This window comes from Pseudofulvimonas gallinarii (assembly GCF_004343305.1).
GTDB classification, from domain to species: Bacteria; Pseudomonadota; Gammaproteobacteria; order Xanthomonadales; family UBA2363; genus Pseudofulvimonas; species Pseudofulvimonas gallinarii.
This window is the reverse complement of record NZ_SMAF01000007.1, coordinates 1-114490: the sequence shown is the minus strand read 5'-3', so window position 1 is coordinate 114490 and position 114490 is coordinate 1. Positions and strand designations below refer to the sequence as shown.

Below are 114490 nucleotides of genomic sequence, written 5' to 3'. Positions count from 1 at the left end.
GCTTCCGGGCACCGCCGCCCTTCACCCGCAGCGCCGCACGCGCGACAATGGCGGTCCCGCGTCCTGCCGTCCGGCAGGCCAACGCAGACTTGGAGCAATCATGACCCAGACACTGGTGCCGCCATCCGGTGGCGAAAAGATCAGCATCGTCAACGGTGCGCTGCAGGTACCCGATCATCCGATCGTGCCGTTCATCGAAGGTGACGGCACCGGTCCGGACATCTGGCGCGCCAGCGTCCGCGTGCTCGATGCCGCCGTCGCCAAGGCCTATGCCGGCGCCCGCTCCATCAAGTGGATGGAAGTGCTGGCCGGTGAGAAGGCCTTCAACCAGACCGGTAACTGGCTGCCCGACGAAACCGTGCAGGCCTGCCGCGATTACCTGGTTTCCATCAAGGGTCCGCTGACCACGCCGGTCGGTGGCGGCATCCGTTCGCTCAACGTCGCGCTGCGCCAGCTGCTCGACCTGTACGTGTGCCTGCGCCCGGTGCGCTGGTTCGACGGCGTCCCCAGCCCCGTGCGCGAACCGCAGAAGGTCGACATGACGATCTTCCGCGAGAACACCGAGGACATCTACGCCGGCATCGAATACGCCGCTGGTACGCCGGAATCCAAGCTGCTGCTCGAGTTCGTCGAGAAGACCTTCGCCCGGGACTTCGACAAGATCCGCTTCGGCAGCGAAAAGAAGAGCGGCGACTGGCAGAAGCGCCTGGAGTCGATCGGCGGTCCGGCCCGCCCGGCGCCGGTACAGGTCGGCATCGGCCTGAAGCCGGTGAGCTACCTCGGCACCGAGCGCCTGGTCCACAGCGCCATCTCCTACGCGATCCGCGAAGGCAGCAAGTCGGTGACCCTGGTGCACAAGGGCAACATCATGAAGTTCACCGAAGGCGCCTTCCGCGACTGGGGCTACCAGGTCGCGCGCGAACACTTCGGCGCCGTCGAGCTGGACGGCGGCCCCTGGCACATCATTCCCGACGGCAAGCCGGGCGCCGGCATCGTCATCAAGGACGTGATCGCCGACGCCTTCCTGCAGCAGATCCTGACGCGTCCGGCCGAGTACGACGTGATCGCCACCATGAACCTCAACGGCGACTACATCTCCGACGCGCTCGCCGCCTGCGTCGGCGGCATCGGCATCGCCCCCGGTGCGAACGTCAACTACGTCTCCGGCCATGCGGTCTTCGAAGCCACCCACGGCACCGCGCCGAAGTACGCCGACCTCGACAAGGTCAACCCGGGCTCGGTGATCCTGTCGGGCGAGATGATGCTGCGCTACATGGGTTGGACCGAAGCCGCCGACCTCATCATCAAGGGCATGAACGGCGCCATCGCCAGCAAGCACGTCACCTACGATTTCGCCCGCTTGATGGAAGGCGCGACCGAAGTGAAGTGCTCGCAGTTCGCCGACGGCGTCATTGCGGCGATGTAGTCCGGGCGGCGTGCGGAAGCGGTTCCGCACGCCGATCTTCGGGGCATGGAGGTCCATGGCCCGCGGATCGCGGATCGCGCGCTAGGGCTGGAATCCGTTGCGGAAAATCTGGTCCTCGTGGACGATGCACCAGTAGACCAGCGTCCCCGTGTCGCCAGCAGAATTGTCGCTGACGGTGAGCTGCCAGACTCCGGCGAGCGGCAGGGCCCCGAAAACGGCCAGGGGCTGGTTCGGCTTGTAGCTCCCTTCGAACTGATAGGCCGGATTCCGCTCACGCAGGCACTCTCCAGCGTTCCCACCGCGCTGTCGTCGGCGACCACGAACACATGCTTACCACTGCAACCGAACGTTCCGGGCGGCACGCCTGGCTGATCCATGAGCGTGATCGTCACGCCGCTGGCTGCATGCGTCAGACGCACGATCAGGTCACCGACCCAAGTGTGGGAGATGCCCAGACGGACACGCAGGTTGGTGGCCATGCCCGAACCGGGCACCGCCAGTTGGGAGGTGATTCCTGCGGGCGTGTTCTCGGGTATCTGGAGGTTGGGCACCGATCAGACTTGCGCCGCCGAGGCCAACGCGTCGGGCGGGACGGTCACTTCGCCAGTCCAGGCGACAGCCCTGACGGCAAGAACCGCGGCGGTCCAGCCAACAACGGTCGTCGCTCGCATAATCGTCACCTGTTCCGCGCTTGCGCGAATCTACTCCTGGACCATGGATTCAGCAATGGTCCACGCCGCCGGGTCTGACAGGCCCGAGGGCATGGCCGGCGCCATCGCCAGCAAGCACGTCACCTGGGATTTCGCCCGCCTGATGGAAGGCGCGACCGGAGTGAAGTGCTCGCTGCGGCCTTGGCGTGATCGACGAAGGGCCCGGTGCGAACCGGGCCCTTCCGTTTTTCCGGATCGCCGCACGCCGTAGGCGACGACGTCCGCGATCGCCGTCAGGCAGCGCGCGCGCCGCGGAACGGACCGCTGACCTCGAAGGTCACCCCGTAGTTGCCATCCACCGCCGGACCGCGCTGGGAACTGAAATACAGCCGCGTGCCGTCCGGACTGAAAGCCGGGCCGGCGAGTTCGGAGCCCTCATGCTCGACCTGGAGCAGCGGTGCGGCGCGACCCTCCGGCGTCACCATGACCAGGCGCAGCTCGCCGCCGTCTTCGGCGACGAGCAGGTTGCCGTCCGCCGTGGCGCACAGGTTGTCGACGCCGGTGGCGATGCCGGCCGGGGAGGTCGCTTCACGGTCGTAGATGCACTGGATGGTCTGCGCGGCGCAGTCGATGGCCCAGATGCGGTTGTCGGCGGTGGTCGTGAAATACACCATGCCGGCGTGGTACCACATCCCTTCGCCGCGATCGAAGACGGTGGCCTCGGGCACCTGCAGGCGTGTATACGGCTGGCTGTCATCGGGGTTCGGGTGTGGCACCGGAATCCAGCGCAGCCGGCGCGGCTGGTGGATGTCGCCGGGTTCCATCACCGCCGCTTCCAGCACGCCGGTACCCAGATCAGGATAATCCGGATGACGCGAGCGGTAGAGGCGGCCATCATGGCGGTCCTCCGTGTGGTACACGTGCCCGTGCCGCGGGTCGATGGCCACCGCTTCACGGTAGAGCCAGCCAAGGGCCGGCAGCTCGCGCTGCGGGCGACGGCCCAAGGGATCGCACTCGATGGCACGACCGCGCTCGGTTTCCTCGCAGGTGATCCAGGTGCCCCAGGGCGTCGGGCCACCGCTGCAGTTGCGCGTGGTGCCGTCGGCGATGCGATAGGCGTCGACGATGTTGCCCTGCGGGTCGAAGCGCACGGCACCAACGCCGCCGGCGCCCGGGCCGAGTTCACTGTTGCTGGCATAGACCCAGCCGCCGTCCCCGGCGGCGAAACAGGCGCCGCCGTCCGGCGCGCGGTGCCAGGCATAGCCGCTGCGCCCGATCACCTCGTCGGCGCGCGCGATGATGCGCGACGAAAAGCCTGCTGGAAGGCGCAGGCCATGGGCGTTTGCCGGAAGCAGCGGACCGTAGTCCCAGGCTTCCAGGCCGCCATCGGTGGCCGCAGCGAACGCGCGCCCGACCAGGCGGGGCCCGATGGCGAGCACGCCGGCGGCAAGCAGTGACTGGCGAAGGAACTGGCGGCGCGCGCGCTGCGCGCAGGAGGCGTCGTCTTTCATGGGTCGATGGCGATGGGACATGCGGCCCAGTCTAGCCAAGGCGGACGACCCGTCGAGGACGCCCGCGGGTGCGGGCGTCCAGCATCCGCAAGGTTGCGTCAATCCGCCAGCAGCGGCGGGATCGTCCGCGGGCGCAGCGGCGGCACCGGCGCTTCGGCGAGCTTGCGCCGCAGCCAGTCGATACCGGCCTGCAGCTGCGCGTCATGGCCATTGAAGGTGGCATGCGGCAGGTTGTCGACCTCGATGTCCGGCTGCACGCCGACCGCCTCGATCAGCCACTGGCCGTCGACGCCGTACTGCGGGAACTCCGACACGCGCGCGATGCCGCGGTCGACCAGCGCATTGCCGGCACTGAGCCAGATGCCGGCGCCGGCTGTGCGCGCGCCGATCAGCGGCGCCAGTCCCAGCGACTTCACGCCGGCGGCGAAAGTCTCGCCGTCGGAATAGGTGAAGGCGTCGGTGAGCACCACCAGATGGCCGCGGAAGGCCTGCTGCATGTTCGTGTAGGGCTGGCCGTTCGGACGCTTCCAGAACGCCCAGGCGCGGCGCAGCAGCTTTTCGATGATCCAGGAATCGATGTTGCCGCCGCGGTTGCGGCGCACGTCGATGATCAGGCCGTCGCGATCGAACTGGGCGTAGAACTCGCGCGCGAACGTGGCGATGTCGTTCGCACCCATCGCATACAGGTGCAGGTAGCCGATGCGGCCTTCGCCGGCGTCCTCGACCTTGCCGCGGTTGCGCTCCACCCAGTCGCTGTAGCGCAGGCGTTCCTCGCCGGCGCGATCGGTGGCCACCACGACCGCCTTGAAGTCGCCGCCCCCTCGACGCAGCGAGAGCAGGACCTGGCGACCGGCCTGGTTGCGCAGCAGGTCCGAGACATGGCGCGCGCCGGCAACGGACTGGCCGTTGATGTGCGTGATGACGTCGCCGATGCGGACGTCGACGCCCGGCGCCTGCAGCGGCGAGCGTTCGCCCGGCAGCTCCGGCGGGCCGCGCAGGATGTCGGCGATGCGCAGGCCGTCGCGCACCGGTTCCAGGCGCGCACCCAGGCCACCGGCTTCGGCACCGTCATCGGCGTCGCGGGCATCGCCGCCGCGCACTTGCGAGTGCAGCGCGCCCAGTTCGCCCATCATCTGCGCGAGCACGTCGGCGAGCTCGTGGCGATCGCCGAGACGCGGCAACAGCGGCTCGAAACGGGCCCGCGCCGCCTGCCAGTCGACGCCGCGCATGCGGTCATCGAAGAAGTGGTCGCGGTGCATGCGCCAGGCGTCGGCGAACATCTGTCGCCACTCCGCCGGCGGGTCGATGAGCAGCGACCAGTCCTGCAGGCGGACGGTGACCCGGCTGCGGTCATCCGGCAGCTTGGTCGCGGTATCGGCGATCAGGAACTGGCCGAAGTCGCGGTCGCCATTGCCGGCCGTGCGCAGGAACACCTTGCTGCCGTCGGCCGACAGCGCGTACTCGACGACGCGGCCTTCCACCTGCGTCGCCGCTTCGCCCTTGTTGCCGACCGGCAGCGACTTCAGCGCCGCGCTGTTCCAGTCGCCGTCGAGGAAGTACAGCTTGTCCTTGCCGGCCTGCAGACGACGATAGTTGCCACCCGGCTGCGGCACTTCGAACAGGCGTTCGGCAAGGCCCTCGCGAACCAGTGCCGGCAGCTCCGCCTTCGCACCGTCCTTCTCGTCCGCCCTGCCTTCGCGCCTGCCGTTGTCGGCCGCGGACAGCGACAGCTCGTCGTCGGCAAGGAACGGGAAGCGCTGGTCCGGCTGCAACGACAGCGCGTAGATCTTCGTGCGGCGGTCGAAGAAGGGGCCGGTGTTGCGGTCGCCCCAGGGTGAACCGTTGGCGAGGCGGAAGTCGCGGTCGGACAGGAACCACAGCCAGCGGCCGTCGGGACTGAAGGCCGGTGAATGACTGTGGTAGCGATCGCTGGTCAGCCATTCGCGGCGGTTCTCCGCCAGCGTGAACAGGGCCAGCCGCGAGCGGCCGACCTCGCGGCTCTGGCGCACGAACACCAGGTGGCGGCTGTCGGCCGACCAGGCGACCTGGTCGTAGCCTTCGGCGCCGTCGACGCCGCCGTCGTCGATCAGGCGGTTGCGCCGGTTTTCGGTGTCCAGCAGCCACAGGCGACCGCGCTTGTCGTCGTGGGCGAGATGGCGGCCGTCGGGCGACAGCCAGAGCGACCATCGCCGCACGCCGCCATCATCGGTCAGTGCCTCGCCGGTGCCGCTGCCGTCGGCGGCAAAGCGCCAGATCTCCTGTTCGCCGCCGGCATCGCTGATCGTATACAGCCAACGGCCGTCCGGACTGATGACCGGGCTGGCCAGCCGTTGCGTGGCGGCGCCGATATCGACGTGACGCAGCGCGCCCAGTCCGGCCAGCGTCACCCGGCCGCGCGCGTTGACGGCGATTCGGTCGCCCTTCGGCGCGAAGGCGACAGCGTCGAGATAGCGCAGCGGATCGTCGATCCAGCGGCTGCGACGCTGGTCGAAGTCGGAGACCAGGTGGATGTCCAGGCGCGTGTCGGTCCCGCTGGCGAGGTCGAACACATGCACGTCGGCGCCGAGCTGGTAGGCGACGCGGTCGCCGTGCAGCTGTGCGCTGCGCACGCCGAAGTCGGCATGGCGCGTCAGCGGCTGTGGATCGCTGCCATCGGCGGCCAGCGACCACAGGTTGTCGCGATGGTCGATGTCGGCGATCACCAGCAGGCGGCCGTTCCACCACATCGGCCGGCGCAGGTTGGCATCGCGCGGACCGATGCGCTCGGCTTCGCTGCCACCGCGCAGGTCGAAACGCCACAGCTGTGCCAGCGCGCCGCCCCGGTAGCCGCGGGCATTGTCGCCGGTCATCGCCAGTCCGTAGCGGATGAAATACAGCCAGCGGCCTTCGGGATCGACCACCGCGTCGTTGGCCTCGGCCACCGGAAACACGCTGCGCGCCAGCGACTGCGGGTCGATGGCGGCGACGGCCGAAGACCAGGTGATGCCGGCATCGCCGGCACCGGCGTAGAGGACCTTGCCGTCCTGACTCCAGCCGATGACCTGCGCATTGCCGTTGTCGAAGCTCAGGCGCCGCGGCGGGCCGCCCGCCATCGGCATCACGTACACCTCGCGCGGTCCTTCATAGGTGGCGGAAAACGCGATCCAGCGGCCGTCCGGTGAAATCGCCGCGCGTGTCTCCTCGGCGGCATGTGTGGTCAGGCGACGCGCGGCGCCGCCGCTGGCGGCCACCGACCACAGGTCGCCTTCGGAGGTGAAGACGACGGTGTCGCCGTGGATGGCGGGATGGCGGTAGTAGCCCGGCCCGGCCTGCGCGCTGGACAGGCCCAGCAGCAGACACAGCGGCAGCCAAAGTGCACGACGGACAGCAGACATGTCGGTTTCCCCGGTTCGCGGTTTCTGGACGCCGATGGTAAGTCCTGTCCGGCGCCGTATCCGGCCCTGCGTGCCGGTCAGGCGACGGATACCGGCCGCATCGCGGCAGACGGATGGCAGGAGCGCCTGTGCAGTCGTGGGCTGGTGCGTCCGCCCTGGACGGGTACACTCTTCCGCGTTCAACGGACGAAGGCGGTGGCGCCGGTGTCGGCGCCGGAACGGGAGCGGAGCACTGGAAAGCAACAGCGAAGGCCACTCACTGTCGGTGCTGGGTATTTCCGCGGTCGACGAGCGGATCTACCGGCACCTGGTCCTGCATGATGGCCTGACGCTGAGCGAGCTGACGGCGGCGCTGGCACTCGGCAAGCGCACCACGCTGCGTGCCCTGGAACATCTGGAACTCAACGGCCTGGTCCGGCATTCGCCGGAAACGCCGCGACGCTATTTCGTGGCCCCGCCGGACCTGGCGATCGAGGCGCTGATCCTGAAGCGCCAGGAATCGCTGCAGCGCGCACGCGTGACCGCGCAGGCACTGCAGGAAGCGGCGGCGGCCGGGCGCGCCGGCGGCGGGCCCGAGCAGATGGTCGAACTGATCGCCAGTCGCGAAGGCGAGCGCCTGGTCTTCGAACAGCTCTACATCGGCGCCGCGCACGAAGTGGTGACGCTGATGCGCCTGCCCATGCGCGTATCGCGCATGGAGCCGCCGTATGACGTCTCGTTGCTGCTGCAGGCGCGCGAACGTGATGTCCGCTTCCGCACCATCGTCGATGGCGAATACCTCAATGCGCCCGGCGGCATCGGCTATCTCAACGCCGAAATCGACGCCGGCGTGGAGGCGCGCGAAGTGCCGCACCTGCCGTTCAAGCTGGTGATGGCCGACCGCCGTGTCGCGATCATTCCGCTGAAACTCGAGCAGAGTGACAGCCATATCCTGGTCGTGCGTTCCTCGGCGCTGCTTGATGCGCTGTACGCGCTGTTCGAGATCCTCTGGCAGCGCGGTGCGCCGGTCGGCCTGGCCGGCGATGCCGCCGCACACCAGCGCATGGCCGGCCTTGGCCTGGACGCCGACGAGGAAGCCCTGCTCGACCTGCTCGCCCTGGGCATGAACGACAAGGCGATCGCCCACGAACTGTCGATCGCCCAGCGCACGCTGGAACGGCGTTTCGCCGCGATCCTGCGCGCGCTGGGCGCACGCACCCGCTTCCAGGCCGGTTTCCTGCTCGGACGGCTGCTGGAAAAGTGATGGCGGATTTCCGTCATGGCGGAAATCCGCTCCGGATTGCCGTTGTTCCCATCCGGCACGGCGCCGACACTCCCTGACGACCGCACCCGCCGGTGCGTGTCCCCGACTGGTTGCAGGGCCGACTCGCATGGACGCGTCGGACGCTGCCGCCGACCGGGCGCAAGCCGTCTCACCCAGGGAGAGTCTCGACATGAAAACCGGAAAACCGATCGACGCGGAGGGGCGTCGATCCCGTCCGCCCAACCGGCGTGCCACCCGATGCGGTTGGCCACTCGCCGCCATCCTCGCCGCGCTGGCGCCGGCCGCCACCGCCACAGACCAGGGCGGACACCACTGGCCGGTCGGCGCCACCACCGGCGCGCCCGCCGGAAGTGAGGCCGGCCGCGGCGGCCTGCAGCTCTTCGCCGATCGCCAGGCCCTGCTCGACGCGGCCGCCGGCCTCGCGCTGACCGAGGAGGACTTCTCCGGCGGCTTCGTACCGTCCACAGGCGTCCGCGTCTGCTTCCAGGCGCTCGGCCACCGCTCCAACGATCCCTGTTTCCGGCCTGGCACGCTGGCGCCGGGTTTCGGCATCCGCGGCAGCCGCGGCAGCATCTTCGACGCCAACGCCCTTGACGTCGATGTCGTCGTGCTTGGTCGCGACCTGTTCGACATGCCGACGGAAGTCGTCGGCAACAACCTGCTCGACCTGCCGCGCAATCCGACGCGCATCGACTTCGACCCGCATCCCACCGTCGTCGGCATGGACGTGTATGACGCGACGCAGGGCCTGGAGGTCCGCATCGAGGCCTACGCCGAAGACGACACGCTGATCGGCGCCTTCGCTGTGCAACCGGCGGCGCTGAACATCGGCGCCTTCGCGGGCTTCATCAGCGACGTCCCGGTGCGCCGCGTCGAGGTCAACGCGATCAATGATGGCAGCGGCGAGATGATCGGCCGCCTGCTCTTCGGTGGCGGCGCTGGACGTCTCGCCGCGGCGCAGGACCGCGTCGATCTCGGCGCCGTCCCGCAGGGCGGCGCCGCGCATGCGGTCGCCCGTTTCAGCAATGCCGGCCATCTGCCGTTGCCGGTGGCGCTTCAGCTGCCGCCGGCCCCGTTCGCCCTGCTCGACGACGATTGCAGCGGCGGCACGCTGGCCGCCGGTGACAGCTGCGACGTGCTGGTGATGCTGGACAGCGATGCCCGCGGCGTGCATGTCGACCACTGGCAACCGGCACCGGGCGTGTCGGTGGAACTGGCGGCGCAGGTGTTGCCGTCGCGCCTGGTGACCGCACCCGGCCATCTCGACTTCGGTGCCGTTTCCAGCGGCGCCACCTCGGCGACGCAGACGGTCGTCGTCCGCAACGCGACCGCCGTCGCCATACAGACCGGCTTGTCTGTCGCGGTGCCGGCGCCGTTCGTGCGCACCGGCGGCAGTTGTCCGTCCGCGGGCATTGACCTGGCGCCTGGCGAAGCCTGCACGCTGGACATCGCCTTCAATCCGCTGGTTGCCGGTGAATTCGACGCCGACCTGGCGCTGTTCCACGCCGACGGCCAGGGCGACGGCATCACGCTGGCGGGTCGCGCCACCCAGGGAGGTGCCCCATGAGCCGCACGGACCACGTACTTCGGACCGCCATGCTGGCCGCGTTCGTCGCCTCGCCTGCCCTCGTCCTGGCCGCAGGCATCACCCCGCTGCAGCGCGCCGACGTCGGGCGGATGGCCGCGCAGGGCTCGATGACCTTCGTCAGCGAGGACTTCGAGCGCAGCATGGCGCGCTTCCTCGATCCGATGGAATTCGCCGCCTGCATCGAACCGGTGAGCAGCCGGTCCGATGACGCCTGCTTCGCGCCCGGCGATCTTGCCGACGGCTTTTCGATCCACTCGACGCATGGCCATGGCGTGCTCTCCATGGGCAGGGACATCATCCAGTTCCCGTCGCTGACGATCGGCGCCTGGCCCTACCGCCTCTCGCCTTCATCGCTGAACTACACCCGCGTCGAGTTCGAGCACGGGCCAACGGTCGTTGCCGCGGATGTGTTCGGCTTCGGGCTGGCCAACGGCAGCGCCAACGGCAGCGCGGCACCGGTCACCGTCGAAGCCTTCGATGAAGCCAACAACAGCCTGGGCAGCTTCGTCGTCATGCCGCCCGCCTTCAACCAGCCGGCGTTTGCCGGTTTCAGTTCAGAGGTGCCGATCGCGGCGGTCGAGTTCGGCACGCGCGAGCTGGGTGCGGGCGCGCAGATCGACAACCTGCTGTTCGGGGGCATGGCCCAGGCACCCCGGTTTTCGACTGACAGGCTGCGCTTCGGCGCACAGGCGATCGGGCAACCGGGCGAACAGGCCGTGGAAATCGTGAATCCGGGCGACCGGCCATGGCAGCTCGACGCGGCCGTCGTGCACGGCGAGGGCTATGCGCTGGCCGACGATGGCTGCAGCGGTGCACCGCTGCCGGCACGCGGCACCTGCACGATCCGCATCGCGTTCGCACCCGCCTGGGCCGACACGTTCTTCGGACGCCTGCAGGTGTCCGGCGAATTCAGCCCGGCACCGCTGGTTCTTTCCATCCACGGCATCGGCAGTGTTGAGGAGGCGACGCCATGAGCGGCAGGACAATGGGATTCATGGCGCTGGCCCGCAAGCTGGCGCAGGCAGCCGCTGTGCTCGTTCTCGGGGGTGCCGGCGCGTTCGCCCAGCCGGCCGGCGGTCCGTGGCAGCAGTGGGCGGCGGCATCGCCGCTGCACACCGCACAGCCGCCAGCGACGCCAACGGGCGGCAACGTGCTGCAGATGTTCGCGACCTATGCGCAGTTCCAGGCGGCGACCGCGCACATAGCGCTGACGCACGAGGATTTCTCCTCACGCGGCATGGGTACGGCCTCGCCCTGCTGGGAGCCCGTCAACAGCGAAATGGGCCAGCCCGGCGCCGCATTCCTTGCGCCGGTGTGCTTCGAGCCGGGCCAGGTCAAACGCGGCTTCAGCATCCGCAGCAATCTCGATGTCGGCGCCCATGGCTACGGCCTGATGGCGTTCGCCGCGCCCATCGGCGGCCTGCAGACCAACGTCGTCGGCGCGATCTCGCCGGCGACCATCACCTACGTCGATTTCGATGACGGGCCGGTCGCCGTCGCCATGCAGGCCTTCGACTGGCAGGCCGGTTCGCCGCTGACCTTCACCGTGACTGGACGCGACAACCAGGTCCTCGGCAGCTTCATGCTGTCCGGCAAGGTGCCCTCGGAAGGCGTGTTCGCCGGCTTCATCAGTCCCGTGCCGGTGCAGCGCGTCGAGGTGCGCAGCCTGTCCGGCGTCACGCAGATGATCGGCAACCTGCGTTTCGGCGGCCATGCGGGCGGATACAGGCCGGCGACGGCGGCCCTGCATTTCGGCGCGGTCGCCGCGGGCGGCAACGGGCAGGCGATCCTCCGGCTGGCGCAGACCGGCGACCTGCCTGTGGCCATCGACCCGTTGCCGGCGCCGCCGGCGCCGTTCGCCGTTGTCGATGACGGCTGCTCGGGCGAAACGCTGGCCGTCGGCGGGGACTGCGACATCGTCGTCGGCTTTTCCCCGGCCCTGGTCCAGGCCCATCGCGCGATCTGGGTGCTGCCGGCCATCGATACGGCGGGCGACGACGAAGCCGGCGTGGTGCTGACCGGTCGCGGCGCCTTGCCCCGCCTTCATGTCGAAACGCCGGTGCTCGACTTCGGCGGCGTTGAAGTCGGCCAACCGGCAACGGCGACGCTGGTGCTGCGCAACGTCGAGCCGCTGCCGCTGGCGGTGCAGGGCATCGGCGCGGTGGTGGCCCCGTTCGCCGCCGTCGCCGGCGCGGACGCCTGCGCCGCCCCGCCGTTCGTCCTGCAACCCGGCGAAAGCTGTGCCTTGCACTGGCAGGTCACGCCGGCACAGGACGGCGAGCAGCGGGCACGGGTGCTGGTCAGCACTGACGATCCCTCGTCGCCGCGGCGGATCCTGCTGCGGGCGGTGGCCGGCGACGTCCTCTTCGCCGACGGCTTCGAGTAAGACCGCTCGCCACGACGGGCTGCGCACAACGCGGAGCCCGTCGCTCAAACGGAGCAAGCCACCGCGCCGGGTGGACTGGGACCGGATGGCGCGGCGCTAGACTGGCGGGAACGACTGTCCGAACGGAATCCGCCATGCGCCTGCTGCTGCAACTCGTCATCCCGATTCTGCTGCTTGCGTCGCCCCTGCCCGTCGTCGCCAGTGACGCATCCGAGGCGGCGGCGCGCTTCAAGGCGCTCTACGAGCGCGACTGGGCGTTCCGCCAGGAAGACTCGCCCGGTGCCGGCGATGCACCCGCCAGGCGCTGGCCCGATGTCTCACCGGCGGCGCAGGCGCGACGCCTTGAGCACTGGACGGCGGTACGCGCCGAACTCGACGGCATCGATCCAGCCGGCCTCGACGCCGCCGAGCGCATCAACTACGTCATCTTCCGCGACCAGATCGACGACCGCCTCGCCGGCCTGCGTTACCGCGACTGGCAGATGCCGATGAACAGCGATTCCAGCTTCTTCGCCGGCGTGGCGATGATGCCGGACCGGACGCGCCTGGACAGCCGCGAAAAGGCCGACGCCTATCTCGCCCGCCTTGCCGACATTCCGCGCTATTTCGACCAGCAGATCGCCAACATGCGTGCCGGGATCAAGGAAGGCCGGACGATCCCGCGCGTGGTGATGCAGGGTCGTGACGAGGCCGCCGCCGGCCATGCCGATGTCGCCAATGCCGAGGACAGCGTGTTCTGGCGCCCGCTGACGCGGTTGCCGCATGCGTGGAGCGAAGCGGACCGCGCCGCCGTGCAGGACAGGGCGCGCGGCCTGATCGTCGAAGCGGTGGTGCCGGCCTATGGCCGCGTGCGCGACTTCCTGCGCGACGAGTACATCCCGGCGGCGCGCGAGACCATCGCCGCGCACGACCTGCCGGAGGGCGAGGGTTACTACCGCAGCCAGATCCGGGAATACACGACGCTGGACCTGTCGGCCGACGAGATCCATCGCATCGGACTCGACGAGGTCGCACGCATCCGCGCCGAGATGGACGCCATCATCGAGCGCGTCGGTTTCGACGGCGACTTCGCCGCGTTCCTGGCCTTCCTGCGCACCGAGCCGCGCTTCTACGCGAAGACGCCCGACCAGCTGCTCACGCACGCCCGCGAGATCTCCAAGCGCATCGATGCCGAACTGCCGCGCTACTTCGGCAAGCTGCCGCGCCGCACCTATGGCGTGGCGCCGGTGCCGGCCGCCATCGCGCCGTTCTATACCGCCGGCCGCTATGCCGGCGCGCCCGCCGGCAGCAACGAGCCGGGCTGGTACTGGGTCAACACCTGGAACCTGCCGGCGCGTCCGCTGTATGCGCTGCCGGCGCTGACCCTGCACGAAGCCGTGCCCGGCCATCACCTGCAGGCCGCGCTGGCGGAAGAGCAGGGCGAGCAGCCGCCGTTCCGCCGCCACGCCTACATCTCCGCCTTCGGCGAAGGCTGGGGCCTGTACGCCGAATGGCTGGGCAAGGAAATGGGCATCTACCGTACGCCCTACGAGGACTTCGGCAGACTGACCTACGAGATGTGGCGTGCCTGCCGCCTCGTGGTCGATACCGGCATGCACGCCAAGGGCTGGACGCGCGACCGCGCGCTGGCCTTCATGCGCGACAACACGGCGCTGTCCGAGCACGAGATCACCACCGAGATCGACCGCTACATCTCCTGGCCGGCACAGGCGCTGGCCTACAAGCTCGGCGAAATCCGCCTGCGCGAATGGCGCGCGCGTGCCGAGGCGACGCTGGGCGAGCGCTTCGACGTCCGCGATTTCCACGACACCATCCTGGCGCTGGGATCGGTGCCGCTGTCGGTGCTGGACGACACCATGACGGCATGGATCGAGGGCCGGCAGGCGAAGGCGGACTGAGCGCGGCCGCGATCGCATGGGTGCACCGGCGACGGATGCGCCTGCGCAGGCGTGGGAAAGCCGCGTGGCCCGTGCACGCCGTCGTGCAGCGGCGGGCCATGACTGGCGGCGGTTTCGGCGCCATGACGCTGTGCTAGCCTTCCGGGCTGTTCCCATTCCGAGGACCTGGTCATGACCGTCTCCCTGCGCTCCCTGCTGTCGCTGGCCATCGTCGCCGCGCTGGCAGGCTGCAACAGCTCCCAATCGCCCGCACCGGCACCGGCACCGGCACCCGAGCCGCAGGCCGCACCGGCATCCGCTGTCGTCGAACAGCCGGCCGCCGATCCGCTTTCGGCCGCGCTGTCCGGTGCCCACCGCAGCGACGAGAACCGCGCCCGTGATGCCTGGCGGCACCCGCAGGAAACGCTGGCCTTCTTCGGCTTCAGGCCGGACCTGACCGTGGTCGAAGTCACGCCCGGTGGCGGCTGGTACACCGAAGTGCTGGCGCCGGCGCTGCGCGGCAGCGGCCGTCTGGTCGCCGCCGTGATTGATCCGGCCTCCGCCGCCAACGAGCGTTCGCGCGACTACTACACGCGCGGCAACGAGGCCTTCCGCGCCAAGCTCGACGCCAACCCGGAGGTCTATGACCAGGTCGTCGTCACGCCGTTCTCGATGAGCGAGCCGGTGTTCGGCGAACCGGGCAGCGTCGATCTGGTGCTGACCTTCCGCAACGTGCATAACTGGGTCGGCGCCGGCGCGGCACCGGGCATGTTCAAGGGCTTCTATGACGCACTGCGTCCGGGTGGCGTGCTTGGCGTGGTCGAACACCGCGCGCAGCCGGGTTCGAAGGCGGCCGAAGACGCCGGCTCCGGTTACATGACCGAGGACGCCATCATCGCTCTGGCCACCGCCGCCGGGTTCGAGCTGGCCGGCAAGAGCGAAGTCAACGCCAATCCCGCCGACAGCACCGACCACCCGAACGGGGTGTGGACGCTGGCGCCTTCGCTGCGGGTTCCGGAAGGCGAGGATGCGGAAAAGTACAAGGCGATCGGCGAGTCCGACCGCATGACGCTGCGCTTCGTCAAGCCGCGCGCCGACGAGATCAAGCGCACCAGCATGGACTGATCCCTGCCCGGCGCGCGGTGGCGGCGACGCCCCGCGCGCCCTGAGCGCGCCGTGATCGTCCTGTTCAACAAGCCCTATGGCGTGCTCTGCCAGTTCACCGATGGCCAGGGTCGGCCGACCCTGGCGGACTGGATCCCCTGGCCCGGCGTCTATGCCGCCGGGCGGCTCGACCTGGATTCGGAAGGCCTGCTGCTGCTCACCGACGACGGCAGTCTGGCGCACCGGCTCACCGATCCGCGCCACAAGCGCGCCAAGACCTACGTCGTGCAGGTCGAAGGCGAAGCCATCGAGACGACCGTCCAGCCCCTGCGCGACGGCGTCATGCTGCGCGACGGGCCGACGCTTCCGGCCCGGGTTGAAGTTCTGCCCGGGCCACCGGACTGGTTGTGGCCACGTGATCCGCCGGTGCGTTACCGCGCGGCCATTCCCACCAGCTGGTTGCGGATCTCGCTGCATGAAGGTCGCAATCGCCAGGTGCGGCGCATGACCGCAGCCGTCGGGCTGCCGACGCTGCGGCTGATCCGCACCTCGCTGGGCGGACACACCCTGGAACAGCTGTCGCCCGGTGAGCACCGGGTCATCGACGCCACGCCGGCGAAGCCTTCAACAGCGCCGGCGAGGAAACCCGCGCGTCGCGGTGCGGGACGCAACGCCTTTCGCCGCGCCGGTCGGCAACGCTGACGTCCGGCGTTTCCAGAACCGTACCGGCAGCGCCGGATCCGCTGCGTGGCCGAACATCAGTCGTCCAGCAGCTCGAGCACGCGTTCGGGCGGACGACCGATCACCGCCCGCGAGTCGCTGACCGCCAGCGGCCGCTCGATCAGGATGGGATGGGCGACCATGGCGGCGACGAGACGGTCTTCGTCGAGGCTTTCATCGGCCAGCCCCAGTTCGCCGTAAAGCGCTTCACCCGTCCTGAGCAGCGCGCGTGCCGGCAAGCCGAGCTTGCGCAGCACTTCGCGCAACTGCGTCGCGTCGGGCGGCGTCTTCTGGTAATCGACGATCCGGGGCGCGTGGCCACGTTCTTCCAGCAGGGCCAGTGCGCCGCGCGATTTCGAACAGCGCGGGTTGTGCCAGAGGGTGATCTTCATGCGATTCGTCCGCTTGAAACGGGCGGCCCAGCATAGCGCCCGGGCGAACGTCTTCCGATCCCATCCCGCGCCCGGAGCTCCCAGTGCGAGAACGCGGCTTCATGTCCCTGCGTGATGCTGCAGCCGCTGTCGATCCGCGTCCGGCGGTCAGCGTCATGGGTGGCGCGCTGGCTCGGCGTCGACCGGATGCGGGCCAGCGTGCAAGACCGGGTGGCGGCGCGATCGGCCGCCGACCACGGCTGAGGCCGGCGCGCATATGCATCGAGCGGCTGCCTGGGCATGGATGGCGTTGGCCTGCCGCGCTTCGACCAGGCACTGGCCGGCATGGACGCCAGCGATTTCGTCGAACGCATCCGGGGTGCGCGGCCCCTCCGCCCGCAGGTGATGCGCGTCGAGGCGACCCCGTGCGGGGCGCGCGCCGCGTGAAGCTGCGCTCAGTCACCTTCGTCCCGGGCGTCGGCCAGCGCGCGCACGCTGTTGCGACCCCCCAGTTCCAGGGCATTCGGTCGCGTGCTGGTGAAGCCCCGCTGCCAGCGCACATCGTTGTCGCGACCTTCGATGCGGATGTCGTCGACGACCTCGATGGTCACCTGGTTGCCGTGGCCGACGATGCTCAGGCCGAGGCAGTCTCCGGTGATGTCCACCGTGTTGCGGTGTCCGACCAGTTCGACCCGTTCGCCGATGTCGCAGGCGTAGCCCAGGCTCTGGTCGTCGCCGGCGAGCTGCGCGCCGGTGGCATCGACCGCGGGCGTTTCGCTGCGCTTGCGACGACCGATCTGGAATTGCGGCTGTTCACGGTCGAAGGCATCCCGGCTGCTCATCACCGCTTCGCCCGAAGCGCGGCTGGGCAGCGCCTCGGCAGGATCGCGCAGGGTGCGCGGCGGCGCCTCGTCCGGGTCCTGGGCGGAAACCGGCAGGCACAGCAGGAGGGCGAGAACGGGCGACAGGCGCAGGGAACAGGACAGTGCGGGGCGAGGCATGGGCGGACTCCTTGAGTGGGAGGATCGGGAGCGTCTCCGGCAGACACCGCTGCGCTGCAGCCTTCCGTCGCAGCCGCCGCGCGCGGCAAGCAGCCTTGCGTCATCATGCGCGCTCGTCACACGGGCCGCCAGCCGCGTTGTGCGCGCAGTCACACACTTTCCTGTTCGCGGGCCCTGTCAATGAGCAACCGTTTAGCCGCCGTCATGCTGGCGGCCGGCGCCTCCCTGATCAGCCTCACCGGCATCCTGGTCCGTTTCGCGGACGTGCCGGCGACGGTGTCCGCGTTCTGGCGGATGCTGTTTGGCGGCGGCATCCTGGCGCTGGCGCTGCTGCCGGCGGGTGTCTGGCGACGCGTGCGGCGCAGCGACTGGCTGTGGATGCTGCTGCCGGCGGCGGGCATGGCCGCCGACCTCGCGCTCTGGCACCGGAGCATCCACGGCATCGGTCCCGGGCTGGCGACCCTGCTGACGAACTTCCAGGTGTTCTTCATGGCGCTGGCGGGCGTGCTGTTCTATCGCGAACGCCTGGGACCGCGCTTCCTTGCCGGCGCCGTGCTGGCCTTCGGCGGCACGTGGCTGCTGGTCGGGGCCGACTGGTCGGCGTTCGCGCCGGCGTACCGCACCGGGGTCTGGCTGGGCCTGCTCAGCGGCGTCGCCTACACCGTGTATCTGCTTGGATTCCGTGAAGCGCAGCGCCGTCGGCGGCCGGCACTGGATGCCGGTGCCTGGCTGGCGGTCAACTCGCTGCTGTGCGCGCTGCTGCTTGCTGGCCTGGCGCTGGCGGAAGGTGCGCCGCTGGGCATACCCGACCCGCGCTCGCTGGTCGCGCTGCTGTCGCTGGGCCTGGTCGGCCAGTGCCTGGGCTGGATGCTGATCGTGCGCGCGATGCCGCAGTTGCCGGCGTCGCTGGTCGGTCTGTTGCTGCTGCTGCAGCCGGCGCTGGCGTTCGTGCTCGACGTGCTGCTGTTCGAGCGCGCGACGCGTGCCGGCGAATGGCTCGGACTGGCGCTCGCCCTGGCCGGCATTTTCGTCGGCAGTGTCCGTCTGGGCCTCGGCAAGGCACACTCCGCAGCCGACTCCGAAGGTCCGCAACCGTGACGACAGCCTTTTCCCGACTGATCCGCGATGTTCCCGACTTCCCCAGGCCCGGCATCCTGTTCAAGGACATCACGCCTGTCCTGGCCGACGCCAGCGGATTCGCCGAGGCCATCTCCGCGATGGCGGAACCGTGGCGGCATGCCGGCGTGGAGCGGGTGGCCGGCATCGAAGCCCGTGGATTCATCCTCGGTGCGGCACTCGCGCGCGAACTGGACGCAGGATTCGTGCCCATCCGCAAGCCGGGAAAGCTGCCGGCGGAGACCTTTGCCGCCGACTACGGGCTGGAATATGGCAGCGACCGGCTGGAGATCCATACCGACGCTTTCCAGCCCGGCAGCCGCGTGCTGGTCGTCGACGACGTCCTGGCAACCGGCGGCACGCTGGTGGCGGCCCTGGGCCTGGTCGAGCGCCTGCAGGCCCAGGTCGTCGGTGCCGCCGTGCTCATCGAACTCACCGCCCTGCAGGGTCGTGCGCGCTGGACGGCCGCCGCGCCGCTGCGTGCGACGCTCCGGTACTGAAGCCGCTTTCGCGGCGCCGGTTCAGGCCGGCGGCTCGCCCTCGTACAGCCAGGCGGCCAGTTCGGCGCGCAGGCCGTCGATGTCCATCGGCCGCGTCGCCGAGAACAGGCGCACGGCGGCGCGCTGTCCGTGCTCGGCCAGTGCCGCCCGGACCTGGCGCAGGCTGGACTGCTGCTCGCTGCGGCTGAGTTTGTCCGCCTTGGTCAGCAGGCACAGGGCCGGGAGGCCGCGCTGGCCGCAGGCTTCCAGCATCTGCCAGTCGCTGTCCTTCAGCGGATGCCGGCTGTCCATGATCAGCACCAGCCCCACCAGCGCGCCGCGGTGCTGGAAATAGCGCTCCATTTCCTGGCCCCAGTGCTCGCGCACGGCCATCGGCACCTGGGCATAGCCGTAGCCGGGCAGGTCGACGAGGCGGTGTTCGTCGTCCAGGGTGAACACCACCAGCTGCTGGGTACGGCCTGGCGTGCGCGATGTGCGGGCGAGGCCACCGATATTGGTCAGCGCATTGATGGCGCTGGATTTGCCGGCATTGGAGCGTCCGACGAAGGCCAGTTCACGGCCGACATCGGGGCCCATGTCGCCCATTCGCGGGGCGCTCAGCGCGAAGCGCGCGCGGTTGAAGGGGTTTTTCATGCGCCCATGATAGGGGCTGGCAAGGCCGGCCGGTCATGACGTCGGCGCCCATCCCCGCTAGAATCGCCGTCTTGCCCGATTATTCGTCCGGAGTTCTGTGTCCATGAGCAAGCGGCTGATCGCCCTCGCTGGCCTCGTTTCCTTCACGGCGTTCGCCGCCGAGGCGCCCCTGGTGGGCGACCCGCAGGCGGGTTCCAGCAAGGCCGCCACCTGTGCCGCCTGCCACGGCATGGACGGCAATTCGACGATGCCGAACTGGCCGAAACTGGCCGGCCAGCACAGTGACTACGTCAGCCGCCAGACGCGCCTGATCCGCGACGGCGGCCGAGAAGTGTTCGAGATGATGCCGTTCGTCCAGGACCTCACGGACCAGGACATCGCCGACATCGCCGCCTATTTCGCCACCCAGACCGGCCGTGCCGGCGTGGCCGATGACAGCCCGGTGGTCGGTCGCGACGATGGCGTCACCTATGCCGCGCTCGGCGAGAAGCTCTATCGCTCCGGCAAGATGGAACAGGGTGTGCCGGCCTGCATCGCCTGCCATGGCGCCGCCGGTCGTGGCGTTCCGGGTTCCGGCTATCCCTCGCTGGCCGGCCAGCATGCCACCTATACCGCGGCACGCCTGCGCTTCTTCGAGTCCGGCGGCCACTACGACGGCGAGACCGATCCGAGCACGGTGATGTCGACCATCGCCGGACGCCTGGAAAGTAGCGAGATCGACGCGCTGGCGACCTATATCGAAGGCCTGCACCGCGCCCCGCGCGGCCCGCAGCCGGCGGTGCGTGCCGCTGCCGCGCCGGCGCAAGCCGCACCCGCCGTCGAAGCCGAGGCGGAAGCCGGCGAGGCGGGTGAGGCCGAGCCCGCCGAGGCTGAATCCGCCGACACCGTCCCGGGAACCTGAGCCCAGGGACACGGTCCGTCGTCGACTCCATCGCAGGAAACACGCCCATGTTCGTTCGCGTTGCCGCAGCCGCCCTCGCCCTGATCGCCCCGGTCGCTGCCGGCGCCCAGTCGCTCTACAACGAAGGCCAGCACTACCGCCGCATCGATCCGCCGGTGCCGACGCAGGCCGCGGAGGGCAAGGTCGAGGTCGTCGAGATGTTCTCGTACGCCTGTGTCCATTGCGCGAACTTCGAGCCGTTCATCACCTCCTGGAAGGCCTCGCTGCCCGAGCACGTCGAGTTCCGCCCGATCCCTGCCGTGTTCAACGCGACCTGGGAAGCGCTGGCGCGCACGTACCACGCCCTGTCCGAGATGGGTGCGCTGGAGCGGTTGCACGGCGAGCTCTTCAAGGCCATTCACCAGGAGCGCAAGCCGCTGGGCAACCTGGAGGCGATTGCCGATTTCGTCGCCGGCAAGGGCGTCGATCGCGCCGCCTTCCTGGCCGCCGCGCAGTCCGAGCAGACAACCGCGCGCATCCAGCGCGAGCGCGAACTGGCGATGAGCTACCGCATCGAAGGCACGCCGAGCATGGTCGTCAACGGCAAGTACCTGGTCAGTGCCGGTGCCGCCGGCTTCCAGGGCATGCTGCAGGTGGTCGACTATCTCGTCACCCTCGAGACGCCCGCGAAGCGCTGACCGCGGCGCGGCCATGGCGTCGGTCAGGCCCGGGTCTTCCTCCACGCCGCCGTCGTCTCGCGACCCGGCCGGGGGCGGACGCGACATCCGGCTGCTGAGTTTCAACATCCAGGCTGGCGCGCACTTCGAGCGCTACCGGCACTACGTGACGCGCCCGTGGCGCCATGTGCTTCCGCATGGTGCCCGCCGTCGCAACCTCGACAAGCTGGCGACGCTGGTGGCGGATTTCGACATCGTCGCCCTGCAGGAAGCCGATGCCGGCAGCCTGCGTTCGGGTTTCCAGAACCAGATCGAGTTCCTTGCCGACGGCGCCGGCTTCGGCTGGTTCAGCATCCAGACCAACCGCCGCATCGGTGGCATCACCCACACCTGCAATGCGCTGCTGATGCGCCAGAAGCCGTCCGAAGTGCGCGACTACGCGCTGCCCGGCACGCTGCCCGGCCGGGGTGCGCTGTGGGCGCGTTTCGGCGAGGACGAGAACAGCCTGCTGGTGGTCGTCGTGCACCTTTCACTGGGTCCCCGCGCCCGCGCGCGGCAGATCGACTTCCTGTGCTCGATCATCGACGGCCACCGCAACGTCGTCGTGATGGGCGACTTCAACTGCCCGGCGACTGCGCCGGAGATGCTGCGCCTGTACGACGACACGCCGCTGGCACCGCCGAGCGCATCGCCGGCAACCTTTCCCAGCTGGGCGCCGGTGCGTGGCATCGACCACATCCTGCTGTCCGACAGCCTGCAACCGGTGCATTGCGACGCACCGACCGTCGGGCTGTCCGATCACCTGCCGCTGGCGATGACGGCGCGCATGCCGCCCGACTGCAGCTGGGCCCCTGTTTTTCCCGATTCCGAAACGGAGACTTGAACATGATTCCGCGCCTGCTCTTCATCACCCTGGTCACCGGCCTGCTCGCCGCCTGCGGCGGAAAGTCGGAAAGCGCAAGCGCTTCGTCGACGGGCGCCAGCGGCGGCACCTATCGCGAAGGCGTGCACTACGAGCGCCTGGCGACGCCGATCGCCGGCGCCGCCGACAACGAGGTCGTCGAGGTGTTCTCGTACGCTTGCCCGGCCTGCGCGCAGTTCCAGCCGGAAATCGATGCCTGGAAGCGCGAGCGCGGCAATGCCATCGTGCTGCGCTATGAGCCGGCGGAGTTCCATCCGGCCTGGCAGCCGTTCAATCGTGCCTTCCACGCCATGCGCAAGATCGGCGCCCTGGGTCGTGGCCATCGCGCCCTGTTCGAAGGCCTGTACCGGGGCGGACAGCCGGCGCAGACCATCGACCAGATCGCAGACCTGCTCGCCGGCGCCGGCATCGACCGCGAATCGTTCATGACGGCGGCGACGTCGCCCGAGGTCGAGGCGGCCATGGAAAGCAGCCGCAACTACGTGAAGCTGGCCGCGGTCGGCTCGACGCCGACGCTGGTGGTCGCCGGCCGCTATCGCGTGCAGCGCAACCAGCCGGACGCCAGCAAGCCGACCGCCGTCGCCGACTGGCTGATCGCCAACAAGCCCTGAGCTCCGGCGCAGGCGGTGCCGTCCTGAAGGCGCCGTACCGCCTGCCGCGCTCACCGCAGCGCTGCGATCGCCATCATCGCGGCGATCACCAGCAGAAACACCGCGAAGACTTGGCGCAGCCGTTGTGGCGGCAGGTGGTGGGCAAGGCGTGCGCCCAGGGGCGCCGTCAGCACGCTGGCCGCCGCGATGGTGAGCGCCGCCGGCAGCTGGACGTAGCCCCAGGTGCCCGGCGGCAACGCCACTGACGGTTCATGCGGCGAGAAGACGTAGCCGGTCACCGAGGCCAGCGCGATCACCACGCCGCAGGCCGCAGAGGTGGCCACCGCCTGCACCGGCAGCACGCCGCGCCACACCAGCAGCGGCACGGTCATCGAGCCACCGCCGATGCCGACCACCGCGGACACCGCGCCGATCACCAGGCCGGCAGCGGCCAGCAGGGCGCGCCCGACGTCGTGCACATGCGTCGTGGCGGGACGGCTGCGACCCCAGGCCAGCTGAGCGGCGCTGAGCAGGCAATAGACGGACACGAACGCCGCCAGCAGCCAGCCCGGCAGCCACGTCGCCAGCACCGCGCCAGCCAGCCCGCCCAGCACCAGTCCCGGCGCCAGCCACGCCACCAGCGGCCAGCGGATGCCGCCGCGGCGCCAGTGCGCGCGCGTCGAGGACATCGACGTGAACACGATGCCGGCCAGCGCCGTCGCCAGCGCGACCTGCATCAGCACGGGTTCGGGAATGCCCTGGGCCGGCAGCAGCCAGACCAGCGCCGCGACCACGATCAGGCCGCCGCCGATGCCGAGCAGGCCGGCGAGGAAGCCGGCGGCGGCGCCCAGGGCGAGGAAGGTCGTGATGTCGAACAGCGAAAGGGCGTAGGGCATCGGCGGATTATCGACGATGCACGGCGGAAACCGGCTTCGCCTTCACGCGCACTGGGTTAGACTGGAAAAAATGAACACACGCCTTGTCTTCCTGCTCTGCGGCGCCCTGCTTGCCGTCGATGCCTCCAAGCCGCTGCGCGCGCAGGATCCGTTGCCTGCCCAGCGTCGCGAATTCCTTGCCGCCGCGGTCTCGCTGGCGGCCGGACGCCAGGCGGACTACGAGGCGCGCCGACAGCATCTCGACGACTACGTGCTGGCGCCCTACCTCGACTACGCATTGCTGCGCCGCGACCTGCGCACGCTCGATGCCCGACGCGCGCGCGAATTCCTCGATCGCGAATCCGCGACCCAGCTCGGCCGCCAGTTCCGCATTGAATGGCTGGCCGAACTGGCGCGCCGCGAGGACTGGAACACCTTCCTGCAGTTCGATCCGGGCGACGACAGCCCCGGCACGACACTGCGCTGCCAGCGCCTGCGCGCGCGCCTGGGCACCGGTGTCGCCGAGCAGGAACTGCGCAGCGAGATCCTCGCCATCTGGCCGACCGGCAAAAGCCTCCCCGATGCCTGCGATCCGGCACTGGCGGTCGCGCGCAAACACGGCTGGCTGGACACCCGGGCGCTGTGGGAGCGGCTGCGGCTGGCCGTTGATGCCGGTGACGCCGGCCTGACCACGCACCTGGCGCGTCAGCTGCCGGCCGGCGACGAGCGCACGCATGGCGAACGCCTGGCGCGCGCGCTGTCGGACCCGAAGGCCACGCTGGCCGCCGCGGCGACGTGGCCCGACACCGCGGCGAACCGCGAGGCCGCTGCACTGGCGTTGCGCCGCTTCGCCAAACCCGATGTGGTCGCCGCCATCGGCCAGTGGCATGGCCTTGAGCGCCGTTTCGATTTCGACGCCACGCAACGCGCCGCCATCCTGCGCGAACTGGCGCTGTATGCCGCCGTCGCCTACCGCACCGATGCCGAAGACTGGTTCCAGCGCGTCCCCGCCGACGTCCGCGACCAGCAGCTCGCCGACTGGCAGCTGCGCGCGGCGCTGGCACGGCAGGCCTGGAGCGATGTGCGCGACGTCGCCAACGGGCTGCCACGGCCGCTGGCCGACAGCGCACGTCCGCGTTACTGGCGCGCCCGGGCGCTGCAGGAACTGGGCGACCGGCAGGCCGCGCACGATGCCTTCGCGGCACTGTCCACCGAATCCAATTTCCACGGCTTCCTGGCCGCCGACCGTTCCAACCAGCCCTACTCCATCTGTCCCCAGGAGGTCGCGGCCGATCCGCAGCGCGCGGCGCAGCTGCGCCGGCGCACGGACCTGGCGCGGGCGCTGGAACTGCACCGGGTCGGCTGGCGCAGTGAAGCGGCCCGCGCCTGGGACCACGATGTCGCGAAGCTGTCGGAGGCCGATCGCGACCAGGCGCTGATCCTGGCCGCCGAACAGGGCTGGCATGACCGCGCCGTGTTCGCCCTCAACAGCGGCGATCACCTGCGCAAGTACGGCCTGCGCTTCCCGGTGGCGCAGCGCGAGCAGGTCGAACGCGACGCGCTCGACAACGGCATCGACCCGGCCTGGGTGTTCGCCCTGATCCGCGCCGAGAGCGCCTGGCAGCCGGACGCGCGCTCGCATGCCGACGCACACGGCCTGATGCAGCTGCTGCCCGGCACGGCCAGGTCCATGGCGCAGCAGCTCGGCGTGACCTGGACCGGCACTTCCAGCCTGTACCAGCCGGAATTCAACATCCGGCTGGGCACCCGATACCTGTCGCAGCAGGCCTCGCGCTTCGGCAACAGCCCGTGGCTGGCCAGCGCCGCCTACAACGCCGGCCCGGCGCCGGTGCAACGCTGGCTCTCGCAACGCTCCGACCGGCCCGCCGACGTCTTCATCGAAACCATCCCGTATCACGAGACGCGTGAATACGTCGCCCGCGTGCTCGCCTTCAGCGTGATCTACGACTGGCGCCTGCACGGCAAGGTGCGGCCGCTGTCCAGCCGCCTGCCCGACCCGGGCCAGCCCTATGCCGGCGTGCCGGCACCGGATCGCCCGGTGGTCTGTGCGGCACCGGCGCTGGCCTCCGCGCCTTCGCCCGGGAGGCAGCCATGAACGGGCCGGTGGTCGTCCTCGGCGGAACCGGCTTCGTCGGCCGCCGGCTGGTCGCGACGCTGGTCGGGCGCGGGCTGCGCGTGCGCGTTCCCAGTCGCAATCCGAACCTGCATCGCGACCTGCGCCTGCTGCCCGGCGTCGAAGTGCCGGGCGTCGATCCGTATTCGACGGCCGGACTGGATGCGGCCTTCGCCGGAGCCGGTGCCGTCGTCAACCTGATCGGCATCCTCAACGAGCGTGGCTACAGCGGCAAGGGCTTCCAGAAGGCGCATGTCGACCTGACGCGGGACGTGATCGCCGCCTCCAGGCGCGCCGGCGTGCAGCGCCTGGTGCAGATGAGCGCACTGCGTGCCGGCGAAGGCGAGAGTCACTACCTGCGCACACGCGGTGAAGCCGAAACGCTGGTCCGGCAGAGCGGCCTGGCCTGGACCATCGTCCGCCCGAGCGTGGTCTTCGGCCGCGGCGATGGCCTCTACACGCGCTTCGCCCGCCTGCTGCGCCTGCTGCCGATGCTGCCGCTGGCGCGTGCGCAGGCGAAGTTCGCGCCGGTGTTCGTCGATGATGTCGCCGAGGCGATCACGCGCTGCCTGCTGCAGCCACCGACGGCCGGGGAAACCTTCGAGCTGTTCGGGCCGGAAGTGATGAGCCTGCGCCGCATCGTCGAGGACACCGCGCGCTGGACCGGGCGCCGGCGCTGGATCATCGGCCTGCCGGACGCGCTGGGCTGGTTGCAGGCGCAGTTCGGCGACCTGCTGCCGGGCAAGCCGATCTCCAGCGACAACTTCCGCTCGCTGAAACTGGATTCGGTGGGCACGCGCGATGGCCTGGCCGTCCTCGGCATCGTGCCGACGCCAGTCGCGGCGATCGTGCCCGACCTGCTCGCCGGCGGGCGCCACCAGTCGCGGCTGGACCGCTGCCGCGGTGACACCCTGCGCTGACATGGCCGAAGCGCAGCCGGCCCTGCCGTTTCCAACCGCCGGGTCCTTTGCCACCTACCGCGTCGGCGGCGCCGTGCGCGACCGCCTGCTCGGCCGCGCGCCGGGTGACGAGGACTTCGTCGTCGTCGGCGCCAGCCAGGCGGCAATGCACGCGCTCGGCTTCCGTGCCGTCGGACGCGACTTCCCGGTGTTCCTGCACCCGCAGACGCATGCCGAATACGCGCTGGCACGGACGGAACGCAAGTCCGGCCGCGGCTATCGCGGATTTGTCGTCGATGCCGACCCCTCGGTGACGCTGGAGGACGACCTGCGCCGCCGCGACCTGACCATCAATGCCATCGCCGAAGACGCGCAGGGCCGGATCATCGATCCGTTCGGCGGCCGCGCCGACCTCCAGGCCCGGGTGCTGCGCCATGTCTCGCCGGCGTTCGTCGAGGACCCGGTCCGGGTCCTGCGCATCGCCCGTTTCGCGGCGCGCTTCGCTGGCCTGGGCTTCACCGTCGCGCCGGAAACGCAGGTGCTGATGCGCGCCATGGTCGCCGATGGCGAACTCGACCACCTGGTGCCGGAACGGGTCTGGGCGGAGATGGAACGCGCGCTCGGCGAAGCGACGCCCTCGGCGTTCCTGCGCGTGCTGCGCGACTGCGGGGCGCTGGCCGTGCTGCTGCCGGAGGTCGACCGCCTCTATGGCGTGCCGCAGCGCGCCGAATACCATCCGGAAGTGGATACCGGTCGCCACCAGGAGCTGGTCAGCGACATGGCCGCGCAACTGGCGCCCGGCGACAGCGTGGTCGGTTACGCCGCCCTGCTGCACGACCTCGGCAAGGGCGCCACCGACCCTTCGCTGCTGCCCTCGCATATCGGCCACGAGCACGCCGGCGTGCCGCTGGTCGATGCGGTGAACGCCCGGCTGAAGGTGTCGCGCGAGCATGGCGACCTGGCCCGTCTGGTCTGCCGCCACCACCTGGAATGCCACCGCGCCCTGGAGCTGCGGCCGACGACGATCGTCGACCTGCTGGGTCGCCTCGATGCGTTCCGCCGGCCGGAGCGCTTCCGCCGCTTCCTGCTGGCCTGTGAAGCCGACAAGCGCGGCCGCGAGGGTTTCCGTGACCACGCCTATCCGCAGGCGCAGCGCCTGGCCCGCGCGCTGGAGGCGGCGAGCGCGGTCGATGCGCGAGCGTTGGCCGGGCCCGGCCTCGACGGCCCCGCCATCGCCGACCGCGTGCGCTCCGCGCGCGTGGCCGCGGTTGCCGCCCTGGCCCACGCCGGGGCGCGCTGAATCCGGCCGTGCCGGCCCGGCCGCCGGCCGGTCCGGCTCGACATCCCGCCCCCGTGCGGCATAATCGCCGGGAATTCGCACGCGGGAGGGGCCATGAAACGGGTATTCCTCGCCAACAGCAAGGGTGGCGCCGGCAAGAGCACCTTGACCGTCAACTTGGCCGTGGCACTCGCCAACCGCAACAAGCGCGTGCTGCTGGCGGACTGCGATCCACAGCTGTCCACGGCCGCCTGGTGCGAACGACGGCCTGGCGACGCCGCGCCGCTGGAATGGGTGGTGCTGCGCCGGATCAAGCGCCTGGAGGCGTTCCAGCCCCCCGCCGGGATCGATTACCTGCTGGTCGATACGCCCGCGGGCATGGATGCCGACGATCTCGGCAAGCTGCTGGCGAAGGGCGACCGGGTGGTCGTGCCCGTCCTGCCGTCGGTGATCGACCTGGATGCCACCGAGCGCTTCCTCGCCGATTTGGCGGCGCTGCCGCTGGTGGCCTCCGGCCGTGTCGAGGTCGGGCTGGTGCTCAACCGCGTGCGTTCCGACACGGTTTCCGCCCGCACCGCCGTCGAACGCCTGTCCAGTCAGCCTTTCCCGCTGCTCGCCCAGATCCGTGACACCCAGGCCTACCTGCTCAGCGCCACCATGGGCAAGGGGCTGTTCGACTACCACAGCCAGGTCGCCCAGGAACGCCAGCAGGATTACCGGAAACTGTTGCGCTGGCTGGCCTGAGGCGCGCACGGCACGGGCTGCGGGCGGCCTGAGCCACCGGCCTGGTGGCCTGGTCGAAGCGCGGACCAGGCGGTCCATCCTGCCAACGGCATCGTCGCGCAAGGCCGGGTTACCTCCATCTGCGGCGCGGGTGGCGCGTGTGGTCCCGTCCGGGTGGGGATGTCTGCGTCGTACCTGTATCATCGCCGCCCTGACGCATTGCAGCGCAGGCGGGAAAACACCCTTCCGGTCGACCTGGGCGCGGTCCGGACCCGGTCCCGGAACGTCCCCGGAAACGGCGGCGGTGCCGTGCCGGATTGTCAACACTTGTGCGGCCCGGTTGCGCCGGAATGCCCGGTATGCGCTACTAGCCGCCCTTTACAACCCTGACGACCGCCTGCGGGCAGAGTTATGGCCCTACAGCTCGAGCTCATCCGACACGCCGACGCCCGGAACAAGGATCCGGGTGGCAGCGACATCGAACGCGAACTTTCGCCGCTGGGGCAGCGCCAGGTGCTGATCCTGGGCGAGCGGCTGCGCGATCGCGGCACCTTTCCGGACCGCGTCTGGTGTTCGCCGGCCGCGCGGACGCGGGCGACCCTCGGCGCCCTTGGCTACGACTTCACCAGCCGCGCCGTCGACGAGCCGCGGCTGTACGAAGCCGACCTGGAGACGCTGCTCGACCTGATCGCGGAGGTCCAGCAGCTTGCCGGCCACGCCGTCCTGATTGGGCACAATCCCGGACTGCAGGACCTGCTGGTCTACCTGACCGGTCCACGCGCACCGGCCATGATGACCTGCGCCCACGCCCGCCTCACCATCCCGGACCGCCCGGCGCGCCCCTTGCGCGGCAGCGGCCGCCTGCTCGACCACTGGGCGCCCTGAGTTTCGTGGACGTGCCCGTGCGACGCCTCCTGCTGGCGGCGTCGATGCTCATCGTGCTTGCCGGCTGTGCCCTGGGTCCCGCCAGGCGGGCCCAGGTCGATGCCCGTGTGAGCGAAGCCCACGCGCAGAGCCGCGACTGTGGCGATGGCCAGCACTGCCAGGCGATGCCGTCGCCCTTCCATGCGCTGATGGACGCCGACGACGGCAGGCACCGCGTGCTCATCCTCAACCGCGGCGCCGACGCGCTGCGCCTGCGCCTGCACCTGGTCCGCGCCGCGCGCGAAAGCATCGACGTCCAGACCTTCATCTTCCAGGACGACGCCAGCTCCGAAGTGCTGATCGGCGAACTGCTGGCGGCGGCGCGCCGCGGCGTGCGCGTGCGCGTGCTCGTTGACCAGCTCTTCTCGTTCAACCAGGTCGACCGCCTGGCACAGCTGGCGCTGGCGCATCCCAACTTCCAGCTACGCTATTTCAATCCGACGTTCCGCGAAGCACGAACGCAGGCCTGGGAATACCTGGCCAGCGGACTGTGCTGTTTCCGCCGCTTCAACCAGCGCATGCACAACAAGCTGTTCGCCATCGACGGCCGGCTGGCGATCATCGGCGGCCGCAATTACCGCGACAGCTACTACGACCTCAAAGCGGACTTCGCCTACTACGATCGCGAAGTCCTGGTGCTCGGGCCGGCCACCGCCGACATGCTGGGTTCCTTCGAACGCTTCTGGCGGCATCGCCACGCGTCGCGTGTCGCGCACCTGGCCGACGTAGGCCGCACCCTGCTGCGCGGCGACGAAGGCGACGGCGCGCTGGCCCACCTGCCCGATCCGGCATCGCCGGTCGCCGCGCGGCTGCGCGGACTCGTTGCCGATGCCAACGACGTGGAGCTGGTGCAGGCCCGCTTCATCGCGCCAATGCGCACGGTCGAAAAGCTGCGTTTCGTCGCCGACCTGCCTTCCAAGATCGGTTCGCGCCGTCCGGAAGCCAATGCCGCCAGCCTCGCCATCCGCGAGCTGTTCACGGGTGCGCAGAAGGAAGTCCTGCTGCAGACGCCCTACCTGGTGCTGGATCGCACTTCGCGGGAGCTGTTCCGGCAGCACCAGCTCGACCATCCGGACATGCGCGTGCGCGTGTCGACGAACAGCCTGGCGGCCACCGACGCCTATCCGGTGTACGCGCTGTCCTACAAATACAAGAAGCGCTACCTGCGCGAGCTCGGCTTCCAGATCTACGAGATGCGCCCGGACCCGGCGCACTGGCCGCGGATCATCGAGGCCGAAGACCCGGGACAGCCGCCCCGCGTCAGCCTGCACGGCAAGAGCGCCGTCGTCGACCGCCGCATCGCCCTGGTCGGCACGCACAACTTCGACCCGCGTTCCGACCGTTTCAACACCGAAGCGGCGGTGATCATCGAGGACACCGGCTTCGCCGCCGAACTGGCGCAGCTGATCGAACGTGACATGGAGCCGGCGAACAGCTGGATCATCGCCCCGCGCGAACGCGGCCCGATGCCGGTTTACTGGCTCAGCCGCACGCTGGAGAACATTTCCTCGGCGCTGCCGGTGTTCGACCTGTGGCCATTCCGCTATGCGAGCAGCTTCCAGCCGGTGGAGGGCTGTCCGCCACTGGCACGCGAGCATCCGGATTTCTACCGCTGCCATGAAGACGTCGGTGATTTCCCCGGCGTCGAAAATGTCCTGGCGCGCATCCGGGCGCGCCTGGTGGCCGCTTTCGGCGCACCGATGGTGCCGATCCTCTGAGTCGCGGCGCACCGGCGAGCGGACCCCTTGAGACTGCGCGGCGAACGCGTCAGGCTGCAAAGGTCTGATCCACACCGGAATCCGCCATGCGCCTCCTGCTTGCCGCCATGACCCTCGGCCTGTCGCTGTCCGCCACCGCCGCGGAACTCACCATTGAACGGCTGTTCGCCGATCCACCGCTGGCCGGCCCCAGCCTGCGTGGCCTGAAGGTGGCGCCCGATGGCAGCCGCGTCACCTTCCTGCGCGGCCGCGAAGACGACCAGAACCGCCAGGACCTTTGGGAATACCACCTGGAATCGGGTGAAACCCGGCGTCTGGTCGATGCCGACGCCCTCTCCGGCGCCGCCGAGCTCTCGGCCGGGGAGGCCGCGCGCCGCGAGCGCCTGCGCATCGCAGCCCTCAGCGGCATCGTCGACTACGGCTGGGCACCGGACGGCAGCGCACTGCTGTTTCCGCTTGACGGATCGCTCTATCACTACCCGCTGCCGGACGGCCCGGCACGCAAGCTCGCCGATGCCGGCGACGGCTTCGTCACCGACGCCTTCATCGCGCCCGACGGCCGCCACGTCGCCTTCGTGCGCAACCAGAACCTGCACGTGGCCACCATCGCCGACGGCCGCATCCGCGCCCTGACGGAAGACGGTGGTGGACCGGTCAGCAATGCGGTCGCCGAGTTCATCGCCCAGGAGGAAATGGACCGGCACCGCGGCTACTGGTGGTCGCCGGACGGTACGCGCATCGCCTACGTGCGCGTCGACGAGGCACGCGTGCCGATGCAGCGCCGCTTCGAGATCCAGGCCGGTTCGGTCGACATCATCGAACAGCGCTATCCGGCGGCTGGCGGGAACAATGCCGATGTCCGCCTGGGCGTCATTGCCGTCGATGACCCGGCGCCGTCCACCACCTGGATCGACCTTGGACCGAGCACCGACATCTACCTCGCCCGCGTGAACTGGCGTGCCGACGGCGGCGCCGTCTGGTTCCAGCGCCAGAGCCGCGACCAGCGCCGCCTGGAACTCATCGAGGCCGTTCCCGGTGACGGCCGCCAGCGCGTCCTGCTCACGGAAACGGCCGACACCTGGGTCAACCTGCACGACGACCTGCGTCCGCTGCGCGACGGCCGTTTCCTGTGGTCGTCCGAGCGCGACGGCTTCCGGCACCTGTACGTGCACGACGCCGATGGTGGCCGCCAGCGCCAGCTGACGCGCGGCGAATGGGTCGTCGACGGCGTGCTCGCAGTGGACGAGGACGCCGGCCAGGTCTGGTTCCGCGGCAACCGCGAGGATGCGCTGGGCGCGCAGGTGTACCGCGTGCCACTGGCCGGCGGCGACGTCGTCCGGGTCAGCGACGAGGCCTTCATGCATTCGCCGGTGTTCGCCGACAACGCCGCGATCTACGTCGACATCGCCAGCAATCCCTCGCAGCCACCGCGGGTGAGCCTCCACGGCAACGATGGCAGCGAGCGCGCGGTGCTGCTCGCCAATGCCCTCGACGACAGCCATCCCTACGCGCCCTACCTGGATGGCCACAGCCTGCCGGAATTCGGCACGCTGACCGCGGAAGATGGCCAGGCGCTGCATTACCAGCTGTACAAGCCGCAGGGCTTCGAGACCGGCAAGCGCTATCCGGTGTTCGTGCACTACTACGGCGGACCGCACGTGCAGCTGGTCAACAAGGGCTGGGGCGACCACTTCGTGCAGTACATGACGCGCCAGGGCTACGTCGTGTTCCGCCTCGACAACCGCGGCATGTACCGCCGCGGAAAGAAGTTCGAGGACGCCATCCACCGCCACATGGGCGAAGCCGAGGCGCGCGACCAGCGCGTCGGCATCGACTGGCTGCGCACGCAGCCGTTCGTCGATCCGCAGCGCATCGGCGTGTTCGGCTGGAGCTACGGCGGCTACATGACGCTGATGCTGCTGGCCAAGCATTCGGATGTCATCGCCGCCGGTGCCGCGGTGGCGCCGGTGACCGACTGGCGGCTCTACGACACGCACTACACCGAACGCTACCTCGACCATCCGGCCCGCAATGCGGAGGGCTACGATCGCAGCGCGCTGTGGCCGTACCTCGACGGCCTGACCTCGCGGCTGCTGCTGGTGCACGGCATGGCCGACGACAACGTGCTCTTCAGCCACTCCACCGAGCTGATGAACCGCCTGCAGAGGAACGGCACCCAGTTCGAGCTGATGACCTATCCGGGTGGCAAGCACGGCCTGTCGTCGCCGTGGATGCGCACGCACGTTTACCGCGCGATCGCCGACTTCTTCCACCGCCACGTCCGCGACCGCCGGCTCGACTGAGCTCCCGCAGCCATGCCGGACGGGGTGACGTTGCCGAATCCGTGGCTGGCGCTGCCTGGCAGGGCGCCCTTCGTGTTGCCCCAGGACGCGCCTTATGTCCACGCGTTCAACCAGTGGCGGCGCGAGCGCTGCCGGGGTCGTTGTGGACGGCCCGCCTGCGGAGCGGATGCGTCATCCTGCCGCGACGCGTCCAGGGTCCGCCCCGATTACACACCGGAGCCGCGACTGGGTCCGGTCGATGCACCGCTGGCCATCCTGCAGTTGAACGCCAGCTTTTCGGCTGACAGCCGCGAGCACGTTCCCGACCAGCTTGCCAGTCTGCGCGACGAGAGCCATCGGCACATCGGCACCACGGCCGCAGGCGAGATGTAGCGGTCGATCTCGGTGGTGATCTCGTGCTCGGACAGCGCCGTGTTGTCGCGCATGAAGGCCAGCGCGCGGTCGCGCGTCCAGCCCTTGGCGTGCATGCCGGTGGTCCCGGTGCATGGGAGCCGTGGCCCGGCAGTTGCATCCACAGCGTCGCCTCGACCAGCGGGTCTGCTCGATCGAATTCTTTCCGTACCGCTCGCAGAGCTTCGCGCATGGCTCGGTCCGCCTGCCGTCCCAGGCGTACAGCTTCGCGCTGGTGCGCCGAGCGATCGCCCGCGGTGCCGTGCTGGTGGTCACGCGCTGCGAAGGCCTGTGGTACGCGGCGGTGCCCGAATTGCGCGAGGCGAGGGCGGCCGGTCGTCTGTTCGTATCCAGCAATCCGCGCAGCTCCTCTCTGGCGCCACGGACCCTGGGCGATGTGGGTTTCAACAAGATGCTGGAAGCGCTCGGATCGTGACGCTGGCCGCGACGCCGAGCGCAGGCTGTCCCGCGCGTAAGACCGGCCTGCAGCGGCGGGTGAAAGGAAGCCGGCTGCGCTGGAAGCACGGGCTCGCCGGGGGCCGGACTGCGCTAGGATCGGCACGGACGTCGGGAGATCCGCGCAGGGCCAGCAACGAGAGAGTGTTCGCGATGGCGTTCGCGAAGGTCTATCCAATGTACGTACAGAAAGCGGAGAAGAAGGGTCGCACGAAGGATGAAGTCGATGCCGTCATCCGCTGGCTGTCCGGTTACAGCCAGGCGGAGCTGGACGCACTGATCGCACAGCAGGTGGATTTCCGGACTTTCTTCGCGGGCGCTCCCGCGGTTGTGGAACGTCATCCCCTGGTCAGCGGCGTGGTCTGCGGGGTGCGCGTGGAAGAGGTCGAGGATCCGCTGATGCGCCAGATCCGTTGCCTGGACAAGCTCGTGGACGAGCTGGCCAAGGGCAAGGCGCTGGAGAAGGTCCTGCGCAGCTGAAGGGCGGTACCTGCAGGCGGGTGCCGTTGCGATGCACAGGCAAGGGTAGTTCAATGCAGCGATGGCCCGCACCGTGCGCGCCACGCCAACCGGAGTGACGCCGCATGGAACTGGGTGCGTTTTCAGTCAGCCTGGCGGTGAAGGACATCGCCGCCTCACCGGCGTTCTACGAGAAGCTCGGCTTCAGTGTCTTCGGTGGCAACCAGGAACAGAACTGGCTGATCATGAAGAACGGCACGACGCTGATCGGGCTGTTCCAGGGCATGTTCGAGAAGAACATGCTGACCTTCAATCCCGGCTGGGACAGCGATGCGCAGCCGTTGCCGGATTTCGCCGACGTCCGCCAGATCCAGCGCCACCTGCTGGCGCAGGGCGTGCAGCTCGACGCCCGCGCCGACGAGCATGGCAGCGGCCCGGCACACATCGTCGTCGCCGACCCCGACGGCAATCCCGTCCTCATCGACCAGCATCGCTGAGCGGCAGCCAGCGCCGCCGCGTGGGCGGCGTCACTCGCCGTTGACCGGCGCTCCGGGGGTAATGAACGCGGGCGCCCTCGTGACGCGGGCGTCCGCGCGGCGGTGCGGGCGTTATCCTTTCCCGGCAAGCACACAGGTGACGGCGCAACGATGACAAGGTTCTGGGCGACGACGGCAGGTCTTTCCGGTGCGATGGCGGTGGCCGTAGGCGCCTGGGCCAGTCACGGCCTGGCGCGGACGTTTCCGCCGGATCTCCTCGAACGCGCGGTGACGCAGGCGCAGTCGGCGACGCATCTGCATCTGGCACACAGCGTGGTGCTGCTGGTGACGGCGCTGTGGATGTCGGCACGACCCAGCCGATGGCTGCGGATCGCCGCCATCTTGTTCCTCGCCGGCATCGTCTGCTTCTCGGTCGGCATCTACGTGCTGCACCTGTGGTGGCCGCGACTTGGCGCCGGCGGCCTGCGCTATATCGTCCCGACCGGCGGCGTCGCCTTCATCCTCGGCTGGTTGGCGCTCGCCGTCGCCGCTGCCCGCAGTCGAACAGGTGGAACGACTTGAGCAGAGGCTGGGGCGCTCTTCTGGATGTCTGGATTTGCGACCGGTGAGCCCCGATCCGTTTTCACCGCGCCGTCGATGACGGGCGTGTCGACCGGGCGGCATGTCGACGGCGCTCTTTTGCAGCAACACGACGTCGACGGCCCGCTCCGTAGTACGTTCAGGTACGGACGCCGCCGCCGGGAAGCCGGTCCCATGCTGGCATTGTCTTGTCTGCGACACGCGGCCACCATGAAGGAAGCGCCAGGTCTTCATTGCTAACGGGTCGCGGAAGAATCGTCCAGACCGGTTGGGGCGGAATTGACGTCCGCCCTGCGCATTTGCGCCACGCAAACGGCGCCCCTGGTTACCGCGGCGTCCATAGCTCGCGTCGCGGGCGGTGGACGGTCATTCTCCCGGAAAGATTGCCGGCAAGGCTTCCTGCTCGCATACGACACACTGTTCGATCAACGTTGCCGCGAGCTCTTCCCATCCGGCGCGACGCGCCCAATGTTGCATGGCGTTCCGGGTGGCGGTTGAAGGTACTGAAGCACCCGCGCGCACCGTCTCCGGGAGATCCGCGGGCGACATCAGCCACGGCTCGAGTGTCCTTCCGACTGTTGTCGCTGTCTGGGCAAGCACGGCCGCTATGCGGAAGCCGCCCTCATCGATGTCACCCCAATGCAGCACCCGGGCGTCGTCAGGCAGGCCCTCGAGCAGACGCCGGTAGGCCTCCCGCCACACAGGCGAGGGCATTCCGCCGGTGTAGGCGATGACGACGCTGCGCTCCTCGGCGCCCCGCGCCAGGTCATGGAAGCTGGCAAGGTTTTCGACGCTGATCAGGTACCGTGCCGCCGTGTCGATGGCACACAGTGATTCGGGCGCGATGCCCAGGTAGGGGCGAACAAGGTCGACGTGAAGTCCGTCAACCAGTTGCAGTCTTGCCCCGCCTGCCAGGAGCAACGGCTGCGGTTGTTTACGCAAGCCCAATGCCGACCAGATCTGGGCATCATCGAGGCCGGTGGCAGCCAGTTCGCCCGTCAGCAGGACTTCCAGCCACGGCGTCAACGCCTCTACACGTTTGCTGTCGCCGAACAGGCGGATGCTCTCGCGCCGCAGGAGGCGTTCCGGCCCGCCTTCGCGAAGTCCTGCATCAACCACCCGCGCAGCATCTGCAAGATCGACCGCCGCCTCGGAGCGCCTGCCTCGCACGGTCTTTCCCTTCGCCCACCGTGAAAGCACCGCTTCAATGACGGGGAACCGGCGCGCTGCACCGGCGAGCGTCGTCCTGGCGGCTTCCACCTGCTGGCGCAGCGTCTTCCTGCCCAGAAACGCAGCCAGCGCCTGCGTATCGGCAACGGTCACCCGCACTAGTCCGGGATCGTCCCGGTGACGCTCGCTGCGCACGGTTACCGCACCGGCGCGCTCGGCCAGTGCAATCACCGCGTGGAATTCCTCGCGCTCCGTCCAGGTGCGCGCTGCGTGGTATTCCGGCGCGCTGGCCGTCGACATAGGAACACTGACCACGATGCTGCCGTCACGGACTGCGGCCGAGTCGACGCGCGCCAGCAGCCGCCCAAGGAAGCGCAATGCCGGTGAGTCCTCCGGCGCCTGCGGCCCACTCATTGCAAGCCCAGCTCGCGTTCGATGCGCGCGGTTTCCTCGACCAGCAGTCCGGGATGCAGGTCGAACTGGTCGGACAGCAGCAGCTCTCGCGCCGCCTCCTTGACCTCGATGCGTTCGACCTGAAGCAGGTCGCCATCGCGGAACAGCTCGATGTAGCTGTCGAGCACGCCACTGAGCGTGCCCTGGGCGGTGTCCGGCGCCGCCAGCAGGAGCTGCAGGCCCAGCGAACGCAGGTAGTTGGTGGTCGCGCGCGCGTTCTGGGCGTCGATCTTGTCGCCGAACTCGTCGAGCAGGATCAGGCCCATGCCGCCGGGTTGCGCCTCGCTCTTGCCGTAGGCGGCCGCCAGTGCGGCGCCGGCAATCACATAGAGTGGCGCGCGATGCTCGCCACCGGAACCGGAGCGCATGCGTTCGCTGAGCGTGCCGATCACCTCGTCGTCCTGGCGGATCTGCACCTCGAAGCGGAAAAAGCGCCGGTAGTCGTCAAGTGGCGAAGTGGTTGAACGCGCTGCGATATTGTCCTCGATCAATTCGCGGAACGCGGCCGGCACCTCGCCGGCACTGCCGAACAGGTTGTCCTCGCTGCCGACGTCGGCGGCACGGCGGATGAAGCGTTCGAGATCGCGGAATTCCGGCACCACTTCGTAGTGGAACTGGTAGCGCTCGTTGTTCGAGAACGCCGGGCTGGCGCGCAGCGTGCGGTTGAGCGTGGCGATCTGGCCCTTGAGGCGGACGAAGTTGTCGTTGAGCGTGGCGGCCACGCTGGCGCGGAAGGTCTCGACGGCGGTGTCGTAGGCGCGGTCGGCATCGGCCTGGTAGCGCACCAGGTCGGTATCGCGCAGCTGCGCCAGTTCGCGCTGCAGCAGCGTACGCGCGCGGCGCCAGTCGTGTGTCTCCAGCTCCAGGTCGAGGCCATGGTCGCGCGCGTACTGAGACAGCACGCTCCAGGCTTCGGGCAGCATGTGCGCCAGCCGCCGGTCGGATTCACCGGCACGCGCTTCACACTGCTGGCGGCGTTCTTCCAGCGTCGCGAAGCGGTCGTCCATGTCCTCGCGCTGGCGCTCGACGCGATTCGGATCGACGTCGGGATCGGCGAAGGCCTGCACCGCCTTGCGCGCGATCAGCTCTTCCTGCGCGCGCAGCGCTTCGAGCATCTCGACCAGCCTGGCGAGGCGGCCGTCGGCCACTGCCTCGCGACCGACCAGCGCCTCGACGCGCTGTTCGGCGGCGTCACGTTCGCCGCGCAGTTCGCGCACCTTTTCCGCCAGCCGCAGCAGGTCCGGATCCGCCGATGCGGCGGCCGTGTCACGGCTGCTGCGCAGGCGCTGCGCGACATCGTGGTGTTCCAGCACGCGCGCATGCAGCGCCTGCGCCAGCTCGTCGCCCTGCGCCAGCCGCGACAGGCCGCGATGATGGCCGTCCAGTGCGCGCACCAGCGGTTCAAGGCGGCGGACATCGGCCTCGGCACGATCCATGTCCTGGCGCAGCACGCGCAGGCGGTCGCGATTGTCGGCGGCGCCGATCTTCAGTTCGCCGACGGCCGGCAGGCGCAGGCGTTCGATGCTGCCGCCCTTGGCGAGCACGCCGTCGGCGCTCAGGCCCTGGCGCGTGCGCAGCAGTTCGGCATCACCGTCGACGCAGCGCAGGTCGCCGAGTTGCCGGCGCAGGAAGGCCAGCGCATCGTCGTTGAGACCCTCGAGCAATGCGGCGACCGTGCCCGACGCGGGCTCGTCGCGCCGGCCGGCGCGGGCGTGGCTCGACAGTGCCAGCTTGACGCCATAGACGGCGCGGCCGTCGCGCAGGCCGCGGTACAGCCGCGTCGCCTTTTCCTCCTGCTCGACGGGAATCAGCAGCGCTTCGACATTGCTGCGCAGGTAGGCCTCGATGGCGCGCTGCCAGGCGGGATCGCGCACGCGCACGAGATCGCAGACCGGGCGCGCGTCGATACCTTCGTCACGCAGGTAGTTCATCAGGCGGACGACATCCGGCGCCAGTTCCGCCTGCCCGGCGGCGAGCCGGCCGTGGTTCGACCGCGCCGCCTGCGCACGTGCGCGCGACTGTTCCAGTTCGGCGTGAAGGCGGCGCCCGAAGGACTCGAGCTGCTCGACCAGCGGCCGTGCCGCCTGCAGCGCGGTGCGCGCCGCGTCGAAGAAGTCTTCCGGTGACCACGGCAGATGTTCCTCGCCGCCGTCGCCTCCAAGCGCCGCATACCACTGCGCCCAGGGGCGACGTGCCTCGGCCAGCATGGCCGCATCGACGCCGTCGACGGCCGGCAGCGAACCCAGGCGATCCGCGATCGCCGCGATCTCGCGCAGCAGCAAGCCCCGGATCTGCGCCAGGCGCTCGCGATCGCGGGCGGCCACTTCCTCGAACCGTGCCTGCTCGCCATAACCGCCGTGGCCGGCCAACTGCGCATTGCCGCGCTCGAGTTCGTCGCGCAGGCGCTCGCGTTCGCTGCGCGCTTCGGCCAGTTCGCGGCGCGTGCGTGACAGCGCTTCGCGCGCGGCCTCGACATCGGCCTCGGCGGTTTCGATCTGTTCGCCGTAAAGGTCGCGCGCGTATTCGGCGGCGAGGGCGCGGTACGACGCCGCGCGCACCGCCTGGCTGGCGATGCGTTCGTACTGCTTCTCGGCGCCTTCGGCCGCCTCGATGCGCTGGCGCACCTGCTCGATGCGGTCGCGGATCTGCCGGAAACTTTCCAGCAGCGAGCGGAAGCGTGCGATGTCGGTGGGCCGGTTCTCGGCGACCAGGTCACGCACGAACAGGTCGACATCATCGACGCGCTGCAGGTTCAGCGCGTTGAGGAAGGCCTTGCGGTAGGCGTTGACGTCGGGATTCGCGGTCGCCGTGGCGCGCAGGCGGAACAGCAGGTCCTTCACGAAACGCTCGGCCACGCTGTGCAGCTCCAGCGTTCCACCGGCCGCCTTGCAGCGGCGCGATGCCTGTTCGCGGAACGTCGCCCAGGCCAGCGGCAGCGTGCGGCCGTCGACCTGTTCGAGGTGGTCGTCCAGCTCCAGCGCCACGCCCGGCAACAGGTACAGGCCATGCACACGGTGTTCGGGTTCGTCCGCCGACGCGGCCAGCGCGATGCCGGCCGTCAGCGGCAGGCCGCTGTCCTCGTCGCGGAACACCAGCGAGATGTACGTCGTCGCGGTGCGACGCTTGCGGCCGTCGTCGCCGCTGCGGTACACGCCCAGGCAGTAGTCGCGGATGCTGCGCGCCCGCGCGCTGCCGCCGGCCTGTGCGTTGAAGCGGATGCGGCTGCGGTCGCCGCCCAGCAACACGATCTGCAGAGCGTCAAGCAGCGCGCTCTTGCCGGCGCCGTTGGGCGCGATCACGGCGGAGGTGCGGTCGAGTTCGAGCGTCTGCGCCTCGAACAGGAAGAACTGCACCAGGTGGACGCGCTCAAGCCTTTGCATCGTCATCCCCTGCGAAGGCCGCGGTGTCGGGCGCGTCGTCCTCGTCGCCGCCGCGGTAGTGCTGGTCGAGTCGCTGCAGCCACTGTTCGCCGATGATTTCGACGATGGCCGGACGCACCTGCAGGTGGAACGGCTGCGGATCGTCGCCGTCGACCTCGACCAGGCGGCACACGCCCCAGCGCCGCAGCGTGCGCGCCAGTTCGCGCAGCAGGCCGACGTCGGGCATCGGCCGTCCCGTCAGTTGCGGGTAGGCTTCCTGCAGGTCTGGCAGCTCGACTGTAACCAGGCCGTCGTCCTCGATCAGGCCTTCGCGCATGGCGACGTCGTAGCGCTGGCGCAGCACCAGCAGCAGCAGCGTCTCCGCCAGCGACACCGGCGCGCCTTCGCCGTGCGTCGGCAAGGCAACGACGTAGCGGTAGTGCGCATTGCGTTCCAGGCGCACGCCCAGGGGCGCCAGCGCGGCGACGAAGTCCTCGAAGTGCTCTTCGACCAGGTGATAGGCCAGGCGCGTGCCGCGGTCACCTGCGGACAGCACCTGTTCGGTGACCAGTCTATAGGCGGCGCGTTCGAAATCCTGCGCGGACCAGGCGCCGTTGGACTGCTGGCTCAGCGTGTTCCAGCTTCGTTTCATGCGGGTGTCCGGGTCTGTGTGGCGACGCGGCGGATGACGAAGCGCGGTCCGCGCAGCCATGGGCCGTCGCTGCGCGCGTCGTCATCCAGCAGTTCGACACGGAAGCCGCGCAGCAGGCGGCCGAGGGGGTCGTCGCGGCGCAGGCCGCCGACGCGGCGACCGCGCAGGGCCAGCGTCAGCAGGGTCTGGTAGGCGCGAAGGTCGGGAATGCTGCGGATCGACAGCGCATCGGAATCGACCTGCGCACCGTCGGCGAGGTGGCGGCCGACATAGCCGGCCATGTCCTCGGCGGTGACCAGGCGCGCGCGCTTCATCCGGCGCAACAGGGCGAGCCTCGCCAGCTGTTCCGGCGTCGGCGGCGTGGTCGCGTTGGCGCTGCGTGGAATCGCCGCCGGGCGCGTGCGCGGCGCGCGCAGGCGCTCGCCATCCATCAGGCCGCCACTGGCGACAGGCAGGCGCAAGTCGCCGGGTGCCGCCGCCAGCGCGCCGCGGGCGGCACGTCGCAGCAGGGTGTCCAGCCGCGCCGGCGCGCGCAGTCGGTAGTCGAGGAAGGCGAGCGCACGGCGATTGGCCTGGCGGATGTCGTCGTCGAGGCGCTCAAGGTAGTCGTCGATGCGTTCCAGTTCGCGCAGCCGGCGCAGGCTGCGGGCGAAACGCTGTTCGCCGCGCCCGGCATCGCCGTGGTGCTCGCCGTACCAGGCGAGCAGCGCTGCGCGGCGCTCGCCGCTCTCGATCTGCCGGGTCATGGCGAGGATCGCGCTGCGCCGCGCGAGCGGATGGTCGGCGCGATGCAGGTCGGCGTAGTCGCCGATGAAGAACTCGCCGACATAACGCTCGAACCACTGCCGCGCGAACTGCGCCGTGGTTTCGGCACGCGTGAGCTGCGGCATCAGGTCGCGCACGGTCAGACTCATCGACGACAGCGACACCAGCAGCCGACGCGCCTGGTCGGCGGCCTCGTCGAGCGCGTCACCGCTGGCGCGGCCCTCGACGACCTGCTGCAGCTGCAGTTCCACCGAGCGCATGCGCGCCGAGACGAAGGTCGGCCCGTGCTCGGCGAATTCGATCAGCGTCGACAGCAGCTGCGCCACCAGTGGCGCCATGCTGACCATCTCGCGCGCGCCGATGCGCTCCTGGCGCAACCAGCCGGCGTTGCGGAAACGCTCGTAGATGTGGCCGGCGCGTACCGCGATCGGCGTGTCCGGCGCATCGCCGTCCTCGGCTTCCCAGGGATCATCGGCGAGCAGGTAGCGCTCCAGCGCCGCGGTGATTTCGCGCCGGGGCAGGCCGGTGCTCGGCGGCAGCGGCGCGTCCGGCCCGAAAAACTCGTCGAACAGCCGGCACAGCAGCAGCCAGTAATGCGCGCGGTTGGGCGACGCCAGCGGGCCGAACAGGCCGCCGGGGACGATCGAGAACAGGGCCGGTTGCTGCGGGTTGGCCATCAACGGGGCGGCAGGGTGACGGTCAGATCCAGCCCTGGTCGGTCAGCTCGCGCTTGATGTAGGCGTAGTACACCGGTGCGGCAACCAGGCCGGGAATGCCGAAGATGGCTTCCATCGTCAGCATCGCCAGCAGCAGCTCCCAGGCACGGGCATGGATCTCGCCGCCGACGATGCGCGCGTTGAGGAAGTACTCGACCTTGTGGATCAGGATCAGGTAGGCCAGCGCCGCGACGGCGACGTAGAACGACACCGACAGGCCGACGATGGTGATCACCGTGTTCGAGATCAGGTTGCCGACCACCGGCAGCAGGCCGGCGACGAAGGTGATGACGATCAGCGTCTTGGTCAGCGGCAGGTGGACCCCGAAAGCCGGCAGCACCACCGCCAGGAAGATGCCGGTGAAGAAGGTGTTGAGCAGCGAGATCTTAAGCTGTGCGAACACGATGCGGCGGAAGGCGTCGGCGAAGCGGCTGGTGCGGCCGACCATCTCGCGGCCGAGCTGGCCCAGGTACTGGCTGGGCAGCTCGTCGTAGAGCGCGATCATCGCACCCAGCACCATGCCGATCAGCAGGCGGACGATGGTCTGCACCGCTTCGGCGCCGACCAGACTCAGCTCGGTCCGGTGGTTGGCCAGCCATTCGCCCAGCGCGCGGCGCATGTCCGAGCTGTCTTCGGGCAGATACGCCAGCAGCGAGTCGGGAATCTGGCCGCGCGAGTCGTCGATGATCGCCATCAGGCGGTCGAGCAGCGCCTGCAGCGATCCGGCATCGCTGCGGAAGTAGGCGACCAGGGCGACGATCCCGAGGGTCAGAAGGCCGATGATGAGCATCGACACCACCGTGACCGCGATCAGGCGAGGGCCCTGCGGCGTGATGCGGCGCTCGATGAACGGCGCCAGCGAATGCGTCAGGTGGAAGACCAGCAGGCCGGCCAGCAGCGGTACCAGCAGGCCGAAGCGGAGCACGACGACCAGGGCGATACCGGCCAGCACCCAGGCGGCGATTCGATGCGGATTGACGGCGCTAGGTGCTTCCATGCAGTTGGGGACCGGCGACGGGACAGGGCGGCATCGTACACCGCGGCCGCGGACCGTTGGCCGGTCCGTGGGACCGCGGCGCAGCCACCACTCAGGTGGCGATGCGGTAGTTGTCCTGCATCGGGTAGCGGCGGGCGTAGAGGCCGAAGGCCACGGCCGCCAGGAAGGCGAAGCCGGCGAAGAAGAACATCAGGAACGCCGGCTCGCTCAGGCCGCTGCTGGCGATGACCGACTCGAAGCGGGGGTTGCGAACGCCGGCATTGGTGATGAGCACCCACAGGCTGCCGAAGGTGCTGGTCAGGTACCAGAACGCCATGATCACGCCCTTCATCGCGTGCGGTGCCTGGCTGTAGGCGAACTCCAGCGCTGTCGCCGAAACCAGCACCTCGCCAAAGGTCAGCAGCAGGTAGGGCAGCGACTGCCAGGCCAGCGACACCTGCGCGCCGCTGTCGATCCACAGCTGCAGCGCGCCGGCGATGATCCAGGACACGCCGGAGAAGGCGATGCCCCAGCCCATGCGCCGCAGCGGTGTGACGGTGACGCCCATGCGCCTGAGGCCGGGATACAGGACCAGGTTGTTGAACGGGATCAGCAGCATGACCAGCAGCGGGTTCAGCGCCTGCATCTGCGCCGGTTCCTTGATGAGCCAGCTCGGCCACCACCACTGGTCATGCGGGATCACCATGGCGTTGCCCTGGATGATCCAGGTCGAGGCCTTCTGGTCGAACAGCGACCAGAACGGCGTCACCAGGGCGAACACGATCAGGATGCGCAGCACGGCGCGCACGCCATCGACCGCGGCATCCGGGTGCAGGCCGCGGGCGCGCTCCAGCTGCAGCGAGGCGCCCCAGCCGCCGAAGGCGATCAGCACGCCCAGCGCCAGGCAGAAGGTGATGACGAAATCCAGGGACTGCGGCCAGAACCCCGCCCAGCCCTGCACCGACAGCGCCCAGGACAGCAGCATGGCGGCGGCGAGCGCGATGCCGGACCAGGCCAGGATGCTGCCGAGGTTGCCTTCGCCGTCGCGGCGCTCGCGCAGCGCCGTCTTCACCACGTTGAGGAACGAATGCGGATTCGGGCCCGAAGGCGGCACGTTCACGTACCGGTGCCGGCCCATCCAGAAGATCAGCGTGGCGATGAACATCAGCACGCCGGGCACGCCGAAGGCCACCGCCGGCCCGAAATGGCGCAGCAGCAACGGCGCGAACAGCGAGGCGAAGAACGAACCGAAGTTGATGATCCAGTAGAAGGCGTCGAAAACGAGCTTCGCCTTGTCCTTGTTGGTCTGGTCGAACTGGTCGCCGCAGAACGACACCACAAGCGGCTTGATGCCGCCCGAGCCGAGGGCGATCAGCAACAGGCCGGTGTAGAAGCCGTTGATGTTGTCCTCGAACAGCGCCAGGCAGGCATGGCCGGCGCAGTAGATCAGCGAGAACCAGAGGACGGTGTTGTACTTGCCGAAGAAGCGGTCGGACAGCCAGCCGCCCAGCAGCGGGAAGAAGTAGACGCCGATGACGAACTTGTGGAAGACGTCCTTGGCCATGCCGGCGCGTTCGGCTTCCGGCAGGTACTGCAGCAGCACCGAACTGATCAGGAACGGCACCAGGATGTTGCGCATGCCGTAGAAACTGAAGCGCTCGCACGCCTCGTTGCCGATGATGTAGCCGATCTGCCGGGGCATGCGCCCGCTTTCTGCCTGTGCCATGGGTCTCCCGATGGACCACGCCGGTCCGGTCAAGGTGATGAACGGCAGGCAGGGTAACCCAAGAATCCGGCCGCGGTCAGATCGACAGCCAGCGTCCTCCGTCCACGCGCAGGATCTCGCCGGTGACGTAGGTGGCATCGCGCAGCAGGTAGAGGACCGCGCCGGCGATGTCCGCCGGCGTGCCGGTCCGCTTCAGCGCCGTGGATTCCAGCAGCCGCTCCTTGCCGTAGTCGGGCGGCGGCTGCTCGGGCCAGAGGATGGCGCCCGGTGCGATGGCATTCACCCGCACCGCCGGTCCGAGGTCGCGGGCCAGCGCCAGCGTCAGCGCCGACAGGGCGGCCTTCGCCATCACGTAGACGGGATGGTCGGGCAGCGGACGCTCGGCGTAGATGTCGACCAGGTTGACGATGGCGCCGCCCCGGTCGCGCAGCAGCGGCGCCGCCGCCTGGGCCAGGAACAGCGGTGCGCGGGCATTGCTGGCGAACAGCTCGTCCCAGTCCGCGGCGGTGATCGTGCCCAGCGGCGTCGGCCGGAACCGGCTGGCGTTGTTGACCAGCGCGTCGAGGCGACCGAAGCGATCAACCGCCGCCTCGACCAGCCGCGTCGGCGCCGTGTCGTCGGCGAGATCGGCACTGGCCACGATGGCGCTGTCCGCGCGCGCCGCCAGCAGTTCATCGCACAGCGCCTGCCCCTCATGCAGCGAGGCATGGCAGTGCAGGACGAGGTCGTAGCCGGCGCCGTGCAGCGTCCGGGCGATGGTCGCGCCGATGCGGCGCGCGGCGCCGGTAACGAGGGCGACCGGGCGGTTGTCGGGGGACCGGGATGGGGGCATGTCCGCTACGCTACCGGTCCGAACCACCGCCGTCGACCATGTCCGCCCGTCTTCCCGAACCCTCCGCTGAGGCTCTCGCGCATTCCCGGCGCCTGGCCGGCCACGTCGCGGCCGAGATCGCCGCGCGTGGCCCGGTGCCGTTTTCGCGCTTCATGGAGTTGCTGCTGTACGCGCCCGGCCTGGGCTACTACAGCGCCGGCAGCCGCAAGTTCGGCGCCGAGGGCGACTTCGTGACAGCGCCCGAGCTGGGCCCGGCGTTCGCACACGGTCTCGCCCATTGCCTGGCCAGCGCGATGGCCGGCGACGGCGACTGGGACCTGCTCGAAGCCGGCGGCGGCAGCGGGGCACTGGCGGCGGACCTGCTGCAGGCACTCGCCGCACGCGACGCATTGCCACGGCGCTACCGGCTGCTGGAAATCAGTGCCGACCTGCGCGAACGGCAGCGCGGGCGGATCGCCGCGCGCTGTCCGCAGTGGCTGGACCGCGTCGACTGGCTGGACCAGCCGCCGCGGTCGCCCTGGCGCGGCGCCGTGGTCGCCAACGAAGTCATCGACGCACTGCCGGCGACGCGCTTCGCGCTGCGCGACGACGGCCTGTACGAACAGTTCGTCGGCGGCGGGCCCGAGCGGTTCGAATGGCTGGAACAGCCGGCGTCGCCCGCCCTGGCGGCGCAGATCCGGAAGCGGCTGGGCGATGACCTGGACGCGCTGCCGCGCCCCTACCGCTCGGAAATCCACTTGAGCCTCCAGCCCTGGCTGGCCGCCCTGACCGGTTCGCTGCAGCAAGGGCTGGCGCTGTTCGTCGACTACGGCTATCCGCGGCCGGTGTACTACAGCCCGGAGCGCCTGGACGGCACGCTGGTCTGCCACTACCGCCATCACGCCCACGGCGATCCGCTGCACCTGCCGGGCCTGCAGGACATCACCGCCTTTGTCGATTTCACCGCGGTGGCGGAAGCCGCGCTGGCCTGCGGCCTCGATGTCGCAGGTTACACCTCGCAGGCGCAGTTCCTGCTCGGCAACGACATCCAGGGCTATCTGGCGTCGCTGGATGCCTTGCCCTTCGCGACCCGGCTGAACCGCGTCGGCGCCGTGAAGACATTGATGCTGCCCGGGGAAATGGGTGAGCGCTTCCAGGTCATGGCGCTGTCGCGCCGGCTTGACGCCGCGCGCCTGCACGGCTTCGACGCCGACCTGCGCTACCAGCTGCAGCCGCGATGACGGCGACGCCTGCCCTTGCGCCGGTGCGGATCTGGTGCCAACCGCTGCCGGTCGCCGCGGGACTCGGTGTGATCGAGGCGGCCCAGGCACGCAAGCGCGCCGCCGCCATGGCCACCCGCGACCACCTGCAAACCGTGTTCCCCGGCCTGGACATGTCGAAGCTGGGACGCGGCCCCAACGGCAAGCCCTACCTGCCGGTGCCGCATGAGCGCTTCGGCTTCAATCCCAGCGACAGCGGCGGCTGGTACCTGTTCGGCATGGTCGACGGTGCCGACATCGGCGTCGACCTGGAACTGCGGCAACCGCGTCCGAAGGCGATGGCGCTGGCACGCCGGCATTTCCCCACCGCCGAAGTCGACTGGCTGGCCGCCCAGGAGGACCTCGACCACGCCTTCCTGCGCCTGTGGACGATGAAGGAAGCGCTGTTCAAGGCCATCGGCCGCGGCCTGGGCTACGGTCTGGGCAAGGCCTGCTTCCAGCCCGGCGCCGACGGCCAGCTGACGCTGGCACAGCTGGACGGCGCCGCCGCCCCGGCCTCACGCTGGTCGTGTGCCGAACTGGCGTTGCCCGCGCACCTCGTCGGCGCCGCCGTGTGGTCAGGTCCGCCACGCACCATCCTGTTTCAGCCTGGCCCGCATCATTCATGACCCTTCTGCTGCGACCGCCGATCCATCTGCCGGGACGCGACGGCCTCGCGAAGAACGCTCATGAATAATGCCGGCCAGCGCGGACTGAGCCTGCCGCACTGGGCACCTGTTGCGCCGGGTGCTATGGTCGTAACCGGCGCCTGCCGTCCAGTTCCGGACCGTTTCACGGCCGACGGTGGGCCATCTGACGTATTTGCGGCGGATTTCCCGTAGTACCCGTGGACATTCCCTGCCGCTCGCGCCCTGTCGGCGACCCACTCCGTGCGTACGGCCAGACACTTTCGAGGCAACCGTCATGTACCGTCATCTCCTGCAGCTCGCCGTTCCCTCCCTGCTCGCCCTTGTCCTCGCCGTCCCGGCACAAGCGGGACCGGGCGTGTGGACATCGAGCGGACCGGAGGGCGGCACCATTTTCGAGATCGCCGTCGATCCGGCACAGCCGGCGACCGTGTTCCTCGGCGCGCAGAGCGCTGTCCACAAGAGCACCGATACCGGCCTGACCTGGACGACACTGAATGTGGCGCCGTATGCGGCGGTGCTGAACCGGCTGCGCATGAGCCCGCACGACGGCGACCTGCTGCTGGTCACCAACTTCTGGCAGATCTTCCGCAGCACCGACGGTGGCAGCAACTGGTCCGCACTGGCCGGCGGCCTGCCGGTACCGGGCGGCTTCTCCGAACTGGCGTTCGATCCGACCACTCCCGGCCGCGTCTGGGCGAGCGGCAGCGCCGGCTTCTGGCAGAGTCTGGACGACGGCGACACCTGGACGCAGCTCCCCGCCACCGGCCTGACCAGCATGCCCCTGCACGTCGTCGCCGACCCGCATGTCCCCGGGCGGCTGCTGGGCAGCTACGGGGAGGAGCTGTTCCGCAGCACCGATGCTGGCGCGACCTGGACGGCGGCAACCGGACTTCCCGGCTCCGGCTACTACATCAACGGCGCCTTCGCCTTCACGAGCACCCCGGGCATGGTCCTGGTCGGCACCCAGGGCTCGATTTTCCGCAGCGTCGACGGCGGTGCCAGCTTCAGCCTGCTCGCCGCCGTGGATCTGCCGCAAGTCGGTGCCATCCGGCGCATCCAAGCGCATCCATCGGACCCGAGTGTGTGGTGGATCGCGACCAATGTTGGCCTGGCGCGCACCAACGACGGCGGTATGAGCTACAGCGTGGTCGGGCAGGGCATCCGCCCGGTTGCCGGTGGCAGCTACGACAACGGCGTCAATGCCCTGTTCGTCCGCCCCGATGACGTCAACACCTTGTATGCCGGGGCCGATTTCACCGGCTTTTATGTCACCCACGATGGCGGCACCAGCTGGAGCCGGCGCAACACCGGCCTGCGCCAGGCGGCGATCCGCGCCCTAGCGGTGCATCCCACGCAACCGCTGTGGGTATTCGCCGGCTATGGCGACGCCTTCGATACGCCCAGCGATGGCCTGTTCCGCTCCATCGACCGCGGCGGCAGCTGGTTCTCCGCCTCGCCGTCTCTGGAAGCCAGCGGACTGCGCACCATCCTTGTCGACCCCAACACCACCAGCAGTCCCTTCAGCACCACGCTGTACGCGGCCGGTTACGGGCAACCGCTGTTTTCCATGTCCGGCACCGTCCGCGACGGCAATGCCGGCGTGTTCAAGAGCAGCGACGGCGGCGCAACCTGGTCGACCATCGACAACGGCATTCCGTTCCAGACCAGTGCCGGCTACAAGCGCAGCTATTTCAACATCGCCCGGACCGTGGTGGCCGATCCTTCCAGCGGCGGTGCGCCGGCCGGCACCGGTCCGCTGCAGACCCTGTATCTGAGTGGCAGCGGGAGCATTTCCTACGATTACAACACCGGCGTGCCAACGGTGAATGCCGCCCGCATCTACAAGAGCACCGACGCCGGCGGCAACTGGACAGCGTCCGACAACGGCCTGCCGATTCCCCTGTATGACACCGTCACCCATCAAAGCTACGCGGTGATCGCGGTGCCGCTGGTGATCGATCCAGTGACGCCAACGACGCTGTACGTGGGCACATCCACCAGCGGTTACGAACCCGGTTACACCAATCCGCTGGTTTCGCGCGGTGTCATCAACGGCGTGTTCAAGAGCACCGACGGCGGCGCCAACTGGCTGCACAGCAGTGTCGGCCTGCCGCGCATGAATCCGGCCGATCCCGACAGCGCCCAGCGCAGCGTGCTGGCGCTGGCGCTGGCGCCCAGCCTGCCGTCACGCCTGTACGCCGCCACCCACAACCTCCTGGGTGATTCAGTCATCTTCCGCAGCGACGACGCGGGTGCCAGCTGGTACGAGGCCAACAACGGCATCGCCCCGCAGTCGGACATCCGGGCGCTGATCGTCGACCCCACCGATCCCGATATCGCCTATGCCGGCTCGACCGGCTCGGAAACCAATCCCGGCGGTGTCTATCGCACCACCGATGGTGGCCAGACCTGGACCTCGTACAGTATCGGCCTGCCACCCAGTGCCGCCTCTGCCCTGGAACTGGACCTCTCCGGCGCCGTGCCACGCCTGTATGCCGGCACCCGCCACGGTGTCTTCAGCATCGACCAGGTGCCGGACGAGGATGCCGACGGCGTCCCCAGCGCCATCGAAAGTGGCGCCCCGTCAGGCGGTGACGGCAACGGTGATGGCATTCCCGACACCGTCCAGGCCCAGGTGGCCTCGCTCCTGGACGCGGGCGATGGGGCCGGCCGCGGCGGTGACCGCTACATCACCATCGAAGTGGAACCGCTGCAGGGTGCCTGCGCACGTCTGGAGAATGCCCACGCCCTGCCGGCCAGCGCCTTCCCGGTCGATACCGGCCACGACTACCCGCTGGGCCTGGTGCGCCTGGACCTGGGCAACTGCACGCAGGCACGGCTGCGGCTGCACTACCACGGAGCCGGCTTCGGTGCCGGCTGGCGCTTCCGCGTGTTCGCGCCCCTCACACCCGAGGCGACGCATACCTATGCCTGGCGCGACCTGCCATTCACGCGGGATGGCAACACCTGGACCGTCATCCTGACCGACAACCAGCTGGGCGACCTGCGTGCCACTGAAAATGCCATGCTCTTCCAGGGCGGTGTCGCCCTGTCGGAGTCCATCTTCGCCAACGGTTTCGAGCCGTAAGGGCGGCCGTCAGCCGATGGGCCGGCGGCCGGGTCACCCCGGCGGCCAGCCGGTCGGGTGCAACCCGAAGCGATGGAGGCGGTGGGCGCTCAGACCAGCGCCAGCGGGTCGGACGCCGTGGGCAGGCGGAACTCGCGCCGGTTGGGCCGCTGTCGCCCGGATCGTGCAGGTGCCTGTCGCACAGCCATCCCCTCCTGCCAGGCCTCGGCGCGCAACTGCGCCTGGGCCTCGTGCAGGAGACGGCACGGAGCGTGCCCGTCCAGCGCATAGAAGGCAGCCGCCAGTCGCCAGCGCGCGCTACTTCTTTTTCGGGATGTAGAGGTCGGTGATGGTGCCTTCGTAGACCTCGGCCGCCATCGCCACCGATTCGCTCAGCGTCGGATGCGGATGGATGGTCAGGCCGATATCGCCGGCTTCCGCACCCATCTCGATGGCCAGCGCCAGTTCCGCGATCAGCTCGCCGGCGTTGATGCCGACGATGCCGGCACCGACCACGCGATGCGTGGCCTCGTCGAAGATGACCTTGGTGAAGCCTTCGGTTCGGCTGACGCCAATGGCGCGGCCGGACGCCGCCCACGGGAACTTGCCGACGCCGACATCGAGCCCCTTGGCCTTCGCCTCGGTTTCTGTGGTGCCGACCCAGGCGATTTCCGGATCGGTGTAGGCGACCGACGGAATCACCCGCGCCACCCATTCCTTCTTCTCGCCGGCGGCGACTTCCGCTGCCAGCTTGCCTTCGTGCGTCGCCTTGTGCGCCAGCATCGGCTGGCCGACGATGTCGCCGATGGCGAAGATGTGCGGCACGTTCGTGCGCATCTGCCGGTCGACGGGAATGAAACCGCGTTCGCCGACCAGCACGCCGGCGCGGTCGGCACCGATTTTCGCGCCGTTCGGCGCGCGTCCAACGCAGACAAGGATGCGGTCGTAGAGCTGCGCCTCCGGCGCCTTTTCACCGTCGAAGCTGACCTTGAGGCCCTTCTTCTGCGCTTCGATGGCGGTCACACGCGTCTTCAGGTGGATGCCGCCGCCATAACGCTTGCCGATGCGCTGCGCCAGCGGACGCACCAGGTCGGGATCGGCGCCCGGCATCAGCTGGTCCGCCAGTTCGACCACCGTGACCTCGCTGCCCAGCGCGTCATACACGCAGGCCATCTCCAGGCCGATGATGCCGCCACCGACGACCAGCAGCCTCTTTGGCACATCGGCCAGGTCGAGCGCATCGGTGGAATCCATCAGGCGCGGATCGTCCCAGGGCAGGCCGGGCAGCTTCACCGCCTGCGAACCGGCGGCGATGATCGCCTGCTCGAAGCGCAGCAGCTGTACGCCGTCGGCGGTGTCGATTTCCAGCTCGTTGGCGGAGATGAAACGGCCGTTGCCGGTGACGGTGCGCACCTTGCGCTGCCTGGCCATGCCGGACAGGCCCTTGGTCAGCTGGCCGACGACCTTGTCCTTGTAGCCGCGCAGCGCATCGAGGTCGATCTTCGGCGCACCGAAGCGGATGCCCAGCTCGCCGGCATGCGCCGCCTCGTCGATGATCTTCGCGGCGTGCAAAAGCGCCTTGGAGGGAATGCAACCGACGTTGAGGCAGACGCCGCCAAGGGTGTCGTAGCGTTCGACCAGGACGGTATCCAGGCCAAGATCGGCGGCGCGGAAAGCGGCCGTATAACCGCCGGGACCTGCGCCCAGCACCACCAGACGGCATTCGATGTCGGCCTTGCGGCCACTGGCCGCTGCCGCGGGCGCCGCTGCCCGCGGGGGCGTCGCGGTTGCGGACGCAGGCGCTTCGACCTTTGCGGCCGCCGGAGAGGCCGCAGCAGCGCGTGCAGGCGATGCCGCGGCGCCTTCGGCCTCGACCAGCGCGACCACGCGGCCCTGGCCGACACGGTCGCCGACCTTCACGCGTATCTCGCGCACGATGCCGGCGACGCTGGCCGGCACTTCCATGGTCGCCTTGTCCGATTCCAGGGTCACCAGGCCCTGGTCCTTCGCGACGCGCTCGCCGGCGGTGACCAGGATCTCGATGACCGGGACATCGTCGTAATCGCCGATGTCGGGAACCAGGATTTCAATCGCGTCTGCCATCGTGTTCGGATCCGTTTTCCAGAACCGGCAGGATAGCGCAGCGCCGGCGGTGCCTGCCCGTGCAAGCGAGGGCAGGCACCGGGGCGCCAGGATTCAGTCGAAGCCTTCCACGCCGTCCGCGAAGATGCGGTCGAGACCATGCTTGGCCACGGTGAAGTTGTAGTCGCTGTTGGCATTGAGCGAGTGGCCGACGACGTAGATGCCGTCGCCATGCACACTCACCTGGGCCAGGATGTCGATCTTGCCCGGGAGGCTGAAGTCGACGAAATAGCCGCCGCCGTTACCGAACAGCGGGTCGGGCAGGCCATACAGGTTCACGCGCTGCACGGCCATGTCCAGGTTGTTGTTGTGGGGCCGCGTGCTGCCGAGCAGCAGGCCGACGCCGGGCTGGTAGGCGATGCTCTGGAAGCGCAGGCCGGTATCCAGTGGGAACAGGGTGAAGCCGGGATGGATGCCGAAGTCCGCGGTGGCCAGCGACCAGCCCTGGTGGATGATCTTCGCCACCAGGCCCTGCGGCGTGCCGCCGATGGTGGCGTAGCCGGACACGTAGATGTCGTCGTCCGCCGCAGCCGGGTTTTTCGCCGTCACCACCGACATGAGGTCGACGGCCGTCTCCGGAATGTCGTCCAGACCGAAGGTGAATTCCACCTGCGAGAAGAGGTTCTCCGGGGTGCCGTCGGCGAGCATGCGGATCATCAGGCCGGTGTCGCTGTTGCTGCCGACGATGCGGGTGGTGCCGACACCGACGACCTTGCCATTGCTGGTGCGGGTGATGGCGCGCAGGGTATGGCGCTCGAAGATGTTCTGCGAGCGCACCAGCGCCACGTTGCTGCCCTGGATGTTGCCGTAGCTGGTGTCCGGCTGCCCGTTGGCCAGGAACTGGGCGAAGGCGGCATAACCGTCGTTGGCCATGTCGATGGTGCCACCGACGACGAACTTCCCGTCCGGGTGTACCACCACGCCGACCGACTGGTCCCATGTGCCCGGCAACCACTGGGGGCGCACGCAACTGTCGTTCACCGGTGCCGGGAAATTGATGTTGGCGCCGCTGTCGGAATGGAAACGGCAGACGATCATGTCGTAATCGGTGTTGCTGACCTTCTTGATGCCCGAAACCAGCAGGTGGCCACTGGGAGTCAGCGCCACGCCGGTGGCGATGACATCGGTCTCAAGCGAGTGGTTGCGGCCATCGAAATGAAAGGTCAGGTCGACATGACCCTCGGCGTTGAACTTGGCCACGCCGATCCGGGTGGTGCCGCTGTCCTGCACCGTGCCCGCCACATAGAGCGAGCCGTCGGGGCCGACCACGCTGCCGGCCGCGGTGTCGGCCAGGGCGCCGCCCAGATCGAAGGCGATGAAGTTCTTGCCCCCGCCGAAGATGCCCCAGCCGCTGTAGGGCTGGCCATCGGCCGGCAGGTCGGCGCGCGCCGTGCCGGCGCAGAGAAGGGCGGCAAGGGTCGCGCCGCCAGCGATACGGAGGATGTTCATAGCCATGTTCCCGAAGTGGAGGAGAGTGCGGGCCGTTCCGGCCTTGCAACCTCGCGTACGCATTCGGGATGGGCGAGGGATCACGGATCGTCGATCCGTTCCCGGCGGCGCCGTCCGTGCTGGCGGACGGCGCGGAAAAACCGGCAACGCCCGTCGCGGCGTTGCCGGGGGTCTTCTTACAGCACGCTGCGGCGCAGATCCGCCATCAGTTCGGCCAGGTAGGCGGTGAAGCGCGCGGCCGCGGCGCCGTCGATGACACGGTGGTCATAGCTCAGCGACAGCGGCAGCATCAGGCGTGGCTGGAAGGCCTTGCCGTCCCATACCGGCTTGATCGACGACTTCGACACGCCGAGGATCGCGACTTCCGGCGCGTTGACGATCGGCGTGAACGCGGTGCCGCCGATGCCGCCCAGCGAGCTGATGGAGAAACAGCCGCCGCTCATTTCCGCCGGCGCCAGCTTGCCGTCGCGCGCCTTCTTCGCCAGCGCCGACGTTTCCTGGGCGATTTCGACCACGCCCTTGCGGTCGCAGTCGCGCACCACCGGCACGACCAGGCCGTTCGGCGTATCGGCGGCAAAACCGATGTGGAAATACTTCTTGAGCGTCAGGTTCTCGCCGTTGCCATCCAGCGAGGCGTTGAACTCCGGATACTTCTTCAGCGCGGCGACCGCGGCCTTCATCAGGAAGGCGAGCATGGTCAGTTTGATGCCGGCCTTTTCGTTTTCCCTGTTGAGCTGCACGCGCAGCGCCTCCAGGTCGGTGATGTCGGCTTCGTCATGCTGGGTGACGTGCGGGATCATCGCCCAGTTGCGGGCGAGATTGGCGCCGGAAATCTTCTTGATGCGCGACAGCGGCACCGTTTCGATTTCGCCGAACTTGCTGAAATCGACCTTCGGCCAAGGCAGCAGGTCGAGTCCGCCGCCGGCGCTGCCGCCGCTGGCCGGCACGCCGGCCAGGGTGGACTTCACGAAGTCCTGCACGTCGGCGCGGGTGATGCGACCGGCGCGCGCGCTGCCGCGGACGCGCGACAGGTCGACGCCGAGTTCGCGCGCGAAGGCGCGCACCGCCGGCGACGCGTAGGGCACCTTGCCAGGCGCGACGGCTTCGGCATCGAAGCGCTGCAGGGAGCCGCCACTGGCAGCGCCTGCGTCCGCCGGCGCCGAGGGCACGCGTGCCGCGGCGGCGCGTTCGCCGTCGGCTTCGGCGCTGGCCTTGGCTTCGGGCCGCGGCACTTCGGCCTGGACATCGGTGGCCGCCGGCGAGGACGGCTTCGCCTTGGTGGACGCCGCCGCAGGCGCCGGTGTCGCGGCAGGCGCGGCGGCGTCAGCGGCGTCCTCGATCAGCGCGACCACGCTGCCTTCGGCGACGGTATCGCCGACCTTGACCTTGAGTTCGCGGACGACACCGGCGAACGGCGCCGGCACTTCCATGGTGGCCTTGTCGGACTCCAGCGTCACCAGACCCTGGTCGGCCTTGACCGTGTCGCCGACTGCGACCAGCAGTTCGATCACCGGCACGGCATCGAAGTCGCCGATGTCCGGCACCTTGGCTTCCCTGATCTGGGCCATGAAGTCGTCCTGTCGCGTGCAGCAAAGGGGCGGTCATTGTGCCGGCTCGGCGCCGCCGCGGCCAGCCGCCTTCCCGGCGGCGGCGATGGCGCCGCGATGGCGCACTGATAAAGTGGGCCATGCATCCGAACGTCCTGCTCATCGGCGGCAGCGGCCTGGTGGGCCGGGCCGTGCTTCGCCTGTGCGCGGGCAGCGGCATCAAGGTCGCCGCGGTGACCCGGGCCGCCGCGCCGGAAGCCGACGTCGCCGGGCTGGCGCGCTGGCACTGCGGCTGCGACCTCGACGGCATCGCCGGCCGGCTGCCCGACCCCGCCGCGATCGACGCCGTCATCGCTGCCGGTCCGCTGGACGTGCTTTCGTACTGGCTGTCGCGCCGGCCGCTTCCCGCCCTGCGCCGCGTCGTCGCGCTGTCGTCGACCAGCGTGAAGGTCAAGCCGGATTCGCCGGACGTGGCGGAGCGCGCACTGGCGAAGCGGCTCGCCGAGGGCGAGGCGCGCCTGGTCGTGGCCTGCGTTGACGCCGGCATCGCCTGGACGATCCTGCGACCGACGCTGATCTGGGGCGAGGGCCGCGACCACAACGTCAGCCGGCTGGCCGCGCTGGCGCGTCGGCATGGACGCCTTGTGTTGCCGCGGTTCGCGCGCGGCCGGCGCCAGCCCGTCCGCGCCGAAGACGTGGCCCTGGCGCTGCTGGCCGCCCTTCGCAGCCCCGGCGCTGCCGGCCTTGCCCTGGACCTGCCCGGTGGCGAGGCCTTGCCTTATGACGAGATGGCGGCGCGGGTCGTACGTGCCGTGAACCCGAAGGCGCGTCTGCGACGGATTCCGCTGCCGGCGGCGGCGGTCAGGCTGGCCGCGCGGCTGGGTGTGGTGCCGCCTGCGCTCGCCGCGGTGCTGCTGCGCATGGGCCAGGATCTGGTGTTCGACGGGCAGCCCGCGCAAGCGGCGCTCGGGGTGGCGCCACGTCCCTTCGAACCGACGGAGAATGACTTCCGTCCGCCGTGAATGGTGCGATGCAACATGCTGATCGCACGGAAGTTTTACGGATTCTTCGCATTGCCAACGGCGGCGGCTGATCCCTATGATAGGGATACGCTGGCGTATCGAAGTGTTGTGTTCCGTACTGCCTTGGCGGGCCGGGAAGGCGAGCATGGTGCGTCGTCTTTCCCAACAGATAACCATGACATCGCACCCAGGGAGTTTCGACATGCGAGTCCTGCAACCCCTTACCGTCAGCCTGCTTGCGGTCGGCCTCGCCGCCTGCGGTGGCGGCAGCAACAGCCCGCGCGCGGTCGATGCGCCGCCGGCGACGAACAACAACGGCAGCCCGGTCACCGGCGTCATCACGGCCCGTTTCGATCCAAGCGCGAGCGTGATTCCGTTCCCGTCGAACCTGCTGCTGCAGGGGACGACCGACCTGACGCTCAACCCGCCGGTCGCCAACCCCGCCAACAATGCCGATCCGGCGGTGGCACTGAGCGCCCTCGACGGCTTCAGCACGGTCGCGCCGTGGAGCTTCCAGCTGTCAGTGCCGCCGAATCCGGCGACGCTGGTGGCCGGACAGTCGGTCCGCCTGTTCGAGGTCAACCTGACCGGTCCGGGCGGCGGCGTCACCGGTGTCGTGCGCGAACTGTCCGCGCAGGAATTCGTCGTGGCGCAGGCCCCGAGCGACACCACCGGCCGCACCATCGCCATCGTGCCGACGATGCCGCTGAAGCAGCTGACCAGCTACATGGCGGTGATCACCGAAGGTGTCACCGACACGCGTGGCAACGATGCCACGCCGGACCAGACCTACTTCCTGGCCAAGCGCACGACGCCGATCTGCAACGGCACCCAGGTGCTCGATCCGATGGTGCCGGCGACCAGTTGCCCGGCCGTCGAAAGCCTGCGCCAGCTCGTCAACAGCCATGAAGCCGCCGCCGCTTCGCGCGGCATCCGCCGCGAGGACATCGTGCTGAGCTGGGTCGCCACGACGCAGAGCATCACGCCGGTGCTGCAGGCGGTGAAGAGCACCATCCAGCCGCGCGCGCACCAGCTGGCGCCGACCGGCCTGACCACTGCCGACGTCGGCCTGCCGCTGCCGCCGGTCGCCAACATCCATATCGGCTTCATCGAGCTGCCGTACTACCTGGAAGCGCCGAGCGCGCAGAACCCGGCCGCCGTGCTGACCGGATTCTGGGAAGCCAACCCGGGCGCCTACGTGCCGCCGTTCAACGCCCTGGGCCTGGATCCGACCTCGACCAACCTGACCTACGCCAACCCGATGCCGCGCGTTAAGGGCACGGTGCGCGTCCCGGTGCTGGTCACTGTGCCGAACGCCAATTCCGGCCGCACCAAGCCGGCCGCCGGCTGGCCGCTGGCGATCTTCCAGCACGGCATCACCGGCAATCGTTCGCAGGCGCTGCCGCTGGCCGCGACGCTGGCCGCGCAGGGCATCGCCGTCGCCGCCATCGACCTGCCGCTGCACGGCCTGCCGCCGACCTCGCCGCTGGCGATCGGCAACACGCCGTTTGGCGCCGTGGCCACCGAGCGCCACTTCAACGTCGACCTGCACGACAACGACGTTGGCGGCTGCGCCAACGGCGCCCCGATCTGCCCGGATGGTGTCGTCGACAGTTCCGGCGCGCACTACATCAACCTGGGCAACCTGCGCACCTCGCGCGACAACCTGCGCCAGGGCGAGGTCGACCTGCTGTCGCTGGCCGCAACGGCACCGATGTTCGACTTCGATGGCGGCGGCAGCGACGTCGACGGCTCGCGCCTGAGCTTCGTCGGCATGTCGCTGGGCGGCATCAACGGCGGCGTGTTCCTGGGCCTGTCCGACACCGTCAATACCGGCGTGCTGTCCGTGCCGGGTGGCGGCATCGCCCGCCTGCTCGATGGCTCGGCCACCTTCGGTCCGCGCATCCGCGCCGGCCTGGCCGCTTCCGGCGTGCAGGCCGGCACCCCGACCTACGACCAGTTCATGCTGATCACGCAGACCGTCATCGATTCCGGTGACCCGATCAACTACGGCGTGCAGAACACCGGCAACGCACTGCTTCTGCACGAAGTGATCGGCGACCAGGTCGTGCCGAACACCGTCGCCGGCGCGCCTCTGGCCGGCACCGAGGCCCTGATCCGCGCCCTTGGCCTGCCGACGATCACCGCCACCACGCAGAGCGCCGCGGGCGTGCGCGGTGCGGTGCGCTTCAACGCTGGCGGCCACGGCTCGCTGCTGGATCCGTCCGCCTCGCCGGCGGTGACGCAGGAGATGCAGCGCCAGATCGCCAGCTTCCTCGCCAGCCACGGCACCGCGGTGCTGGTCACCGACACCAGCGTCATCCAGAACTGATCAGGCAGGAGCCCTATACATGAGCACGCGCAAGAACCTCAGTACCGCCATCGCGCTGGCGCTCGCGGCTTCCGCCGGCGCCGCACAGGCCATCGACTTCAGCAGCGGCGAGTGGTCCGGATCGCTGGACACCACCGTCACCTACGGTGTTTCGGTCCGCGCCGAGGATCCGTACGACATGAATGTCGGCAAGGCCAACCAGAACCCGCTGTTCCCCCTGCTGGGGCTGTCCAATCCGGAGCAGCGCGCTGCGCCGGGCCGCTGGTCGGTGAACGGCGACGACGCCAACATGAAGTGGCGGAAGGGTGACGTCGTCTCCAATGCCATCAAGATCACCAGCGAACTGTCGCTGACCTGGCGCAACTTCGGCGCCTTCGTCCGCGGCATGGCCTTCCACGACTTCGAATACGAGGATCGCGACGACATCTCCCGGCTGGCGCGCGACAAGGTCGGCCAGGACGCCAAGATCCTCGACGCCTTCGTGTACTGGAACTTCGGCCAGGGCGGCGGCCTCAACGGCAGCCTGCGCCTGGGCCAGCAGGTCGTCAGCTGGGGCGAGAACACCTTCATCCAGAACGGCGTGAACGTCATCAACCCGGTCGACGTGTCGCGCCTGCGCACGGCCGGTTCGGAGCTGAAGGAAGCGTTCCTGCCGGTCAACATGATCTTCGGCTCGGTCAACCTGACCGAGAACCTGGCCCTGGAGGCCCTGTACCTGCTCGAGTTCGAACAGACCGAACCGGAGCCGGTGGGCACCTACTTCTCGACCAACGACTTCGCCGCCCTGGGCGGCGCCTACGCGATGCTCAACTTCGGCACCGTCGGCCAGCCGGTGATGAATCCCGACCTGTTCTGGGACGTCTGCGGTGGCCTGCGCTCCAGTGACATCGCCGCGATGAACCAGATGGTGCCGGCGGGTCCGGGTGGCTCGCTGATCCCGCTGTACATGCTCGGCTGCCAGGCCGCGCTGCCGCGTGCCGAGGACCGTTATCCCGACGACGGCGGCGAGTACGGCCTGGCGCTGCGCTACTTCGCGCCCTGGGCCGGCGACACCGAGTTCGGCCTGTACTTCATGAACTACCACAGCCGCCTGCCGCTGCTGTCGGGCATGTCGGTGACCAGCAGCGCGCCGAGCAGCGGCCGCGTCATCGTCGAATATCCCGAAGACATCCGCATGGTCGGCCTCAGCTGGAACACCAACATCCCCTGGGGTCTGGCTTTCCAGGGCGAGGTCTCGCACAAGAGCAACGTGCCGCTGCAGTTCGACGACGTCGAGCTGCTGTTCGCCGGCCTGACGCCGCTGAACCCGCTGCTGCCGCAGCCGGGCATGCGCTTCGCCAGCCAGCTCGGCGAGTTCGGGCCGGGCGAATACATCCAGGGCTGGGAGCGCCACAAGATCTGGCAGGGCCAGTTCACGCTGACCAAGATGTTCGGGCCGGGCAACTGGCTGGGCGCCGACCAGGTCGCGGCGGTGCTGGAATACGGCATCACCAAGGTCCGTGACCTGCCCGAGCACTCGGTGCTGCGCTACAACGGCGACGGCACCGACACCGGTGGCGGCCCCGACGTGCTGACCGGCGCGCTGCGCAATCCTGTGACCCAGGTCGGCGGCTTCCCCACCGAAACATCGTGGGGTTACCGCGCCGCGCTGCGTGCCGATTACAACAATGCCTTCGGCACGCCGTTCATGCTGTCGCCGCGCATCGCCTTCAACCATGACGTCAACGGCACCACGCCGGGTCCGGGCGGCAACTTCGTCGAAGACCGCAAGTCGTACACCCTTGGCGTGGAAGCGAATTACCTCAACCGCTGGGCGGTTGACCTCAGCTACACCCGCTTCTTCGGCGCCGGCATGTTCAATCTGCTGACCGACCGTGACTTCTACACCCTGTCCGCCCGCTATTCGTTCTGAGGAGACACTTTCATGCGCATTCGACATTCTGTGCTGACGACGGCGCTGGCGGCAGCCCTGGTGGCCCTGCCGGGCATCGCCGCGGTTCCCCAGTCCGAAGCCGATCGCCTCGGCAGCGACCTGACGCCGCTGGGCGGCGAAGCCGCGGGCAACGGCGGCGCCATCCCGGCCTGGGACGGCGGCGTGCGCGCCGCGCCGAGCGGCGTGTCGTACACGCCGGGCCAGTTCCATCCGGATCCGTTCGCCAGCGACAGCGTCCAGTTCACGATCAACCGCGGCAACCTCAATGACTACGCGGCCAACCTCACCGAAGGCCAGAAGGCGATGTTCGCCCGCTACGAGTCGTTCGAGATGAACGTCTATCCGACACGCCGCAGCGCCGCGTTCCCGCAGCGCATCTACGACATGACCAAGCGCAACGCCACGACCGCGCGCCTGGTCGCCGATGGCGACGGCGTCGCCGATGCCGCCGAAGGCATCCCCTTCCCGATCCCGCAGAACGGTCACGAGGTGATCTGGAACCACAAGCTGAAGTGGAAGGGCGTGTCCTCGGTGCGCTACAACAACCAGGCGCCGGTGACCTCCAGCGGCAGCTACAACCTGGTGCGTCTGCGCGAGGACTTCTTCGCGCCGTACGAGACCGAAGGCCGCACCATCGCCGACATCAACAACATCCTGCTGTACTTCTACCAGTCGGTGGAAGCGCCGCCGCGCCTTGCCGGCCAGCTGCTGCTGGTGCACGAGTCGCTGAACCAGGCGGAGACGCCGCGCCAGGCATGGGTGTACAACCCCGGCCAGCGCCGCGTGCGCCGGGCGCCGAACGTCGCCTACGACAACCCCGGCACGGCGTCCGACAACCTGCGCACCAGCGACATGACCGACATGTTCAACGGCGCGCTGGACCGCTTCGACTGGCAGCTGGTGGGCAAGAAGGAAATCTACGTCCCCTACAACAGCTACAAGGCGCACGGCGCGGCGCTGTCCGACCTGATCCAGCCGGGCCACCTCAACCCGGACCTGCTGCGCTACGAACTGCACCGCGTCTGGGTCGTGGACGCGCGTCTGAAGTCCGGTGCCCGCCACATCAACAGCCGCCGCACGTTCTATGTCGACGAGGACAGCTGGCAGATCCTCATCGCCGACCACTACGACAGCGACGGCAACCTGTGGCGCTACTCGGAGGCTCCCTCCATCAGCTACTACGAGATGCCGCTGTTCTGGTCGACGCTGGAAACGCACCATGACCTGAAGAACGGCCGCTACCTGGCCACGGGTCTGGACAACGCCGAAGGCAAGACCATCGACTACCGCATCCAGTTCACGGCCGACCAGTTCTCGCCGCAGAACCTCCGCAACCGCGGCGTCCGCTGACGCCGTCCAGCCACGGCCGGCCATGTCAGGGGGGGTGACATGGCCGCGCTGGCGGCTGCGCAAGCAAGTCATTCGTGCCAGCATGGAACCCATGGCCACGCCCCGACGATCCCCCCTCAAGTCCTGCCTGCTGGCAGCCAGCCTTTTCGCGGCACTGCCGCTCCATGCCGCCTGGCCCGATCCGGTCGACAGCCCCGCCGAGGTCATGCCGCGCGCACAGCGTTCGCTGATGCTCGACGTCGCGGCGATTCCCGGCGACCGCCTGGTCGCCGTCGGCGAGCGCGGGCACATCCTGCTTTCCGATGACGCCGGCACCACCTGGCACCAGGCCGCCGTGCCGGTCCGCTCGACGCTGACCGCGGTCGCCGGTGGCAACAGTGCCGTCATCGCCGCCGGCCACGACGGCGTGATCCTGCGTTCCACCGACCGCGGTGAAAGCTGGCAGCGCGTCCGCGAGGAGCGCTTCTCGGCCGACAACCATTTTTCGCCCAGCAACGGCACGCCGCTGCTGGACGTCCTGTTCCTCGACGACGACAGCGTCCTCGCCGTTGGCGCCTACGCGCTGGCCCTGCGCAGCGATGATGCCGGCGCCAGCTGGCAGCCGCTGGAGATCGACCTGGCCGGCAAGGGCGGTGGCGATGCCGAAGCCGATGACTCCGGCGACGGGGAAGACGAAACCGACGGCCTGCTGTTCGACGCCGAGGACCTCGCCATCGACGACGAAGTCGATCCGCATCTCAATGCCATCGCCCGCGTCGGCGACGCCCTGGTCATGGTGGGCGAGCGCGGCAGCGTCTTCCGTTCCAGTGACGGCGGTGAAAGCTGGCAGCGCCTGCAGCTGTCCTACGGCGGCTCGATGTTCGGCATCCTGCCGCTGTCCGGGCAGTCGCTTCTCGTCTATGGCCTGCGCGGGCGTGCGTTCCAGAGCGACGACGCCGGCGACAGCTGGCGCGAGCTGGACACGCGCGTCACGGCGAACCTGTTCGGCGGCGACGTCGGCGACGACGGCAGCGTCGTGCTGGTCGGCGCCGAAGGCGTGGTCCTGCGCCGTGCCGCCGGCGGCGACGCCTTCACGACCGGCATCTATACCAACGAGGACGGCGAAACCCCGATCGGTTCCGCCGTCCGCCTGCGCCCCGACGGCAGCCTGCTGCTGATCGGCGACCGCGGCATCACCACCTGGCAGGCACAACCATGAGCGCACCCAGCCACTACGCGCCCGGAGCATTCACCCGGGCCGCCGAGCGACTGGTCTTCGGCAACCGTCCCCTCGTCCTGGTCGTGTTCGCCGCGATCACCGCGGTGATGCTGTACTTCGCCAGCCAGCTGCAGGTCGACGCCGGCTTCAAGAAGCAGATTCCGCTCGAACACGAGTACATGCAGACCTTCCTCGACTACGAGCAGGAGTTCGGCGGTGCCAACCGCGTCCTGCTCGCCCTGGTCGCCGAAGACGGCAACATGTTCGACCGCGAGTTCTTCTCGACGCTGGAGAACATCACCACCGAGGTGCTGTCGATCCCGGAAGTCGACGACTCGCGCTCGCGTTCGCTGTATACGCCGAACGTCCGGTTCGTCGAGGTCGTCGAGGACGGATTCGCCGGCGGCAACGTCATTCCCAACGAGTTCACGCCGAACGTGCCGGGCTTCGTCGCCAGCGACGAGCACTTCGCCACCCTGCGCGGCAACATCGTCAAGTCCGGCGTTCTCGGCCGCCTGGTCGCGCGTGACTGGTCCGGCGCCATGGTCTGGGCCGACCTGATCCCGGAAGGCGACGGCGCCAACAAGCTTGATTACCAGAAGGTGGCCGAGCAGTTCGAGGCGATCCGCCAGCGCCACGAGAAGGACGGCCACAAGGTCCACATCATCGGCTTCGCCAAGATGGTCGGCGACATCGCCGATGGCGCCCGTTCGGTGATCGTCTTCTTCGCGCTCACCATCGCCTTCACCTGGCTGCTGCTGTTCCTGTACTCGACCTCGGTGAAACTGGCGACGCTGACCGTACTGTCGGCGCTGGTGTCGGTGGTCTGGATGCTCGGCGCGCTGCGCCTGATGGGCTTCGGCATCGACCCGATGAACATGCTGACGCCGTTCCTGATCTTCGCGATCGCGGTCAGCCATGGCGAGCAGATGATCAACCGCTTCCGCGGCGAGATCTTCTTCGGCGGCCTGGAAGACGGCACCGTGGAGGAACTGCGCGCGCGCCAGGGCGTGCCGGCGGAAGAAGCGGCCCGCCTGGCCTTCCGCATGCTGCTGATTCCAGGCGCGGTCGCGCTGGTCGCCGGCTGCATCGGCTTCGCCACCATCCTGATGATTCCGATCCGCATCATCTTCGAACTGGCCATCACCGCGACCGTCGGCGTCGCGATCACCATCCTGACCGACCTGGTGCTGCTGCCGGTGCTGCTGAGCTACACGCGCCTGCGCAACATGGAGCGCAAGCGCGAATACCGCCTGCGCCAGCTCACCCGCTTCGACCGCATCTGGGCGCTGCTGGCACGCCTCAGCCGCCCCGGCGCCGCCGCCGTCGTGATCCTGATCGGCGCCGTTGCCTGGTTCTTCGCCGAGAGCCACGGTGACAAGGTGATGATCGGCGATGCCCAGGAGGGCGTCGCCGAATTGCGTCCCGAGGCGCGTTACAACCAGGATGCGCGCGTCATCACGCAGAAGTTCGCCCTTGGCGTCGACATCCTCAACGTGATCGCCGAAGCGCGCCCCGACGCCTGCACGCTCAGTTACCCGGCGATGGAAACCATCGACCGCCTGGCCTGGCATCTCGCCAACGTCGAGGGCGTGCAGCAGGTGCTTTCGCTGCCGCAGGCGGCGCGCCTGGTCAACGCCGGCTGGAACGACGGCTCTGTGCGCTGGCGGGTCCTGCCGCGTGATGCCGACAGCCTGCGCGTCGCCACCCAGGGCTTCGAGACCGACTCCGGCCTGCTCAACGGCGACTGTTCGGCCATTCCCGTCACCGCCTTCCTGGCCGACCATCGCGCCGAGACCATTGACCGGGTGATCGGCGCCGTGCGCCAGTTCCGCGACGACAACGGCGCCTATGCCGAAGGCAGCGATTTCCGCAGCACGCTTGCGGCGCAGGTCGCCGAAGCCGAGGCCAGCGGCGATGCCGTCGCCGACGCCGACCGCGTCAACCTGCGCCTGGCCACCGGCAGTATCGGTGTCGCCGCCGCCATCAACGACACCGTGCGTTCCGTCGAGCACCGGATGCTGTATTTCCTGTACGGCGCGGTGTTCCTGATGTGCCTGCTCAGCTTCCGCAGCATCCTCGCGGCCCTGTGCATCGTGCTGCCGCTGGTGCTGGTGACCGAACTGGGCCACTCGCTGATGGTCGAGATGGACATCGGCATGAAGGTCAACACGCTGACCGTGGTCGCACTCGGCGTCGGCATCGGCGTCGACTACGCGATCTACATCTTCGCGCGCATGCGCGAGGCCCTGAACCAGGGCCGCACGCTCACCGAGTCCTACTTCATCGCCCTGAAGACGACCGGCATCGCCATCTTCTACACCGCGTTGACGCTGGCCGTCGGCGTGGCGACCTGGATCTTCTCGGAACTGAAGTTCCAGGCCGACATGGGCCTGATGCTGACCTTCATGTTCGTGGTCAACATGGTCGCGGCGATCGTCTTCCTGCCGGCGCTGTGCCGCTGGCTGCTGCGTCCGACCGAGAAGGACGGCTGGACGCCACCGCCGGTCTGAGCCGCGGCACGACCTCGTCCGCCGCCTGCGTCATGCAGGCGGCGGCCGTCCGGGCACCCGCGCGCAGGCGCCTGCCGCCCTGACGCCGCGAAATTCCGTGCCGCGGACCGGCGCTGCGCCACGACGGCCGATGCGTCGTGGGCCCCGTTCCCGGCGTGACGCCACGCCGACGCTGCCTGGTGCGCAGCGCCTCCATCTTCCGTCCATGCTTGCGCCGCCGCTTCGCGCGATACTGGCGCAGCCATGAAACTGTACGGAAAACTCCTGCTGTCGATGATCGCCGCCGGGGCGATCGCGCTGATCGCGCTGGCGCTGACCCTGAACTGGCGCATCGGCCAGGGCTTCATCGACTTCGTCAACGCCAGCGAGGCCGAGCGCCTGCCCGCCGTCGCAGCCAGCCTCGCGGAGCACTATGCGGAAGCGGGAAACTGGGAAACGCTGCGCGGCCGGCCGCGGGCATGGCGCGAAGTGCTGGCGCGCGCCCGCCAGCTCGAGGATGAAACGCAGCCGGCGACGCCGCGGACCGACCCACCGGCGTCACCCGCGCGTGCGGCCCCGCGTCCGGTGCACGAGCACTGGACGCCCTACTGGGCGCGCCTGGGCGTGTTCGACAGCGAGCGCCAGACCGTGATCGGTCGGCACGATTTCATCCAGACACACCGGCAGGAGTCGGTCGTCGTCGCCGGGGAAACCGTCGGCTGGGTCGGCCTGCATGAACTGCGCGAGGTGCGTTCGCACATCGCCGAATCCTTCCTGCGTGGCCAGCGCGTCGGCCTGTTCTGGGCCTCACTGGCCATGCTTGCCATCCTCGCCATCTCGGCGGCACTGCTCGCCCGAGCATGGACGCGGCCGATCCAGCGCATCGCCGAGGTCGCGCGGCGCATGGCCAGTGGCGACTTCGCCGCGCGCGTGGCCACGCAGCGGCGCGACGAGATCGGCCGCCTTGCCCGCGACATGGATTTCCTCGCGCACTCGCTGGAAGAGGCCGATGCCTCGCGCAAACGCTGGATGGCGGACGCCGCGCATGAACTGCGTACGCCGCTGGCCGTCCTCAAGGGCGAACTGGAAGCCATCCAGGATGGCATCCGGCCGATGGATGCCGAATCACTGGCTTCGCTGCACGCGGAAGCGGCGCACCTGGGCGACCTGATCGAGGAGCTGCGCGAACTGGCGCAGGTCGACATCGGCGCGCTCGACTACCGCATGGGCGACGTCGACCTCGCCGCGACGATGCGCGAATGCCTGGACAGCCACCGTGGCCGTCTTGCCCAGGCCGGGCTGGAGGTCGAACTGGTCGCACCCGATGCGCCCGTCGTGTTGCGGGGTGATCCGCGACGCCTGCGCCAGCTGGCCGAGAACCTGATCGAGAATTCGCGTCGCTATACGAATTCGGGGGGGCGCCTGCAGGTGAGCCTGGACCAGGAGCGTGATCGCATCCACCTGCGCTTCGACGACAGTGAACCGGGGGTGCCGGCGGCGCTGCTGCCGCGCCTGTTCGATCCCTTCGTGCGCGGCGGCAGCGCGCGCACGCGTGCCGACGGTGGCTCGGGACTCGGCCTGGCGATCTGCCGGCGCATCGTCGAAGCGCACGGTGGCCGGATCAGCGCATCACCTGGCGCGCTCGGCGGCCTGGCCATCGACATCACGCTGCCGCGCACGCCCGCAAGCCACGGAGTACCGGCATGAACAGCATGATCGCCGCCGATGTGATCTTCGTCGTCGAAGACGAACCCAAGCTGGCCCGGCTGCTGGCCGACTACCTGCGCGCCGCCGGTTTCGACCCGGTGATCGTCGAGCGCGGCGACACCGTCCTTGCCGCCATTGCCGAGCACCGGCCCGTGCTGGTGCTGCTGGACATCAACCTGCCTGGCATGGACGGCCTCACCCTCTGCAAGGAAATCCGCCGCGACTCCAACCTCCCGATCATCATGGTCACTTCCCGCGCCGAGGAGATCGACCGCCTGCTGGGCCTGGAGCTGGGCGCCGACGACTACATCTGCAAGCCGTTCAGTCCGCGCGAGGTGGTGGCGCGCGTGCGTGCGGTACTGCGCCGCGGCCGTGCGCCCGAACCGCAGGACGCCGAGCTGCTGCGCATCGACGCCGATGCGCGCCGCGTCGAGCTGGCGGGCAAACCGGTCAGCCTGACCGGCGTCGAGTTCGAACTGCTGCGCACGCTGGTCGAGCGACCCGGGCGCGTGTTCAGCCGTGCCGAACTGCTGGACCGCATCTACGACGATTTCCGCGATGTCTCCGACCGCGCCGTCGATTCGCACATCAAGAACCTGCGCCGCAAGCTCGACCAGGCCATGCCCGGCCGTGAACTCATCCATTCGGTGTACGGCGTCGGCTATCGCTACGAGCCGGCCCACGCCGGCTAGTACAGCCTCAGCTCGCCTGCAGCCCGTTGTAGAAGATCGTGTCGCCGAAAGTGCAGCCGCTGCCGCCCTGCACGGACACCGTGTCGATGCCGATGGTCGATCCCCAGTCGTTCGGGTTCTGCCAGAGGTTGTAGTAGCGGAAGGCGATGCGGCCGCTGCCGCTGGTCGGCAGGCCCTGCGCCGCACCGACGGTGTACGCGGTCCAGGCCGTCGGATAGCCGCCGGCATCGGCGTTGACGTTGACCCACATCAGCTCGTTGAAGTGGTTCATCGAGCCGGATTCGCTGCCGGGATCCTTGCAGCTCACGCCCGGGCCGCGCTGGCAGTACAGCACCTGCAGGCGGTCGGCGGCGCTGCCGGCGCCGCCGGCTGATCGGGTGTAGAACGACAGCGACAGGCCCGGCTGGAAACGCATCACCGGCGTGATCGCCCAGTTGCTCAGTACCGGGAAGCTGCCGCCGGCATTGTCCTTGTCGGCCGACAGGTAGCTGTTGCTGGCACCACCATGCGCGGTGAAGCGCGCCGGGATGCCCTGGAACCAGCCAGTGCTCCCGATCGGGCTGCTGTTGTTGCGGAATATCCAGCCGCGCTGCGGCAGCTGCGGTACCGATGCGAAATCCTCCTGGCAGGCGCCACGTTCCTGCGCCCCGACCATTCCAGGCAGCACGGTGGCCGCCAGCACCAGAAAGCCCATTCCGAATTTCATGACCTGCCTCCGATCCGGTGATTGCCGGTCCGCCAGCGCCGACCGTTCATCACCGGTAACGGGATTTCGGCTGCGAAAGCGACACAAAGGCCGCGTTCGGTCCTGCCGCCCTCGCTGTGGCCTTTATCGGGGCCGCGACCGTCCCCTGCCGAAAACGCCTGGCGGCGTGGGCAGGCGCCGGCGTGGCTCAGCCGCCGCGCAGGACAGCAAGCATGCGCTGGTAGTCGCGCCGGTACTGCCGGGCGAGCCGCTGCTTCTGGCGGTCGTCGAGGATCTTGCCGCAGACCTGGAAGAACTTCTTCTCTTCTTCGCGAAGGTGGTGGTGGACCTTCTCCGAAAGCTTGCGAGCTTTGGCCATCCATGCGGCACCGGCCTTGGTCACGACCTGCAGGTCCTCGACCAGCTCGTCGATCTGGTGATGCTCGTGCAGCGCATGGCGCGAGGAATCCAGGCCGGCGTCATCCATCAGCGCCGGCGCATACAGGAAGCGTTCCTCGGCCGCCGCGTGGGCGGCCAGTTCGATGCGCAGATCCGTGAACAGCGCGATCCGCCGCTGGCTTCGCGGCGGCGACCGCAACAGTTTCCGGCACAGCGAGCGCTGGATCTCGTGGCTTTCACGCAGCGCGACAAAAATGTTGTCCGTCATCCTCCGTCCTCCCCGCTTGCGTGAACGCCGCGACCGTGCTCAGACCTTCAACGAGCCTTCGACGCCGCCGTCGTCCACCCTGGACCCGGTCAGTGCGGCAAAGCTCATCTTCGCGAAGGCGACCAGCTTGCCGGCCTTCGTTTCCCAATAATGGCCTTCACGTGGCCGGAAAGCGATCACGCTTACTCTCGGGTCGTCGATGCCGTCCTCGAACCAGGCATTCGTCAGGCTGGTCCAGTGGGCTTCGACCGTTGCACGGTCGGTATGGATGGTCGCCTCGCCCTGCAGCACGAGGTATTCGTACTTGCCCTCGTTCTGGAAGCTCAGGCTGACGCGCGGATCACTGGCGATATGCCGGTTGCGGTCGCTCTGGGTGCTGCTGATGAACCAGATGGTGCCGTCGTCTTCGACGTCCTGCACCGACATCGGCGTACTGCTGGCGGGAAAACCGCCCGGATTGCTGGTGAAGAAACAGGTGCGCACGCCGTCCGCCAGCGACCTGATCTTGTCGAGGGCGTCGGTACCGGCGAGGTCGCGGGATGGCTGCTGGTCGATATCGGCCATGATGTTCTCCTTGTCTGTCTGTGGTGAACGGGTGTGGGGCGGGAGTGGAATCAGGGCAGCGTGCGCAGCGTCGGCTCGCGCGACCACTGCCGCGTCGCCGCCTGCTTGAGGAAGGCAGCGATGTCTGCAGCGTCGAGGACGCCGGCATCCGGCTTGATGCCGGCCTTTTCGACCAGTGCGCGGGCGCCGGCATCGAAGGCGATGGCCTTGAGGTGGCCGAAGGCGTCGCGTACCCAGTCCGCCGCCGCCGCCTCCTGCGCCAGCTTTACGCCCGCGGCCGGGTCGAGGATGACCGCGACGGCGTCGAAGACCACCGACGGCGTGCCATCGAGCTTGCCGTCCGCCGGCAGCCGCCTGCCGCCCTTCAGGACGGCACCACCGATCCTGGGCGCGACGATCTTCACGCTGGCGCCGGCGGCTTCGACCGCCTTCTTCAGCGCGGCGATGGCGCTGCCGTTCGATCCGTCATCGACGAGGATGCCAACGGCACGACCCTTCAGGGTCGGCTTGCCTTTACCGATCAGTTGCAGCGGTGGCGACGGCGGCAGGTCCCGGGGTTCGACGAAGGCCGGCGGCGGTGGGGGCAGCGCATCCAGTGCCAGGCCATCGGCGACGCGTCCGGCCAGGTCGGCGTCGATGTGGCGCAGGTGGCCGACCATGCGTTCGCGCACGGCCAGCGTCTCGACCTTCGACAGCTCGAACACCAGCGCATAGGCGATGTGCGCCTGCTCGATGGCCGTCTGGCTGCGGTAGAACTGCCGTGCCTGCGAGTAGTGGTCGGCGAAGCTCTCCGGGCGCAGGCGGGTCTTCGTGCCGCTTTCGGCGGGTTCCGGGAACGACGGAAAACCGGCGTCGGTCTGCCGCGGCGTGTCGCCTTGCAGCGAGCTGGGCTCGTAGTTCACCCGACCCTTCGGAATGCGCGTCTGCATGTAGCCGTCGCGCTGATGGTTGGCGAACGGACACTTCGGCGCATTGATCGGCAGCTGGTGGAAGTTCGGGCCGCCCAGGCGGATCAGCTGCGTGTCCAGGTAGGAGAACAGCCGCCCCTGCAGCAGCGGGTCGTTGCTGAAGTCGATGCCCGGCACGATGTTGGCGGGGCAGAACGCGACCTGCTCGGTCTCGGCGAAGAAATTGTCCGGCCAGCGGTCGAGGACCATGCGGCCGATGATCTGCAGCGGCACCAGCTCCTCGGGGATCAGCTTGGTCGGATCCAGGTGGTCGAAGGGGAAGCTCTCGGCTTGTTCCTCCGTGAACAGCTGCACGCCCAGCTCCCATTCCGGGAAGTCGCCGCGCTGGATGGACTCGAAGAGGTCACGGCGATGGAAGTCCGGATCGTTGCCGGCGATCTTCACCGCCTCGTCCCAGCAGGTGGACTGCAGTCCCAGCACCGGCCGCCAGTGGAACTTCACGAAGGTCGCGACGCCCTTGTCGTTGACCAGGCGGAAGCTGTGTACACCGAAGCCTTCGATCATGCGCAGCGAACGCGGGATGGTGCGGTCGCTCATCGCCCACATGATCATGTGCATCGATTCGGGCGTCAGCGAGATGAAGTCCCAGAACGTGTCGTGCGCACTGGCCGCCTGCGGGAAGCCGCGGTCCGGCTCCATCTTCACCGAGTGCACGAGGTCGGGAAACTTCATCGCGTCCTGGATGAAGAACACCGGGATGTTGTTGCCGACCAGGTCCCAGTTGCCTTCCTGCGTGTAGAACTTCACGGCGAAACCGCGCACGTCACGCGGCGTGTCGATGGAACCGGCGCCGCCGGCGACGGTCGAGAACCGGCAGAACACCGGCGTGCGCACGCCGGTCTCGGTGAGGATGCTCGCGCGCGTGTACTTCTTCAGCGAGCGGGTCAGCTCGAAGTAGCCGTGGGCGCCGCTGCCGCGCGCGTGGACGATGCGCTCGGGAATGCGCTCGTGGTCGAAGTGGGTGATCTTCTCGCGCAGGATGAAGTCTTCCAGCAACGTCGGACCCCGCGGGAAGGCGCGCAGCGAGTTCTGGTTGTCGGCGACTGGAATCCCCTGGTTGGTGGTCAGGGGCGGATGGCCGTCGCCGGTGAGCTGGTGCAGTTCGCCGGCATTGCCGCGGCGCTCGGGCGCGCTGGCGGGCTTCTTCTCGCGGCGGGCTGGGGTGGCAGGACGCTTTGGGGTAGCCATGATGGACTCCTGTCAAGTGGACGGATCGGGTCTGACCGCGTGGTCGCGGCCGGGAAGGGAAAGCCGGGCTGCCGGGATTGCTGCTGCGACAAAACCGCAGTGGCGACAGGGAAGCGGGAAGCGCTGCTGGAACGGGTCGCCGGTCGCCTGGCAACAGCAGCCAACCGGGCGCCGCCGCGTAAAGGCGCCGCAGCGCCGGCGGCCGCTAAAATGGCGTCCCGTTCGTTGCTGCCCAGGCCGTGCCCGTGAATCCCGAACTGCACTTCGATGTCATCGTCATCGGTGGCGGCCATGCCGGCACCGAGGCGGCGCTGGCGTCCGCCCGTGCCGGTGCGCGCACCCTGCTGCTCACGCACAGCATCGAGACGATCGGTGCGATGAGCTGCAATCCGGCCATCGGCGGCATCGGCAAGGGGCACCTGGTCAAGGAGATCGACGCCCTCGGCGGGGTCATGGCTCAGGCGGCCGATGCCGCCGGCATCCAGTGGCGCCGCCTGAACGCGAGCAAGGGACCGGCCGTGCGCGCCACGCGTTGCCAGGCCGACCGCGCGCTCTACCGCGCCTTCATCCGGCGCGCCGTGGAATCGCAGCCCAACCTCAGCCTGTTCCAGCAGGCCGTCGACGACCTGCTGCTGGACGGCGACCGCGTGACCGGCGTGCGTACGCAGATGGGGCTGGACTTCCACGCCCGTGCCGTGGTGCTCACGGCCGGCACCTTCCTGGCCGGCCGCATCCACATCGGCCAGGCGAACTACCGCGGTGGCCGCGCCGGTGACGCGCCGGCGCTGACGCTGGCCGAGCGCCTGCGTGAACTGCCGCTGCGCGTGGACCGCCTCAAGACCGGCACGCCGCCGCGCATCGACGGCCGCAGCATCGACTGGTCGAAGCTGGCCGAACAGCCGGGTGATGATCCGCGTCCGGTGTTTTCCTTCCTCGGTACGCGTGACGACCACCCGCGCCAGGTGAGCTGCTGGATCACGCATACCAGCACGCGCACGCACGACATCATCCGCGACGGCCTCGATCGCTCGCCGCTGTACACCGGCGCCATCGAAGGCGTCGGGCCGCGTTACTGTCCGTCGATCGAAGACAAGGTCGTGCGCTTCGCCGAGCGCGACAGCCACCAGATCTTCGTCGAGCCGGAAGGACTGGACACCCACGAAATCTATCCAAACGGCATTTCCACCTCGCTGCCCTACGACGTGCAGTTCGCGCTGGTGCGCTCCATCGCCGGCTTCGAGAACGCGCACATCACGCGGCCGGGTTACGCCATCGAATACGACTACTTCGATCCGCGCGGGCTGAAGACCTCGCTGGAAACGCAGGCGATCGCCGGGCTGTATTTCGCCGGCCAGATCAACGGCACGACCGGTTACGAGGAAGCCGCGGCGCAAGGCCTTGTCGCCGGACTCAATGCCGCGCGCGCCGCGCTGGGCCTGGAGCCGTGGACGCCGCGCCGCGACCAGGCCTACATCGGCGTCCTCGTCGACGACCTGACCAGCAACGGCACCATCGAGCCGTATCGCATGTTCACGTCGCGCGCCGAATACCGGCTGCAGCTGCGCGAGGACAACGCCGACCTGCGCCTCACGGCCATCGGTCGTGATCTCGGCCTGGTCGACGAGCTGCGCTGGGGCGCGTTCGCGCGCAAGCGCGACGCCATCGAAGCAGAGACCGCGCGGCTGGGTGCGCTGTGGGCGGCGCCGGGCAATGCGCTGGCAGCGGATATCGAGGCCGCGTTGGACATCGCCATCAGCCGTGAAACGTCGATGCTCGACCTGCTGCGTCGTCCGGAAATGGACTACGCCGGCCTGATGCGCGTGCCGCAGCTGGCGCCGGGCGTGGAAGACGAGGCGGTCGCCGAACAGGTGCAGATCGCCACCAAGTACGCCGGCTACCTCGGCCGCCAGGCCGAGGACATCGAGCGCCGGCAACGCAACGAAAGCACGGTGATTCCCGCCGGTTTCGACTATGGCGCCGTCGCCGGACTGAGCGCCGAAATCCGCCAGAAACTGGGACAGGTGCGGCCCGACACCATCGGCCAGGCCGGCCGCATCAGTGGTGTCACGCCGGCGGCGATTTCCCTGCTTCTCGTCCATCTTCGCCGCCACCGCGCCGGCGACAGCGACCGCGCCGCCTGAGCGGAGGACGCTGCCGCCGGGCGCGGCCTGCGCCGTGGAAAGCCCGGCCTGGCGGCCGGACCTCCACGGACTCCATTCCGGCTGTCCGTCACCGGCAGTCAGAACAGGATCGCCAGCAGGATCAGGATGGGGATGGGAATGCCGAGCAGCCACAGCAGCAGGTATCTCATGGTCGTTCTCCTTTTCGGTTTCAGAGGTCACGATGGCGGCCACCAACGGTCGCCAGCAGGCTGGCGGTGAAAGCGCCCAGCAACAGGGTGATGAACAGCCAGAGTGCCGCGTAGGCGGAGGCCTTGCGCGCCGCATCGGCGGCCTCGCGCGCTTCGCTCTCCAGGGCTTCCAGGCGAGTGGTCAGGGCGGCATGCATCTGCGTGACGCGCGCTTCCGCTTCGGTCTGGCCCAGGCCGGTGCGCTCGGCGACGAGCTGTCCCAGGTAATGGGTGTCGGCGTCGTCCAGCGTGCGGGTGCGCAGGCTGTTGGCGATGATCCGCGCCGCTTCCGGCCGGCTGCCCATGTGCATCGGGAACTGGGGACGGGCTTCGCGCCGCGGCGACATCGTCGCGGACGGATCGGCCATGTCGGCGCTTTCGTCGGCCGCCTGCGTGGCCGGCATGCGACGGTCGAAGCCCGGCGACGCGTCGGCGTCGCGACGGAACAGCTGGTCGATGTAGTACTCGACCACGCCATCGTGGGCCTCGCCTTCGTCACCGGCCAGCGCTGCAGTCGCGCCGCCGGCGGTCATGCCGACGGTGCCGGCGGCAGCGCCTGCCAGCGAGGCGCCCGCGCGCGCGCCGGTGCCCAGCATCGCCGCGATCGAGCCGGTCAGCAGCGCTGCCGTAAGCAGCGTGGCGATCGCCCAGCTCAGGAAGCCATGGGCGGTGTCGCGGAAGTAGGTTTCGTCGCTGGCGACGCCGGTCCAGCGCCGGCGCAGGCGGCCGGTCAGGTAGCCACCGAGTCCGGAGGCAGCGATGGCGGTGAAACTGATCCAGGCGATGGTCGCCCAGCCGAAGGTTTCGGCGCTGACGCCTTCGAAGGCCCAGGGCGACACCGAGGACAGGCCCAGCCCGGTGCCCAGCAGCACCAGCGCCAGCGACAGTGCGGCCGCGGCGGCGGCGCCGGCGATGATCGCCGCCCAGGACACTGCGCTGTCGTCGACGACACCGCCCGTCGCCACCACGGGTGCAACCACGGGGCGCCGCGGATCGGAATCGGGGCGGATGCCGCCCATCGTTTCGCCAGGAATGCTCATCGGGAAATCCTCTCTAGGGGCACTGGGGTTCACTGCGTCGGCAGCGATGCGGATGGAACGGCCGGTTACCACCGGCCTGATGCAATGAACGCAAGGTCCGTGCCAGCTGTGCACAGCGCGAAAATCCACGGCATTGCGCAATGGATGGCGCGTTTTGCATGGCAATCTGAGCGACCATCGTGCAGTACGTCTTGCAGAATCCACGATCGGCCGTCCCGGGTCCGGACCGTTGCGGCCGATCGACTAGAATTGCCGCTCTCCTCAAGGTTGCCCGTCGTGTCCCGACCCAAGCCCGTTCTGCTGTTGATCCTTGATGGCTTTGGCCATCGCGAGGACCCCACCGACAACGCCATCGCCGCCGCCGACATGCCGAACTGGCGGCGCATGACCGCGACGTATCCGCATACGCTGATCAATACCTTCGGTCGCCATGTCGGCCTGCCCGACGGGCAGATGGGCAATTCGGAAGTCGGCCACATGAACCTCGGCGCCGGACGCGTCGTCTACCAGGACCTGACCCGCATCGAGGCGGCGATCGAGGACGGCAGCTTCGCCGGGAACCCGGTGCTGTGTGCGGCGGTGGACGCCGTGCGCGGTCGCGGCACGCTGCATGTCATGGCGCTGGTATCACCGGGTGGCGTGCACAGCCACGAGGCGCACCTGTTCGCGTTCCTGCGCGCGGCGGCCTCGCGTGGCGCCACCGATGTCGCCGTGCATGCCTTCCTCGACGGCCGCGACACGCCGCCGCGCAGTGCCGAGGCTTCGCTGCGCGCGCTGGCGGACGTCTGCGCCGACACCGGCGCGCGCGTCGCTTCCGTCGGCGGGCGCTACTTCGGCATGGATCGCGACAAACGCTGGGATCGCGTCGAGCGGGCATGGAACGCCATCGTCGAGGCACGCGCCGATTTCGTCGCCGACGCCCCGCTGTCGGCGCTGTCGGCCGCCTACGCCCGCGGCGAGAACGACGAGTTCGTGCAGCCGACGCTGATCGGCGACGGCGCCCGCGTCGAGGATGGCGACGCCATCGTCTTCCTCAATTTCCGTGCCGATCGCGCCCGCCAGCTGACGCAGCTGTTTGTCGATCCCTCGCTGGCGGCGTTCCCGCGGCGGCAGCCGGCGCTGGCCTGCTTCGTGACGCTGACCGAATACGCGGCCGATCTGCCGGTTTCGGTCGCCTATCCGCCGCAGACGCTGCGCAACGGCCTGCCCGAATACCTCGCCGCGCTCGGCCTGCGCCAGCTGCGCATCGCCGAGACCGAGAAGTACGCCCACGTCACCTTCTTCTTCTCCGGTGGCCGCGAGGAGCCGTATCCCGGCGAGGCGCGCATCCTGGTACCCAGTCCGAAGGTCGCCACCTATGACCTGCAGCCGGAAATGAGCTGCCCGGAAGTGACGGAGAAACTCTGCGCGGCGATCGCGTCGGGTGAATTCGATTTCATCGTCTGCAACATCGCCAACCCAGACATGGTCGGCCACTCCGGCATCTTCGCCGCGGCGGTCAAGGCCGTCGAAGCGGTCGATGTCGCACTGGGTGCGCTGGAGCATGCGATCCTTGAAGCCGGTGGCGAAATGCTGGTGACCGCCGACCACGGCAACCTCGAACAGATGCGCGATCCGGACAGCGGCCAGCCGCACACGTCGCACACCGTGGGCCCGGTGCCGCTGATGTACGTCGGACGCCGCGCGGTGCAGCTGCATGCCGGCGGCGCGCTGCAGGACGTCGCGCCGACCGTGCTGGCGCTGATGGGCCTGGCGCAGCCGGCGGAAATGACCGGGCGCAGCCTGGCCAGCGTGACGGACTGACGCGCCACCATGCCGCCTGCCGGGGCGATCCGCGCACTGCTGTGTGGCCTGGCGTTGTGCGCCGGCGTCGCCGCGGCCGAGGATGTGCCCGTCGATCCGGTGCAGCGCGGCCGGCAGGCCCGGCAGACCGAAGCCGAGCTGGGCCGGATCCGCACCGAGCTGGCCGGACTCAAGCAGCGGCTGGAAGAAGGCCAGCGCCGCGAATCGAACGTGGTGGCCGAGCTCGCCGACGCCGAACGCGCGGTCTCCGCGCACCGGCAGCGGTTGGCCGAACTCGACGCCGAACGCAGCGGCCACGAAGAGACGCTGCAGCGGGTTGCCAGCGAGCGCGCCCGCGTCGAAGCCGACATCGAAACGCAGCGCCTCGCGCTTGCTGGCGTGCTGCGCCTTCTCTATGCGCGCAGCCGGCAGGCGCCAATGAAGCTGTTGCTGGATCCGGAGCGCATGCCGCGCATGGCACGCACGCTGGGCTACGGGCGCGCACTGCAGCGGGCGCACCTGCGCCGGATCGGCGAATTCACCGCCAGCCTGAAAGCGCTGGCTGGACTGGCGGCGCGGCGGGAAGCCGAGCTGGCGGCACTGGCCGAGGTCCGGGCACGCGCCAGCGACATCGAGGCGGAGCTGGTCGCCGCCGTGGCCGAGCGCGAGCGCCTGCTGGACGCCGTGCGCCTGGAGCTGGCCAGCCATCGCCAGCAGGCGGGCGCGCTGGAACGCGACGAGCGCCGGCTGGTGCGCCTGCTGGAACAGTTGCGCGACATCTTCGCCGACCTGCCCAAGGTGCTCGAGGGCGCGCAGCCGTTCCGCAGCCAGCGCGGCCATCTGCCCTGGCCGGCCGACGGCGCCGTCCGCGCCACCGACCAGGGCGGGCTGCTGATCGCCGCCGAGGCCGGCTCGCCGGTGCGCGCCGTCGCCCATGGCCGCGTCGCCTTCGCCGACTGGCTGAAGGGCTACGGCCTGCTGCTGATCGTCGACCATGGCGATGGCTACATGACGCTGTACGGGCACAACGATTCGCTGCTCAAGGCCGAGGGGGCCTGGGTGCAGGGCGGCGAAGTGATCGCCCGCGTCGGTCGCAGCGGCGGCGAAGCGCAGGCCGGCCTGTTCTTCGGCGTGCGCGAGCGCGGCCGCAGCATCGAGGCGCGGCCCTGGCTGCGGCGGCGCTGAGGCCCGCCCGCGCCCAGGCGGCCGCGGTCCCCCAAGCTGGCGCTACACTGGCGCCGCTTGGAACGTGACAACCGAGGTACACCGATGCGAGCCATCCTGCGAACCGCCCTGGCCATGGCCGTCGCCACCGCCTTTTCCTGCACCGTGGCCGCGGTGGAAACGGAGCTCCAGGACCCGGAAGTCGCCGGACCCAGCCTGCAGTCCATCCAGCGCTTCGTCGAGGTGTACCGGCTGGTCAAGGCCGCCTACGTCGAGCCGGTCAGCGACGAGGTACTGATCGAGTCGGCGATCCACGGCATGCTGGCCGGTCTCGATCCGCACACCGGCTACCTCGACGCCGATTCGCTGGAGGTGCTGACCGACGACACCATGGGTGCCTACGACGGACTCGGCGTGGAAGTGCTGTCCGGCGAAGGCGTGATCCAGGTGATGGGCGCCATGCCGGATTCACCGGCTGCGGCTGCCGGCCTGCGCTCCGGTGACTACATCACCCATATCGACGGCACCGCTGTCGATCGCAACAACCTCGACCAGTCGGTGCGCAAGCTGCGCGGCCGGCCGGGCACGCGCGTGCAGCTGACGGTGACCCGCGACGGCGACGAATCGCCACGCATGGTCGAGCTGACGCGTGCCCGCATCCGCCTGAGCAGCGTGCGCAGCGAATGGCTGGAACAGGGCTACGGCTACCTGCACATCGCGCAGTGCCAGCAGGAAACCGTCGGCGAGATGCGGCGCCGCCTGTCCGAAATGGAGCGACGCCAGGGTCCGCTGCGTGGCCTGGTCCTCGACCTGCGCGGCAACCCGGGCGGCACGCTCGATTCGGCCGTGGCCGTCTCCGACCTGTTCCTGTCCGGGGGTCGCATCGTCAGCGTCGATGGCCGCATCGCCGAAACCAAGCTGAGCTACGACGCCCGTCCGGGCCAGCCCTACGAAGCGTTGCCGCTGGCGGTGCTGATCGATGAGGGCACGGCATCGGCGGCCGAGATCATCGCCGCCGCGCTGCAGGCGCACAACCGCGCGCTGGTGCTGGGACGGCGCAGCTACGGCAAGGGTTCGGTACAGAACGTCTTCGCCCTCGACGGTGAACATGCGGTGCGCCTGACCACGGCGCGCTATTTCACCGCCGACGGCCGTTCCATCCAGGCCGACGGCGTGCATCCGGACATCGTGCTCGCCGACCTGGCCCTGAGCGAGGAAACGACGCTGGCGCCGATGCTGGTCGAACGCGACCTGCCCGGCCACCTGCCCGGCAATGGCGACGTCCCCGCCGACGAGGCAGCCGTCGCCACGACCCGGGACTATGCCGTGCACCAGGCGCTGCTGGCACTGAAAAGCCAGGCCGTGCTGGCCGGCCGCCAGGCTGCGCCGGCCTCGTCGAACAGGTAGGGCGCACGCGCAGCGCGGGCGCGTCGTAACTTCGCGGCCACGCGCTACCCTCGACGGCTCGATTCGCCTGCATGATCGCCGCTGCTGACAGCGACCCGCCGTCGGCGACTGCCGGCGCGTTTGAACGTTGTCGACCCGCAGGTCGCGCCGATCCGCCCGGCCAAACGCGCCACCGGTCCATGACGGACCCTCGGCAATGCCTGTCGGCCGGAAACCCCGCACGCAAGGTATACAGGTCGGACCGCGCGGACACCGGCGCCATCCGGCCAATGTCGCCCCCACGCGCCGCGACGGTCGCGCGGCGCGCCCGATAACGTCGCAGCGCCCGGCCTACCAGCCGGCGGCGTGACCGTCCTTGCGGCTTTCGCTGGCGCCGATCCACACGCCGTTTTCGTGGTCGCGGGCGATGGCCTGGTAGCCACCGAAAGGCCCGTCGGCGGAGCGCACCACGTGGCCCTTGCGCATCAGCTCGCGGATGACCTCGGGGCGGAAGCCGCTCTCCAGCTCCAGCACGCCGCCGTCGTTCATCGCCAGCGCCTGGCCGGCCGGTTCGGTGCTGCCGTCATGATGGATGCGCGGCGCATCGCCGGCTTCCTGCAGGTTCATGTCGAAGTCGACGAGGTTGATGACGATCTGCGCATGGCCCTGCGGCTGCATGGCGCCGCCCATCACGCCGAAGCTCACCCAGGGTTTGCCGTCCCTGGTGATGAAACCGGGAATGATGGTGTGGAACGGTCGCTTGCCCGGCGCATAGGTGTTCGGGTGGTCGGCGCGCAGCACGAACTGCTCGCCGCGATCCTGGAGGATGAAGCCGAGACCGTCCGGCGCCATGCCCGATCCCATGCCGCGATAGTTGGACTGGATCAGCGACACCATCATGCCGCTGGTGTCGGCCGTGGCCAGGTAGATGGTGTCGCCCTGCTGCAGCGCCGGATTGCCGGCCTCGACGCTGCGCGCGGCGCGGTCCATGGAAATCAGCGCGCCGCGTTCGCGGGCGTATTCCTTGGACACCAGGCGCTCGACCGGCGCCGGGTGGAAGGCCGGATCGGCATACCAGCGCGCGCGATCCTCGAAGGCGAGCTTCTTCGCTTCGGTGAACAGGTGCAGGTGCTCGACGCTGCCAAAGCCGAAGCTGCGCAGGTCGTAGGGCTCCAGCAGGTTGAGGATCTGCAGCGCGGCGATGCCCTGCCCGTTCGGCGGCAGCTCCCAGACGTCATGACCGCGGTAGTTGGTGGACACCGGGTCGACCCATTCGCCCTCGTGCGCGGCGAGGTCTTCCGCGGACAGGAAACCACCGTGGGCGGCGAAGAACGCGCCGATGCGCTGTGCGATCTCGCCCTTGTAGAAGGCATCGCGGCCACGACGCGCGATCGTCTCCAGCGTGTTGGCGAGATTCGGGTTGCGCCACAGCTTGCCCTTGCGCGGCGCTCGGCCATCGATCGTGAACTGCGCGCTGAAGCCCGGGAAGGCCGACAGCCGCGGCACGCTGCGTGCCCAGTAATGCGCGATCGTTTCATGCACGGGATGGCCTTCGCGTGCGTAGCGGATCGTCGGTGCGAGCACCTGCCGCATCGGCAGCCGGCCGAAGCGGTCGTGCAGCGCGAACCAGCCATCCACGGCGCCGGGCACGGTGACCGGCAGCGGGCCATGCGAGGGAATGGCGTCGTGTCCGTTCTCGATGAACCACTCCCGCGTCAGGCTGCGTGGCGAGCGGCCGGAACCGTTGTAGCCGTGGAGGCGTTGCGTCTGCGGATCCCAGACGATGGCGAACAGGTCGCCACCGATGCCGGAGCCGGTCGGTTCCATCAGTCCGAGGGCGGCGTTGGCGGCGATCGCCGCATCGACCGCACTGCCGCCGGCCTTGAGGATGTCGAGGGCGATCTGTGTTGCCAGCGGATGCGAGGTCGCGGCCATGGCCGTGGGCGCGATGACCTCGGAGCGGGTTGCGAACATGTGGCCGGTAATGCGGTCGGCGGCGGCCGCGGGCAGCGACAGCAGGACGGCGGCGACCAGTACTAGGCAATGGCGCATGTCGGGATTCCCGTCAACTTCGATGGCCGAAGCTTAGCGGCAGATGGCGGCCCGACGTCTTCGCTGCCGTTCGCCGTGGTGGCTCCGCGAGGGGCGGGCCGTGGCTTGCGGGCCGCTCCAGCGGCCGTCCTCACACGGCAACCGGTGTGCCTGCGGCCTGCGCAACCGGCCGTGGTGCGGCCGCGAACTGCCGGGCGTGGAAGCCCGGGTGCACGGGCCAGGTCAGCCGTGGCGACGCGCAACGGCACGCGGGGTCCATGCCGGTCCGTTCACGTCGTGCGAGCCGTAGCCGTTCAGATTCGCGGGTTGGAATGGCGGCAGGACTCTGCCATGCTCCGCGCCCAGAAGGGGAGTAGCTCCCGCTTGGCCGGTCGATCGTCATTACGGGCCCACAGGCCCCGGTCGCCGGGTGGATTCACATCCACGAGCAAGACCTTCGCCGTTTGATGGCGAAGGTCCGTGCGCGCAATTCCTGCGTGGTCCGGTTCTCCGCATCGGCGGATTCGTCAGCCACCGAACCGGATGAACCCCATGTCCACTGTCGCTACGCCCCTGCTCTGGATCGCCTTCGTCGTCTTCCTAGTCGTCGCGCTGGCGGTCGACCTGTTCGTCATGAACCGCAAGGGCGCGCATCGCGTCGGCATGAAGGAAGCCGCGCTGTGGAGCCTGGTGTGGGTGGCACTGGCGCTGCTGTTCAACCTCGGCCTGTGGTGGTGGCTGCACTCGCAGGGCGATGCCGCGCAGGCTGCCGATGTGGCGCTGGAATTCCTGACCGGCTACGTGATCGAGAAGGCGCTGGCGGTCGACAACATCTTCGTGTTCCTGATGCTGTTCAACCGTTTTGGTGTGCCCGCCGAACAGCAGCAGCGCGTGCTCGTGTATGGCGTGCTGATGGCGATCGTGCTGCGCGCGATCATGATCTTCATCGGCGCGGCGCTGATCGCGCGCTTCCACTGGATCCTCTACGTGTTCGGCGTGTTCCTGCTGGTCACCGGGCTGCGCATGCTCAGGCAGGAGGAACATTCACCCGATCCCAGCAAGAGCCGCCTGATGGTGTGGCTGCAGGAGCGCCTGCCGCTCACCGGCTACTACCACGGCGGTGCGTTGCGCGTGCTGGAAAATGGCAAGTGGCTGTACACGCCGCTGTTCGTGGTGATCGTGCTGGTCGGCATCACCGACCTGATCTTCGCCGTGGATTCCATTCCGGCGATCTTCGCCATCACGCTGGATCCGTTCGTGGTGCTGACCTCCAACGTCTTCGCGGTGCTCGGCCTGCGCGCGCTGTATTTCCTGCTCGCCGGCATGGCCGACCGTTTCCACCTGCTGAACTACGGGCTGGCGCTGGTACTCGTCTTCATCGGCAGCAAGATGCTGCTGCTCGAGGTCTACAAGATTCCCATCGGCATCGCTCTGGGCGTGGTGGCGCTGCTGATCGGTGGCGCCATGGCACTGAGCCTGCTGCGCCCGCCGCCGCCGGTCCTGCCGCATGCCCAGGGCACACGCAAGCCACCAGCGCATTGATCCGGCAATCGCAACGCGCGCAACGGCGCAGCCGGTGGCCGGCGGGGTTATTCCGGCGACGTGTCGGTGGCGGATCGGGAATGTGTGGCGGAGTCAAGCCACGCTTCGTAATCCCAGTTGTCCGGCGGGTCCAGGGGCGCGCCCTGCCGGGTCATGAGTTCGACGATTGCCGGCACTTCGCCGATCGTCAACGAGCGTTCCATGAAGTGCAGCAGTTCCGTCTGCGGCTGCGTTTCCGAGTACATGGCCATGAACGCGTTGGCCCACTGAGTACGGCGCAACGCCTGTCTGTCCGTTTCCGAATCCCCGCCATGCCGCTTCAGCCCGGCATGGGCCACCGAGTGGCCGTACAGGTGCGTGCTGTCCGCGAGCAGCTGACGGTACAGGCGGATGCAGCCATCGCGGATCGTCGCGTCAGCGTCGGGATCGTCGCAGGTCTCCAGCAGTGGCGAATACGAGGCGTAAGCGAACCCGGTCACCGACAGCATGGCCTCCATGACATGCAGCGCACGCGGCAGGTCGGACGGGTCGGGCGCCGGGTCTTCAATGCCACCCAGCATGAATGCGTAGCTGTCGACCAGGTCGGGCAGGGACGCCTCGTCGAATTGCAGACCCTGATGCGTCGTCAATGCCAGCGTCGACAAGGCGATGTGGTAGTCGTCGTAATGATCGGCGGTGAACGCACCCAGCAGCGCATCGCGATATTGCCTGGGATCCTGCGCAAAGCGGTCAAGCCAGAATGCGGCGTTGCCGGGTTCCAGGCGCGTGAGCTGCGCGTGGGCGATGTCGGCATCGCAGGCTCCGGCGTGGCTGGTTCCGCACAGCGCGCGCGTGACGACCCACACCAGCACCTGATCCGGGTCGCGCTGCTGCGCCTGCCGCAGATAATCCAGCGCCCGTGCAGACGGTCCATTGTCATGGCCGTCGATGTGATTCGTCAGCAGCGCCGCGCCGAGCAACGAACGGACATCGCCGCGTGCGACCAGGTGCCCGGCATGGTCGATCCGCGCCTGTCGGATCAGGCGCGAGTAGCGACTGTCGTGATCGGGGCCGTAGTGGCCGGGTACCAGCACTTCCGGGTCCGCCGCGATGCCATTGGCCGCGTTGGCGGCAGTCGTCGCCGCGGACATCTGCGCAGCTTGCGCGTTTCCGGACCCGATCGGCTCCGCGATGCCGCCCGCTGAATCCGCTGCGGTGCATCCGCCGACGATGGTGGCCAGTGCCAGTGCCAGCGCACGAAGTTGCGGTGTCATGCTAAAGGCCTCGCCCTGTCCGTCACAGGCTGGAACGCGGCGGGCCGCGCGATGGACGCGGCCCGCCGGATGCGCATCAAAGCTTCGGCATTTCCAGCTTCTGTTCGCGGTAGCCCGAGGGCACGGCGAACAGCCCGGCATCCAGGTTGGCGTTTTCGATGCCGGCGAATTCCGAGGTACTGCGGCGCCCGCCTTCCAGGTCGGTTACGCGCAGCGGCACCATGCCGGCCTTGAACGGCGACAGATCGGCGAACTGCGCCAGCGGGCCATTCGACAGTTCTTCCATCATGCGCGAGGTCGCGGCGAGGGCGCGATCCAGCGTCGCGCGGTCGGCGGGAGACAGGCCGTCCAGCACGCTGGTGTCACCCATGCACTGCTCGTTGATCACCTGGCCGGACATGCGGGTGCGGTAGATCGTGCAGCTGTGTCCGGCGACGCTGTCGCGACGGCCGGTGTCCTCGACCTTGACCATCGGTTCGCCGCCCATGCCCGGGATCGCGCCGCCCATCATGCCGCGCACCCGCTCGCGCATTTCCGGCGGTACGTTTGCCATCGCCTGTTCCATCTGGCGCATGGCCACGCCCAGGGTCTCGCCCAGCTGTTCCATCTCGGCGCGGCCGATGCGCGTGAACTGGCGCTTGCCGTGGTCGAGGATAACCATGGCACCGCTGTCGGCTTCGAAGATCACGCTGGTGTCGCCGCTGTCGCTGCGGACCTTGCCGTGGCCGATCAGCAGCCCTTCCATCTGTGCGCCGCCGCCCTCGGTGCTGCGGTAATTGATGCGGGCGTCGGCGAGGGCGGAACCCAGCGGCAGCGCGCAGGCCAGGGCGAAGATCAACGGACGAAGCGTCATTGCAGGTCTCCTTGCATAACAGTGGTGGCGGTGGCGCGAGGGCGCGGTTGCCGATGGCAGCTTAGACGCAAAACGCCGCGCAAACCGGACATCATGCGTCTCCGGCATACGTGCAAGTGCAATGACGTCCGGTGTGCGCAGGCGGGATCCGGATGTGATCGGCCTGCGCTTGGTCGCACGCGCGGCCTGGCGGCGCCGCGGTGGGCATACCGCACGGGCACCCCGGGGGCGCCGTGATGGGCGATGCCGCGATGGGCAATGCCGTTAAGGACCCGCCTTTGTCATCGCCTGCATCCGGCAAGCCGGCGTTGGTAACAGGGCCGGCGCCGGATGCACCGCCGCTTCCGGCAACCGCGATTCTTCTGTCCGGCACGCCGCCGACGGGTGGCGATCAGATCCGCGTCGCGACCGCCTTCATCACGCCGGCCGCCAGCCGCATCAGCGACGGTACCGGGCGCGGCAGGGTGGCGGCCCCGGAGGCGAGTGCATTGTCGGCGTGGCGGGCCTCGTCGGCCTTCATCTGCTCGAGAATGCGCCGGCTGCGACCGTCGTCCGCCGGCAGCCGCTGCAGGTGCTCGTCGAGGTGCGATTCGACCTGTCGCTCGGTCTCGACGACGAAGCCGAGGCTGAGGCGGTCGCTGATCAGGCCGGCGACGGCGCCGATGGCGAAGGCGCCGCCATACCACAGCGGGTTCAGCAGGCTGGGCCGGTCGCCCAGCTCGTCCAGCCGGTCGGCGCACCATGCCAGATGGTCGGTTTCCTCGGCCGCGGCCTGCAACAGGTGGGCGCGGGTCTGCGGGTCGCGCGCGACCATCGCCTGGCCGGCGTAGAGCGCCTGGGCACAGACTTCGCCGACATGGTTCACGCGCATCATGCCGGCGACATCGCGGCGGCCGGGTTCGTCCAGCAGGGCCGGTTCGAGCTCGCCCGCCGGATTCGGCCGCTGCGCCACCGGTCGCGCGAACAGCGTGCGCAGGGCGCGGTCGGCCTCGGCGACCAGGCGGTCAACAGGGGAAAGCGGACGCGTTGCGGGCTGGGACATGGCGGTTCCGTAAGGGTCTCCGGTAGACCCGGCCATTGTATTCCGACCCCATTGCCGGCCGTTGTCTGCGGTTGCAGCAAAACGCGCCGGATTCAGGCACAATACGCGCTTCCCTGGCTGGACCTCTTCGAGGCCGACGCCGTCAGCGGCGCTGGAAGCCCTGTTTCCGTGGCCAGGATTGCCTGGCAGGAACGCCATGGCCGACGCGGTTTCCGGAAAATCTCCGGCGGCCGGGCTTGCCATCGGCGAAAACGCAGGCTATGATCCCGCCCCTTTCTTCGCGACACCCGTTCGGAGCTGCCATGAAAACCACCAGCGCCAAGCCGGAGACTGTCAAGCGCGACTGGTTCCTGGTCGACGCCACCGACAAGACCCTCGGCCGTTTGTCGACCGAATTGGCGCGCCGCCTGCGCGGCAAGCACAAGCCGGTCTACACCCCGCACGTTGACACCGGCGATTACATCGTCGTCGTCAACGCCGAGAAGATTGCCGTCACCGGCAAGAAGCTCGACGACAAGATGTACCACCACGTCACCGGTTACGTCGGTAACCTGAAGTCGACCTCGCTGAAGGACATGCTGGCCCAGCATCCCGAGCGCGTGATCGAGATCGCCGTGAAGGGCATGCTGCCGAAGAATCCCCTCGGCCGCGCCATGTACAAGAAGCTGAAGGTTTACAAGGGTGCCGAGCACCCGCACGCCGCCCAGCAGCCCGCGCCGCTGGATATCGGCTAAGGATCAATGACGATGGCTAACACCCAGTATTACGGCACCGGCCGCCGCAAGTCTTCCGCAGCTCGCGTGTTCCTGCGCCCGGGCAACGGCAACATCGTGGTCAACAGCAAGCCGCTGGACTCCTTCTTCGGCCGCGAGACGGCGCGCATGATCGTGCGCCAGCCGCTCGAGCTGACCCAGAGCAGCGACAAGTTCGATGCCTACGTCACCGTCGAAGGTGGCGGCATCACCGGCCAGGCCGGCGCCATCCGCCTGGGTATCGCCCGCGCGCTGGTCGAGTACAATGCCGACCTGAAGGGTGACCTGCGCCGTGCCGGCTTCATGACCCGCGACGCCCGCGAGGTCGAGCGCAAGAAGGTCGGTCTGCACAAGGCCCGCCGCGCGACCCAGTTCTCGAAGCGCTGATGTGCTTCGCGGTATCGCCGGCCACTGGCTGGCGATACCAGGGCGATGGATCGCCCGATACCGGTCCCTGCTGGGGGATCGTCTAACGGTAGGACAACGGACTCTGACTCCGTTTATCTAGGTTCGAATCCTAGTCCCCCAGCCATTAAACAGAAGGCCTCGCGAAAGCGGGGCCTTTTGCTTTTTGCGACTTGAGGTGCCCGACGTGCGCAAATCCGAACAGCGGGTCCGGGGCTGCGGTCAGCATCGGAAGCCCGCGGCGGGCGGACATTCGCGCCGACGCTCCTTTGGGCCCGATGCCGCACGGGGCCTTCGCGGACTACCAGTGATACTGCGCTCGCAACTCGATGATTGACGGGTCATCCTGTATCAACACACCGTCTGCCGCATGCCGTCTGCTCTCGACCTTGACGTAGTTCGCCGAGAGCTTGAAATTCGTGCGCCAGTACCAGTTGGCGCCGAGCGTCCAATGGGTCGCACGACCACCGCGGAGCTCGCCATCGTCAAGATCGGCGTGGTCGATGCGGAGGCCCAACTGCAGGAGCCCGCCACCCTCCTGCGGCAACGGCATGGTGGGCAGCCCGCCTTTGTAGCGCCAGGTGGCGCCGCCCACGTTCCATAGGGCCGAAAAATAACCACTGCTGGCATCGTGGTCCTCCACCGCGCCGTAGCGATCGATCTGCGTCTGCATGGCTTCCATCTGGATCTTGACGGGCCCGCGCAGCCACAGCACTTCCGTGCCATACGTTCGTTGCCGGTCGACATCACGAAGCGCACCGGTGTCGAGCAGGCGAGCCGCAGCCAGATCCGCACCGGGTCGAGCCTGCAGGCGCAGCGAATCGGCGTCGGTATCGACATCCATCACGGCAAGCCCGATGTGGAGAATGCTGGCGTCGGTGACGACGGGCGCAACATATCCACGAGCGGCGAAACCGCCACCACGCCCCGGACCATTGGCCAGTTCGCGGCCGAACACGCCCAGCGAATAACCCCAACGGCGGGCATCCTGACCGTGGCCGAGGCCCAGACGGCGCCCGACCCCGAACAGGTTGGTCGGCAGCGCCTTGGCGATGAAGTCGTTCTGCCGGGTGCTGGAAAGCTCCTCCAGGCCAATGGGCTGCTTGAACTGGCCGGCGACCAGGTACGAAGGGCCGAGCTTCACTCGCAAGCTGGTGTCGAGAAACCTCCCGGCTTTCGCGTCATAGCCGAGCACCCAGTCGAAGTGGCCGGCTTTGCCCTTGAACACGAATTCGGCACGCCGCAGCTGAAACTCCCTGTCATCGTCGTCGCCATTGAGCTGGACAACGTCGCGGTCGAACCAGTTGAAATCGGCCTGCAACAGGCCTTCGAACGCGATCGTGGCGGGAGCGGCCGCTTCGAGCTGGACTTCGGCGCGGCTGTCGAACGGGAAGGCGCTGGCCAGGCCGAAAGCGAGCAGGGGGACGGCAGGTCGGGACATGGCGGCTCCGGTGCAGGGCGGTCGGCCGAATCATGCCCAGCATGCCTGACTACCAGATGACGGCGTGGCGGACGATTCCGCGGTCGGGCGAGCTGGAAGTCGATGCGACTGAGCTGTCGGATGGAAAGTACAGGCATCCGGACTCTCCCGCCGCTTCCGCGAAAGCGTCCGGCTTGCGAAGGGCCCCGACAGCCCGTTCTGGACAGAAGTGTCCGGCGTGGTCGTGCAGGACCAGGCGCCGCCGATGAGGGATTCCGCGCGCGCTCAATTGAAGGGATCGGACTGTCGTTCTATCCGCCGTTCCGCAGGAAACACGCAGCTGAAGCAGCTGCCACGTCCCGGCTCGCTGTCGATGTCAAGCCGGGCCTGATGCAGCAGCAAAACGTGCTTGACGATGGCAAGACCAAGCCCGGTACCGCCAGTGGCGCGTGAACGGCTGGTCGACACGCGATAGAAGCGCTCGGTCAGGCGGTCGATATGCTCGGCGGCAATGCCGGGGCCACTGTCCTCGACCTCAAGGCGCACACCCCCGCCGGGATCGTCCCGGAAACGGATCGTGATCTGTCCGCCGGCCGGGGTGTAGCGGACCGCGTTCGCCACCAGGTTGGCGAAAGCGCTGTGCAGCTCTGCCTCGGCGCCATGGAGGTCGCAGCCCGCCGGGTCCACCACGGCAATCAGGTGCTGGCCCGCGCTGAGCGTTTGCGCTTCGCGAAGCAGAGTCGCCAGCAACGTCGCCATCGGCACGGGTTCGTCCGGCAGCCGGTCCTGCCCCTCAAGCCGTGACAGGGTAAGCAGGTCTTCGACCAGACGGGTCATCCGCTGCGACTGGCGGCGCATTTCCGCGATCGGCCCGCTCCATTCCGTGTCCGGGCCGGGCTCGATCAGTTCAAGGTAGCCATGGATGACCGTCAGCGGGGTACGCAACTCGTGTGAGACATTGGCGACGAAGTCGCGCCTCACCTGCTCCAGCTGCATGAGCTTGCTGACGTCGCGAACCACCAGCAGGCGATGCCGTCCGGCGTAGTCGATCAGGCGCAGCCACAGACGCCGGGCCGGCGTCGCGGGTGAGGCCAGATCGAACAGCGGATCGGCCGCGCCACGGTCGAGCCACTCGGCAAACTGCGGCGCCCGAAGCAGGGCAGGCAGGTGGATGCCCAGATCCCGGGCGGAAAGTCCAAGGAGCTCGCCTGCGGCCGGATTGAACCAGCGGATGCCGAGTTCCGGGCCCAGCACCACGATGCCATCCGGCAGCGCATTCGCCGCGGTGCGGAAGGCGCGCAATGCCTGATGCAGCCGATGCCAGCGCCGCCGCTGGTAGCGTTGACGCGAGTAAATCAGAGCCGCCACCTCGCCCTGAACGCCGCCGCGTTCCGGTTCCTGCAGGTGCCTGCGGCTTCGCAGTTGCCGAAGCAGCCTCGCCCAGTTGTAGTATTGCCACGCCAGTGCCAGGCCGAGACCAGCGGCGAGTGCCGGCCACACCGCGCCCAACACCAGGCCCGGCAGCAGCCAGGCAAGCAGCCACGCACCCAGGCGCAGCATCGACTGGAACCAGGCATGACGGAAGTTCGAGGCCATGGCTGGATGATAGGTGCTCACGGATATCACGCCGCAGCCCTGCTGGGTCAACGCGTGCGCGATCAGCCCGTCGTTGCAGAAAAGCGGTAACCGCTGCCACGCACGGTCTGCACCATGCCATCAAGTCCATGCTCCTCGAGCAACTTGCGCAGGCGCCGGATATGCACGTCCACGGTGCGTTCCTCGATGTAGACGTTTCCGCCCCAGACGTGATCGAGAAGCTGCGGGCGCGAGAACACGCGGTCCGGGTGGGTCATGAAGAACAGCAGCAGTCGGTACTCGGTCGGCCCGATCGGAACAGCGGCGTCTCCGGCATGGACGCGATGGGCGGCGGTGTCCAACCGGAGCCCGCCGACGCTGACGGTGCCATCCACGTCTTCGCCGCGTGCACGACGAAGGACGGCGCGCATCCGCGCCAGCAGCTCGCGCGCCGAGAAGGGCTTCACCACGTAATCGTCGACACCGGCTTCGAGTCCGCCTACCCGGTCGTTCTCCTCGCCGCGTGCGGTGAGCATGATGATCGGCACGTAACGGGTCAGCATTTCGCGCCGCAGGCGCCGGGCAAATTCGATTCCGCTGATCCCCGGAAGCATCCAGTCCAGAAGGATCAGGTCGGGCACATGATCGGCAATCGCCAGCTGCGCTTCACGCACATCGCCGACAGCAACCGTCTCGAATTCGGCGCGCAGGGCAAACGTGACCATGTCTCGAATGGCGGGCTCATCATCGATGATCAGGACGCGACGGGTCATGGGTGGGCCAGTGCTGGGGATCGGTGGGCGTCAAGTTCATAACACTTTCATGACAGTGATATGACCGGATCGCCTCCGACATGGCGCCTCGCGTCGGTGCCGGCCCGCCGCGCCCTTGAAAAGACGCCTGGCCGGAACAGGAGTCCTGCTGTCATGTTGCCGCAACAAACGCAGCATATCTTGTGCGCCGCAATGATCCAGCGACCTCTCCAGCCAACCGGAATTCCCATGCGCCACGACGTTCGCCTGCTTCCAGTTCTCGTCGTCCTTTGCATTGCCGCCTGCGCTGATAGCGAGGTGGACGGCGGGCCTCCCGGCCCACCGCGCCCCGTCCCCACACCGCTCGTCCAGATCGATGGATCCAGCACCGTGTATCCGGTCACCGAAGCGGTCGCCGAGGAATTCCAGGCACGGCGCGGAGGGCGTGTGCGGGTCACGGTGGGCGTCTCAGGCACCGGCGGCGGCTTCAAGAAGTTCTGCCGCGGCGAGACGCAGATATCGAATGCCTCGAGGCCTATCCTCGAACAGGAGATCCAGGCCTGCGCGGCGGCCGGGGTACGTTACATCGAGCTTCCGGTGGCGTTTGATGCCCTGACCGTGGTGGTCAATCCGCAGAACACGTGGATCGACTCAATCAGCATCGAGGAGCTGGCAACCATGTGGCGCCCGGAAGCGCAAGGCACGGTGTCGAAGTGGTCCGACGTCAATCCATCCTGGCCCGGTCACCCGCTGAGGCTGTTTGGCCCCGGTGCCGATTCCGGTACCTTCGACTACTTCACCGAAGCCACCGTCGGCAAGGCGAAGTCGAGCCGCGGTGATTTCACCGCATCCGAGGACGACAACGTTCTCGTCACAGGCATCGCCAATGACGCCAATGCGCTCGGTTTCTTCGGACTGGCCTACTACAGCGAAAACCGCGACCGACTGCGCGCGCTTGCGATCCGCAATGGCAGTGGCCCAGCCGTTGCACCGTCGCTGCAGTCGGTGGCCGACGGCAGCTACACCCCGCTGTCACGACCCATCTTCATCTATGCCAATGCCGATGCGGTGAACCGGCGACCGGAATTGCGCGAGTTCGTCGAGTTCTATCTGACCCATGCCCAGGACCTGATCCGGGAAGTCGGCTATGTGCCGCTGCCGGACGAAGCCTATCAACTGGCCCTTGCCCGACTGTCGCGCGGCGACACCGGTAGCGTGTTCGAAGGGCACTCCGAGGTTGGCGTGCGCGTGGAGGAACTGCTCCAGAGGACACCGAAGTAACCCGGTCCCGACTTGATACCAGACACATGATCAACGCACCCGCTTGCAGTACCTGGCTGGCCGGAGGCCGTGAAAGGCTTGTCGTCCCTCCGGCACCCGCGGCGTCATGAGCGCCAGTGCCGTCAAGAATGCGACAGCGCTCCCCGGCCGGCGCGGTCTTCGCCGCTCACGCCTGGCCCGTCCGTCCGAATTCGTGGCTGAAAGCCTGCTTCTCTTCGCCGCGCTCTCCGCAGTCGCCATCACGCTGGGGATCGTCTTCATTCTCGTGCGCGAGTCGGCAGCGTTCTTCACCCATGTGCCAATCGTCGACTTTCTGACCGACATCCAATGGACACCGCTGTTCGAGAGCCCCCGCTACGGAATCCTGCCGCTGCTCGCAGGCACGCTGACAGTGAGTCTGGTGGCCCTGGCGTTCGCGGTACCGGTCGGCACGATCACCGCGGTGTATCTGTCCGAGTTCGCATCGCCCCGATTGCGCGAGACGGTGAAGCCTGTACTGGAACTGCTGAGCGGCGTGCCGACAGTGGTCTTCGGCTACTTCGCCCTGTTGTTCGTCACGCCGCTCCTGCAGAAGCTCGTACCTGGCCTGCCGGGCTTCAACATGCTTGGGCCCGGCATCGTGATCGGCATCATGATCGTTCCCTACATCAGCAGCCTCTCTGAAGACGCCATGCGGGCCGTGCCGATGCATCTGCGCGAGGCGAGTTTCGCAATGGGCGCATCAAGGTTGCAGACGGCCGTTCGCGTCGTTCTCCCGGCAGCCACGTCCGGCGTCGTCGCGTCCTACATCCTCGCCGTGTCGCGCGCAGTCGGGGAAACCATGGTTGTTGCGATCGCCGCGGGACAACAGCCGAACCTCACCTTCGATCCCACCGAGGCCGCGGCGACGATTACGGCGTTCATCGTCCAGGTTGCCATGGGCGACCTTCCACATGGTTCGATCGGCTACCAGAGCATCTTTGCCGCCGGCCTGACGCTGTTTCTCCTGACCCTTTCCTTCAACGTGCTCGGCTGGTTCGTCCGGCGGCGATATCGCGAGGCCTACTGACATGGAACCCGGCACGCACGACCTTCGCGTCCTGATCGGACGTCAGCGCCTGTGCGACGTCCTTTTCGAAGGACTTGGCGCCTTCATGCTGCTCATGTCCCTGTTCATCCTGGCGGCGCTGTTCATAAACCTCGCCATTGAAGGACTTGCGCGCCTGCAGCCGGATTTCTTCCTCGATTTTCCGTCACGTCGTGCCGGGCAGGCGGGCATCCTGTCCGCCTGGGTCGGCAGCGTCCTGGTCATGTTGGTCACCGCGGCAGCGGCGCTGCCGGTCGGTGTTGCCGCAGGTATCTGGCTGGAAGAGTACGCGCCGAAAAACTGGTTGACCGACGTCGTCGAGATCAATGTGACCAACCTTGCCGGTGTGCCTTCGATCATCTACGGACTGCTCGCCCTGGGACTTCTGGTACACCAGTTCCGGCTCGGCGAAAGCATCCTTACCGCGGGACTCACGCTCGGGATGATGATCCTGCCCGTGGTGATCGTATCGACCCGCGAAGCGATCCGTGCGGTGCCGCAGACGATCCGGGAGGCGGCATACGGCCTTGGCGCCAGCCGTTGGCGGGTCACGCGCGATCACGTTCTCCCCTATTCGGTCGCCGGCATTCTGACCGGCGTGATCATCGGCCTGTCGCGGGCAATCGGCGAGACGGCCCCGATCATCACCATTGGTGCGCTGACGTTCATCGCCTTCCTGCCTCCAGCCCCCGTCTCTGCGGTGCCTCCTTTCATCAATTTCGAGTGGCTGTCCTCGCCCTTCACGGTCCTGCCCATCCAGATGTTCAACTGGATCTCCCGACCCGATCCGGCCTTCCAATCCAATGCTGCGGCGGCCGGCCTGGTCCTGGTGATATTGACGCTCTTCATGAACGCCATGGCCATCTGGTTGCGATATCGGGCCCGCAAGAGGATCAAGTGGTGAGGCATTTCCATATCGACAATCCGACCATGAAGAACGACTCGAGCACTGCAGGCGTACACATTCCTTCGGCGCGCGCCATTGAATCGGTCGGCGCCGGCGGATTCCGCTCCGACCTGCTGCGATCCACCAGCAAATCTTCGGCAATCAAGGCGGAAGTGCGCGGCCTCGACTTCCACTACGGGGGTTTCCGTGCCCTGAAGGATGTCTCGATGCAGGTCCAGGCCAATGAGGTCACGGCGCTGATCGGTCCCTCCGGCTGCGGCAAGTCGACCTTTCTGCGTTGCTTCAACCGGATGCACGATCTGTATCCGGGCAGCCGCTATGACGGAGAGATCCGTCTCTACCCCGACGACGTCAACCTGCTGGCGCCGGACATCGATCCGGTGGAAACCAGGATCAGGATCGGCATGGTGTTCCAGAAGCCCAATCCCTTTCCGAAGTCGATCTTCGAAAACGTCGCATACGGCCTTCGGATCACGGGCGAGAAGCGACGGCAGGTCATCCACGAAAAGGTCGAGAAGGCGCTTCGTGACGCGGCACTTTGGGACGAAGTGAAGGATCGCCTCCACCAGCCGGCGACCAGCCTCTCCGGCGGCCAGCAGCAGCGCCTGTGCATCGCCAGGACGCTGGCCACCGAGCCGGAGATCGTGCTGTTCGACGAGCCGACCTCGGCGCTCGACCCGATCGCGACCGCCAGCATCGAGGAGCTGATCATCGAACTGAAGGAGCGGGTGACGATCCTGATCGTCACCCACAACATGCAGCAAGCCGGGCGCGTTTCCCGGTATACGGCCTTCATGTACCTGGGAGAACTTGTCGAGTTCGGGGAGACCAGTCGGATCTTTACCCGGCCCGCCAAGCGGGAGACCGAAAACTACATCACCGGCCGGTTCGGATGAGGCGTAGCGAGGAAACCATGAGCACCACCGACAGCGGTCACACCGTGAAGAAGTTCGACGAGGAGCTTGCCTCTCTGCGGGGCGTGGTGTTGCGGATGGGTGGCCTGGTCGAAGAACAGCTCAGGCGCGCTCTGAAGGTGCTCGCCGACGGGGATGCCGAGGGTGCGCTAGATGTCATCAAGGGGGATCTCGAGATCGACCTCATCGAGCTCCGGTCCGACCAGGAGATCGCCCAGTTGCTCGCACGGCGTTCGCCGCTCGGCGTCGATCTGCGAACCGTATTGATGCTGTCAAAGTCCGTCACCGACATCGAGCGCATCGGGGACGAGACCAAGAAGGTGGCCAGGATCTGCGTGAGGCTGCCGGATAACGGCCGCGAGCTGCGCACCCTGCCGTACATGCACGAGATGCAGGTGCTGGGCGAAATGGTGTCGCGGCAGCTTGCAGGCGCACTGGACGCACTGGCCCGGCTCGATCTCGCCCGCGCCGATGAAATCCGCCGCAACGACGATGCGGTCGATGCCGCCTGCAATTCGCTGCTCGACCATATCGCCGGCCACATGCAGGAGGCGCCGCACACCATTCCCGCCGCTGTGCTGCTGTTGTTCGCGACCAGGGCGCTGGAGCGCATAGGCGACCACACCAAGAACCTCACCCAGTACGCCGTGTACCTCGTCGAAGGTCGTGATGTCCGCCATCGGAAGGCGGTGCGCGCGGCGCGGGCCTGAAGAGAACGCTACAGGCCGGAATCAACCAGGGCGGGTCCAGCGTGGTGCCGGTGCGTGCTGCACAGGCCGGGCGGCGCTCAGCGGGTGAGCGTGTTCCTGCCCAGTGGAATGCGGTCCTGGGCGCCGGCCAGTTCGTGGATCCGGGCGACGGTGCGGTCGAACTCGCGCGCCAGCTCGCGGAAGCGCGGATTCTCCGCGTCGGCACGTTCCAGCAACAGGCGTGCGAGGGCTTCGTAGTACTGCAGCGTGCCCAGGCGGCCGGCGGTGAAGCGCTCGAACACGTCCGGTCCGGCGTCACCCTGCAGATCGGCAAGGATGGCGCGTACGTTGTGCAGCTTGTCGCAGGCGGACACCAGCAGCGAGGCCTCGTCCTCGGTCGCCAGGTGGGCGACGTACAGCAGCTTGCGCTCCACCCAGTCGGCGAACCGGTCGGCATCCGTGCGGACCCTACCCTTGGACTCGGCCGAACCGTCGGTGCAGTCCCTCACGATCCTCGCCACCGCATCGCCGAACTGGACGCGGATGCTGGGCTCGTGGCCGCTCCCGCAGTCTTCCAGCACATCGTGGAGCAGCGCGGCGATCGCCTGGTCCTCGCTGCCACCGTATTCCAGCACCAGGCTCGCGACGCCCAGCAGGTGATAGAGGTACGGAATCGACGTGCCCTTGCGGAAGTGGCCCGCGTGGGCAATGCGCGCGTATTCGACGGCCTGGGTGAAACGGGGCGAAAGTGTTGTCATGGCCCAGCCTCCTCGACGGGTTGAGTGTGCCAGGCGCATAGCGCGCGCCTGCCTGCCAATGCCGCCGGTATGACGGCGCCATGGCCCGACGAAGCGCCCGACCGGAGATCCAGCACGGCGCCGAAAGCCGGCGCGGGATGGGATCCAGCGCGGCGTTCGCTTGCTGCTTGCGATGCGTGGCGGCGACCGCGCACCTGGGACCTACCCTTGCGCGCCGTTGGCGCCCTTGCCAAGCAGCGCTTCCGCACCCTGGCCGCGCAGCATGCCGGCGACGTGTTCGCCCAGCGCTTCGGGATCGCCCGCGTGGCCTTCGGCGTCGGCCCGCAGCAGCGTGCCGTCGCTGGCATCACCGACAAGGCCGTGCAGGTGCAGGCGCTCGCCCTCCAGGGTGGCGAAGGCGCCGATGGGCACGCTGCAATCGCCGGCCAGGGCGCGGTTGAGTGCGCGCTCGGCGCGCACGCAGGCGGCGGTCTTGACATGGTGCAGCGGCGCCAGCAGCGCGGCGGTGGCCTCATCACCGGCGCGTGTTTCGATGGCGATGGCGCCCTGGCCGACGCCGGGCAGCCAGTCCGGCGCTGCCATCGTGGCGGTGATGCGGTTTTCCAGCCCAAGGCGGCGCAGGCCTGCGCAAGCCAGGATGATGGCGTCGTAGTCGCCGTTGTCCAGTCGCGCCAGTCGCGTGTTGACGTTGCCGCGCAGGTCAAGCAGTTCCAGGTCCGGTCGCGCCGCGCGCAGTTGCGCCTGCCGGCGCAGCGACGAGGTGCCGACGCGGGCGCCGTGGGGAAGCTGCGCCAGCGAGGCGTACCGGTTGCTGACGAAGGCATCGGCCGGGTCGGCGCGTTCGAGGATGGCGGGCAGCGCGAACGGCTCTTCCAGCACCGCCGGCACATCCTTGAGCGAGTGCGCGGCGAGGTCGGCGCGACCTTCCAGCAGCGCGTATTCCAGTTCCTTGAGGAACAGCCCCTTGCCGCCGATGGCCGCCAGCGGCGTGTCCAGTACTTCATCGCCGCGCGTGCTCATCGGCAGCAGCTCGACGTCGAGGCCGGTATGCGCGGCGCGCAGGCGCGCGGCGACGTGTTCTGCCTGCCACAGGGCCAGGGCGCTGCGGCGGGTGGCGATGCGAAGGATGGTCATGGCGGGAATTGTAAGCGGGGCGGGCAGCTGCCGCCCCTGTCGCAGGTCAAGGCGACCGCCCGGGGGGCAATCCGATACCGCGGTGCTGCGGCGAACCGACGCGTTTCCGGCAGGCCGGCGGGTCGGGTCCGATCCGCCTACAGGCGCGAAAGACGGGCGCGCACGCCCGGCAGGTTGCGACGGCTGACTTCCAGCGTGTCGGGCAGTCTGTCCAGCCGGACGCGTTCGCTGCCGTCGCCGCCACGTTCCAGCCCGCGGATGCGCGTGCTGGCGACCAGGCAGTTGCGGTGGATGCGCAGGAAGCGCTCGCCGAACTCGCGCTCGATCGCGGTCAGCGATTCCTCGATCAAGTGCTCGCCCTCGGCGGTGACCAGGCAGACGTACTTGTCCTCCGCGCGCAGGCAGAGGACATCCTCCACCGGAACGAGCCGCAGCGCGCCGGCCCGGCGGACACGGAAATGCCGGCGTGCCGGTTCGGCGGCGACCTCGGCGGCATGGGTCGATGCGATGCGGCGCGCCCGCTCCAGCGCCTGCGCCAGGCGCTCGGCGCGCACGGGCTTGAGCAGGTAGTCGACGGCGCCGGTCTCGAACGCGTCCAGCGCGCGGTCGTCGTAGGCGGTCAGGAAAACGACCACCGGCGGCTGCGGCAGCGTCGCGAGCTGCTTCGCGGTCTCCAGCCCGTCGATGCCGGGCATGCGGATGTCGAGCAGCACCAGGTCGATCGGCGCGCCGCGGCAGGTGGTGATCGCGGTCTGGCCATCACCGACGTCGGCGATGATCACGACGTCGGCATGGACGGCCAGCAGTTCGCGCAGCCGCGCACGTGCCAGCGGTTCGTCATCGACGATCAGCACTTTCATGGCAGCGGCAGCCACAAGGTCACCGTGTAATGACCGTTGTCGCCATCCAGCGACAGCCGCGCGCTGGCACCCAGCGTATGCCGCAGCCGGTTGCGGATGTTTTCCTGCGTGCGGCCGGGCTTGCCGGCGGCCACCGGGCTGGCCAGCGGATTGCGCACGCGGATGGTGACGCCGCGACCGTCCCGTCGCGCATGCAGGCCAACCGTGCCGCCGCCCGGCATCTGCGCCACGCCGTGCAGCACGGCGTTCTCGACCAGCGGCTGCAGCGTCAGGGTCGGCAGCGGCAGGAACAGTGGCAGGTTCTCGTCCACCTGCCAGTCCACCTTGAGTCGGTCGCCGAGGCGCAACTGTTCAATCGACAGGTATCGCCGCGCCAGGTCCAGTTCCTCGCGCAGGCGCGTGCGTCCGCCGTCGCGGGCCAGCGCCGCGCGCATCAGGTCGGCAAGGTCGAGCACGGCTTCCTCGGCGGCATCGGGCCGGCTGCGGATCAGGCCGCTGACGGTATTGAGCGTGTTGAACAGGAAGTGCGGCTGGATGCGTGCCTGCAGGGCATCGAAGCGCGCCTGCGCCTCGCTGCGAGTCGCCCGCATCCAGCGTTCCTGGATGTGCGCATAGCGCAGTGCCAGCGCGCCGAAGACGACGGTGAGTGCGGCACTTGAGGCACAGAAATACAGGTCGCTGGATTCGCCGGTGACATGCAGGCCCAACGCATGGTCCAGCCAGCGCACGACCCAGGCGCCGGCGCAACTGAGCGCGGCGACCAGCAGCAGCGCCAGCGGCGCGCCCTTCGCGGCCGGCAGGCGGTTGAACCAGGGGCCCAGCACGCACAGCGTGATACTGCAGACCAGTGTCAGCCAGATCGCGAACAGGCAGTTGGTAGCGAACTCGCCCAGCGTGAAGCCGGGCGATCCCGGCGCCAGCGACGCCGCCAGCGCGACGCCGGCGGCAATCAGCATCGCTGCGAACAGCATCGGCGTCCGGCAGAAATCCGGCAGCCAGGCGTCGGCGGCTCGTGTCCCCATGGCCGAAGTGTAGCCGCCGCGGCCGGCGGCGGAAGCTCAGGCGCCGGGCAGGGCGCGCAGGCGCTCGCCGAACCAGGCGCGCAGGTCGGCGATCTGTTCCAGGCACACCTGGTGCTGCATTGGATAGCTGTGCCACTGCACCGCATAGCCCCAGCCTTCCAGCGTGCGGCGGGCATGGTCGCCCAGTGCCGCGGGGACCACCGGGTCCTGGCTGCCGTGCATCAGCAGCAGCGGCGCGCGGGCGTTGGCTTCGCTGCGCTCGGCGCCCAGCGCCTCGGCCATGGGCAGGTAGCAGGACAGTCCGGCGATGCCGGCCAGCGTGCGCGGATGCCGCAGTCCGGCCTGCAGCGCCATCACGCCGCCCTGCGAGAAGCCGATCAGGATGATGCGGTCGCTGGGAATGCCGCGCTCGTTCTCCGCGCCGATCAGGGCTTCGATCTGCTCCAGCGAGGCGCGCACGCCGGCCTCGTCGGCACGCTCATCCAGACTCAGCGCCCGGATGTCATACCAGGCGCGCATGGGCATGCCCATGTTCAGCGTGACCGGCCGCACCGGCGCATGCGGGAAGATGAAGCGCACCGCCGGCCAGGACGGGTCCACCAGTTCCGGAACGATGGGCTCGAAATCATGGCCGTCGGCGCCCAGGCCATGCAGCCAGATGATGCTCGCAGCGGGCGCCGGGCCGGTTTCCTTGGTCACGCAGGGCAGGGTCATGCTGTCTCCGGGCAGGTGGGCGGACGGTCCGGCAGCGTGGATCGGCCGGCGGTCGGATGCGGGCCGGCCAGTGTAACGGGCGCGCCGGTTTGCATGAATCGCCGTTCAATTGTCGCCGCGGGTTCAGGTTACACTTCGGCGGTCAATCCGGACCTCGGAAAGGTTGCGCCGGCCCCGGCCTCGCGATCGTGGCAAGTGCGCCGCCGCGGAACGCCGCGGTGCCAGCAGCCGGCGCGCGCCAGTGGCGCGGCGCCGCGGTCGCGCAGCGCAGGCGCGCCCTTGTCCAGCGGTCCAGAAGTGCCCGTGACCCGGATGGTCACGGATAGGTCGGGCGCAATGCCCGCAAGGTGGCCCCGCCACCCATCGTCGAGGACCGTGGATGCTGTATCTGTTGCTGGCCATGCCGTTTATTGCCGCCCTGGTGGTCGCGTTCGCGTCGCCGCTGCAGCGGCGCGCGATCGGCTGGCTGGCGGCACTGGTACCGCTCACCGGGCTGGGCATGGTGCTGGCGCAGTCACCTGCTGTCCTGAAAGGCGAGGTGCCGCGGGCGGTGCTGCCCTGGCTGCCGCAGGTCGGACTGATGTTCGACATCCGCATGGACGGCCTGGCCTGGATGTTCTCGCTGATGGTGCTGCTGATCGGCACCCTTGTGGTCATCTATGCGCGCTACTACCTGAGCAAGTCCGACAGCGCGCGCCGCTTCTTCGCCTACCTGCTGCTGTTCATGGGCGCGATGCTGGGCATGGTGCTGGCTGGCAACCTGCTGATGCTGGTGGTGTTCTGGGAGTTGACCAGCATCGCTTCCTTCCTGCTGATCGCATTCTGGTCGCACCGCTCCGACGCCCGCGAGGGCGCGCGCATGGCGCTGGCGATCACCGGCGGTGGCGGCATGGCACTGCTCGGCGGCGTCATCCTGATCGGCCGCATCGTCGGCAGCTACGACCTTGACGTCGTCCTCGCCTCTGGCGACCTGATCCGCAACAGCGAGTGGTATCCGTACGTGCTGGGCCTGGTGCTGCTCGGCATCTTCACCAAGAGCGCACAGTTCCCGTTCCACTTCTGGTTGCCGCATGCGATGGCGGCACCGACGCCGGTGTCGGCCTACCTGCATTCGGCGACGATGGTGAAGGCCGGTGTCTTCCTGCTTGCGCGCCTGCATCCGGCGCTGGCCGGCACCGACCTGTTCTTCTACGTGGTCAGCGGCGTGGGCGCGGTGACGCTGCTCACCGGTGCCTGGCTGGCGATCTTCCAGCACGATCTCAAAGGACTGCTGGCCTATTCGACGATCTCGCACCTGGGCCTGATCACGCTGCTGTTCGGCCTGTCCACGCCGCTGGCGGTGGTCGCCGGCCTGTTCCACATCCTCAACCACGCCACCTTCAAGGCGTCCCTGTTCATGGCGGCCGGGATCATCGACCACGAGACCGGCACCCGCGACATGAGACGGCTGGGCAATCTGCGACGGCACCTGCCCTTCACCAGCACGCTGGCGATCATCGCCACGCTGGCGATGGCGGGCATCCCGCTGCTCAACGGTTTCCTGTCGAAGGAAATGTTCTTCGCACAGGCGCTGGAGATCGAAGGCCACGCCAACATGCGCATGGCGATGACGGTGGCCGCGGTGCTGGCCGGCGTGTTCGGCGTCGCCTACAGCCTGCGCTTCGTGCACGACACCTTTTTCGGCAAGGGGCCGCGCGCCGTCGAGGGCGACATCCACGAACCGCCGCGCTGGATGAAGATCCCGGTCGAAGTGCTGGTGGTGCTGTGCCTGGCGGTCGGCATCGTGCCGGCCTGGACCATCGCGCCCGTGCTGCACACCGCCGCCCAGGGCGTGCTCGGCGCCAAGGTTCCGCATTACTCTTTGGCGATCTGGCACGGTTTCAACCTGCCCTTGCTGATGAGCATTGCCGGCGTGGTCGGCGGCGTCCTGCTGTATTTCGCGATGCGCCGGCTGCTCGACCTGCATGCCATCGTGCGCGGATCGCTGGGCCGACGCATCTATCTGTTGAACGTCGAACGGCTGTACGCGCTGGCCAACCGCTTCACGCGCGCGATCGCCAACGGCAGCGAACAGCGCAGCCAGCTGCTGCTGGTGCTGGTGGCGATGGCGCTGGCCGGCGTGCCGCTTTTCGGTAGCGGCGCGCTGTGGCCGGCCGCCCTGCCATCCCTGTCCAGCCTGCCGCTGCTTGGCTGGCTGTGCTGGTTCATCCTCGTCGCTGGCACGCTGATCACGCTGTCGATGTACCGCTATCGCCTGCGGGCAGTGATCGTGGTCGGCGTCGTCGGCCTCATGGTGAGCCTCGCCTTTGTCTATTTCTCGGCGCCGGACCTGGCGCTGACGCAGCTGATGGTGGAAATCGTCACCGCCTGCCTGATGCTGCTGGCACTGAACTACCTGCCCAAGGAAGCGGTGCCGGAGCGTTCCACCGTGCGGCGCTGGCGTGACGCTGCGATCGCGGTCACCGCCGGTGGCGGACTGGCGGCCATCGTGTACGCCATGCTGACGCGGCCGAGCAGCACGATCGCCGGCGAGATCCTCGCGCGGTCGCTGCCGGAAGGCCATGGCAGCAATGTCGTCAACGTGATCCTGGTCGACTTCCGCGGCTTCGATACCTTCGGTGAGATCACCGTGTTCGCCATCGCCGGCCTGATCGTGCACGCGCTGCTGCGCCGCACGCGGATGGCGCCGGAAGAAATGGTCGAAGGCCCGCCAATGCCGCTGCCGATGGCGGCCGACCTCAGCCAGGTCTTGTTCCCGCTGGCCCTGACGGTTTCGATCTACCTGTTCCTGCGCGGACACAACGCGCCCGGTGGCGGCTTCATCGCCGGCCTGGTGCTGGTCGTTCCCGTACTGCTGCAGTACGTCATCCAGGGCATGGAGCGCGTCGAGCGCGTGCTCGGCATCGACTATGTGCGCTGCATCGGCATCGGACTGCTGATCGCGGCGGCAACGGGCCTGGCGCCGATGCTGCTCGGTTATCCCTTCCTTACCAGCGGCCACGTCGGGCCGGTGCTGCCGGTGGTCGGGGAAGTTCCGCTGGCCAGTGCCACCGCCTTCGATATCGGCGTGTACCTGGTGGTCTTCGGTGGCGCAATGCTGATCCTCTCGACCATGGGCGGCATCCGGCCGTCGCTGCTGCGCAAGACCTATCGCGGCATGATCCAGCGGCCAGATCCGGCCCAGTTCCGCGGGAGGCGCGCCTGATGGAAATCGCGCTCGCCAGTGCCATCGGCATCCTGGTCGCCGCCGGCATCTACCTGCTGCTGCGCGCGCGCAGCTTCGACGTCATCCTCGGACTGACGCTGCTGTCCTACGCCACCAACCTGCTGATCTTCTCGGCCGGCCGGCTGGTGCCCGGCAAGCCGCCGGTGCTGCGCTCCGGCATCGATCCGACGCTGGCCAACCATGTCGATCCGATCCCGCAGGCGCTGGTGCTCACCGCCATCGTGATTTCCTTCGCGATGACGGCGGTCATCCTCGTGCTCGCCATGCGCGGCCGCGCCGACAACGGCAGCGACCACGTCGATGGCACCGAATCGAAGGAGCGTGACCGGTGAGCACGCACCTGCCCGTCCTGCTGATCGTCTGGCCGCTGCTGGTCGCCGGCTCGTTGCTGCTGCTCGAACGCGCCAGCATCAAGGTCCAGCGCATCGGTGCGTGGGCCGGCCTGGTGGTGCTGGTGGCGCTCGCCATTTCCCTGCTCCGCCAGGCCGACAGCGGCGAAATCACCGTGTACCTGCTCGGCGACTGGCCGGCGAGACTGGGCATCACCCTCATGGTCGATCGCCTGTCGGCGTGGATGGTGATGGTGACGGCACTGCTGGCGGTGCCCTGCCTGCTGCATGCCTGTGGTGGCTGGGACCGGCGAGCGCCGCATTTCCACGCGCTGTTCCAGCTGCAGCTGATGGGCATCAACGGTGCCTTCCTGACCGGCGACATCTTCAACCTGTTCGTGTTCTTCGAGATCCTGCTGGCGGCGTCCTACGGTCTGCTTCTCAGCGGCGGCCGCGGCGGCCGCATCCGTGTCGGCTTCCATTACATCGCCTTCAACATTGCCGCATCGACGTTGTTCCTGATCACGCTGGGCCTGCTCTACGGCCTGCTCGGCAGCCTCAACATGGCGGAGCTGGCGGTTCGCATCGGCCAGGTCACGCCGGAAAGCCGCGCGCTGGTGCAGGCCGTTGCAGGGCTCCTGCTGGTGGTGTTCTGCGCCAAGGCCGCGCTGCTGCCGTTGTACCTGTGGCTGCCTGGCACCTACGGCCGCGCACCGGCGGCGGTGGCGGCCCTGTTCGTCATCATGACCAAGGTCGGCCTGTACTCGGTGCTGCGCGTGTACAGCCTGTGGTTCGGCGACCTCGCCGGCGACCTTCAGGGTTTCGCCTGGGAATGGCTGCTGCCGGCCGGCATCGCCACGCTGATGCTTGCCGCGCTGGGCGCCCTGTCGGCGGTGCGCCTGCGCATCCTTGCCGGTTACCTGGTGCTGGTGTCGGCCGGAACGCTGTTCATCGCCATCTCACTGGCGCGTCCGGATGCCGTTGCCGCCGCCCTGTATTACCTGGCGCACAGCACTTTCGTTGTCGCCTCGCTGTTCATGATCACCGAGCTGGTGCGCCGCCATCGCGTGACCGACCGCATGAACGTGGTGCTGCCGATCCTCAAGCCGCTGGTGCCGGGCACGCTGTTCACGATCGCCGCGATTTCGGTGATCGGGCTGCCGCCGCTGTCGGGTTTCATCGGCAAGTTCGCGATGCTCGCCACCGTGCCCGATGAATGGGTCGGCTGGGTCTGGACCAGTGTGCTGGTGTCCAGTTTTTTCGTGCTGGTGGCGATGGTCCGTGCCGGCACCAAACTGTTCTGGGACATCAAGCCCGAACAGGCGGATGACCCCGCGCGCAAGGCGAAGCGGCGCACCGGGCACTGGCCGGAGCGTGTCGCCATCATCGTGTTGCTGGCCTATGGCATTGCACTGACGATCGCCGCCGCACCGGCGATGCGCTACGCGCAGGCCGCTGCCGGGCAACTCGCCGAGCCGTCGATCTACGTCCAGTCGGTGCGCGGGCAGGCACCACAGGTGCGGGGGAAATAAGCCATGCGCACGCGATTCCGGAGCATCCTGCCGTCCATTCCGCTGAGCCTGATGATCTTCGTGTTCGGCATCCTGCTGGCCGACCGCATCACCGCCGGGCAGATCGTGCTGGCCGGCATCCTGGCGCTGGTGATTCCGCAGGTGTCACGCCGCCTCGAGCGCGAGTTCGCGCGCATCAAGAGCCTGAAGCCGCTGCCGCGACTGGCCTGCGTGGTGCTGTACGACATCGTTCGCGCGAACATCCATACCGCGCGGCTGGTGCTCGGGCCGGAGCGCCAGCTCAAGCCCGGTTGGGTCTGGGTGCCGCTGGACTTCAAGAACATCCACGGCATCACCGCGCTGGCCAGCGTCATCACGCTGACGCCGGGGACAGTGTCGGCGGAATTGTCCGACGACCGCAAGTACCTGCTGGTGCATGCGCTGGACCTGCCTGATCCGCAGGCGCTGATCGACGAGATCAAGACGCGCTACGAGGCGCCTCTGAAGGAGATCTTCCCGTGATCGAGATCGCCATCCTCATCTCCATGTATGCCATCGGCGTCGCGATGCTGCTGTCCCTGTACCGGCTGGTGCGCGGGCCGGAGGTCGTCGACCGCATCCTGGCGCTGGACACCTTCAGCATCAACGCCATCGCGCTGCTGATCCTCGATGGCATGTACCTGGGTTCGGAGATCTATTTCGAGGCGGCGCTGGTCATTGCCATGCTCGGCTTCGTCACCACCGTCGTGTTGTGCAAGTACGTGCTGCGCCGGGACATCGTCGAATGAATCCGGTCGCTGAAGTCATCCTGTCGCTGCTGCTGGTGGTCAGCGCGTTCTTCACGCTGGTCGGTTCGCTCGGCCTGGTGAAGCTGTCGGACTTCTTCCGGCGCCTGCATGGCCCGACCAAGGCGACGACCATGGGCGTCGGCTGCATCCTGGTCGTGTCGGTGTTCTACCACGCGCTGATCGGCAACAGTTTCCATCCGCGCGAGCTGCTGGTGTCGGTGCTGCTGATCGTCACCGCGCCGATCAGCGCCAACCTGTTGGCCAAGGCGGCGCTGTCGCTGAAACTGAAGAAGCGGCCGCAGTGCCCGGCCGATGAAACGCCGGATCCGGAACACCTGGACAGTCCGGCCGACCGCCGGCCGGACGAACTCTGAGCGCGCTCAGGCGGCGCTGAGATTGGCGTAGGCCAGCACCAGCCACTTGCTGCCGGCATCCTCGAACTGCACCTGCACGCGGGCATGGTTGCCGTTGCCTTCGGCGTCGGTGATCGTGCCTTCGCCAAACTGCGGATGGCGCACGCGCTGGCCCAGTGCGAAGGCGCCGCCATCCAGTGACGACGAGGGCCATGACGGCGCGCTGCCGGCCACAGTGCGACCGGAACGCAGCGCCACTTTGGGTCGCACCGCGTGCAGCAGCTCGGGCGGGATCTCGGTCAGGAAGCGCGACGGACGGTTGTAGGTTTCCACGCCATGCAGGCGTCGCGTCTCGGCATAGCTGAGCACCAGTTTTTCGCGCGCACGCGTGATGCCGACATAGGCCAGGCGCCGCTCCTCCTCCAGGCGGTCATCGCTGTCCAGCGACTTCTGGCTGGGGAACAGGCCTTCCTCCATCCCGGTCAGGAACACTTGCGGGAACTCCAGCCCCTTGGCCGAGTGCAGTGTCATCAGCTGCACGCAGTCCTGGCCCGGATCGCCCTGGCCCTCGCCGGCTTCCAGCGTGGCATGGGCAAGGAACGCCGCCAGTTCCGACAGGCCGGCTTCGCGGTCTTCCGGCGTCAGTTCGAAGCGGGTGGCGACGCTGACCAGTTCGTCCAGGTTCTCGATGCGCGCCTCGGCGTTGAGCTGGCCTTCGCGCTGGTAATGCTCGCGCAGCCCGGAGCGTGCGATGACGTGGTCGAAGCGCTCATGCAGTTCCAGTTCCGCCGTATCCGCCGCCAGTGTGTCGAGGCGTTCCATGAACGCATACAGCGCGTTGCGCACGCGGGCGGCTAGTTCCACCACGGGTTGCCCGGGCTGCGCGGCATGCCGGCCGCTGGCGCGCGCCGCCGTCTGCCACAGCGAGGTCGCCGTGGCGCGCGCGCCCTGGCGGATCAGCTCAAGGCTGCGCTCGCCGACGCCGCAGTTCGGTGCCGCGATCGCGCGCTCGAAAGCGCCGTCGTCATCGCGGTTGGCGATCAGGCGCAGCCATGACAGTGCGTCCCTGATCTCGGCGCGCTCGAAGAAGCGCAGGCCGCCATAGACGCGGTAGGGCACGCCGGCCTGGACCAGCGCCTCTTCGATTACCCGCGACTGCGCGTTCGAGCGATAAAGCACGGCGTTGTCCGATGGCTGGCCGCCGCCCTTGATCTGCGCCTCGATGCGCTCGACCACGAAGCGGGCCTCGTCCTGTTCGTTGTAGGCCGCGTACAACTCGATGGGCTCGCCTTCGCCGCCGTCGGTCCACAGCTTCTTGCCCAGGCGCTCGGCATTGCGGTCGATCACCGCATTGGCCGCCTTCAGGATGTTGGCGGTGGAGCGGTAGTTCTGTTCCAGCTTGACCACGCCGACGTCGGGGAAATCGCGCAGCAGGTGCTGCATGTTCTCGACGCGCGCGCCGCGCCAGCCATAGATCGCCTGGTCGTCGTCGCCGACCGCGAACACCTGTGCGGTCTTTCCGGCCAGCACGCGCAACCAGGCGTACTGCAATGTGTTGGTATCCTGGAACTCGTCGACCAGCAGGTAGCGGAAGCGCTGCTGGTAATGCGCCAGCAGGGCCGGGTGCTGCAGCCACAGCTCGTGGCTGCGCAGCAGCAGCTCGGCGAAATCCACCAGTCCGCTGCGGTCGCACTGTTCCTGGTAGGCGCGATAGACATCGACCAGCGCCCGGTGCGTGGGATTGCTGCCCGGATCGATCTCGTGCGGCCGGCGACCTTCGTCCTTCTGCGCGTTGATGAACCACGCCGCCTGCTTGGCCGGATAGCGGCCGTCGTCGAGGCCGAGGCCGGCGATCACGCGCTTGAGCAGGCGCACCTGGTCGTCGGTGTCGATGATCTGGAAGGTTTCCGGCAGCTTCGCCTCGCGCCAGTGCTGGCGAAGCAGGCGGTGGGCCAGGCTGTGGAAAGTGCCCAGCCACAGGCCGCGCGTGCCGTGTTCGATCAGCTGCTCGCAGCGGTGGCGCATCTCCGCCGCCGCCTTGTTGGTGAAGGTGACCGCCAGCACCGCGTACGGCGACACCTTTTCCACCTCGAGCAGCCAGGCGATGCGGTGGATCAGCACGCGGGTCTTGCCGGAGCCGGCGCCAGCCAGCACCAGCGTATGGCCGGGACCGGCGGCAACCGCGTCGCGTTGAGCCGCATTCAGGGAATCGAGCAGATGCGAGACATCCATCGCGCAATTGTACCGGTGCACTCCTGCACGGACGCCGTAGAATTGCCGACATGAACGACGAGGCCGCCAAACCGCCCCGCAAGCGCGCGCCGCGCCGCAAGGCCTCGCTGCCGGATGCGGCCGCGCCGCCCGTCGGGACGACGCCAGCCCTGCCAGCGACAACGGGCGAAGGAACGGCCGGCACGTCCGACGCGGCGAAGCCCGGCCGCAAACGCGCGGCGCGCAAGGCCGTCGACGACACTGCGGCTGGAACGGCCGCGAAGGTGCCGGCGCGGCGGGCACCTGGAAAGGCCGCGGCGAAGCCGGTCCAGAATCCTCCTGACGACTCGGTGCCGTCGACCGCCTCACGCAAGGCCGGATCGGCTGCGCCCGGCACCCGTACGCGTCGCGCCGCTAAAGCGCAGGTCGCCGCGGCGGATCCGTCTGCCGCAGTAGAGGAAGGCGGCACTTCCGTCCAGAAGGCGCCTGCGGACGCGAAGAGGCGACCGGATGCCGTGCGATCGCGTCGGGTGGGTTCCCCGAAAGCGCCGGTGGACCCGGCAGCCGGGCGGCAGGCTGGCGGCGCCGCGCCTGCGCCTGTTTCCGCGCACCCGCCAGCACCCGCGTCTTCGTCTGCGTCTGCCCGAGAATCAGCGCCGACCTCGGCGCAGTCCTCAGCGCCGGCATCCGCGCCGGCACCGGCCGCGAGCGGAGGTGCGCCGGTAGGCACGACCAGGACGCCCCCGCAGACTGCTGCCGACGCTGGGACAGGGTCGCCACAGAGCGGATCCGGTTCGGCCGCCTCGCGCACCGCACCGCCTGACGATCCGATCCAGTCGGCCACAAACGAGAAACCCCGCCCGTCGGCCGCGACATCCGCGATATCGGAGGCGCCGCCCCGAGCGCCCGCCGCATCAGCACCGTCGACGGCCAACGCGCCGGCCACGCCACCACCCGCCGCGAGCGATTCGCGGGCGCACGTCGCCGGCAACGACAGCGGTCACAAGCGCGAGGCAGCCGGAGCCGCGGCGACCCGCAACCGCGCCGACACCGCTGCCGCGCACTCGAAAGCACAAGCCGTTCCGGCTGCCCACAGGCCGCAAACCAAGGCGGCCTGGCAGGGTGGCGGTCGCGTAAGCGTCGTCGCCCCATCCGCCCCGCTTGCCGCACAGGCCGAAACCCCGCAATCCGCCACGTCGGCCGATACGGCAACGTTGCCCGGTCCGTCACGCGGACGCATGGACAACGACAGCCATCACGCAATGCCTGCCGGTGACGCGCGCAGCCCGGTGCCGGAACCCTCGTTCATGCGCGAGGTCCGCGCCGCGACGCCGCAGCCCGCAACAAAGCCTGCGCCACGCCCCGAACCGGGCCGTCCGCGCGCACCGCTGACCGGCTGGCGCGCGCGCATCGATCCGTGGTGGCGGCTGGCGCGCTTCGACCGGCCCATCGGCTTCCTGCTGCTGCTGTGGCCGACCTGGTGGGGACTGTGGGCTGCGGCCGAAGGCACGCCACCCATGAAGCTCTGGCTGATCTTCACGCTGGGCGTGATCTCGATGCGCGCCGCCGGCTGCGTCATCAACGACTACGCCGACCGCTGGCTGGACCACGCGGTCAAACGCACGCGGTCACGACCACTCGCCGCCGGCGAGCTGACCGGCGGCCAGGCGCTCGCGTTCTTTGCGGCGTTGCTCATACTGTCCTTCGTGCTGGTGCTGTTCACCAACGCGCTGACCATCAAGCTCGCCTTCGTCGGCGCCTTTCTCGCCGCCAGCTATCCGTTTCTCAAGCGCTACACGCACCTGCCGCAGATCTACCTGGGCATGGCGTTCGGCTGGTCCATTCCCATGGCCTTCGCCGCCGTGCTCGGCGAAGTGCCGCCGCTGGCGTGGCTGCTGTTCTGCGCCAACATCCTGTGGTCCACCGCCTACGACACCTGGTACGCCATGGTCGATCGCGACGACGACCTGCGCATGGGCGCCAAGTCCACGGCGATCCTGCTCGGCGACATGGATCTTGTCGGCATCGCCCTCCTGCACGGCACCTTCCTGCTGTCGATGACCTTCGCTGGACAGCAACTGGGACTGGGCTGGCCCTACTGGGCGAGCCTCGCCGTCGCCATCGCCCGGTGCGGACACCAGCTGTGGCGCGCCCGCCATCGTGACCGCGACAACTGCTTCCGTGCCTTCATCGACAACCACTGGGTCGGCATGGTGCTGTTCGTCGGCCTGGCTACCGGACTGGCGCTGCGCTGAGGACTTTGCCCCCGCGCCCTGGGACGGCCGCGCTGATCAGGCATCAAGCGGACTGCGTACGCCGTGCGCACCGCGATTGAGCACATGGGTGTAGATCTGTGTCGTGCTGACATCGTTGTGGCCGAGCAATTCCTGCACCGTGCGGATGTCAGCGCCGGATTCCAGCAGATGGGTGGCGAAACAATGCCGGAAGGTGTGCGGGCTGACCGGCTTGTCGATGCCGGCGCGACGGGCCGCCGCACGCACCGCCCGCTGCAGGACGGACTCATCCAGATGATGCCGCCTTGTCTTCCCGTCCAGCGGATCGGTTGCACGGCGCGATGACGGAAACACGTATTGCCAGCCGGGCTCCCTGGCCGCGTTGCGATACTTGCGCGACAAGGCATAGGGCAGGGACGTGGCGCCGAAGCCCTCGTCGACATCCCGTCTGTGCAGCAACCGAACCAGCTCAAGTTGTGCCGCCAGCGGTTCTGCCAGTCGCTCTGGCAGTACTGTCCGGCGGTCCTTGCCGCCCTTGCCATCGCGAACGGTGATCTCGCGTCGCGCCAGGTCCACATCCTTTACGCGCAGGCGCAGGCATTCCATGAGCCGCATCCCGCTGCCGTACAGCAGACCGGCCATCAGCGCCTCCCGACCCGACAGTTCACGCAGCACAGCGCGTACCTGAATCGGCGACAGGACCACGGGCAGGCGTGGTGCGCGTCTCGCCCTGACGACCTTGTCCATCCACGGCAGCTCGACATCCAGCACCTCCCGATACAGGAACAGCAATGCCGCCAGGGCCGGGTTCTGCGTGCTCGGCGCCACGCGATCGACAGTGGCCAGCGCGCTAAGGAACCGCTCCACCTCCGGTCCACCCAGATCACGCGGATGCCGCGGCAGATGCTTCCTGATATACCGGCGAATCCAGTACACATAAGCCTGTTCCGTGCGCAAACTGTAGTGTTTCAGGCGCAATCGTCGGCGAACTTCGTCCAGGAGCCGGGGCTGCGTCTGTGCCGGGGACGCCTCTGTTATGACGGTGTCGCTGCCGTGATAATGCATAACACTGCACCCATGCCGGATAACGCGGACAGCCTGGCGGATGGCGCAGCCGCACGCCTGGGTATGTGGCATTGATTCCCTTGGGAATTTTCTGATTGACGGGGGCCGCCGCCGCCCACTACAAAAGGCGCTACACCCCACTTCGGGGTCGAATAGTAGTTAGGCTGCACAACCAACCGTCAGGGGGGACTCGAAAATGAAAAAGCTTGCAATCGTTCTCGCGCTTGTCTCAATCTACGTTCCGGCCAATGCGCAAACGCGCTGCTCCACCGACTCGCTGGGCAACACTACTTGCCGCAATAGCAGTACCGGCACAACGACACGCGGCTACACAGACTCCTTGGGAAATAGCACTTATCGGCGCAGTGATGGCACCACTGTTCGCGGTTACACCGACTCGCTTGGCAATAGCACATACCGCAGCAGTGATGGCACTACCACCCGCGGTTACACCGACTCTCTCGGAAATAGCACATACCGCAGCAGCAACGGCACAACTGTCCGCGGATACACTGACTCGCTTGGCAACTCGACATACCGCGACAGTAACGGCAATACAGTCCGTTGCTACACGGACTCGCTAGGCAACAAGACTTGTCGCTAGTGCAGCCTAACAATTCTGTATGGACTCCCCCGTCAACCCCTGACGGCATCACGATGTGAAGCGCCAGCTTCACGGCTTTTGATTCTGCATTTTCCATCCTGCTGACGCTCT

Annotated in this window: 93 protein-coding genes, 1 tRNA gene and 1 pseudogene; 58 read left to right on the top strand and 37 right to left on the bottom strand. The window is 68.6% G+C overall.

Going from position 1 to position 114490, the window contains the following annotated elements; all coding sequences use genetic code 11:
* Positions 1–100 precede the first annotated feature (100 nt).
* Positions 101–1426, top strand: coding sequence for an isocitrate dehydrogenase (NADP(+)) (gene icd / locus EDC25_RS06810; protein WP_123521377.1), 1326 nt, complete (start codon positions 101–103; stop codon positions 1424–1426).
* 81 nt (positions 1427–1507) lie between these two features.
* On the opposite strand, the gene EDC25_RS15155 is transcribed toward icd, so the two are convergent.
* Positions 1508–1630, bottom strand: coding sequence for a proprotein convertase P-domain-containing protein (locus EDC25_RS15155; RefSeq protein ID WP_484573171.1), 123 nt, complete (start codon positions 1628–1630; stop codon positions 1508–1510).
* Between the two features lie 171 nt (positions 1631–1801).
* Between EDC25_RS15155 and EDC25_RS06805 the strand changes: the two genes are divergently transcribed.
* On the top strand, positions 1802–2347 hold the full coding sequence (locus tag EDC25_RS06805; RefSeq protein WP_132577343.1) for a hypothetical protein: 546 nt from the start codon (positions 1802–1804) through the stop codon (positions 2345–2347).
* 22 nt (positions 2348–2369) lie between these two features.
* On the opposite strand, the gene EDC25_RS06800 is transcribed toward EDC25_RS06805, so the two are convergent.
* Positions 2370–3587: an alkaline phosphatase PhoX gene (locus tag EDC25_RS06800; protein ID WP_123521379.1), complete on the bottom strand. Its 1218-nt coding sequence runs from the start codon at positions 3585–3587 to the stop codon at positions 2370–2372.
* Between the two features lie 98 nt (positions 3588–3685).
* The gene (locus tag EDC25_RS06795) at positions 3686–6961 is read right to left on the bottom strand and encodes a S41 family peptidase (protein WP_123521380.1); all 3276 of its coding nucleotides are present in this window, start codon (positions 6959–6961) and stop codon (positions 3686–3688) included.
* 265 nt (positions 6962–7226) lie between these two features.
* Here EDC25_RS06795 and EDC25_RS06790 point away from each other — a divergent pair, with 265 nt between their 5' ends.
* From EDC25_RS06790 to EDC25_RS06760, 7 genes are all read left to right on the top strand, one after another.
* Positions 7227–8204, top strand: coding sequence for a helix-turn-helix domain-containing protein (locus tag EDC25_RS06790; protein WP_164483961.1), 978 nt, complete (start codon positions 7227–7229; stop codon positions 8202–8204).
* 190 nt (positions 8205–8394) lie between these two features.
* A complete protein-coding gene (locus tag EDC25_RS06785; protein ID WP_132577342.1) occupies positions 8395–9792 on the top strand; it encodes a choice-of-anchor D domain-containing protein in 1398 nt (465 codons plus the stop codon).
* Positions 9789–10787, top strand: a complete 999-nt coding sequence (locus EDC25_RS06780; RefSeq protein ID WP_123521383.1) for a hypothetical protein — start codon at positions 9789–9791, stop codon at positions 10785–10787. The genes EDC25_RS06785 and EDC25_RS06780 overlap by 4 nt, the downstream gene beginning before the upstream one ends.
* Positions 10784–12199, top strand: a complete 1416-nt coding sequence (locus EDC25_RS06775; RefSeq protein ID WP_123521384.1) for a choice-of-anchor D domain-containing protein — start codon at positions 10784–10786, stop codon at positions 12197–12199. Before EDC25_RS06780 ends, EDC25_RS06775 begins: the two co-directional genes overlap by 4 nt.
* A gap of 134 nt (positions 12200–12333) precedes the next feature.
* Positions 12334–14097: a DUF885 domain-containing protein gene (locus EDC25_RS06770; protein WP_123521385.1), complete on the top strand. Its 1764-nt coding sequence runs from the start codon at positions 12334–12336 to the stop codon at positions 14095–14097.
* Between the two features lie 171 nt (positions 14098–14268).
* On the top strand, positions 14269–15201 hold the full coding sequence (locus EDC25_RS06765) for a class I SAM-dependent methyltransferase (protein ID WP_123521386.1): 933 nt from the start codon (positions 14269–14271) through the stop codon (positions 15199–15201).
* A 51-nt stretch (positions 15202–15252) separates the two neighbouring features.
* On the top strand, positions 15253–15882 hold the full coding sequence (locus EDC25_RS06760; RefSeq protein ID WP_123521387.1) for a pseudouridine synthase: 630 nt from the start codon (positions 15253–15255) through the stop codon (positions 15880–15882).
* A 56-nt stretch (positions 15883–15938) separates the two neighbouring features.
* Here the strand turns inward: EDC25_RS06760 and arsC are convergent, their stop codons facing one another.
* Positions 15939–16292 (bottom strand): arsenate reductase (glutaredoxin), encoded by a 354-nt coding sequence (arsC, locus tag EDC25_RS06755; protein ID WP_123521388.1) that lies wholly within the window; start codon positions 16290–16292, stop codon positions 15939–15941.
* Positions 16293–16571: 279 nt separating this feature from the next.
* Here arsC and EDC25_RS14685 point away from each other — a divergent pair, with 279 nt between their 5' ends.
* Positions 16572–16718 carry a hypothetical protein gene (locus tag EDC25_RS14685; protein WP_164483962.1) on the top strand — a complete coding sequence of 49 codons (147 nt, stop codon included), beginning with the start codon at positions 16572–16574 and terminating at the stop codon, positions 16716–16718.
* Between the two features lie 8 nt (positions 16719–16726).
* On the opposite strand, the gene EDC25_RS06750 is transcribed toward EDC25_RS14685, so the two are convergent.
* Positions 16727–17272 (bottom strand): DUF3060 domain-containing protein, encoded by a 546-nt coding sequence (locus tag EDC25_RS06750; RefSeq protein WP_123521389.1) that lies wholly within the window; start codon positions 17270–17272, stop codon positions 16727–16729.
* A gap of 180 nt (positions 17273–17452) precedes the next feature.
* Here EDC25_RS06750 and EDC25_RS06745 point away from each other — a divergent pair, with 180 nt between their 5' ends.
* Both EDC25_RS06745 and EDC25_RS06740 read left to right on the top strand, forming a co-directional pair.
* The gene (locus EDC25_RS06745) at positions 17453–18370 is read left to right on the top strand and encodes a DMT family transporter (RefSeq protein WP_240639607.1); all 918 of its coding nucleotides are present in this window, start codon (positions 17453–17455) and stop codon (positions 18368–18370) included.
* Positions 18367–18888, top strand: coding sequence for an adenine phosphoribosyltransferase (locus EDC25_RS06740; RefSeq protein WP_240639608.1), 522 nt, complete (start codon positions 18367–18369; stop codon positions 18886–18888). The genes EDC25_RS06745 and EDC25_RS06740 overlap by 4 nt, the downstream gene beginning before the upstream one ends.
* Positions 18889–18909: 21 nt before the next feature.
* Here the strand turns inward: EDC25_RS06740 and yihA are convergent, their stop codons facing one another.
* Positions 18910–19521, bottom strand: a complete 612-nt coding sequence (gene yihA, locus EDC25_RS06735) for a ribosome biogenesis GTP-binding protein YihA/YsxC (protein ID WP_132577341.1) — start codon at positions 19519–19521, stop codon at positions 18910–18912.
* Positions 19522–19624: 103 nt separating this feature from the next.
* On the opposite strand from yihA, the gene EDC25_RS06730 reads away from it, so the two are divergent.
* The 4 genes from EDC25_RS06730 (at position 19625) to EDC25_RS06715 (ending at position 22611) form a co-directional block, all read left to right on the top strand.
* Complete coding sequence (locus tag EDC25_RS06730; protein WP_123521392.1) at positions 19625–20422, top strand: c-type cytochrome; 798 nt, start codon at positions 19625–19627, stop codon at positions 20420–20422.
* A 47-nt stretch (positions 20423–20469) separates the two neighbouring features.
* Positions 20470–21099 (top strand): thiol:disulfide interchange protein DsbA/DsbL, encoded by a 630-nt coding sequence (locus EDC25_RS06725; protein WP_123521393.1) that lies wholly within the window; start codon positions 20470–20472, stop codon positions 21097–21099.
* 91 nt (positions 21100–21190) lie between these two features.
* Complete coding sequence (locus tag EDC25_RS06720) at positions 21191–21961, top strand: endonuclease/exonuclease/phosphatase family protein (RefSeq protein ID WP_377600579.1); 771 nt, start codon at positions 21191–21193, stop codon at positions 21959–21961.
* Positions 21962–21963: 2 nt separating this feature from the next.
* Positions 21964–22611: a thiol:disulfide interchange protein DsbA/DsbL gene (locus EDC25_RS06715; protein WP_123521395.1), complete on the top strand. Its 648-nt coding sequence runs from the start codon at positions 21964–21966 to the stop codon at positions 22609–22611.
* Between the two features lie 50 nt (positions 22612–22661).
* Here the strand turns inward: EDC25_RS06715 and EDC25_RS06710 are convergent, their stop codons facing one another.
* The gene (locus EDC25_RS06710) at positions 22662–23486 is read right to left on the bottom strand and encodes a sulfite exporter TauE/SafE family protein (protein ID WP_123521396.1); all 825 of its coding nucleotides are present in this window, start codon (positions 23484–23486) and stop codon (positions 22662–22664) included.
* Between the two features lie 70 nt (positions 23487–23556).
* Here EDC25_RS06710 and EDC25_RS06705 point away from each other — a divergent pair, with 70 nt between their 5' ends.
* From EDC25_RS06705 to EDC25_RS06675, 7 genes are all read left to right on the top strand, one after another.
* The gene (locus EDC25_RS06705) at positions 23557–25581 is read left to right on the top strand and encodes a transglycosylase SLT domain-containing protein (RefSeq protein ID WP_164483963.1); all 2025 of its coding nucleotides are present in this window, start codon (positions 23557–23559) and stop codon (positions 25579–25581) included.
* The gene (locus EDC25_RS06700; protein WP_123521398.1) at positions 25578–26519 is read left to right on the top strand and encodes a complex I NDUFA9 subunit family protein; all 942 of its coding nucleotides are present in this window, start codon (positions 25578–25580) and stop codon (positions 26517–26519) included. The genes EDC25_RS06705 and EDC25_RS06700 overlap by 4 nt, the downstream gene beginning before the upstream one ends.
* Position 26520: 1 nt before the next feature.
* The gene (locus tag EDC25_RS06695; protein WP_132577340.1) at positions 26521–27798 is read left to right on the top strand and encodes a multifunctional CCA addition/repair protein; all 1278 of its coding nucleotides are present in this window, start codon (positions 26521–26523) and stop codon (positions 27796–27798) included.
* A gap of 93 nt (positions 27799–27891) precedes the next feature.
* Entirely contained in the window at positions 27892–28521 is a 630-nt protein-coding gene (locus tag EDC25_RS06690) for a ParA family protein (RefSeq protein ID WP_132577339.1), read from the top strand.
* 390 nt (positions 28522–28911) lie between these two features.
* On the top strand, positions 28912–29385 hold the full coding sequence (locus EDC25_RS06685; RefSeq protein WP_123521109.1) for a SixA phosphatase family protein: 474 nt from the start codon (positions 28912–28914) through the stop codon (positions 29383–29385).
* A 17-nt stretch (positions 29386–29402) separates the two neighbouring features.
* On the top strand, positions 29403–31142 hold the full coding sequence (locus tag EDC25_RS06680; RefSeq protein WP_132577338.1) for a phospholipase D family protein: 1740 nt from the start codon (positions 29403–29405) through the stop codon (positions 31140–31142).
* 86 nt (positions 31143–31228) lie between these two features.
* Entirely contained in the window at positions 31229–33445 is a 2217-nt protein-coding gene (locus tag EDC25_RS06675; protein WP_243695105.1) for a S9 family peptidase, read from the top strand.
* Positions 33446–33807: 362 nt separating this feature from the next.
* Here the strand turns inward: EDC25_RS06675 and EDC25_RS15005 are convergent.
* Positions 33808–33918: pseudogene (locus tag EDC25_RS15005) on the bottom strand (DUF885 family protein); the annotation flags it as partial.
* A gap of 20 nt (positions 33919–33938) precedes the next feature.
* Here EDC25_RS15005 and EDC25_RS06665 point away from each other — a divergent pair.
* From EDC25_RS06665 to EDC25_RS06650, 4 genes are all read left to right on the top strand, one after another.
* Positions 33939–34271: a hypothetical protein gene (locus EDC25_RS06665; RefSeq protein WP_132577337.1), complete on the top strand. Its 333-nt coding sequence runs from the start codon at positions 33939–33941 to the stop codon at positions 34269–34271.
* The gene (locus tag EDC25_RS15000; protein ID WP_210771987.1) at positions 34268–34771 is read left to right on the top strand and encodes a DUF2200 domain-containing protein; all 504 of its coding nucleotides are present in this window, start codon (positions 34268–34270) and stop codon (positions 34769–34771) included. The genes EDC25_RS06665 and EDC25_RS15000 overlap by 4 nt, the downstream gene beginning before the upstream one ends.
* 104 nt (positions 34772–34875) lie before the next feature.
* The gene (locus tag EDC25_RS06655; protein ID WP_132577335.1) at positions 34876–35247 is read left to right on the top strand and encodes a VOC family protein; all 372 of its coding nucleotides are present in this window, start codon (positions 34876–34878) and stop codon (positions 35245–35247) included.
* A 150-nt stretch (positions 35248–35397) separates the two neighbouring features.
* Positions 35398–35808 (top strand): DUF423 domain-containing protein, encoded by a 411-nt coding sequence (locus EDC25_RS06650; RefSeq protein ID WP_132577334.1) that lies wholly within the window; start codon positions 35398–35400, stop codon positions 35806–35808.
* A gap of 384 nt (positions 35809–36192) precedes the next feature.
* On the opposite strand, the gene EDC25_RS06645 is transcribed toward EDC25_RS06650, so the two are convergent.
* The 7 genes from EDC25_RS06645 to EDC25_RS06615 form a co-directional block, all read right to left on the bottom strand.
* Positions 36193–37410, bottom strand: a complete 1218-nt coding sequence (locus EDC25_RS06645) for a Wadjet anti-phage system protein JetD domain-containing protein (protein WP_132577333.1) — start codon at positions 37408–37410, stop codon at positions 36193–36195.
* Positions 37407–40829, bottom strand: coding sequence for an SbcC/MukB-like Walker B domain-containing protein (locus tag EDC25_RS06640; protein ID WP_132577332.1), 3423 nt, complete (start codon positions 40827–40829; stop codon positions 37407–37409). Before EDC25_RS06640 ends, EDC25_RS06645 begins: the two co-directional genes overlap by 4 nt.
* A complete protein-coding gene (locus tag EDC25_RS06635) occupies positions 40816–41460 on the bottom strand; it encodes a DUF4194 domain-containing protein (protein ID WP_132577331.1) in 645 nt (214 codons plus the stop codon). Before EDC25_RS06635 ends, EDC25_RS06640 begins: the two co-directional genes overlap by 14 nt.
* On the bottom strand, positions 41457–42902 hold the full coding sequence (locus tag EDC25_RS06630; protein WP_132577330.1) for a Wadjet anti-phage system protein JetA family protein: 1446 nt from the start codon (positions 42900–42902) through the stop codon (positions 41457–41459). Before EDC25_RS06630 ends, EDC25_RS06635 begins: the two co-directional genes overlap by 4 nt.
* A 22-nt stretch (positions 42903–42924) precedes the next feature.
* The gene (locus EDC25_RS06625; RefSeq protein ID WP_132577329.1) at positions 42925–43938 is read right to left on the bottom strand and encodes an AI-2E family transporter; all 1014 of its coding nucleotides are present in this window, start codon (positions 43936–43938) and stop codon (positions 42925–42927) included.
* Positions 43939–44029: 91 nt separating this feature from the next.
* Positions 44030–45643 carry a POT-type proton-dependent oligopeptide transporter gene (locus tag EDC25_RS06620; protein ID WP_243695104.1) on the bottom strand — a complete coding sequence of 538 codons (1614 nt, stop codon included), beginning with the start codon at positions 45641–45643 and terminating at the stop codon, positions 44030–44032.
* A gap of 76 nt (positions 45644–45719) precedes the next feature.
* Positions 45720–46475, bottom strand: coding sequence for a pteridine reductase (locus tag EDC25_RS06615; protein ID WP_123522530.1), 756 nt, complete (start codon positions 46473–46475; stop codon positions 45720–45722).
* A gap of 38 nt (positions 46476–46513) precedes the next feature.
* On the opposite strand from EDC25_RS06615, the gene EDC25_RS06610 reads away from it, so the two are divergent.
* The 3 genes from EDC25_RS06610 (at position 46514) to EDC25_RS06600 (ending at position 51451) form a co-directional block, all read left to right on the top strand.
* Entirely contained in the window at positions 46514–47695 is a 1182-nt protein-coding gene (locus EDC25_RS06610; protein WP_123522529.1) for a class I SAM-dependent methyltransferase, read from the top strand.
* Complete coding sequence (locus EDC25_RS06605) at positions 47692–48342, top strand: 4'-phosphopantetheinyl transferase family protein (protein WP_123522528.1); 651 nt, start codon at positions 47692–47694, stop codon at positions 48340–48342. Before EDC25_RS06610 ends, EDC25_RS06605 begins: the two co-directional genes overlap by 4 nt.
* Before the next feature lie 295 nt (positions 48343–48637).
* Positions 48638–51451, top strand: a complete 2814-nt coding sequence (locus EDC25_RS06600; protein ID WP_132577327.1) for a WD40/YVTN/BNR-like repeat-containing protein — start codon at positions 48638–48640, stop codon at positions 51449–51451.
* 297 nt (positions 51452–51748) lie between these two features.
* On the opposite strand, the gene lpdA is transcribed toward EDC25_RS06600, so the two are convergent.
* The 3 genes from lpdA to EDC25_RS06585 all read right to left on the bottom strand — a co-directional run bounded on the left by lpdA (position 51749) and on the right by EDC25_RS06585 (position 56589).
* Complete coding sequence (gene lpdA, locus EDC25_RS06595) at positions 51749–53533, bottom strand: dihydrolipoyl dehydrogenase (RefSeq protein WP_123522525.1); 1785 nt, start codon at positions 53531–53533, stop codon at positions 51749–51751.
* A 93-nt stretch (positions 53534–53626) separates the two neighbouring features.
* Positions 53627–55021: an NHL repeat-containing protein gene (locus EDC25_RS06590; RefSeq protein WP_164484097.1), complete on the bottom strand. Its 1395-nt coding sequence runs from the start codon at positions 55019–55021 to the stop codon at positions 53627–53629.
* Positions 55022–55197: 176 nt separating this feature from the next.
* Positions 55198–56589: a dihydrolipoyllysine-residue acetyltransferase gene (locus EDC25_RS06585; protein ID WP_123522523.1), complete on the bottom strand. Its 1392-nt coding sequence runs from the start codon at positions 56587–56589 to the stop codon at positions 55198–55200.
* 119 nt (positions 56590–56708) lie between these two features.
* On the opposite strand from EDC25_RS06585, the gene EDC25_RS06580 reads away from it, so the two are divergent.
* The 8 genes from EDC25_RS06580 (at position 56709) to EDC25_RS06545 (ending at position 69294) form a co-directional block, all read left to right on the top strand.
* Entirely contained in the window at positions 56709–57590 is an 882-nt protein-coding gene (locus EDC25_RS06580) for an SDR family oxidoreductase (RefSeq protein WP_123522522.1), read from the top strand.
* Between the two features lie 202 nt (positions 57591–57792).
* A complete protein-coding gene (locus tag EDC25_RS06575; RefSeq protein WP_164484096.1) occupies positions 57793–59922 on the top strand; it encodes an Ig-like domain-containing protein in 2130 nt (709 codons plus the stop codon).
* A gap of 19 nt (positions 59923–59941) precedes the next feature.
* Positions 59942–61834, top strand: coding sequence for a DUF1302 domain-containing protein (locus EDC25_RS06570; protein WP_123522520.1), 1893 nt, complete (start codon positions 59942–59944; stop codon positions 61832–61834).
* Positions 61835–61846: 12 nt separating this feature from the next.
* The gene (locus EDC25_RS06565; protein WP_123522519.1) at positions 61847–63205 is read left to right on the top strand and encodes a DUF1329 domain-containing protein; all 1359 of its coding nucleotides are present in this window, start codon (positions 61847–61849) and stop codon (positions 63203–63205) included.
* A gap of 91 nt (positions 63206–63296) precedes the next feature.
* Positions 63297–64403, top strand: a complete 1107-nt coding sequence (locus EDC25_RS06560) for a beta propeller repeat protein (protein ID WP_132577326.1) — start codon at positions 63297–63299, stop codon at positions 64401–64403.
* Positions 64400–66916, top strand: a complete 2517-nt coding sequence (locus EDC25_RS06555) for an efflux RND transporter permease subunit (protein WP_123522517.1) — start codon at positions 64400–64402, stop codon at positions 66914–66916. Before EDC25_RS06560 ends, EDC25_RS06555 begins: the two co-directional genes overlap by 4 nt.
* Positions 66917–67159: 243 nt before the next feature.
* Positions 67160–68602: an ATP-binding protein gene (locus EDC25_RS06550; protein WP_123522516.1), complete on the top strand. Its 1443-nt coding sequence runs from the start codon at positions 67160–67162 to the stop codon at positions 68600–68602.
* Positions 68599–69294: a response regulator gene (locus EDC25_RS06545; protein WP_123522515.1), complete on the top strand. Its 696-nt coding sequence runs from the start codon at positions 68599–68601 to the stop codon at positions 69292–69294. Before EDC25_RS06550 ends, EDC25_RS06545 begins: the two co-directional genes overlap by 4 nt.
* Positions 69295–69301: 7 nt before the next feature.
* Here the strand turns inward: EDC25_RS06545 and EDC25_RS06540 are convergent, their stop codons facing one another.
* The 4 genes from EDC25_RS06540 to EDC25_RS06525 all read right to left on the bottom strand — a co-directional run bounded on the left by EDC25_RS06540 (position 69302) and on the right by EDC25_RS06525 (position 73366).
* On the bottom strand, positions 69302–70000 hold the full coding sequence (locus EDC25_RS06540; RefSeq protein ID WP_132577325.1) for a choice-of-anchor J domain-containing protein: 699 nt from the start codon (positions 69998–70000) through the stop codon (positions 69302–69304).
* A 187-nt stretch (positions 70001–70187) separates the two neighbouring features.
* Positions 70188–70646, bottom strand: coding sequence for a hemerythrin domain-containing protein (locus EDC25_RS06535; protein ID WP_123522513.1), 459 nt, complete (start codon positions 70644–70646; stop codon positions 70188–70190).
* 39 nt (positions 70647–70685) lie between these two features.
* Entirely contained in the window at positions 70686–71210 is a 525-nt protein-coding gene (locus EDC25_RS06530; RefSeq protein ID WP_123522512.1) for a pyridoxamine 5'-phosphate oxidase family protein, read from the bottom strand.
* Positions 71211–71260: 50 nt separating this feature from the next.
* A complete protein-coding gene (locus EDC25_RS06525) occupies positions 71261–73366 on the bottom strand; it encodes a catalase (RefSeq protein ID WP_123522511.1) in 2106 nt (701 codons plus the stop codon).
* A gap of 245 nt (positions 73367–73611) precedes the next feature.
* Between EDC25_RS06525 and mnmG the strand changes: the two genes are divergently transcribed.
* Positions 73612–75507, top strand: a complete 1896-nt coding sequence (gene mnmG, locus EDC25_RS06520; RefSeq protein ID WP_123522510.1) for a tRNA uridine-5-carboxymethylaminomethyl(34) synthesis enzyme MnmG — start codon at positions 73612–73614, stop codon at positions 75505–75507.
* Between the two features lie 190 nt (positions 75508–75697).
* Here the strand turns inward: mnmG and EDC25_RS06515 are convergent, their stop codons facing one another.
* Positions 75698–76756 carry a hypothetical protein gene (locus tag EDC25_RS06515; protein WP_205985005.1) on the bottom strand — a complete coding sequence of 353 codons (1059 nt, stop codon included), beginning with the start codon at positions 76754–76756 and terminating at the stop codon, positions 75698–75700.
* A gap of 276 nt (positions 76757–77032) precedes the next feature.
* Here EDC25_RS06515 and gpmI point away from each other — a divergent pair, with 276 nt between their 5' ends.
* From gpmI to EDC25_RS06500, 3 genes are all read left to right on the top strand, one after another.
* A complete protein-coding gene (gpmI, locus tag EDC25_RS06510; protein ID WP_240639675.1) occupies positions 77033–78559 on the top strand; it encodes a 2,3-bisphosphoglycerate-independent phosphoglycerate mutase in 1527 nt (508 codons plus the stop codon).
* A 9-nt stretch (positions 78560–78568) separates the two neighbouring features.
* Positions 78569–79723, top strand: a complete 1155-nt coding sequence (locus EDC25_RS06505) for a murein hydrolase activator EnvC family protein (RefSeq protein ID WP_123522508.1) — start codon at positions 78569–78571, stop codon at positions 79721–79723.
* An 84-nt stretch (positions 79724–79807) separates the two neighbouring features.
* The gene (locus EDC25_RS06500; RefSeq protein WP_123522507.1) at positions 79808–81109 is read left to right on the top strand and encodes a S41 family peptidase; all 1302 of its coding nucleotides are present in this window, start codon (positions 79808–79810) and stop codon (positions 81107–81109) included.
* Positions 81110–81439: 330 nt separating this feature from the next.
* Here the strand turns inward: EDC25_RS06500 and ggt are convergent, their stop codons facing one another.
* Positions 81440–83140: a gamma-glutamyltransferase gene (gene ggt / locus EDC25_RS06495; protein WP_132577324.1), complete on the bottom strand. Its 1701-nt coding sequence runs from the start codon at positions 83138–83140 to the stop codon at positions 81440–81442.
* Positions 83141–83671: 531 nt separating this feature from the next.
* Here ggt and EDC25_RS06490 point away from each other — a divergent pair.
* Positions 83672–84661: a TerC family protein gene (locus EDC25_RS06490; RefSeq protein WP_123522506.1), complete on the top strand. Its 990-nt coding sequence runs from the start codon at positions 83672–83674 to the stop codon at positions 84659–84661.
* A gap of 47 nt (positions 84662–84708) precedes the next feature.
* Here the strand turns inward: EDC25_RS06490 and EDC25_RS06485 are convergent, their stop codons facing one another.
* From EDC25_RS06485 to coq7, 3 genes are all read right to left on the bottom strand, one after another.
* Positions 84709–85914, bottom strand: coding sequence for a hypothetical protein (locus EDC25_RS06485; protein WP_132577323.1), 1206 nt, complete (start codon positions 85912–85914; stop codon positions 84709–84711).
* 76 nt (positions 85915–85990) lie between these two features.
* Positions 85991–86767 carry a DUF4412 domain-containing protein gene (locus tag EDC25_RS06480; protein WP_164484094.1) on the bottom strand — a complete coding sequence of 259 codons (777 nt, stop codon included), beginning with the start codon at positions 86765–86767 and terminating at the stop codon, positions 85991–85993.
* Positions 86768–87158: 391 nt separating this feature from the next.
* Entirely contained in the window at positions 87159–87809 is a 651-nt protein-coding gene (gene coq7 / locus EDC25_RS06475) for a 2-polyprenyl-3-methyl-6-methoxy-1,4-benzoquinone monooxygenase (RefSeq protein ID WP_123522502.1), read from the bottom strand.
* 302 nt (positions 87810–88111) lie between these two features.
* Between coq7 and rplM the strand changes: the two genes are divergently transcribed.
* The 3 genes from rplM (at position 88112) to EDC25_RS06460 (ending at position 89093) form a co-directional block, all read left to right on the top strand.
* The gene (gene rplM, locus EDC25_RS06470; RefSeq protein ID WP_123522501.1) at positions 88112–88543 is read left to right on the top strand and encodes a 50S ribosomal protein L13; all 432 of its coding nucleotides are present in this window, start codon (positions 88112–88114) and stop codon (positions 88541–88543) included.
* A 12-nt stretch (positions 88544–88555) separates the two neighbouring features.
* Positions 88556–88948, top strand: a complete 393-nt coding sequence (rpsI, locus tag EDC25_RS06465) for a 30S ribosomal protein S9 (protein ID WP_123522532.1) — start codon at positions 88556–88558, stop codon at positions 88946–88948.
* A gap of 71 nt (positions 88949–89019) precedes the next feature.
* Positions 89020–89093: transfer RNA gene (locus EDC25_RS06460), tRNA-Gln, on the top strand.
* Positions 89094–89267: 174 nt separating this feature from the next.
* Here the strand turns inward: EDC25_RS06460 and EDC25_RS06455 are convergent.
* The 3 genes from EDC25_RS06455 to phoB all read right to left on the bottom strand — a co-directional run bounded on the left by EDC25_RS06455 (position 89268) and on the right by phoB (position 92734).
* Positions 89268–90407 carry an OprO/OprP family phosphate-selective porin gene (locus EDC25_RS06455; protein ID WP_132577322.1) on the bottom strand — a complete coding sequence of 380 codons (1140 nt, stop codon included), beginning with the start codon at positions 90405–90407 and terminating at the stop codon, positions 89268–89270.
* Positions 90408–90671: 264 nt separating this feature from the next.
* Positions 90672–92003 (bottom strand): phosphate regulon sensor histidine kinase PhoR, encoded by a 1332-nt coding sequence (gene phoR / locus EDC25_RS06450; RefSeq protein WP_425599498.1) that lies wholly within the window; start codon positions 92001–92003, stop codon positions 90672–90674.
* Between the two features lie 41 nt (positions 92004–92044).
* Entirely contained in the window at positions 92045–92734 is a 690-nt protein-coding gene (phoB, locus tag EDC25_RS06445) for a phosphate regulon transcriptional regulator PhoB (RefSeq protein WP_132577321.1), read from the bottom strand.
* Positions 92735–92962: 228 nt separating this feature from the next.
* On the opposite strand from phoB, the gene EDC25_RS06440 reads away from it, so the two are divergent.
* From EDC25_RS06440 to phoU, 5 genes are all read left to right on the top strand, one after another.
* Positions 92963–93994 (top strand): PstS family phosphate ABC transporter substrate-binding protein, encoded by a 1032-nt coding sequence (locus EDC25_RS06440; protein ID WP_123522499.1) that lies wholly within the window; start codon positions 92963–92965, stop codon positions 93992–93994.
* A gap of 106 nt (positions 93995–94100) precedes the next feature.
* Positions 94101–95042 (top strand): phosphate ABC transporter permease subunit PstC, encoded by a 942-nt coding sequence (pstC, locus tag EDC25_RS06435; protein ID WP_123522498.1) that lies wholly within the window; start codon positions 94101–94103, stop codon positions 95040–95042.
* A 1-nt stretch (position 95043) separates the two neighbouring features.
* Positions 95044–95964 carry a phosphate ABC transporter permease PstA gene (pstA, locus tag EDC25_RS06430; RefSeq protein ID WP_123522497.1) on the top strand — a complete coding sequence of 307 codons (921 nt, stop codon included), beginning with the start codon at positions 95044–95046 and terminating at the stop codon, positions 95962–95964.
* A complete protein-coding gene (pstB, locus tag EDC25_RS06425; RefSeq protein WP_243695103.1) occupies positions 95961–96863 on the top strand; it encodes a phosphate ABC transporter ATP-binding protein PstB in 903 nt (300 codons plus the stop codon). Before pstA ends, pstB begins: the two co-directional genes overlap by 4 nt.
* A 17-nt stretch (positions 96864–96880) precedes the next feature.
* A complete protein-coding gene (gene phoU / locus EDC25_RS06420) occupies positions 96881–97591 on the top strand; it encodes a phosphate signaling complex protein PhoU (RefSeq protein ID WP_164484092.1) in 711 nt (236 codons plus the stop codon).
* 77 nt (positions 97592–97668) lie between these two features.
* Here phoU and EDC25_RS06415 read toward each other — a convergent pair whose 3' ends face one another.
* The 5 genes from EDC25_RS06415 to EDC25_RS06395 all read right to left on the bottom strand — a co-directional run bounded on the left by EDC25_RS06415 (position 97669) and on the right by EDC25_RS06395 (position 102058).
* On the bottom strand, positions 97669–98328 hold the full coding sequence (locus EDC25_RS06415; protein ID WP_123522495.1) for an HD domain-containing protein: 660 nt from the start codon (positions 98326–98328) through the stop codon (positions 97669–97671).
* A gap of 201 nt (positions 98329–98529) precedes the next feature.
* Positions 98530–99462, bottom strand: a complete 933-nt coding sequence (hemC, locus tag EDC25_RS06410; RefSeq protein WP_123522494.1) for a hydroxymethylbilane synthase — start codon at positions 99460–99462, stop codon at positions 98530–98532.
* 137 nt (positions 99463–99599) lie between these two features.
* A complete protein-coding gene (locus tag EDC25_RS06405; protein WP_205985003.1) occupies positions 99600–100337 on the bottom strand; it encodes a LytR/AlgR family response regulator transcription factor in 738 nt (245 codons plus the stop codon).
* Positions 100319–101344: a sensor histidine kinase gene (locus EDC25_RS06400; RefSeq protein ID WP_132577320.1), complete on the bottom strand. Its 1026-nt coding sequence runs from the start codon at positions 101342–101344 to the stop codon at positions 100319–100321. The genes EDC25_RS06405 and EDC25_RS06400 overlap by 19 nt, the downstream gene beginning before the upstream one ends.
* A 36-nt stretch (positions 101345–101380) precedes the next feature.
* Positions 101381–102058: an alpha/beta hydrolase gene (locus tag EDC25_RS06395; RefSeq protein WP_123522491.1), complete on the bottom strand. Its 678-nt coding sequence runs from the start codon at positions 102056–102058 to the stop codon at positions 101381–101383.
* Positions 102059–102437: 379 nt separating this feature from the next.
* On the opposite strand from EDC25_RS06395, the gene EDC25_RS06390 reads away from it, so the two are divergent.
* The 6 genes from EDC25_RS06390 to EDC25_RS06365 are packed head-to-tail and all read left to right on the top strand — an operon-like array spanning position 102438 to position 108286.
* Positions 102438–105263, top strand: coding sequence for a monovalent cation/H+ antiporter subunit A (locus EDC25_RS06390; RefSeq protein ID WP_132577319.1), 2826 nt, complete (start codon positions 102438–102440; stop codon positions 105261–105263).
* Positions 105263–105616 carry a Na+/H+ antiporter subunit C gene (locus tag EDC25_RS06385; RefSeq protein WP_123521267.1) on the top strand — a complete coding sequence of 118 codons (354 nt, stop codon included), beginning with the start codon at positions 105263–105265 and terminating at the stop codon, positions 105614–105616. Before EDC25_RS06390 ends, EDC25_RS06385 begins: the two co-directional genes overlap by 1 nt.
* Positions 105613–107145: a monovalent cation/H+ antiporter subunit D gene (locus EDC25_RS06380; RefSeq protein ID WP_132577318.1), complete on the top strand. Its 1533-nt coding sequence runs from the start codon at positions 105613–105615 to the stop codon at positions 107143–107145. The genes EDC25_RS06385 and EDC25_RS06380 overlap by 4 nt, the downstream gene beginning before the upstream one ends.
* Before the next feature lie 3 nt (positions 107146–107148).
* Entirely contained in the window at positions 107149–107646 is a 498-nt protein-coding gene (locus EDC25_RS06375) for a Na+/H+ antiporter subunit E (RefSeq protein WP_123521268.1), read from the top strand.
* A gap of 23 nt (positions 107647–107669) precedes the next feature.
* Positions 107670–107912 (top strand): K+/H+ antiporter subunit F, encoded by a 243-nt coding sequence (locus EDC25_RS06370; protein WP_205984892.1) that lies wholly within the window; start codon positions 107670–107672, stop codon positions 107910–107912.
* A complete protein-coding gene (locus EDC25_RS06365; RefSeq protein ID WP_123521270.1) occupies positions 107909–108286 on the top strand; it encodes a Na+/H+ antiporter subunit G in 378 nt (125 codons plus the stop codon). Before EDC25_RS06370 ends, EDC25_RS06365 begins: the two co-directional genes overlap by 4 nt.
* Positions 108287–108292: 6 nt before the next feature.
* Here the strand turns inward: EDC25_RS06365 and uvrD are convergent, their stop codons facing one another.
* The gene (gene uvrD, locus EDC25_RS06360) at positions 108293–110497 is read right to left on the bottom strand and encodes a DNA helicase II (protein ID WP_123521271.1); all 2205 of its coding nucleotides are present in this window, start codon (positions 110495–110497) and stop codon (positions 108293–108295) included.
* A gap of 1217 nt (positions 110498–111714) precedes the next feature.
* Here uvrD and ubiA point away from each other — a divergent pair.
* Positions 111715–112731, top strand: coding sequence for a 4-hydroxybenzoate octaprenyltransferase (ubiA, locus tag EDC25_RS06355; protein WP_240639596.1), 1017 nt, complete (start codon positions 111715–111717; stop codon positions 112729–112731).
* 36 nt (positions 112732–112767) lie between these two features.
* On the opposite strand, the gene EDC25_RS06350 is transcribed toward ubiA, so the two are convergent.
* Entirely contained in the window at positions 112768–113775 is a 1008-nt protein-coding gene (locus EDC25_RS06350; RefSeq protein ID WP_123521272.1) for an integron integrase, read from the bottom strand.
* Between the last annotated feature and the right edge of the window lie 715 nt (positions 113776–114490).

What these genes read in the sequence shown, in the direction of transcription:
- ubiA (WP_240639596.1), top strand. Translation starts at nt 111,715, where the DNA reads ATGGACAACGACAGCCATCACGCAATGCCTGCCGGTGACGCGCGCAGC.
- EDC25_RS06625 (WP_132577329.1), bottom strand. Translation starts at nt 43,938, where the DNA reads ATGGAAGCACCTAGCGCCGTCAATCCGCATCGAATCGCCGCCTGGGTG.
- EDC25_RS06390 (WP_132577319.1), top strand. Translation starts at nt 102,438, where the DNA reads ATGCTGTATCTGTTGCTGGCCATGCCGTTTATTGCCGCCCTGGTGGTC.
- EDC25_RS06385 (WP_123521267.1), top strand. Translation starts at nt 105,263, where the DNA reads ATGGAAATCGCGCTCGCCAGTGCCATCGGCATCCTGGTCGCCGCCGGC.
- EDC25_RS06480 (WP_164484094.1), bottom strand. Translation starts at nt 86,767, where the DNA reads ATGACGCTTCGTCCGTTGATCTTCGCCCTGGCCTGCGCGCTGCCGCTG.
- icd (WP_123521377.1), top strand. Translation starts at nt 101, where the DNA reads ATGACCCAGACACTGGTGCCGCCATCCGGTGGCGAAAAGATCAGCATC.
- EDC25_RS06765 (WP_123521386.1), top strand. Translation starts at nt 14,269, where the DNA reads ATGACCGTCTCCCTGCGCTCCCTGCTGTCGCTGGCCATCGTCGCCGCG.
- EDC25_RS06455 (WP_132577322.1), bottom strand. Translation starts at nt 90,407, where the DNA reads ATGTCCCGACCTGCCGTCCCCCTGCTCGCTTTCGGCCTGGCCAGCGCC.
- EDC25_RS06780 (WP_123521383.1), top strand. Translation starts at nt 9,789, where the DNA reads ATGAGCCGCACGGACCACGTACTTCGGACCGCCATGCTGGCCGCGTTC.
- EDC25_RS06365 (WP_123521270.1), top strand. Translation starts at nt 107,909, where the DNA reads ATGAATCCGGTCGCTGAAGTCATCCTGTCGCTGCTGCTGGTGGTCAGC.
- EDC25_RS06715 (WP_123521395.1), top strand. Translation starts at nt 21,964, where the DNA reads ATGATTCCGCGCCTGCTCTTCATCACCCTGGTCACCGGCCTGCTCGCC.
- EDC25_RS06705 (WP_164483963.1), top strand. Translation starts at nt 23,557, where the DNA reads ATGAACACACGCCTTGTCTTCCTGCTCTGCGGCGCCCTGCTTGCCGTC.
- phoB (WP_132577321.1), bottom strand. Translation starts at nt 92,734, where the DNA reads ATGACCCGTCGCGTCCTGATCATCGATGATGAGCCCGCCATTCGAGAC.
- EDC25_RS06350 (WP_123521272.1), bottom strand. Translation starts at nt 113,775, where the DNA reads ATGCATTATCACGGCAGCGACACCGTCATAACAGAGGCGTCCCCGGCA.
- EDC25_RS06620 (WP_243695104.1), bottom strand. Translation starts at nt 45,643, where the DNA reads ATGGCACAGGCAGAAAGCGGGCGCATGCCCCGGCAGATCGGCTACATC.
- EDC25_RS06585 (WP_123522523.1), bottom strand. Translation starts at nt 56,589, where the DNA reads ATGGCCCAGATCAGGGAAGCCAAGGTGCCGGACATCGGCGACTTCGAT.
- EDC25_RS06415 (WP_123522495.1), bottom strand. Translation starts at nt 98,328, where the DNA reads ATGACAACACTTTCGCCCCGTTTCACCCAGGCCGTCGAATACGCGCGC.
- EDC25_RS06645 (WP_132577333.1), bottom strand. Translation starts at nt 37,410, where the DNA reads ATGAGTGGGCCGCAGGCGCCGGAGGACTCACCGGCATTGCGCTTCCTT.
- rpsI (WP_123522532.1), top strand. Translation starts at nt 88,556, where the DNA reads ATGGCTAACACCCAGTATTACGGCACCGGCCGCCGCAAGTCTTCCGCA.
- EDC25_RS06370 (WP_205984892.1), top strand. Translation starts at nt 107,670, where the DNA reads ATGTATGCCATCGGCGTCGCGATGCTGCTGTCCCTGTACCGGCTGGTG.
- EDC25_RS06630 (WP_132577330.1), bottom strand. Translation starts at nt 42,902, where the DNA reads ATGGCCAACCCGCAGCAACCGGCCCTGTTCTCGATCGTCCCCGGCGGC.
- ggt (WP_132577324.1), bottom strand. Translation starts at nt 83,140, where the DNA reads ATGCGCCATTGCCTAGTACTGGTCGCCGCCGTCCTGCTGTCGCTGCCC.
- EDC25_RS06675 (WP_243695105.1), top strand. Translation starts at nt 31,229, where the DNA reads ATGCGCCTCCTGCTTGCCGCCATGACCCTCGGCCTGTCGCTGTCCGCC.
- EDC25_RS06685 (WP_123521109.1), top strand. Translation starts at nt 28,912, where the DNA reads ATGGCCCTACAGCTCGAGCTCATCCGACACGCCGACGCCCGGAACAAG.
- EDC25_RS06610 (WP_123522529.1), top strand. Translation starts at nt 46,514, where the DNA reads ATGTCCGCCCGTCTTCCCGAACCCTCCGCTGAGGCTCTCGCGCATTCC.
- EDC25_RS06725 (WP_123521393.1), top strand. Translation starts at nt 20,470, where the DNA reads ATGTTCGTTCGCGTTGCCGCAGCCGCCCTCGCCCTGATCGCCCCGGTC.
- EDC25_RS06550 (WP_123522516.1), top strand. Translation starts at nt 67,160, where the DNA reads ATGAAACTGTACGGAAAACTCCTGCTGTCGATGATCGCCGCCGGGGCG.
- EDC25_RS06745 (WP_240639607.1), top strand. Translation starts at nt 17,453, where the DNA reads ATGAGCAACCGTTTAGCCGCCGTCATGCTGGCGGCCGGCGCCTCCCTG.
- EDC25_RS06795 (WP_123521380.1), bottom strand. Translation starts at nt 6,961, where the DNA reads ATGTCTGCTGTCCGTCGTGCACTTTGGCTGCCGCTGTGTCTGCTGCTG.
- EDC25_RS06440 (WP_123522499.1), top strand. Translation starts at nt 92,963, where the DNA reads ATGCGCCACGACGTTCGCCTGCTTCCAGTTCTCGTCGTCCTTTGCATT.
- EDC25_RS06635 (WP_132577331.1), bottom strand. Translation starts at nt 41,460, where the DNA reads ATGAAACGAAGCTGGAACACGCTGAGCCAGCAGTCCAACGGCGCCTGG.
- EDC25_RS06565 (WP_123522519.1), top strand. Translation starts at nt 61,847, where the DNA reads ATGCGCATTCGACATTCTGTGCTGACGACGGCGCTGGCGGCAGCCCTG.
- EDC25_RS06805 (WP_132577343.1), top strand. Translation starts at nt 1,802, where the DNA reads ATGAGCGTGATCGTCACGCCGCTGGCTGCATGCGTCAGACGCACGATC.
- EDC25_RS06485 (WP_132577323.1), bottom strand. Translation starts at nt 85,914, where the DNA reads ATGACACCGCAACTTCGTGCGCTGGCACTGGCACTGGCCACCATCGTC.
- EDC25_RS06515 (WP_205985005.1), bottom strand. Translation starts at nt 76,756, where the DNA reads ATGAGCATTCCTGGCGAAACGATGGGCGGCATCCGCCCCGATTCCGAT.
- EDC25_RS06700 (WP_123521398.1), top strand. Translation starts at nt 25,578, where the DNA reads ATGAACGGGCCGGTGGTCGTCCTCGGCGGAACCGGCTTCGTCGGCCGC.
- EDC25_RS06800 (WP_123521379.1), bottom strand. Translation starts at nt 3,587, where the DNA reads ATGAAAGACGACGCCTCCTGCGCGCAGCGCGCGCGCCGCCAGTTCCTT.
- EDC25_RS06540 (WP_132577325.1), bottom strand. Translation starts at nt 70,000, where the DNA reads ATGAAATTCGGAATGGGCTTTCTGGTGCTGGCGGCCACCGTGCTGCCT.
- EDC25_RS06770 (WP_123521385.1), top strand. Translation starts at nt 12,334, where the DNA reads ATGCGCCTGCTGCTGCAACTCGTCATCCCGATTCTGCTGCTTGCGTCG.
- EDC25_RS06710 (WP_123521396.1), bottom strand. Translation starts at nt 23,486, where the DNA reads ATGCCCTACGCCCTTTCGCTGTTCGACATCACGACCTTCCTCGCCCTG.
- EDC25_RS06575 (WP_164484096.1), top strand. Translation starts at nt 57,793, where the DNA reads ATGCGAGTCCTGCAACCCCTTACCGTCAGCCTGCTTGCGGTCGGCCTC.
- phoU (WP_164484092.1), top strand. Translation starts at nt 96,881, where the DNA reads ATGAGCACCACCGACAGCGGTCACACCGTGAAGAAGTTCGACGAGGAG.
- hemC (WP_123522494.1), bottom strand. Translation starts at nt 99,462, where the DNA reads ATGACCATCCTTCGCATCGCCACCCGCCGCAGCGCCCTGGCCCTGTGG.
- EDC25_RS06400 (WP_132577320.1), bottom strand. Translation starts at nt 101,344, where the DNA reads ATGGGGACACGAGCCGCCGACGCCTGGCTGCCGGATTTCTGCCGGACG.
- EDC25_RS06775 (WP_123521384.1), top strand. Translation starts at nt 10,784, where the DNA reads ATGAGCGGCAGGACAATGGGATTCATGGCGCTGGCCCGCAAGCTGGCG.
- EDC25_RS06525 (WP_123522511.1), bottom strand. Translation starts at nt 73,366, where the DNA reads ATGGCTACCCCAAAGCGTCCTGCCACCCCAGCCCGCCGCGAGAAGAAG.
- EDC25_RS06375 (WP_123521268.1), top strand. Translation starts at nt 107,149, where the DNA reads ATGCGCACGCGATTCCGGAGCATCCTGCCGTCCATTCCGCTGAGCCTG.
- EDC25_RS06580 (WP_123522522.1), top strand. Translation starts at nt 56,709, where the DNA reads ATGCATCCGAACGTCCTGCTCATCGGCGGCAGCGGCCTGGTGGGCCGG.
- EDC25_RS06555 (WP_123522517.1), top strand. Translation starts at nt 64,400, where the DNA reads ATGAGCGCACCCAGCCACTACGCGCCCGGAGCATTCACCCGGGCCGCC.
- EDC25_RS06490 (WP_123522506.1), top strand. Translation starts at nt 83,672, where the DNA reads ATGTCCACTGTCGCTACGCCCCTGCTCTGGATCGCCTTCGTCGTCTTC.
- yihA (WP_132577341.1), bottom strand. Translation starts at nt 19,521, where the DNA reads ATGAAAAACCCCTTCAACCGCGCGCGCTTCGCGCTGAGCGCCCCGCGA.
- EDC25_RS06695 (WP_132577340.1), top strand. Translation starts at nt 26,521, where the DNA reads ATGGCCGAAGCGCAGCCGGCCCTGCCGTTTCCAACCGCCGGGTCCTTT.
- EDC25_RS06530 (WP_123522512.1), bottom strand. Translation starts at nt 71,210, where the DNA reads ATGGCCGATATCGACCAGCAGCCATCCCGCGACCTCGCCGGTACCGAC.
- rplM (WP_123522501.1), top strand. Translation starts at nt 88,112, where the DNA reads ATGAAAACCACCAGCGCCAAGCCGGAGACTGTCAAGCGCGACTGGTTC.
- EDC25_RS06785 (WP_132577342.1), top strand. Translation starts at nt 8,395, where the DNA reads ATGAAAACCGGAAAACCGATCGACGCGGAGGGGCGTCGATCCCGTCCG.
- coq7 (WP_123522502.1), bottom strand. Translation starts at nt 87,809, where the DNA reads ATGTCCCAGCCCGCAACGCGTCCGCTTTCCCCTGTTGACCGCCTGGTC.
- lpdA (WP_123522525.1), bottom strand. Translation starts at nt 53,533, where the DNA reads ATGGCAGACGCGATTGAAATCCTGGTTCCCGACATCGGCGATTACGAC.
- EDC25_RS06730 (WP_123521392.1), top strand. Translation starts at nt 19,625, where the DNA reads ATGAGCAAGCGGCTGATCGCCCTCGCTGGCCTCGTTTCCTTCACGGCG.
- EDC25_RS06650 (WP_132577334.1), top strand. Translation starts at nt 35,398, where the DNA reads ATGACAAGGTTCTGGGCGACGACGGCAGGTCTTTCCGGTGCGATGGCG.
- arsC (WP_123521388.1), bottom strand. Translation starts at nt 16,292, where the DNA reads ATGAAGATCACCCTCTGGCACAACCCGCGCTGTTCGAAATCGCGCGGC.
- EDC25_RS06615 (WP_123522530.1), bottom strand. Translation starts at nt 46,475, where the DNA reads ATGCCCCCATCCCGGTCCCCCGACAACCGCCCGGTCGCCCTCGTTACC.
- EDC25_RS06500 (WP_123522507.1), top strand. Translation starts at nt 79,808, where the DNA reads ATGCGAGCCATCCTGCGAACCGCCCTGGCCATGGCCGTCGCCACCGCC.
- EDC25_RS06505 (WP_123522508.1), top strand. Translation starts at nt 78,569, where the DNA reads ATGCCGCCTGCCGGGGCGATCCGCGCACTGCTGTGTGGCCTGGCGTTG.
- EDC25_RS06640 (WP_132577332.1), bottom strand. Translation starts at nt 40,829, where the DNA reads ATGCAAAGGCTTGAGCGCGTCCACCTGGTGCAGTTCTTCCTGTTCGAG.
- EDC25_RS06545 (WP_123522515.1), top strand. Translation starts at nt 68,599, where the DNA reads ATGAACAGCATGATCGCCGCCGATGTGATCTTCGTCGTCGAAGACGAA.
- EDC25_RS06395 (WP_123522491.1), bottom strand. Translation starts at nt 102,058, where the DNA reads ATGACCCTGCCCTGCGTGACCAAGGAAACCGGCCCGGCGCCCGCTGCG.
- EDC25_RS06560 (WP_132577326.1), top strand. Translation starts at nt 63,297, where the DNA reads ATGGCCACGCCCCGACGATCCCCCCTCAAGTCCTGCCTGCTGGCAGCC.
- EDC25_RS06655 (WP_132577335.1), top strand. Translation starts at nt 34,876, where the DNA reads ATGGAACTGGGTGCGTTTTCAGTCAGCCTGGCGGTGAAGGACATCGCC.
- EDC25_RS06570 (WP_123522520.1), top strand. Translation starts at nt 59,942, where the DNA reads ATGAGCACGCGCAAGAACCTCAGTACCGCCATCGCGCTGGCGCTCGCG.
- EDC25_RS06605 (WP_123522528.1), top strand. Translation starts at nt 47,692, where the DNA reads ATGACGGCGACGCCTGCCCTTGCGCCGGTGCGGATCTGGTGCCAACCG.
- pstC (WP_123522498.1), top strand. Translation starts at nt 94,101, where the DNA reads ATGAGCGCCAGTGCCGTCAAGAATGCGACAGCGCTCCCCGGCCGGCGC.
- EDC25_RS06690 (WP_132577339.1), top strand. Translation starts at nt 27,892, where the DNA reads ATGAAACGGGTATTCCTCGCCAACAGCAAGGGTGGCGCCGGCAAGAGC.
- EDC25_RS14685 (WP_164483962.1), top strand. Translation starts at nt 16,572, where the DNA reads ATGGATGGCGTTGGCCTGCCGCGCTTCGACCAGGCACTGGCCGGCATG.
- EDC25_RS06590 (WP_164484097.1), bottom strand. Translation starts at nt 55,021, where the DNA reads ATGAACATCCTCCGTATCGCTGGCGGCGCGACCCTTGCCGCCCTTCTC.
- EDC25_RS06750 (WP_123521389.1), bottom strand. Translation starts at nt 17,272, where the DNA reads ATGCCTCGCCCCGCACTGTCCTGTTCCCTGCGCCTGTCGCCCGTTCTC.
- pstA (WP_123522497.1), top strand. Translation starts at nt 95,044, where the DNA reads ATGGAACCCGGCACGCACGACCTTCGCGTCCTGATCGGACGTCAGCGC.
- uvrD (WP_123521271.1), bottom strand. Translation starts at nt 110,497, where the DNA reads ATGGATGTCTCGCATCTGCTCGATTCCCTGAATGCGGCTCAACGCGAC.
- EDC25_RS06600 (WP_132577327.1), top strand. Translation starts at nt 48,638, where the DNA reads ATGTACCGTCATCTCCTGCAGCTCGCCGTTCCCTCCCTGCTCGCCCTT.
- EDC25_RS06535 (WP_123522513.1), bottom strand. Translation starts at nt 70,646, where the DNA reads ATGACGGACAACATTTTTGTCGCGCTGCGTGAAAGCCACGAGATCCAG.